The sequence below is a fragment of the Thermoanaerobacter sp. RKWS2 genome, assembly GCF_026240795.1.
In the GTDB taxonomy this organism is placed as follows: Bacteria; Bacillota; Thermoanaerobacteria; order Thermoanaerobacterales; family Thermoanaerobacteraceae; genus Thermoanaerobacter; species Thermoanaerobacter ethanolicus.
Window position 1 is genome coordinate 1,632,501 of record NZ_CP110888.1, and the last position, 115,343, is coordinate 1,747,843.

At 33.7% G+C, this 115,343-nt stretch carries 100 protein-coding genes, 2 tRNA genes, 19 pseudogenes, 1 CRISPR repeat array and 2 other annotated features (2 of these 124 cut by a window edge); of the genes and pseudogenes, 17 read left to right on the top strand and 104 right to left on the bottom strand.

Annotated elements, in window-relative coordinates; translation table 11 throughout:
• A protein-coding gene (locus OEI98_RS08670) for a tRNA 2-thiocytidine biosynthesis TtcA family protein (protein ID WP_014062969.1) crosses the window boundary here: on the bottom strand, positions 1-98 show its 5' portion. The gene continues 610 nt to the left of window position 1, outside the view; only the first 98 of its 708 coding nucleotides appear in the window; the start codon lies at positions 96-98; its stop codon lies beyond the left edge, outside the window.
• Positions 99-208: 110 nt separating this feature from the next.
• Between OEI98_RS08670 and OEI98_RS08675 the strand changes: the two genes are divergently transcribed.
• Positions 209-1,384 (top strand): class I SAM-dependent rRNA methyltransferase, encoded by a 1,176-nt coding sequence (locus OEI98_RS08675; RefSeq protein ID WP_266040630.1) that lies wholly within the window; start codon positions 209-211, stop codon positions 1,382-1,384.
• Positions 1,385-1,450: 66 nt separating this feature from the next.
• Entirely contained in the window at positions 1,451-1,684 is a 234-nt protein-coding gene (locus tag OEI98_RS08680; RefSeq protein ID WP_003868407.1) for a peptidoglycan-binding domain-containing protein, read from the top strand.
• Here the strand turns inward: OEI98_RS08680 and pyrE are convergent.
• The 7 genes and pseudogenes from pyrE to pyrR all read right to left on the bottom strand — a co-directional run bounded on the left by pyrE (position 1,681) and on the right by pyrR (position 7,843).
• Positions 1,681-2,253 carry an orotate phosphoribosyltransferase gene (pyrE, locus tag OEI98_RS08685; protein WP_266037202.1) on the bottom strand — a complete coding sequence of 191 codons (573 nt, stop codon included), beginning with the start codon at positions 2,251-2,253 and terminating at the stop codon, positions 1,681-1,683. The genes OEI98_RS08680 and pyrE overlap by 4 nt on opposite strands.
• 13 nt (positions 2,254-2,266) lie before the next feature.
• Positions 2,267-3,174, bottom strand: a pseudogene (locus OEI98_RS08690) (dihydroorotate dehydrogenase).
• A pseudogene (locus OEI98_RS08695) lies at positions 3,171-3,901 on the bottom strand (dihydroorotate dehydrogenase electron transfer subunit). Before OEI98_RS08695 ends, OEI98_RS08690 begins: the two co-directional pseudogenes overlap by 4 nt.
• Positions 3,902-3,909: 8 nt before the next feature.
• Positions 3,910-4,832: pseudogene (pyrF, locus tag OEI98_RS08700) on the bottom strand (orotidine-5'-phosphate decarboxylase).
• A 59-nt stretch (positions 4,833-4,891) separates the two neighbouring features.
• Entirely contained in the window at positions 4,892-6,187 is a 1,296-nt protein-coding gene (locus OEI98_RS08705; RefSeq protein WP_266037204.1) for a dihydroorotase, read from the bottom strand.
• A 1-nt stretch (position 6,188) separates the two neighbouring features.
• On the bottom strand, positions 6,189-7,103 hold the full coding sequence (locus OEI98_RS08710; RefSeq protein WP_266037206.1) for an aspartate carbamoyltransferase catalytic subunit: 915 nt from the start codon (positions 7,101-7,103) through the stop codon (positions 6,189-6,191).
• Between the two features lie 204 nt (positions 7,104-7,307).
• Positions 7,308-7,843, bottom strand: a pseudogene (gene pyrR, locus OEI98_RS08715) (bifunctional pyr operon transcriptional regulator/uracil phosphoribosyltransferase PyrR).
• A 217-nt stretch (positions 7,844-8,060) separates the two neighbouring features.
• On the opposite strand from pyrR, the gene OEI98_RS08720 reads away from it, so the two are divergent.
• Positions 8,061-9,056, top strand: coding sequence for an AIR synthase family protein (locus OEI98_RS08720; RefSeq protein WP_266040632.1), 996 nt, complete (start codon positions 8,061-8,063; stop codon positions 9,054-9,056).
• A 377-nt stretch (positions 9,057-9,433) separates the two neighbouring features.
• Here OEI98_RS08720 and OEI98_RS08725 read toward each other — a convergent pair whose 3' ends face one another.
• Together OEI98_RS08725 and lspA are read right to left on the bottom strand one after the other, a co-directional pair.
• Positions 9,434-10,351, bottom strand: coding sequence for an RluA family pseudouridine synthase (locus OEI98_RS08725; RefSeq protein ID WP_266037208.1), 918 nt, complete (start codon positions 10,349-10,351; stop codon positions 9,434-9,436).
• A 4-nt stretch (positions 10,352-10,355) separates the two neighbouring features.
• Positions 10,356-10,788 (bottom strand): annotated as a pseudogene (gene lspA / locus OEI98_RS08730) (signal peptidase II).
• A 194-nt stretch (positions 10,789-10,982) separates the two neighbouring features.
• Here lspA and OEI98_RS08735 point away from each other — a divergent pair.
• A complete protein-coding gene (locus tag OEI98_RS08735) occupies positions 10,983-11,561 on the top strand; it encodes a Uma2 family endonuclease (protein ID WP_042833173.1) in 579 nt (192 codons plus the stop codon).
• Between the two features lie 58 nt (positions 11,562-11,619).
• On the opposite strand, the gene OEI98_RS08740 is transcribed toward OEI98_RS08735, so the two are convergent.
• From OEI98_RS08740 to OEI98_RS08820, 17 genes are all read right to left on the bottom strand, one after another.
• Positions 11,620-12,156: a tetratricopeptide repeat protein gene (locus OEI98_RS08740; RefSeq protein WP_266037213.1), complete on the bottom strand. Its 537-nt coding sequence runs from the start codon at positions 12,154-12,156 to the stop codon at positions 11,620-11,622.
• A 43-nt stretch (positions 12,157-12,199) separates the two neighbouring features.
• The gene (locus tag OEI98_RS08745) at positions 12,200-12,583 is read right to left on the bottom strand and encodes a DUF4236 domain-containing protein (RefSeq protein WP_266037215.1); all 384 of its coding nucleotides are present in this window, start codon (positions 12,581-12,583) and stop codon (positions 12,200-12,202) included.
• A 64-nt stretch (positions 12,584-12,647) separates the two neighbouring features.
• Complete coding sequence (locus OEI98_RS08750; RefSeq protein WP_266037217.1) at positions 12,648-13,079, bottom strand: hypothetical protein; 432 nt, start codon at positions 13,077-13,079, stop codon at positions 12,648-12,650.
• Positions 13,031-13,354: a hypothetical protein gene (locus tag OEI98_RS08755; protein WP_266037220.1), complete on the bottom strand. Its 324-nt coding sequence runs from the start codon at positions 13,352-13,354 to the stop codon at positions 13,031-13,033. Before OEI98_RS08755 ends, OEI98_RS08750 begins: the two co-directional genes overlap by 49 nt.
• Positions 13,355-13,372: 18 nt before the next feature.
• On the bottom strand, positions 13,373-15,295 hold the full coding sequence (pglZ, locus tag OEI98_RS08760; protein ID WP_012269236.1) for a BREX-3 system phosphatase PglZ: 1,923 nt from the start codon (positions 15,293-15,295) through the stop codon (positions 13,373-13,375).
• Positions 15,296-15,301: 6 nt separating this feature from the next.
• Positions 15,302-17,986 (bottom strand): DEAD/DEAH box helicase, encoded by a 2,685-nt coding sequence (locus tag OEI98_RS08765; RefSeq protein ID WP_266037226.1) that lies wholly within the window; start codon positions 17,984-17,986, stop codon positions 15,302-15,304.
• A gap of 1 nt (position 17,987) precedes the next feature.
• Positions 17,988-20,522 carry a DNA methyltransferase gene (locus OEI98_RS08770; RefSeq protein ID WP_266037229.1) on the bottom strand — a complete coding sequence of 845 codons (2,535 nt, stop codon included), beginning with the start codon at positions 20,520-20,522 and terminating at the stop codon, positions 17,988-17,990.
• Positions 20,523-20,537: 15 nt separating this feature from the next.
• Positions 20,538-24,221 (bottom strand): DUF6079 family protein, encoded by a 3,684-nt coding sequence (locus tag OEI98_RS08775; RefSeq protein ID WP_266037231.1) that lies wholly within the window; start codon positions 24,219-24,221, stop codon positions 20,538-20,540.
• A 1-nt stretch (position 24,222) separates the two neighbouring features.
• On the bottom strand, positions 24,223-24,699 hold the full coding sequence (gene brxF / locus OEI98_RS08780; protein WP_003868387.1) for a BREX-3 system P-loop-containing protein BrxF: 477 nt from the start codon (positions 24,697-24,699) through the stop codon (positions 24,223-24,225).
• A gap of 556 nt (positions 24,700-25,255) precedes the next feature.
• The gene (locus tag OEI98_RS08785; protein WP_003868385.1) at positions 25,256-26,203 is read right to left on the bottom strand and encodes an RAMP superfamily CRISPR-associated protein; all 948 of its coding nucleotides are present in this window, start codon (positions 26,201-26,203) and stop codon (positions 25,256-25,258) included.
• Positions 26,204-26,205: 2 nt separating this feature from the next.
• Entirely contained in the window at positions 26,206-26,580 is a 375-nt protein-coding gene (locus tag OEI98_RS08790; RefSeq protein WP_003868384.1) for a hypothetical protein, read from the bottom strand.
• Positions 26,577-27,791 carry an RAMP superfamily CRISPR-associated protein gene (locus tag OEI98_RS08795; RefSeq protein WP_266037237.1) on the bottom strand — a complete coding sequence of 405 codons (1,215 nt, stop codon included), beginning with the start codon at positions 27,789-27,791 and terminating at the stop codon, positions 26,577-26,579. Before OEI98_RS08795 ends, OEI98_RS08790 begins: the two co-directional genes overlap by 4 nt.
• A gap of 3 nt (positions 27,792-27,794) precedes the next feature.
• Positions 27,795-31,271, bottom strand: a complete 3,477-nt coding sequence (locus OEI98_RS08800) for a CRISPR-associated protein Csx11 (protein WP_266037239.1) — start codon at positions 31,269-31,271, stop codon at positions 27,795-27,797.
• Positions 31,259-32,398 (bottom strand): RAMP superfamily CRISPR-associated protein, encoded by a 1,140-nt coding sequence (locus OEI98_RS08805; RefSeq protein WP_266037241.1) that lies wholly within the window; start codon positions 32,396-32,398, stop codon positions 31,259-31,261. Before OEI98_RS08805 ends, OEI98_RS08800 begins: the two co-directional genes overlap by 13 nt.
• Position 32,399: 1 nt before the next feature.
• Complete coding sequence (locus OEI98_RS08810) at positions 32,400-33,155, bottom strand: hypothetical protein (RefSeq protein WP_266037243.1); 756 nt, start codon at positions 33,153-33,155, stop codon at positions 32,400-32,402.
• A gap of 50 nt (positions 33,156-33,205) precedes the next feature.
• Positions 33,206-33,457 (bottom strand): RAMP superfamily CRISPR-associated protein, encoded by a 252-nt coding sequence (locus OEI98_RS08815; protein WP_266037244.1) that lies wholly within the window; start codon positions 33,455-33,457, stop codon positions 33,206-33,208.
• A gap of 692 nt (positions 33,458-34,149) precedes the next feature.
• On the bottom strand, positions 34,150-34,476 hold the full coding sequence (locus OEI98_RS08820) for a hypothetical protein (RefSeq protein WP_039931434.1): 327 nt from the start codon (positions 34,474-34,476) through the stop codon (positions 34,150-34,152).
• Between the two features lie 1,079 nt (positions 34,477-35,555).
• Here OEI98_RS08820 and OEI98_RS08825 point away from each other — a divergent pair.
• Positions 35,556-36,776 carry an IS110 family transposase gene (locus OEI98_RS08825; protein ID WP_003869923.1) on the top strand — a complete coding sequence of 407 codons (1,221 nt, stop codon included), beginning with the start codon at positions 35,556-35,558 and terminating at the stop codon, positions 36,774-36,776.
• A 151-nt stretch (positions 36,777-36,927) separates the two neighbouring features.
• Positions 36,928-37,620: a CRISPR direct-repeat array (repeat unit 30 nt; unit sequence GTTTCAATTCCTTATAGGTAGGCTAAAAAC).
• Positions 37,621-37,816: 196 nt separating this feature from the next.
• Here OEI98_RS08825 and mscL read toward each other — a convergent pair.
• The 3 genes from mscL to OEI98_RS08840 form a co-directional block, all read right to left on the bottom strand.
• Positions 37,817-38,185, bottom strand: a complete 369-nt coding sequence (mscL, locus tag OEI98_RS08830) for a large conductance mechanosensitive channel protein MscL (RefSeq protein ID WP_003867709.1) — start codon at positions 38,183-38,185, stop codon at positions 37,817-37,819.
• 137 nt (positions 38,186-38,322) lie between these two features.
• Positions 38,323-39,078, bottom strand: coding sequence for a sulfite exporter TauE/SafE family protein (locus tag OEI98_RS08835; protein ID WP_004401164.1), 756 nt, complete (start codon positions 39,076-39,078; stop codon positions 38,323-38,325).
• Entirely contained in the window at positions 39,078-39,698 is a 621-nt protein-coding gene (locus tag OEI98_RS08840; RefSeq protein ID WP_074666231.1) for a nitroreductase family protein, read from the bottom strand. Before OEI98_RS08840 ends, OEI98_RS08835 begins: the two co-directional genes overlap by 1 nt.
• A 259-nt stretch (positions 39,699-39,957) precedes the next feature.
• On the opposite strand from OEI98_RS08840, the gene OEI98_RS08845 reads away from it, so the two are divergent.
• Complete coding sequence (locus tag OEI98_RS08845; RefSeq protein WP_004401162.1) at positions 39,958-40,422, top strand: RNA polymerase sigma factor; 465 nt, start codon at positions 39,958-39,960, stop codon at positions 40,420-40,422.
• Entirely contained in the window at positions 40,423-41,334 is a 912-nt protein-coding gene (locus OEI98_RS08850) for a sigma factor regulator N-terminal domain-containing protein (RefSeq protein WP_266037262.1), read from the top strand.
• Positions 41,335-41,377: 43 nt separating this feature from the next.
• On the opposite strand, the gene OEI98_RS08855 is transcribed toward OEI98_RS08850, so the two are convergent.
• Positions 41,378-42,649, bottom strand: a complete 1,272-nt coding sequence (locus OEI98_RS08855; protein WP_266037263.1) for a stalk domain-containing protein — start codon at positions 42,647-42,649, stop codon at positions 41,378-41,380.
• Between the two features lie 172 nt (positions 42,650-42,821).
• Between OEI98_RS08855 and OEI98_RS08860 the strand changes: the two genes are divergently transcribed.
• Positions 42,822-42,897 (top strand) — tRNA-Trp (locus tag OEI98_RS08860).
• Positions 42,898-43,028: 131 nt separating this feature from the next.
• Here the strand turns inward: OEI98_RS08860 and OEI98_RS08865 are convergent.
• A complete protein-coding gene (locus tag OEI98_RS08865) occupies positions 43,029-43,214 on the bottom strand; it encodes a PspC domain-containing protein (RefSeq protein ID WP_004401462.1) in 186 nt (61 codons plus the stop codon).
• 180 nt (positions 43,215-43,394) lie between these two features.
• On the opposite strand from OEI98_RS08865, the gene OEI98_RS08870 reads away from it, so the two are divergent.
• A complete protein-coding gene (locus OEI98_RS08870) occupies positions 43,395-43,811 on the top strand; it encodes a secondary thiamine-phosphate synthase enzyme YjbQ (protein WP_019907754.1) in 417 nt (138 codons plus the stop codon).
• A gap of 23 nt (positions 43,812-43,834) precedes the next feature.
• On the opposite strand, the gene OEI98_RS08875 is transcribed toward OEI98_RS08870, so the two are convergent.
• On the bottom strand, positions 43,835-44,455 hold the full coding sequence (locus OEI98_RS08875; RefSeq protein ID WP_004401454.1) for a TraR/DksA C4-type zinc finger protein: 621 nt from the start codon (positions 44,453-44,455) through the stop codon (positions 43,835-43,837).
• Between the two features lie 15 nt (positions 44,456-44,470).
• Positions 44,471-44,782, bottom strand: coding sequence for a DUF5665 domain-containing protein (locus tag OEI98_RS08880; protein WP_003869610.1), 312 nt, complete (start codon positions 44,780-44,782; stop codon positions 44,471-44,473).
• Between the two features lie 220 nt (positions 44,783-45,002).
• Here OEI98_RS08880 and OEI98_RS08885 point away from each other — a divergent pair.
• Positions 45,003-46,183, top strand: a pseudogene (locus OEI98_RS08885) (trans-sulfuration enzyme family protein).
• Between the two features lie 33 nt (positions 46,184-46,216).
• Here OEI98_RS08885 and bcp read toward each other — a convergent pair.
• The 21 genes and pseudogenes from bcp to OEI98_RS08990 all read right to left on the bottom strand — a co-directional run bounded on the left by bcp (position 46,217) and on the right by OEI98_RS08990 (position 63,770).
• Entirely contained in the window at positions 46,217-46,678 is a 462-nt protein-coding gene (bcp, locus tag OEI98_RS08890) for a thioredoxin-dependent thiol peroxidase (protein WP_266037269.1), read from the bottom strand.
• A gap of 80 nt (positions 46,679-46,758) precedes the next feature.
• Positions 46,759-47,541: a 3-deoxy-7-phosphoheptulonate synthase gene (gene aroF, locus OEI98_RS08895; protein ID WP_266037271.1), complete on the bottom strand. Its 783-nt coding sequence runs from the start codon at positions 47,539-47,541 to the stop codon at positions 46,759-46,761.
• Between the two features lie 11 nt (positions 47,542-47,552).
• On the bottom strand, positions 47,553-48,341 hold the full coding sequence (gene trpA, locus OEI98_RS08900) for a tryptophan synthase subunit alpha (RefSeq protein WP_266037273.1): 789 nt from the start codon (positions 48,339-48,341) through the stop codon (positions 47,553-47,555).
• Positions 48,338-49,513, bottom strand: coding sequence for a tryptophan synthase subunit beta (gene trpB, locus OEI98_RS08905; protein ID WP_004401447.1), 1,176 nt, complete (start codon positions 49,511-49,513; stop codon positions 48,338-48,340). Before trpB ends, trpA begins: the two co-directional genes overlap by 4 nt.
• Positions 49,510-50,121 carry a phosphoribosylanthranilate isomerase gene (locus tag OEI98_RS08910; protein WP_003869616.1) on the bottom strand — a complete coding sequence of 204 codons (612 nt, stop codon included), beginning with the start codon at positions 50,119-50,121 and terminating at the stop codon, positions 49,510-49,512. Before OEI98_RS08910 ends, trpB begins: the two co-directional genes overlap by 4 nt.
• Before the next feature lies 1 nt (position 50,122).
• A pseudogene (trpC, locus tag OEI98_RS08915) lies at positions 50,123-50,903 on the bottom strand (indole-3-glycerol phosphate synthase TrpC).
• Positions 50,903-51,919 (bottom strand): anthranilate phosphoribosyltransferase, encoded by a 1,017-nt coding sequence (gene trpD / locus OEI98_RS08920; protein WP_003869618.1) that lies wholly within the window; start codon positions 51,917-51,919, stop codon positions 50,903-50,905. The pseudogene trpC and the gene trpD overlap by 1 nt, the downstream one beginning before the upstream one ends.
• Positions 51,900-52,487, bottom strand: a complete 588-nt coding sequence (locus tag OEI98_RS08925) for an anthranilate synthase component II (protein WP_004401443.1) — start codon at positions 52,485-52,487, stop codon at positions 51,900-51,902. Before OEI98_RS08925 ends, trpD begins: the two co-directional genes overlap by 20 nt.
• A pseudogene (gene trpE / locus OEI98_RS08930) lies at positions 52,487-53,913 on the bottom strand (anthranilate synthase component I). The gene OEI98_RS08925 and the pseudogene trpE overlap by 1 nt, the downstream one beginning before the upstream one ends.
• 687 nt (positions 53,914-54,600) lie before the next feature.
• Positions 54,601-54,898 (bottom strand) — a binding site (T-box leader).
• A gap of 80 nt (positions 54,899-54,978) precedes the next feature.
• Positions 54,979-55,269, bottom strand: a complete 291-nt coding sequence (locus OEI98_RS08935; protein ID WP_003869621.1) for a thiamine-binding protein — start codon at positions 55,267-55,269, stop codon at positions 54,979-54,981.
• A gap of 87 nt (positions 55,270-55,356) precedes the next feature.
• Positions 55,357-55,662 (bottom strand): annotated as a pseudogene (locus OEI98_RS08940) (N-ethylammeline chlorohydrolase); the annotation flags it as partial.
• Between the two features lie 44 nt (positions 55,663-55,706).
• Positions 55,707-58,505 (bottom strand): isoleucine--tRNA ligase, encoded by a 2,799-nt coding sequence (gene ileS, locus OEI98_RS08945; RefSeq protein WP_019907758.1) that lies wholly within the window; start codon positions 58,503-58,505, stop codon positions 55,707-55,709.
• 54 nt (positions 58,506-58,559) lie between these two features.
• Positions 58,560-58,778 (bottom strand) — a binding site (T-box leader).
• 59 nt (positions 58,779-58,837) lie between these two features.
• Positions 58,838-59,083 (bottom strand): TM1266 family iron-only hydrogenase system putative regulator, encoded by a 246-nt coding sequence (locus OEI98_RS08950; RefSeq protein WP_006570311.1) that lies wholly within the window; start codon positions 59,081-59,083, stop codon positions 58,838-58,840.
• Positions 59,073-59,558, bottom strand: coding sequence for a DivIVA domain-containing protein (locus OEI98_RS08955; protein ID WP_003869629.1), 486 nt, complete (start codon positions 59,556-59,558; stop codon positions 59,073-59,075). The genes OEI98_RS08950 and OEI98_RS08955 overlap by 11 nt, the downstream gene beginning before the upstream one ends.
• Before the next feature lie 27 nt (positions 59,559-59,585).
• A complete protein-coding gene (locus OEI98_RS08960) occupies positions 59,586-60,332 on the bottom strand; it encodes an RNA-binding protein (protein ID WP_028986116.1) in 747 nt (248 codons plus the stop codon).
• Positions 60,329-60,631: a YggT family protein gene (locus OEI98_RS08965; protein ID WP_003869630.1), complete on the bottom strand. Its 303-nt coding sequence runs from the start codon at positions 60,629-60,631 to the stop codon at positions 60,329-60,331. The genes OEI98_RS08960 and OEI98_RS08965 overlap by 4 nt, the downstream gene beginning before the upstream one ends.
• A 16-nt stretch (positions 60,632-60,647) precedes the next feature.
• The gene (locus OEI98_RS08970; RefSeq protein ID WP_003869631.1) at positions 60,648-61,061 is read right to left on the bottom strand and encodes a cell division protein SepF; all 414 of its coding nucleotides are present in this window, start codon (positions 61,059-61,061) and stop codon (positions 60,648-60,650) included.
• A 3-nt stretch (positions 61,062-61,064) separates the two neighbouring features.
• On the bottom strand, positions 61,065-61,769 hold the full coding sequence (locus OEI98_RS08975; protein WP_196801179.1) for a YggS family pyridoxal phosphate-dependent enzyme: 705 nt from the start codon (positions 61,767-61,769) through the stop codon (positions 61,065-61,067).
• Positions 61,770-61,774: 5 nt separating this feature from the next.
• On the bottom strand, positions 61,775-62,962 hold the full coding sequence (locus OEI98_RS08980) for an HlyD family efflux transporter periplasmic adaptor subunit (RefSeq protein WP_006570309.1): 1,188 nt from the start codon (positions 62,960-62,962) through the stop codon (positions 61,775-61,777).
• Between the two features lie 137 nt (positions 62,963-63,099).
• The gene (locus tag OEI98_RS08985; RefSeq protein WP_231368307.1) at positions 63,100-63,267 is read right to left on the bottom strand and encodes a tryptophanase; all 168 of its coding nucleotides are present in this window, start codon (positions 63,265-63,267) and stop codon (positions 63,100-63,102) included.
• Positions 63,268-63,392: 125 nt separating this feature from the next.
• On the bottom strand, positions 63,393-63,770 hold the full coding sequence (locus tag OEI98_RS08990; RefSeq protein WP_019907764.1) for a RidA family protein: 378 nt from the start codon (positions 63,768-63,770) through the stop codon (positions 63,393-63,395).
• Positions 63,771-64,385: 615 nt separating this feature from the next.
• Between OEI98_RS08990 and OEI98_RS15320 the strand changes: the two genes are divergently transcribed.
• The gene (locus tag OEI98_RS15320) at positions 64,386-64,472 is read left to right on the top strand and encodes a transposase (RefSeq protein ID WP_129545180.1); all 87 of its coding nucleotides are present in this window, start codon (positions 64,386-64,388) and stop codon (positions 64,470-64,472) included.
• A gap of 531 nt (positions 64,473-65,003) precedes the next feature.
• Here OEI98_RS15320 and OEI98_RS08995 read toward each other — a convergent pair.
• The 8 genes and pseudogenes from OEI98_RS08995 to OEI98_RS09030 form a co-directional block, all read right to left on the bottom strand.
• Positions 65,004-66,038, bottom strand: coding sequence for an L-Ala-D/L-Glu epimerase (locus tag OEI98_RS08995; protein WP_003869635.1), 1,035 nt, complete (start codon positions 66,036-66,038; stop codon positions 65,004-65,006).
• Between the two features lie 5 nt (positions 66,039-66,043).
• A complete protein-coding gene (locus OEI98_RS09000; RefSeq protein ID WP_323053736.1) occupies positions 66,044-67,372 on the bottom strand; it encodes a transglutaminase-like domain-containing protein in 1,329 nt (442 codons plus the stop codon).
• Between the two features lie 414 nt (positions 67,373-67,786).
• Entirely contained in the window at positions 67,787-68,656 is an 870-nt protein-coding gene (locus tag OEI98_RS09005) for an HD domain-containing protein (protein ID WP_003869637.1), read from the bottom strand.
• Between the two features lie 919 nt (positions 68,657-69,575).
• Positions 69,576-70,919 (bottom strand): GntP family permease, encoded by a 1,344-nt coding sequence (locus tag OEI98_RS09010; protein ID WP_266037296.1) that lies wholly within the window; start codon positions 70,917-70,919, stop codon positions 69,576-69,578.
• A 20-nt stretch (positions 70,920-70,939) separates the two neighbouring features.
• A complete protein-coding gene (locus tag OEI98_RS09015) occupies positions 70,940-72,073 on the bottom strand; it encodes a glycerate kinase (RefSeq protein ID WP_266037298.1) in 1,134 nt (377 codons plus the stop codon).
• Positions 72,074-72,112: 39 nt separating this feature from the next.
• Positions 72,113-73,734: pseudogene (locus tag OEI98_RS09020) on the bottom strand (acyl-CoA dehydratase activase).
• A gap of 22 nt (positions 73,735-73,756) precedes the next feature.
• Positions 73,757-75,007 carry a 2-hydroxyacyl-CoA dehydratase subunit D gene (locus tag OEI98_RS09025; RefSeq protein WP_266037300.1) on the bottom strand — a complete coding sequence of 417 codons (1,251 nt, stop codon included), beginning with the start codon at positions 75,005-75,007 and terminating at the stop codon, positions 73,757-73,759.
• A gap of 119 nt (positions 75,008-75,126) precedes the next feature.
• Positions 75,127-75,366: pseudogene (locus OEI98_RS09030) on the bottom strand (signal peptidase II); the annotation flags it as partial.
• Between the two features lie 363 nt (positions 75,367-75,729).
• Between OEI98_RS09030 and OEI98_RS09035 the strand changes: the two are divergent.
• Genes OEI98_RS09035 through OEI98_RS09045 form a run of 3 tightly spaced genes read left to right on the top strand, consistent with a single transcriptional unit; the run spans position 75,730 to position 78,705 of the window.
• A complete protein-coding gene (locus tag OEI98_RS09035; protein ID WP_266037302.1) occupies positions 75,730-76,005 on the top strand; it encodes a hydantoinase/oxoprolinase N-terminal domain-containing protein in 276 nt (91 codons plus the stop codon).
• A 56-nt stretch (positions 76,006-76,061) separates the two neighbouring features.
• Positions 76,062-77,408, top strand: a complete 1,347-nt coding sequence (locus OEI98_RS09040; protein WP_266040641.1) for a hydantoinase/oxoprolinase family protein — start codon at positions 76,062-76,064, stop codon at positions 77,406-77,408.
• The gene (locus tag OEI98_RS09045; protein ID WP_266037304.1) at positions 77,395-78,705 is read left to right on the top strand and encodes a histone deacetylase; all 1,311 of its coding nucleotides are present in this window, start codon (positions 77,395-77,397) and stop codon (positions 78,703-78,705) included. The genes OEI98_RS09040 and OEI98_RS09045 overlap by 14 nt, the downstream gene beginning before the upstream one ends.
• A 650-nt stretch (positions 78,706-79,355) precedes the next feature.
• Here the strand turns inward: OEI98_RS09045 and OEI98_RS09050 are convergent.
• The 4 genes and pseudogenes from OEI98_RS09050 to OEI98_RS09065 form a co-directional block, all read right to left on the bottom strand.
• On the bottom strand, positions 79,356-79,802 hold the full coding sequence (locus OEI98_RS09050; RefSeq protein WP_266037306.1) for an S-ribosylhomocysteine lyase: 447 nt from the start codon (positions 79,800-79,802) through the stop codon (positions 79,356-79,358).
• A gap of 22 nt (positions 79,803-79,824) precedes the next feature.
• A pseudogene (cysK, locus tag OEI98_RS15325) lies at positions 79,825-80,740 on the bottom strand (cysteine synthase A).
• A gap of 4 nt (positions 80,741-80,744) precedes the next feature.
• Entirely contained in the window at positions 80,745-81,881 is a 1,137-nt protein-coding gene (locus OEI98_RS09060) for a bifunctional cystathionine gamma-lyase/homocysteine desulfhydrase (protein WP_266037308.1), read from the bottom strand.
• 12 nt (positions 81,882-81,893) lie between these two features.
• A complete protein-coding gene (locus OEI98_RS09065) occupies positions 81,894-82,526 on the bottom strand; it encodes a class I SAM-dependent methyltransferase (RefSeq protein ID WP_266037310.1) in 633 nt (210 codons plus the stop codon).
• 758 nt (positions 82,527-83,284) lie between these two features.
• On the opposite strand from OEI98_RS09065, the gene larE reads away from it, so the two are divergent.
• Positions 83,285-84,124, top strand: coding sequence for an ATP-dependent sacrificial sulfur transferase LarE (larE, locus tag OEI98_RS09070; protein ID WP_266037312.1), 840 nt, complete (start codon positions 83,285-83,287; stop codon positions 84,122-84,124).
• Between the two features lie 359 nt (positions 84,125-84,483).
• Here the strand turns inward: larE and OEI98_RS09075 are convergent, their stop codons facing one another.
• The 11 genes from OEI98_RS09075 to OEI98_RS09125 form a co-directional block, all read right to left on the bottom strand.
• Entirely contained in the window at positions 84,484-84,762 is a 279-nt protein-coding gene (locus OEI98_RS09075) for a hypothetical protein (RefSeq protein ID WP_266037314.1), read from the bottom strand.
• 159 nt (positions 84,763-84,921) lie between these two features.
• On the bottom strand, positions 84,922-85,653 hold the full coding sequence (locus tag OEI98_RS09080; RefSeq protein WP_266037316.1) for a cytochrome c biogenesis CcdA family protein: 732 nt from the start codon (positions 85,651-85,653) through the stop codon (positions 84,922-84,924).
• A 12-nt stretch (positions 85,654-85,665) separates the two neighbouring features.
• Positions 85,666-86,229 carry a hypothetical protein gene (locus tag OEI98_RS09085; protein ID WP_266037318.1) on the bottom strand — a complete coding sequence of 188 codons (564 nt, stop codon included), beginning with the start codon at positions 86,227-86,229 and terminating at the stop codon, positions 85,666-85,668.
• Positions 86,230-86,287: 58 nt separating this feature from the next.
• Positions 86,288-87,070: a prolipoprotein diacylglyceryl transferase gene (lgt, locus tag OEI98_RS09090; protein WP_266037320.1), complete on the bottom strand. Its 783-nt coding sequence runs from the start codon at positions 87,068-87,070 to the stop codon at positions 86,288-86,290.
• Between the two features lie 78 nt (positions 87,071-87,148).
• Positions 87,149-87,574, bottom strand: coding sequence for a hypothetical protein (locus OEI98_RS09095; protein ID WP_266037322.1), 426 nt, complete (start codon positions 87,572-87,574; stop codon positions 87,149-87,151).
• 23 nt (positions 87,575-87,597) lie between these two features.
• On the bottom strand, positions 87,598-88,227 hold the full coding sequence (locus OEI98_RS09100) for a hypothetical protein (RefSeq protein WP_266037325.1): 630 nt from the start codon (positions 88,225-88,227) through the stop codon (positions 87,598-87,600).
• 2 nt (positions 88,228-88,229) lie between these two features.
• Positions 88,230-88,505 (bottom strand): hypothetical protein, encoded by a 276-nt coding sequence (locus tag OEI98_RS09105; RefSeq protein ID WP_266037327.1) that lies wholly within the window; start codon positions 88,503-88,505, stop codon positions 88,230-88,232.
• Positions 88,506-88,510: 5 nt separating this feature from the next.
• Positions 88,511-88,927, bottom strand: a complete 417-nt coding sequence (locus OEI98_RS09110) for a PspA/IM30 family protein (RefSeq protein ID WP_266037329.1) — start codon at positions 88,925-88,927, stop codon at positions 88,511-88,513.
• A 100-nt stretch (positions 88,928-89,027) separates the two neighbouring features.
• Positions 89,028-91,433 carry a heavy metal translocating P-type ATPase gene (locus OEI98_RS09115; RefSeq protein WP_266037331.1) on the bottom strand — a complete coding sequence of 802 codons (2,406 nt, stop codon included), beginning with the start codon at positions 91,431-91,433 and terminating at the stop codon, positions 89,028-89,030.
• Positions 91,434-91,605: 172 nt separating this feature from the next.
• Entirely contained in the window at positions 91,606-91,788 is a 183-nt protein-coding gene (locus OEI98_RS09120; RefSeq protein ID WP_266037333.1) for a YHS domain-containing protein, read from the bottom strand.
• Between the two features lie 287 nt (positions 91,789-92,075).
• Positions 92,076-92,279 carry a hypothetical protein gene (locus OEI98_RS09125; protein WP_266037335.1) on the bottom strand — a complete coding sequence of 68 codons (204 nt, stop codon included), beginning with the start codon at positions 92,277-92,279 and terminating at the stop codon, positions 92,076-92,078.
• Positions 92,280-92,726: 447 nt separating this feature from the next.
• Here OEI98_RS09125 and OEI98_RS09130 point away from each other — a divergent pair, with 447 nt between their 5' ends.
• Both OEI98_RS09130 and OEI98_RS09135 read left to right on the top strand, forming a co-directional pair.
• On the top strand, positions 92,727-93,362 hold the full coding sequence (locus OEI98_RS09130) for a class I SAM-dependent methyltransferase (RefSeq protein WP_266037337.1): 636 nt from the start codon (positions 92,727-92,729) through the stop codon (positions 93,360-93,362).
• 279 nt (positions 93,363-93,641) lie between these two features.
• Positions 93,642-93,930: pseudogene (locus OEI98_RS09135) on the top strand (IS481 family transposase); the annotation flags it as partial.
• Between the two features lie 40 nt (positions 93,931-93,970).
• Here OEI98_RS09135 and OEI98_RS09140 read toward each other — a convergent pair.
• The 26 genes and pseudogenes from OEI98_RS09140 to spoIIGA all read right to left on the bottom strand — a co-directional run.
• Positions 93,971-94,666, bottom strand: coding sequence for a 5'-methylthioadenosine/adenosylhomocysteine nucleosidase (locus OEI98_RS09140; RefSeq protein ID WP_266037339.1), 696 nt, complete (start codon positions 94,664-94,666; stop codon positions 93,971-93,973).
• Between the two features lie 1,048 nt (positions 94,667-95,714).
• A tRNA-Pro gene (locus OEI98_RS09145) sits at positions 95,715-95,788 on the bottom strand.
• 54 nt (positions 95,789-95,842) lie between these two features.
• The gene (gene spoIVA, locus OEI98_RS09150; RefSeq protein WP_266037341.1) at positions 95,843-97,321 is read right to left on the bottom strand and encodes a stage IV sporulation protein A; all 1,479 of its coding nucleotides are present in this window, start codon (positions 97,319-97,321) and stop codon (positions 95,843-95,845) included.
• Between the two features lie 121 nt (positions 97,322-97,442).
• The gene (locus OEI98_RS09155) at positions 97,443-98,435 is read right to left on the bottom strand and encodes an NAD(P)H-dependent glycerol-3-phosphate dehydrogenase (RefSeq protein WP_266037343.1); all 993 of its coding nucleotides are present in this window, start codon (positions 98,433-98,435) and stop codon (positions 97,443-97,445) included.
• Positions 98,436-98,450: 15 nt separating this feature from the next.
• Positions 98,451-99,047, bottom strand: coding sequence for a glycerol-3-phosphate 1-O-acyltransferase PlsY (plsY, locus tag OEI98_RS09160; protein ID WP_003867956.1), 597 nt, complete (start codon positions 99,045-99,047; stop codon positions 98,451-98,453).
• Between the two features lie 19 nt (positions 99,048-99,066).
• Complete coding sequence (gene der, locus OEI98_RS09165; RefSeq protein ID WP_003867955.1) at positions 99,067-100,386, bottom strand: ribosome biogenesis GTPase Der; 1,320 nt, start codon at positions 100,384-100,386, stop codon at positions 99,067-99,069.
• A gap of 5 nt (positions 100,387-100,391) precedes the next feature.
• Positions 100,392-101,090, bottom strand: a complete 699-nt coding sequence (locus OEI98_RS15330) for a DUF512 domain-containing protein (protein WP_266037352.1) — start codon at positions 101,088-101,090, stop codon at positions 100,392-100,394.
• Positions 101,091-101,117: 27 nt separating this feature from the next.
• A pseudogene (locus tag OEI98_RS15335) lies at positions 101,118-101,707 on the bottom strand (PDZ domain-containing protein); the annotation flags it as partial.
• Between the two features lie 58 nt (positions 101,708-101,765).
• Positions 101,766-102,230 carry a DUF3189 family protein gene (locus tag OEI98_RS09180; RefSeq protein ID WP_003867953.1) on the bottom strand — a complete coding sequence of 155 codons (465 nt, stop codon included), beginning with the start codon at positions 102,228-102,230 and terminating at the stop codon, positions 101,766-101,768.
• Between the two features lie 12 nt (positions 102,231-102,242).
• Positions 102,243-102,674 carry a DUF3189 family protein gene (locus OEI98_RS09185; RefSeq protein WP_003871109.1) on the bottom strand — a complete coding sequence of 144 codons (432 nt, stop codon included), beginning with the start codon at positions 102,672-102,674 and terminating at the stop codon, positions 102,243-102,245.
• Positions 102,675-102,683: 9 nt separating this feature from the next.
• Positions 102,684-102,887, bottom strand: coding sequence for a capping complex subunit for YIEGIA (locus tag OEI98_RS09190; RefSeq protein ID WP_003871110.1), 204 nt, complete (start codon positions 102,885-102,887; stop codon positions 102,684-102,686).
• Positions 102,888-102,896: 9 nt separating this feature from the next.
• Positions 102,897-103,802, bottom strand: coding sequence for a YIEGIA family protein (locus tag OEI98_RS09195; RefSeq protein WP_004401355.1), 906 nt, complete (start codon positions 103,800-103,802; stop codon positions 102,897-102,899).
• Entirely contained in the window at positions 103,786-104,943 is a 1,158-nt protein-coding gene (spoIIP, locus tag OEI98_RS09200) for a stage II sporulation protein P (protein ID WP_266037364.1), read from the bottom strand. Before spoIIP ends, OEI98_RS09195 begins: the two co-directional genes overlap by 17 nt.
• Complete coding sequence (locus OEI98_RS09205) at positions 104,921-105,625, bottom strand: DUF1614 domain-containing protein (protein ID WP_004401352.1); 705 nt, start codon at positions 105,623-105,625, stop codon at positions 104,921-104,923. The genes spoIIP and OEI98_RS09205 overlap by 23 nt, the downstream gene beginning before the upstream one ends.
• Positions 105,626-105,723: 98 nt before the next feature.
• Positions 105,724-106,377, bottom strand: a complete 654-nt coding sequence (phoU, locus tag OEI98_RS09210; RefSeq protein WP_003871114.1) for a phosphate signaling complex protein PhoU — start codon at positions 106,375-106,377, stop codon at positions 105,724-105,726.
• Between the two features lie 13 nt (positions 106,378-106,390).
• A pseudogene (gene pstB / locus OEI98_RS09215) lies at positions 106,391-107,139 on the bottom strand (phosphate ABC transporter ATP-binding protein PstB).
• Between the two features lie 41 nt (positions 107,140-107,180).
• Entirely contained in the window at positions 107,181-108,068 is an 888-nt protein-coding gene (gene pstA, locus OEI98_RS09220) for a phosphate ABC transporter permease PstA (RefSeq protein ID WP_006570260.1), read from the bottom strand.
• Positions 108,065-108,963, bottom strand: a pseudogene (gene pstC / locus OEI98_RS09225) (phosphate ABC transporter permease subunit PstC). The gene pstA and the pseudogene pstC overlap by 4 nt, the downstream one beginning before the upstream one ends.
• Positions 108,964-109,158: 195 nt before the next feature.
• Positions 109,159-110,031, bottom strand: a complete 873-nt coding sequence (locus tag OEI98_RS09230) for a phosphate ABC transporter substrate-binding protein (protein WP_074592641.1) — start codon at positions 110,029-110,031, stop codon at positions 109,159-109,161.
• A gap of 80 nt (positions 110,032-110,111) precedes the next feature.
• Positions 110,112-111,480 (bottom strand): annotated as a pseudogene (gene pnpS, locus OEI98_RS09235) (two-component system histidine kinase PnpS).
• Entirely contained in the window at positions 111,480-112,184 is a 705-nt protein-coding gene (locus OEI98_RS09240; protein WP_004402377.1) for a response regulator transcription factor, read from the bottom strand. Before OEI98_RS09240 ends, pnpS begins: the two are co-directional and overlap by 1 nt.
• 52 nt (positions 112,185-112,236) lie before the next feature.
• On the bottom strand, positions 112,237-112,713 hold the full coding sequence (gene nrdR, locus OEI98_RS09245; RefSeq protein WP_004402378.1) for a transcriptional regulator NrdR: 477 nt from the start codon (positions 112,711-112,713) through the stop codon (positions 112,237-112,239).
• 67 nt (positions 112,714-112,780) lie between these two features.
• Positions 112,781-113,026, bottom strand: a complete 246-nt coding sequence (locus OEI98_RS09250; protein WP_074665649.1) for a YlmC/YmxH family sporulation protein — start codon at positions 113,024-113,026, stop codon at positions 112,781-112,783.
• Between the two features lie 68 nt (positions 113,027-113,094).
• A pseudogene (sigG, locus tag OEI98_RS09255) lies at positions 113,095-113,864 on the bottom strand (RNA polymerase sporulation sigma factor SigG).
• 69 nt (positions 113,865-113,933) lie between these two features.
• A pseudogene (gene sigE / locus OEI98_RS09260) lies at positions 113,934-114,657 on the bottom strand (RNA polymerase sporulation sigma factor SigE).
• A gap of 14 nt (positions 114,658-114,671) precedes the next feature.
• Positions 114,672-115,343, bottom strand: the 3' portion of a protein-coding gene (gene spoIIGA, locus OEI98_RS09265; RefSeq protein ID WP_004402382.1) for a sigma-E processing peptidase SpoIIGA. It continues 159 nt past the right edge of the window; only the last 672 of its 831 coding nucleotides appear in the window; its start codon lies beyond the right edge, outside the window; its stop codon occupies positions 114,672-114,674.

The window sequence follows — 115,343 nt, forward strand, 5'->3', positions numbered from 1 at the left end:
TCCTTTCCTCCTGAAACACCAACAGCTATTATATCTCCCTCTTGTATCATATTAAAATCTTGAACTGCTCTTCTTATTCTTCCAAGTATTTTTTGCATACTATCACCCCTTCAATATTAATACTATTCACAGGAATATGTCAATACAATTGAATATTTTGGCTAATTATGATATAAAAAAGTTATTAGAAGTTATGAGGAGAGATGTTATGGCAGACGTTATATTAAGAAACACAAATATTAAAAGGATTTTAAATGGTCACCCTTGGATATACAAAACTGAAATAGATAGAATTGTAGGAGATTACACTCCAGGTGGAATTGTAAATGTTTTAAATCACAAAAAAGAATTCATAGGAAAAGGATACATAAATCTAAAATCCATGATAACTGTCAGATTATTGACCAGAGATATTAATGAAGAAATAGATGAAGAGTTTTTTCGAAGAAGAATTAAAAGAGCATGGGAATACAGAAAAAAAGTTATGGACAATTTAAACTCCTGCAGAGTTGTATTTGCAGAAGCAGATTTTTTACCCGCTTTAATCGTGGACAAATTTGGTGACTATCTTGTTTTGCAAACTCTTGCATTAGGTATAGATAAATATAAAAATACAATAGTAAAGCTCCTTGTTGAAATATTAAATCCCAAAGGCATTTATGAAAGAAATGATGTAAATGTAAGAGAATTAGAAGGGCTTCCACAGCAAAAAGGATATTTGTACGGCAAGTTTGACACAATGCAACAATTTGAAGAAAATGGAATAAAATTTTGGGTAGACATTGAAAATGGCCAAAAGACTGGGTATTTTTTAGATCAAAAAGAAAACAGAAAAGCAATTCAAAATTACGTTAAAGATGCAGAAGTTCTAGACTGTTTCAGCCATACAGGCTCATTTACAGTACATGCCCTTCACTATGGTGCAAAAAGAGTTGAGACAGTCGACATCTCTGAGGAAGCCATTGAAATGGCAAAAAAGAATGTAGAACTCAGTGGTTATCAAGAAAGATGTAATTTCGTATGTGACAACGCCTTTGACCTATTAAGAAGATATGACAAAGAAAGCAGAAAGTTTGATACTGTAATACTAGATCCCCCTGCCTTTACAAAAAGCAAAGAAACTGTAAAAGACGCATTAAGGGGATACAAGGAAATAAATTTAAGAGCATTAAAAATTCTAAGAGAAGGAGGCTTTCTCATCACCTGCTCTTGTTCACAGCACATAAAACCAGATATGTTTTTAGGTGTCATTAAAGAAGCAGCCAATGATGCTAAAAGAAATGTAAGACTTGTAGAACAACGTACTCAATCAAAAGACCATCCAATATTATTAGCCTCTGAAGAAACTCAATACTTAAAGTGCCTAATTCTACAAGTCTTATAAAAAAGAACACTTTCCCTATTTTTATCATATTGTGTAATAGTGAAAGTGTATAAATGAGGTGAAAAAATGGAGAGGCAACAATTAGGCTCCAGGCTTCTATACGAGGGTACCGTCGGATACGATGTTCTTCAGCTTCAGATGATTCTTCAAAGTTTAGGTTATGACCCTGGTCCAATAGACGGCATTTTTGGGCCAAGAACCAAAAACGCCGTCATGAGATTTCAAAGAGACAATGGTCTTAAAGTGGATGGAATTGTAGGACCTGAGACAATGAGAGTTATAAATATGCTCATACCTTAAAATTTCCTGCTTCCCGGCTTTACAAGAGGAATGCCTTCTTTGCAAAGAGGACATTCCTCTTTTCCATATGTCTCAACATACAAACTTACTACAGACTTAAAAGGAACTTCAAAATTTACCTTTCCGTCGCTTCTATCAACTATACTTCCAACTCCTATAACATTGCCTTTTAAAGAATTGACTAAATTTATAACCTCTTTTACAGAACCTCCTGTAGTAACAACATCTTCTACCACTAATACATTTTCTCCTTCTTTGATTTCAAACCCTCTTCTTAGCTTCATCACCCCTTCTTCTCTTTCTGCAAAAAGAGCTTTTGCTCCAACTTGACGAGCAACTTCATAGGCCAATATAATTCCTCCAATTGCAGGCCCTATTACAACATCTATTTCGTGGCCTTTAAATTTTAATGCCAATTCTTTACTAAAAATTTCGCTGTATTTAGGATATTGAAATATTTTCGCACACTGCAAATAGGTATTGCTGTGTTTTCCTGATGTCAATAAAAAATGTCCTTTGTTAATTACTCCTAACTTGCTAAAAATCTCTAAGACTTCTTCTTTTTCCATTTTCTCATCCCCTTTAATCAACCTTTAAAGAACCTATAATCTCATTTATGTCTTCTATATTGTTTAAAACCATATATTGTTTTATGCCCTCAATAACCTCAATTGTGCAATTGGGATTTACAAAATTACAAGTGCCAATTGCCACTGCCTTCGCCCCCGCAATCATAAATTCTAATGCATCTTTAAATGAACTTATACCGCCCATACCTATAACAGGAATTTTCACGGCTCTCGCTGCCTCATACACCATCCTAAGGGCAATAGGCTTTATAGCAGGTCCAGACAAACCCGCAATCACGTTCTTAAAAACAGGGGTTCTTGTATCAATATTTATAGCCATTCCTGCAATTGTATTAATTAAAGATACAGCATCTGCTCCTCCATCTTCTGCTGCTTTAGCACAAACCCCAATATCCGTCACATTTGGTGTTAATTTTACAATAACAGTTTTTTGTGTAACTTTTTTACTTCTTTTGTTATATTAAATATATCATCAGGATTTATTCCAAAAGCCATACCACCTTTTTTCACATTTGGACAGGAGACATTTATTTCAATTCCATCAACACCATCTATATCAAGCTTCTTTGCCATGTAAGCAAATTCCTCAATGGTTTCTCCTGCAATATTTACTATTACAGCAACATCATAATCTCTTAAAAAGGGCAGCTCTTTCTCAATGAAAGCATCTACACCCGAATTTTGAAGCCCTACACTGTTTAGCATTCCACAAGGAGTTTCATAAACTCGTGGAGGTGGATTACCTTCTTTAGGTTTTACTGTAAGTCCTTTTACAACTATTGCACCTAATTGATTTAAATCAATATATTCTCCGTACTCTCTTCCAAACCCAAAAGTACCTGAAGCTGTCATCACCGGATTTTTTAACTTAAGTCCCCCAACTTCAACTTGTAAATTCAAAACTCCACCTCCTCTGCCCAAAAGACGGGACCATCTTTGCACACTCTTTTGTACTCAAAACCACCATCTTTTTTCACTTTGCAAGCGCATACAAGACAAGCTCCTATGCCACAAGCCATCCTTTCTTCTACAGATATTTGACAAGGAATGTTATTTTTAAGAGAAATATCTTGTAATATCTTTAGCATAGGTTTTGGTCCACAGCCATATATTATGTCAATCTTATCAATTATATCTTCAATTCCTTGTGTCACCATTCCTTTTTTCCCAAAACTTCCGTCCTCTGTCGTGACAATAACTTCTCCTAAATTTTTAAACTCCTCCACAAGAAAAATTTCACTTTTAAATCCCAACGCAATATACGAATTTTTTGCTTTGATTTTTTTAGCAAGGTATAGAAGGGGAGGAATGCCTATTCCCCCTCCTACTATTAACACATTTTTGTCCTCATATAGTTCAAAACCATGTCCGTGAGGACCTGTTACTTCAATTGTGTCTCCTTTTTTCATTTTGGATAAATTTTTAGTACCTTCCCCTTTAACCTGATATACAATTGTCATTGATTTGTCATCAGCAGAGCATACGCTTATAGGCCTTTTTAGAAAAGTCTTGCCTTTGCAGTCTACCATTACAAATTGGCCTGGAGAGGGTATTCCCCCTTCCACTCAAATACCAATTTATAAATGCCACTGGCTATCTTTTCATTAGACAATATCCTGGTCTCCATTTTTCACCTCAACAAGCAATGTATTTTCTCTTAACAAGGCCATTGTTAATCATGCCTGTCATAAGAATTACTTCTGCTCTCGCCGCTTGTGCATACTCATATTCAGAATATACATCTTTCCAGTAAGGACTTTGATATGCATAGATAACGCTACGTGAAGAATTTATTATCGCGCCAAGTCCATTCTCATCAAAACAATCCATTATATCTTCAACAGTCCCCCCTTGTGCCCCATAGCCTGGCACTAGAAAGAAACAATTTGGCATTTCCTTTCTTAGCACTTTTGCCTCCTCTGGATATGTTGCCCCCACTACTGCACCTATAGAACTATAGCCATACTTCCCAACTGCTGACTTTGAAATCTTATTTATTATTTTAGCAACTCGTTGATATACGTATTCTCCTGTTGCAGTTTTTATATCCTGTATATCTTTAGAACCTTTATTTGAAGTCTTGACAAGTGCAAATATACCCTTATCGTATTCAATCGCATCTTCTACATAAGGCATTATAGTGTCTTCACCCATATAGGGATTTACAGTAATCGCATCAAATAACTGGTTTTGCATATATGCTTTTGAATACATTTTTGCAACCTCTTGTATATCTCCTCTTTTAACATCCGCTATTACCATAAGCCCTAAACTTTTAGCGTATTCAGCAGTTTTGAAAAAGCTTTAAATCCTTCTATCCCATAAACTTCATAAAAAGCAACTTGGATTTTGACCGCAGGCACAACATCGTAGACTGCATCTATTATACCTTTATTAAAAAGGTATAAAGCTTCAGATATGCCTTCAATATTTTCTCCTTTTCTCTTAAAAGCAACGTCTTTTATAAATTGTGGAGTTTTTTCAATTCTGGGGTCAAGCCCCACTACAACAGGGCTTTTCTTAGCTTTTATACTCTCAATTAATTTATCAATAAACATCTACACCATCCTCTTATTGAAAATTTATTCATTTTATCGCATAAATATTCCTTTATTAATTATACCTCAATTTTTTCAATTTTTCTATCCCTTGCATATTTTATTTGACCTTCAACTATTGTGTATTCCACAACTCCTTTTAGCTTCATACCATGGAAAGGTGTGTTTTTTCCTTTTGATTTAAATTTATCTTTGTCAACTACATACTCTTCATAAGGGTCTACAATCACAATATCCGCTATCGACCCTACCTTTATGCCACTGGATATACCTAATATTTTCGCAGGATTTATGCTCATGTAATTGACCAAATCTTTCATGTTTATTTTACCTTTTTGTACAAGGAAAGTATTTATCACGGAAAAGGCTGTTTCTAAGCCTGATATTCCAAAAGCAGCCATGTCGTAAGGCACTTTTTTGTCATCCTTAGTGTGAGGGGCATGGTCTGTCGCGATTGCATCTATTGTGCCATCTTTCAATCCTTCTATTAATGCTTCTATATCCTCTCTTGTCCTTAAGGGTGGATAAGCTTTTGTGTTTGTATCGTAATTGTAGACTGCTTCATCTGTCAAGGTAAGATTGTGAGGAGTCACTTCAGCAGTTATTTTCACTCCCTTTTCTTTCGCTTCTCTTATAAGTTCGACACTTCCCTTTGTTGAGATATGTGCGATGTGAATCCTTACACCAGTTGACTTTGCAAGTATGATATTTCTTGCAAGCATGACTTCTTCTGCTTCTCTTGGTATGCCTTTTAATCCTATCATTGTGGAAATTACTCCGCTATTCATTACACCTTCGCCACTTAATGTTTTGTCTTCACAGTGAGTTATCATGAGTAAGTCATACATTTTTCCATATGTCATTATCCTCTTCATAAGCCCTGCGCTCATTATTGGAAAACCGTCATCAGATAAGGCAACAGCCCCTGCTTTTTTAAGTTTTGCCATCTCGGTTATTTCTTCACCTCTCATTCCCTTTGTCATAGCTCCTATAGGTAGTACTTTTACAACTCCTTCTCTTTGCGCAATGCTTTTTACATATTCTACTACTATTTCATTGTCTATAGGAGGATTTGTATTTGGCATGCAGGCAACAGTAGTGTAACCTCCTGCTGCTGCAGCCTCTGTACCTGTTTTAATAGTCTCTTTCTCTTCAAATCCCGGCTGCCTTAAATGTGTGTGCATATCCACAAAACCTGGGAGTACATATTTGCCTGTCGCATCAATTACTACTGCATCCGAAATTTCTATATTTTTATCTATCACCTTTATTATTCCATAGTCTATCAATATATCCGCTGTGGCTTCACTTCCAAATCCATCTATTACCGTACCGTTTTTTATAATCATCCTCATTTTAATTTCTCCTTTCACAAAGTATTTTTAAAAGTGCCATCCTGACAGCGACACCATTCGTTACCTGTTCTTCTATGACAGAATACTCAGCATTTGCTGCTTCTGACGTAACTTCAACATTTCTGTTTATAGGTCCTGGATGCATCAATATCGCATCGGCTTTTGCAAGTTTCATTCTCTCTTTATTTATCCCAAAATATTCTCTGTATTCGTCAATTGATGGGAATAGTCCACTTTTTTGCCTTTCCAATTGAATTCTTAGTCCCATCACTACATCCGCATCCTTTATAGCTTCTTCTACATTGTAGTAAGCTTTAACTCCCATTTTTTCTATTTGGGGTGGCATTAAGGTTGAAGGGCCTGCAACTCTCACTTCCGCCCCCATCTTTTTAAGACCCCATATATTTGACCGTGCAACTCTGCTGTGCATAATGTCTCCTATTATTGCCACTTTTAATCCTTCAAAGATTTCTTTCTTTTCTCTGATTGTCATCATGTCCAACAAGGCTTGGGTGGGATGTTCATTTATACCATCTCCTGCGTTTATGATAGAGGCATTTGTGTATTTTGCCATAAGATGCGGCGCTCCACTCATGTTGTGCCTTGTTATTATCACATCCGCTTTCATCATCTCAACAGTCCTTATGGTGTCTATTAAAGACTCCCCTTTAGCAACACTGCTGGTTGCCACTTCTATATTGCCGTAATGGGCTCCTAAATACTTTGCTGCCATCTCAAAAGATAGTCTTGTCCTCGTGCTAGGTTCGAAAAAAATCGTCACAACTGTCTTTCCTTTTAGTATCTGTGAATATTTTTCTCCATTTAGAATTTTTTTCATCTCCTTTGCAGTATCTAAAACTTCCAGTATTTCTTCTTTCGATAAATCCTTAATGCCTAACAGGTCTTTTCTATTCACATTACCTTCCTCCTTTTAAAAAAGAGTAGTAACCACATCACAATAATGTGAAATGGTACTACTCTTTTTGTATAAAATATTCTCTTTTGTTAAAATTAGGGTTTTGAATTTTGGCATAAAAAATCCTCCCTTTTTAGAGTTTAATACTCCGGGAGAATATCTATCATTCTCCCTTTTTAGCCTCGCTGGGCTAAATTAAAGGTGCTACTTTTCAGTTATTACAACTCTGTTGACTTTGTCTACTTCCTCCAACATCACATTTACTATTTCATTTTTTGATGTTGGAACATTTTTACCTACATAATCTGGCTTTATCGGCAATTCCCTGTGCCCTCTGTCTATTAATTCTGCCAGCTGTATTGCCTTAGGCCTCCCTAAATCGATAATTGCATCCATAGCAGCCCTTATAGTCCTTCCTGTGTATATCACGTCGTCCACTAACACCACTATTTTACCTACCACATCCACACCTATATCTTTTTTCTTGACTACAGGCTGTTCAAGGTCTGTGGTAAGGTCATCACGGTATAGGTGATATCCAATGACCCTACTGGAGGCTTTTTCCCTTCAATTCGCGATATATACTTCGCTATTCTTTCCGCTAAAGGCACTCCTCTTGTCTTAATGCCTACCAAAACCACATCTTCAATGCCTTTATTCCTTTCCACAATCTCATGGGCTATTCTTATCAAGGCTCTGTCTATGGCTTTTTCATCCATTATCTCTGCCTTTATCTTCAACTTCCTAACCTCCACAAAAAAACTTCTTGCACTGGCAAGAAGTTTTTTATGCTACATTATTTGTAACCTTGCCAGCCTCACAGGACTGCTTAAAGGACTTCGTTTTTTATATATTATCACATTCTTTTCAACTTGTCTATAGGGAATATTTAAAAAAAATAAAAATTGTGCTAAGATGTTAGTATTGACACCAATATTAAAAGAAGGATGTGACAAAATGGAAGTAGGAAAAGTACCTGTAGAAATACTGAAAAGAAGTGTTTTCCCTTATCTTGGCGTTAAAAGAAAAGAAGTTTTAGTCCACTCTCAGCTTGGAGAAGACAGTAGCATAATCGATTTCGGCGAATACGTGGCAGTCCTTTCAACAGACCCCATAACAGCAGCAGACAAATTAAGTGGCTTTTTATCTGTCATAATATCCTGTAATGATTTAGCTTCTTGTGGCGCAAAGCCAATTGGAATATTATCAACTATACTACTTCCTGAAGGTACTGAAGAAGCTACTTTACATGGCATCATGAAAGAAATAGATAGAGCAGCAAAAAAATTAAGCATTGAAGTTTTAGGAGGCCACACAGAAATAACCTCTACAGTAAACAAGCCTATTATAAGCACAACAGCAATTGGCATAGCTAAAAAAGGTGAGTACATAACCACAAAAGGCGCAAAAATAGGCGATGATGTCATAGTTACAAAAGCTTTAGGCCTTGAAGGTACAGCAATTTTAGCAACTGATTATGAAGATTTGCTGCTAAAGGGCTACGATAAAGATTTTGTCTTAAAAGCACAAAACTTTATAAACGAAATAAGTGTCATAGAAGAAGGACTTATTGCAGCACAAAATGGTGCAAATGCAATGCATGACATAACAGAAGGCGGAATACTAGGAGCAGCCTATGAAATTGCAGAAGCCTCTGGTCTTGGCATTGAAATATATGAAGAAAAATTGCCAATACGCCCTGAGACAAAAGAAATTTGCCGTTTTTTTGACATAAACCCTTTAAAGCTCATATCCAGCGGTTCAATGATAATTACTGCCAGTAATGGAGATAAAATAGTCAAATCTCTATCTGAAAAAGGAATACAAACTACAATAATAGGTAAAATTATAAAAGAAGGGAAATATTTAATAACATCAAAAGGAAAAGAAGAAATAACTCCACCAGAGCGAGATGAGATATATTTAGTAAATAGAGATAGGATTCTTTTATAATTCTATCTCAGGGTGTAAACAAACTTTTTATGATATGTTGGCATTTTGCATAAGTGAAGCGACTTGACAGCCCGGCACTCAACCGAAAATGTTAAAAAAGGAGAATAAGAGAAAGGACCAGCCCGTTCAGTTGAGTGCCGGGAAACTTAGCGAGACCGAGGAGCGAAAGTGGGGCCGAAGCCAAGGATGGCGGAGGCGGGCACCTGAGGCAAGGAGGTCGAATGTGCCCGGAACCCCGCTTGAGCCTGAGGTCGAGCGCTAGTTTAGTCGGCGATGTTACCTGGATCGAACGATGCAAAATGCCAACAAAAAATAGAACCAACAAAAAATAGAACTTTATCAATAAAGCGAGATAGGATTTCCTTGTAATCCTATCTCTATTTGTTTCTCAATATTTCAATCAACCTTACAAAATACTCAGGAAGTGGAGCTTCAAACTCCATGTAAACTCCTTTTGTAGGATGAATAAAGCCTAAAACACGCGAATGTAATGCCTGCCCTTCCAACTTAAACTTTTGCTTTTTAAAGCCATAAACATGGTCTCCTACAACAGGATGACCAATATAAGCCATGTGCACTCTTATCTGATGAGTCCTACCTGTCTTTATAACCGCCTCTACTAATGTATTTTCTTTAAAACGCTCCAAAACTTTGTACAATGTAAGAGCATATCTTCCATCCTCTATTACAGCCATCTTTTTTCTGTCAACAGGGTGCCTTCCTATAGGTGCCTCAATTTTCCCCTCTTCATCTTTTATAACTCCCTCTACAATAGCAACATATTTTTTAAAAACACTTCTCTCTTTTATTTGATTAGAAAGGCTTATGTGGGCCTTATCATTTTTAGCAACAACCATCACACCAGAGGTATCTTTATCAAGCCTGTGAACTATACCCGGCCTTAAAATGCCGTTAATTCCCGATAAATTTTTACAGTGGTAAAGAAGTGCATTAACAAGTGTACCACTGTAATTTCCCGGTGCCGGATGCACTACCATTCCCTGCGGCTTACTTATCACAATTATATCGTCGTCTTCATAAAGAATATCCAAAGGTATATTTTCTGGCATTACATCAATTTTCTCTACCTCTGGGATATTTACAACAACCTCATCATTCTCTTTTACCTTATAACTGGGCTTTACCGTTTTACCATTTACAAAAACAAGCCCATCCACAATCAATTTTTTAATATAAGACCTTGTGTAATCTAACTCTGCCGCAAGAAAAACGTCTATTCTCTTTCCCTCATCCTCTTTTTCTCCCTGCAAAACTATCTTATCTACTACGTTCATCCCATCACGCCTTCTCCCTAAAAATCATAAGATATCCTAATATAATAGCTCCTATAACTATAAAAGAATCTGCAACATTAAAAACCGCAGGGAAAAATTTAAAATCAATAAAATCCACGACATACCCCAGCCTCATTCTGTCAATTAGGTTTCCAATAGCGCCCCCCAGGATCATAGCAAGTGTATAATTATACACACTATTTTCTGGCAATTTAATCATAGAATAAATTAGCACAGCTCCTACAATTAATGTTATCACTATAAAAAAGAGTCTTATTCTGAAGCATACCAAATGCCGCACCTTTATTTTCTACATAAGTAAGATGAAAAAAATTCTTTATAACAGGATAACTCCCTATAGGCATAAGATATTTCACTGCAAGGTATTTTGTCACTTGATCAAATAAAATCACAAACGCTACAATAATTATCTCCAAAGTCAATTCCTCCTATGTATTCATTTGTTTTTGTAACCATATTGCTGTACGAATATATTATACAAAATAAAACATTTTAAAGCTATAGGTTTAAAATATAGTGCTCATAAGATATAATGAAATTATGGGGGAATATATACTAAATTGCATTAATTCCTCCGCAGAAATTTAATATAAATTCAGGAGTGATAATTATGGAATTCCCAATAAAACATAATATTTACACATATTCCGATTATCTTAAATTGGAAGATGGTGAAAGAGTAGAATTAATTGAGGGTAACTTTGTCGCTATGTCACCTTCACCTTCAAGAATTCATCAAAAAATAATTACAGAAGTTTCAAGGGTTATAGGGAATTTTATTAAAGAAAAAAATTTAGAATGTGAAGTTTATGTGGCACCCTTTGACGTAAGATTAATAGACAAAGATGAAACTGAAGAAAATTGTAAAAATGTTGTTCAACCTGATATTTCTGTGATATGTGATAAAAGTAAATTAGACGATAAAGGCTTAAAAGGTGCACCCGACTTTATAATCGAAGTCGTTTCACCCTCAAATGCTTCTATTGATTACGTTAAGAAACTCTATTTATATGAAAAATTTAAAGTAAAGGAATACTGGATAGTAAATCCCATTTCAAAAAATATATTTGTCTACAAATTGGATGAAAAGGGTCAATATTCAGAACCCGAAAAATATACAATAGAAGATACTATAAAAGTTAATATTTTTAAAGAATTAGAGATAAATATCGCAAAACTTATTAAATAGCTTTGAAAGGTTTTTCCTTTAGAACTTGAGAAGTATACATAAAGTTTTTACGGTATTCTTAACCTTCCATCTCATTTAAAATTTCAGCCACATCCAAAAAATTACTATCCTCCACATAAATCTTTTGGAATTGCTTTAACGCCTTTTCTTTTTGTCCTAATTTCATATAAACTGTCCCCAGTAAATACCTGAATATCTTCATCTCTTCAGTATCAGTTTTTCTCTTTCTCATTGGTCCTTTTTCTAAAACTGCTAGAGCCATATCAGGCTTATTGAGTTCTATATAACAATCAGCCATAGCATTGATTACATGCAAACTATTCTTATACTCCTCTGGCAATGAATTCATAAGTTCAAGTGCCTTTTGGTATTGCCCAACCTTAATTAAAAGATTAATGTAACGAGTTTTTGCCTCCAAATCCTCCGGATACTTAAAAAGATATTTTTCAAAGCACTCATTAGCTTTTTCATCTTCTCCTAAATGGATATAAATAATTCCAATCTCTTTATACAAAGAAATTGCATCTGGTTCTATTTCAATAACTTTTAAAAAATTATCTAAAGCACTTTTATAATCTCCACGATTATAAGCCACCTTACCCTTCTCAAAGAAAGAAACTGCCTTTGAAATAGGTTTTTTACTTAACGTAAAAATAAAACGCAAAAATTATAAATCCTAATATTCCCAAGGGAGTATATGTAAATAGCAATATAAAAGAAGCAATAAACAACAAATACTGAGGAGCTTTTGAAGGCATTTTTTTCAATATTTCTGGTGGATAAGTTATACTAACATTATTTATTTGAGTGTTAGGTGAAGAACTGACTTGTTTTTTCTTTTTATTTAAATAATTGATGGTATAAAGACCTGTCCCCGGAATCCCAAAAGAAGTATAAACTCCCCGGGGACCTACCCCTATTCTCGCACCTCTTTTCCCCACACTAAAACCTATACCGCTTTTACTGACATTTATTCTAACTCCTTTACCCAGACTAATACTTCTTCTAAATCTCCAGCCCAATGGAAATCACCTTCTTTCAAATTACTGTAATTTTTATATATTCCCTTATAAAACACCTTTCAATTTATCTAATAATCACAATATTATCCCCCATTTTATTCACATTTAAAACCGGTGAATCATAAAAATCCCCTAACTCAAAAGACAATTCAAATGGAAATATTACATACAATTTATCAATTTCAGCGTAACTTATGAATGACTTCTTATTTGACTTGAGATATACTTCCAAAAATAAAAGTTTCAATTCTTTATTCTTTATTTCAATCGTGTTAGCTTTCTTATATATACCTGGTTTTTGTGCTTTTGATAAAACTCCCCATTCTACCATTGAAGAGATTATTTTATCCGTACTAAATTTAACTGTACTTCTTTCTCCCCATATTTCAAATATTCTCTGTCTTACAGTATCTAACTTAAACTCTTCTTGAATACTCAATAACTTACCTATAACAGTGCTAATATCACTAAATAAAGGAAAAGCTGATATAAGCATAAACCAATGAATAAACTTTTTTCTCCTTCAGACACCTTATCAAATAATACCACTGCTTTGTCTCTCAGATATTTAAATTCCTCCGGAACATCTACCCAACTACTTATTAAAACATCTATACTTTTTCCTCTATTTACCTTACTTTTTACTTGATCCACTAAAAACGCATCTAACTCGTCCTTTATTTTTTTAACATCTTTTTCATTTTTATAAAATTCTACAACTTTATCAAGCCATTCAAGTTTTATTCTTCTAGCAAAACCTACTTTTTTCATCCTATTTTCTCCCTCTCCTTAAATATGACTTATGTGCACAAATGGAACTATAACTTCTTCAATTGAAATACCACCGTGACTTATCATCTGTTCTCCTTGAGCACCAAAAGCATTATTTTCTTTACATATTATAAAATTGTATTCCTTAGGAAGACCAAAACCAATCCATTTAAAAGATTTATCATCATATAAACTTCTCCCATAATCTATTCCACTCTCATATATCCTTACCCTTTCTCCAGCTTTTTCAACAAGAAGCCCTTCATTTAATTTCCCTTTGCCTATTGATGCAATATTTCCGTGATCTGAAGCTATAAAAATCTCATATCCTTTAGAAATCAATTTTTTTAAAAAATCCTCCATCCTACTCTTTTCAAGCCATAACTGTATGTTTTGATATAATCCTTCAATTGATAAAATCGCACTATGTATTAGTTCATCTATAATATTGACAACAATACCTACTATCTTCGCATTACGGTTATTTATTATATCATTTATTTCTCTTTTATTGAACTCCATAACATTTTTTATGTAAAAAACATCATCACCTTTATATCCTTGATTCATCCAAAACTTTTTCCATCGTTTTTCTTCGTAATTTGTAGAAAAAATCGTATCTTTAAAATATAAAGGTATATCACCAGAGAAAATTGCCTGCCTTGAAATGGATGTCAAAGTTGGGATCCATGCAAAAGACTTTTTCTCTTCAATATTCCACAGAGCATTTTTATTCAAATATCTTCTTATCAAATACCAATTATCTACCGACATACCATCGAAAACCAAAAGTGCTATCCTATCATATTTTTGTTTTTTCATAATATAATTCAAATACCATGGAATTTGATGAACCATTACAGGTCCATTTACATAAGAAATTGAAGTGAGATTGCTATAATTCAAAACAACCCATTCCATAAAACTGTTTTCAATCAACTTACTTATCTCATTAAATTCATTCTCATTTAAAGCAAGTTTTTTACTATAAAAAATGTTCAAAACCTCTGCCCATAAAGAAGACAAATTCATCCAATCCCTATACGACTTACTAAAACTCAACAACTCCTTTATTTTTTCTATCATTTTTCTATATTCTTTCAAATACCTTTCATTCTCATCATACAAAATTCCAACATACGTCCATTTGGGAAGCCTTTCAATATTTTCCACTTCTATAGGTTCAATATATTTTTCATAAAAAATATTATCAAGATATGCCCTAATGTCATAGTCACTAAAATCAATTTTGGCATTATGCGTCCCTTCTATTAAATCATTGATATAATTCTTCCATTGTACCCTTACAAATCTAAAAAATCTATCCTTTCCTGATAAAATTTCATTTAAAGGTACATCTTTCAAATTCTCTTTCTGCTTTAATTTATACTCCAAATAATCAGAAAGCACCTTAGGTAGTTCCATATTTTTGTAATACAGTCGTAAAAATGTCTTTACAAGCTCATTTAAATTATTTATGTGCTCTGGAATAATTCCAAAAACAGCCTTCATCACATAATCTTTTGTCCCATTTTCCCCCAACACATTTCCATCGTATAACTGATATGCCTCATAAATTTTCCCCAAAAAGTCCGTACCCAATTCTTTTAAAACAGCATAATCAAGTTTTGGGAAAATTTCTTTCAATGATATGGACACATGATGAAAAACTGTCTGTATATCATAAGGAATTTCATTTATTTCTTTACACTTAAGTATAAATTTCTTATTAGGTTCTACAAAAGAATCATAAAATTTTCTATAATTTAATTCATAATAAAACCTAAAACTATCCGGTTCCTGATAATTATATACCTCATATTCATCCTTATGCAGCATCTCTATAATACTTTCTTCATTTAAAATGTCATCTTTATCCTCCAGCAATATAAGATTAGAACCTTCTAAAGATAATTTATCTCTGATATAATCCTTAATCATAGAGACTCACTCCAAATACACAATGTACAAAGGCTTTAACATGGGCAATATATCCATAGACTTTTCAATTTCTTCTTTCCATCTTCTTTCCTCATTTTCTAATTCCACAAGTCTCCGACGCCTTACAGCCTCAAGCCCTATCCTTAAAATAGCTTCTTTTCTTAACTTAAAAGCGTATTCATATCGCTCTTTTTCCTTAAGTAAATTCTCAAAATAATTCTTCTTTATTTTCTCAAAATAATCATAAGCTATATTTTTTGCAGTATCATGTATAAAATCATACATTTTCTCATCAATTGATTTATACCCCTTGAAAATTACTTCTTTTTCATTCTTCAAAAAAATATCCCACATCAGATTTGCAGAAGCAATTCTTACTTTTTTATCCTTGTTTAAAAAAACGGGAAAGACATGTCTAAACTTCTCAGAATCTCCATTAATGCTAATTTCCCATAAAGACCAATATCCTTCTTCATTTGAAACATCTTTTAAATATAAAATCGGTATCTTGCTACTTTTTATATATACAGGCAAATTTTTTATCATATTTTTAATTTCTTCATTATTCAACGAAATCAAATTTTCATCCAACATATCAATAGAAATTTCTACCCCTTCAGCAGCCATTTTATTTATATACATATCCCTAATCCACTCATTAATCGGTAACCCACTAATTTTACTTACTACATTTAAATCAAGTTCCTTCTCTTCTCTCAACAATCCTTTTATCCTACTTATTTGCTCTGCCTTTTCCTTTATTTTATCTTCCATAATACTTACGTTATACTCTATATCTTCAGGCATCTCAATGCTTCTCATATAAAGCTCCGTAAAATCCATCTCTGACTGTACAGAGTCAAGTATATCACCCATCTTATCAACACCAAACTGCTCATAAATCACTCTTAATTTTTCTTCCAAAACTTCCCTCACTCTAAACTCAACCGTATCCTTCAGCATAAAATTTAAAACCAATACATCTCGTTCCTGCCCTATTCTATCAACCCTACCTATCCTCTGTTCTATTTTCATAGGATTCCATGGCAAGTCATAATTTATAACAATATTGCAAAATTGTAGATTTAAACCCTCTCCACCAGCATCAGTCGAAATCAAAAAATCTTTGTAATTTTTAAACTCTTTCAATGAAGCATCTCTTTCTTCCATAGACATAGAACCATTTAATATAGCTACTTTATATCCTTTACTTTCAAGAAAATCCTTCAAATATTGCTGTGTAGCTAAAAATTCTGTAAAAACAATAAATTTTTGACTATTTTTATACTCCATTGAAAGCTGATCAATAAAATCTATAAGCACCTCTGCTTTTGCATCAATATATTGACTTTCAGCTTGCTTCGCCAATCTTAAAAGTTCCTCTAACTCATCTATTTCTTTTTTTATATCAAGAGATTTTATTTTTAGCAATTCATCTAATACCTTTTGTGCGTCATATTCAAAAAACATATCTTCTTCAATAGATTCTACTCCTACGACCTCATTTTTTAAAAACTCAAGCCTATTTTCTAAATTAACTTTTATAGCATGGGTACTGCTTGTGACTAACCTTTGCATAAGAACCATCAAAAACCCAATATAATATCTTTTTTCCTTTTTAGCTCTGTTATATCCCTCAGCTACATACTTCGTAACTTTCTCATAAAGTTCCCTTTGTAAACTATGCTTTATTTCCCATGATATATTCACCGTTTTCGTTATCCTTTTCTTAAAAAGCGGATTGCCATCTCTATCAACAGCTTCTCTTTTTTCCGTACGAATAATATATGGAGCAACTTGCTCTCTTACAATAGCTTTCTCATTAGGAAATGCTTCTTTATCAATAAGTCTCATAAGCCTCAAAAACGAATCTGTTTTCCCTTGATGAGGTGTTGCTGTCAATAATAAGAGATAAGGACTCGCTTTCGACAACTCAATTCCAAGTTTGTGCCTTGCTACATCGCTGCTCGAACCTGCCAAGCGGTGAGCTTCATCTACAACGATTATATCCCATCCAGCCATAACGAGGTTTTCCATTCTTTCTTTATTAAATTCTTTAATGCGCTCTTTCGTCCACCCCTGTCTCTTTTCAACAGGTTTTACTGAATCCAATGAAGTTATAACTTGTGGAAACTTATCCCATATATTTCCCTCTCCATAAATTCTCTTCAAAACTTCAAAATCCTGAGGAAGTATAATTTTAAAATCTTCATTAAACTTTAATTCTAACTCATCATGCCATTGAGTTATAAGCCCTTTAGGACTTATAATCAAAATTCTTTTCACAAGCCCTCTTGCTTTAAGCTCTTTTATGATAAGTCCTGCCTCAATTGTTTTTCCCAAACCAACTTCATCCGCCAAAAGATATCTTACTGTACTCTTTGACAGTGCCCTGTTTAGCGCATACATTTGATGCGGCAGTGGTATAATACTGCCGCCTATCGAAGACAAAAAACCCTGAGCCAGTTCATTTGAAATGCGCGAAGCTATGATTACATATTTGAAATAATTTAAGTCAAAGTCATTTTTCTTTTCTGTACTTACAAGCCTTTTATCTGACACAGTATAGGTCACCTTTTCAATCGGGTCATATATGCTGTAAGACACATAACCCCACAGCTCAAATACATCAATTATTTTCATTGCTCTTTTTTTATCAATATCAAAAACCCAATCTCCAACTTTGAACAAATCAACCACCTAACCTTGTCACTGCATTATCATAATACATGAGTAAAGTTTGGTCTTCTTGCAGCACATTTTCAGGTAGCTTTTCGCCTATTTTTACAATCGTTTCATAATCTTTGTTTTTCCAGCAATTTTTGAAACCAGCTCTTATAGCTTCTGTCCTAAAAACTTTAAGACGCCCCGTAACATTTTTATATTCCTCAAATTCTTTAAGTAATCTTTTTTCCCTCAGTTTTTCAAGGTCTGCCTGCTTATTTGCATCTGGCACATACCATCTGCCTGCCTCATCTTGCAAAAAGTTTTCCTGTAGTAAATCCAAAAGCTCTGGCAATTTTTCATATCTTAGCTGCTTTAACTCCTCTAAAAACATAGGCTGTATTTCCTGATATGTCATAGGTTTATTTAAAAGCTTATATTTCAACCACTGTATTGCTGTTTTTTCATCCTGTATTATAAAGGCAAGTTGCTCATTAAGTTCTAATTTGAGCCTTTTCGTATCATAAATAGCCGCCTGATCCGGTAAAAAGTACATTCCATCCCTCTCTATAAACCTCTTTTTCAACCCCTCATAAAACTCAGCAGCACTCATTGGAATAGTAGCACTCTTTTGTATGTGAAATGCAATCATACTATCATAAAGCAAATATTCCTGTCTTTCTGGTATTATATCAAGTTTTCCATTTGTCTCTATAACAACAGGCAGTTTTTCTAAATGCTGTCTTATAAAATCCCATACTCCCTCTTCCGTTCCAGCTTCTTTCAAAAACCTTTTTATAAACCCTTCTTTAGGCTTGTAAGCTGATATTATAAGGTCTTGTTTTACAGCAGTTGTCGTAGTAACTTGCTTAAAACTTCCTTGCTTTTTATCTAAAGTTCTAACATTTGCTATGACAAATCCAGCTTTTAAAATTGCCTCCTGTATTGCATTCCATACAGCATTTTTGGAATTGTGAAATTCCACAGTCATCCATCTTCCCGGCTTTAATATCCTGTACATCTCTGAAAAAGCTTTCTCCATAAGCTCTTGATATTCATGAAGCCCTTTTCTCTGAACTTTATTTATAATAGCTTCTGTTTTATTGTTTGTAAATACTTTAAGCCATGCCTCCCATAAAAAATTAAGTTCACTGTACATCAAATTATCTCCAAATGGAGGATCTGTGAAAATGTAATCTATGGAATTTGAATTAATTAATACATAGTTTGTAGAATTAGTATATAAGGCAAAGTATTCTTTAATATTTTCTTTTACGGCATTTACTATAATTTCACATTTATCCTTAAATAATCTCAAAGGATCTATTTCTACTCGGAGGGTAGGTATATACAATGTTCCAGAAACAGTACTACCTTTTTTAGTTGGTGTATATTTATACATTAGCGTAGTCCTTATCAAAGAAGCAGTAAAAGCAAATAAAATTTTTCTATCCTTTATCCTCCCATACAACGCACTCAAAACCCATAAATTCCTCTTAGTATAAAAATGATGTACATGTGTTATGCCAATTTTATCGTTCCTTCTCGATTCCTCCCCTTCAGGCATTCTATCTGTTGGATACCAATAGGGTATATCCATCTCTTCAATTTTCTGTATAAGTTCCAAATCAAATTTGTCAGGCTCTTTTTCATACCTCTGCTTACCTACTGTATAATTAATAAGAACAGGTACTTGTTTTGCCTGTTTTATTGTTTCACCAATAGCCTTATCATAAACAGTCCTCCACGCCCTCTCAAGACTTGTTTTGGTTAATTTTGCACCACAGTGAGGACATTTAAATTCATCCAGAACTTTTCCATCCTCTTTGTCTACCGCAACATCCCAAAAAACTATTTCATTGCTGCAGTTAGGACATATAAACACATCTGACCACACAGTATAATTTATTTTTCCTTTTATAACATTACCTTCCACATCCCGTTGTGGTACACCTTCTACAGTATGTATGGTTTTATACATCCACCCACATTCTTTTTCTACTTCCTTCAGTATTCTCTCTGCCTCTTTTTTAAATTCTTCTACATCAACAGGAGTATTGTAATTGTAAGCTATAAAAGTAGCAGCAGGAGATAAATCCCCAAGAATGGCTCTTCTTGCTCCCCATTCTACCTTTTTACCCTCTTTTTTAAACTCATTTTCCACTTTAGCCTTAAACTCGGCATCAGGGTTGCCACACATCTGTGCAGCAACCCCTGTCATACCAGTTCCACAAAACCCATCAAACACGATATCTCCCGGTTTTGTATAATGAAGTATATATCTCATGATCGCTTTGTGAGGCACCTTTGTGTGATACGAATGGGCATTGTATATAGGATCATTTTTCCCTTCAGATACATCTGCCGTATAGGGTTCACAATTGTAATCATCCTTTTCTTCAACATAAGGTTTCCCGTATTTTTCAATGAATTCACTTATAAAAGGATTTGGGCATGCAGTATAATAAGGCGGATCAGAAAGTTCTATTATATCTTCATCTTTCCCAATAGGAAATCCCTCTATATCTCTTACTTTATCAAGCATTTCTTTTGTTAATTTCACCAGTCATTCCCCCGTTTATTTTATAATAATTCTTACTTTGTCCTTATCTTTGCCTTTTATAAGAAAATCGACATTTTCTAAAAATCTCTTTTTAAACTCATCTACTGTTACAGGTCCATCATAGGTTATCGCAGAAATAAACTCATTTATTTCAATCTCTACTTTTTCAAGACCAGCAATTAAGTCTTTTACTGCTGATACAAACAGATTATCCACTTTCTCCGGCAATTCTTTTTTATTCAAAAAGTCACGTATAACTTTTTGTTGGTCTTTATTCAAAATTTCCATTCTTTCTTGAATCATTGGATCTTCAATATTATCTAATAAAATTTTAGTCCATTCCTTATACAAATTTTCTATTTTGTCTTCAATTTCATCCAATTTTCCAAACACAGGAACTTCGCCACTTTTTATACTGTATCCACAATTAGGACATAGCACTTCTGTTTTTATATTTTCTTTTCCAAAATTATAACAGGTTTTTAATGAAGCCAATACCTTTTCAATCTCATCAAATTTGTTAACAGGAAATATTCCTACATCTTTAAGCTTCTTAAGATTATTAAACAGATCACTTGCCATTATTTTCTTTTTACGCTCATCTCCATTATAATCAAGCCTGTGTTTCTTATGATACTCAAGGTACAAATCAATGTACTCTATTTTCAATTCTTCTAATTCCCTTGTCAGCCTTTTTATATCTTCACTTTCTTTATTATCAATTTCCTTTGTAAATCTTTCTACTTCATTTTTCATTGCATTTATATTCTGCTTTAATTCAATTTCTTCGGGTAATTGCTGTTCGGCAGAGGACAAGTATTTGACAAGCTCTTCTACTTCATTTTTAAAATCAATTATTTTTTCTATCTTCTTTACTGTCTCCAGTGTCTTGAATTTTTCCTTTAACTCCTCTTCAGCATACTTAAAGTTTCTTAATTTCCCAGGGGTATTAAAGGCTTTTAAACTGTCAAGAAAATCTCTAAAATTATTGAGCAAATCTTTATAATTTTTTATTTCAAACTCATCAAATACAGGTTTGCTCCATATAGTTTTATTTGAAACAACAAATTGATTAACAGTTACAACTTTTTTAGCCAGTTCTTCACTCCTTGAAACCATTTGCCTTATAGCTTCTTCTGGTTTGCTAAGACTTGCATTTACTAACCCTGATGGCAAGCCTAACAAAGTAAATAGAGTTTTTAATTCTCTGACAGGTATATCTCTGGGCCTCTCAAAACTATCAAAATCTACAAGCTCCCCGACATTCATATTAGCAAGAGAATCAATTGTAGTTGCATCATAAACTTTATTTTTTATCCTCAAGATTATATCTCCGCTGTACACAAGTGCACAGAGCAAAAGGACCACCCACTGCACTTCTAATTTGAATCTTTTATCAATATCCTCACCGTTTACATTCTCTATAATATCTTCTCTATTTAAAACTTTCCCTGGTGGAAGTTTATATAATTCATTTAAAAAATAATTAGCATATTTTGAATTTCCGGGTACAATATCATCCCCTAAAATTAAATCAAAAGACTGCAATACTTTCTTGCCTGTTTCTGTCTTCTTGCCAGCTAAATAATTCATTGCACTTTTAAAAACTTCGTTTAAATTTGCCTCTGTGATTTTTGTGTAAAATGTAGGATATTCACTGTATTTTTCACTGAAATACAATGATAAGCAAGAAGAAGCCGCCTCATCAATATAACTTTTAATAGTATCATAATTAGCTGTTTTTCCTTTAAGCCAATAGATTATACTTTGTGTTTCTCCTTTATAAGAAACATTAAAACATTTTGACACATTATCTCTTATCCATTTAGTAATATCCTTTTGAAAACCATTAGCTTTATCTTCATAAATTTTTTTCTGGTCACTGGAGGATAATTCACTTAATTCCATAGCGGCAGCGTATTTTTTAATTTTCTCTATTATTTCTTCATCTGCATTAATAAATTCAAAAAACACTTCATCTTCTTTTCCATTTAAAATATATTTTTTATTATAATTAGCTTCAACAAAAGGAGGCAAAAAGTAAATATAAAAATCTCTTGGAGGCTGAGCTGTACTCCTTTCATCGGGATATCCCATGAAAAGATAGCCATATCTTTTAACATTTTTCTCATTCCAAATAAGACTGTATTCCCATATTCTCATATTTTTTTGTTTTAAAGTAGCATTCCAATCAAGAACCTTTATAAGCAAATCAAAATAGTATCTGTTAAAAGTATCATCTGATAATAATTCTGCCTTTTCCTGGATTTTTGCATCATAATTTATACCTTCTCTTACCATGTCAAGATAATACTGCTGATTGTCTGGATTGTATGAAATATATTGCCAGCTCAATGTTTTCATTATTTCCTTCATTATTGTTTCTATAGTCGTTATTAAAAAGTCCTCTTCTATCTCTGGCATTTTTATATATAAACACAAATCATCTTTAATATTTTCAACTGTTATACCAACAGATGTATGTATATCTCCTGTAGTAAACCTATGAACACTTAATGCATGTACAATTCTTAATGCAGCATCTTTATATTGAGGTCTTGTAAAGGAATGTTCAATTAAATCTTCTACAACAACGCTTTTATCAACTACTCTCTTTATATCTGGCTCTGCCCTTAATGAAGGATTGTCTCTTAAAAACTTCCAATAAGAATCATAAGAAATAATTCCAGGCTCATCTTCAGGTACATCTTTGTCTAACAGTTCTCTCATAAGATGTGATATTGTTTTTAAAACTTCTCTTTTCTCTACAATAAACATTTTTTCAAATACTTCTATAAACATAGGATGTATGGGATATAATTCCACAAATTCTTCGATTCTGCTGGAAATACTTTTATACAACAGGCTGAATTTCTCTAAATGGCTCCTTATCCATGCTTTTTGTCTGTCATTCTTTTTTAATAATCTTTGAGATACTACGTAGGAAATATCTTCCCTTTTAATTATTAACTGTTCAAATCTGTCCTTCATCTTTAATACAGTTTGTGCAACAGCATTAAATGCCGGATTATCAAACAGGGTCTCCTGTACTCCCGTCATAAATCTCAATCTTGTAGACTTTGTTATTTCTCCTATTTCTCTTAAAAAAGTTAAATCGCGAATCAATTCCTGTTCTTTCCTTGCTTTTAGAAAATCTAATAATTCATCAACCACTATGAGATAGCCTTTGTCCGGAAATTTGTCTTCAAATTTACTCATCATTTCCATAAAAGCATCTTTGTTATTTGTAACTTCATCAATTGGTGGAAAATAAAACTCTATCCCGTATCTGGCAAGGTCCTTTTCTATCTCTTTCGTAATTATATTTCTTAAGGGTGTATTTACAGCCCCAATGTCAAATCTTAAAACTTTAAATTTTCCTGCAATCTTTCCCATCTCTTTTTTTAACTCTTCATGAGAAACATAATCTAACATTTCCTTATTTTCTGCTACTGCTGAAATTACAGACATTAAATGGGATTTACCAGTACCATAATTGCCAACTATAAATATACCCTTATTGTCAATTGTTTCATCAAACTGTAATTGGGGTATACAAATGTTAATAATACTATCTGCCATCCCCTCTGATACTACATAGGACTTTACAAGCCTTTTTGCCTCGTCGATCTTGTCTGCATCCTTAAGTTTTATAACAGTTTCAATCGGTTCATACTGAATAAGCTCACCATACCTCATCCTACCTTCCTCCTTCTATACTTATAACAATAACATCCAAATCATTCTTTTTATATTTTCTATGCTCTGAATGCCCTATTTCAGCATATGTCAATATACCATTTACATAAATACCTCCCCATGAAGCAATTATTTTTCTGTATCTGCTTATATTTTTAAGCAATTTTAAAGGGTCTATCTTTAAATGATTAGAAAATAAAATCTCTATGTTATCTAATATTGTAACATCTGTTTTACTTTGAAACAAAATTTCTTCCATAAAATCATCTACATAGTAGCAACGTTCTTCAAAAGGTATATTAATTAATTTTTCTGACAGCTTCAAATTTAAGTTTATGTAATCATAGTTATAATCAGAAGAAATTTTCTTGAGAATTTGCGTTTTTCCACTCCCAATTGGTCCTACTAATAAAATTAACTTGTAATATTTATACGGTAGCAAAATAAAAGCATCCTGTATATCTTTATAAATGGACATATTACCCTTTCCCCCTTTGGACATATATATTTATTTCGATAAAAGTTTACAAATTCCTGCATGTGGATAAAAATATAAGAGAGTTTGCTGTTTTTAAGCAAACTCATGTATAAATCATTCTTTTAATTTTAATAGCCGTGTAACCTCATCATCTCTTCCTAAGAAATAATTTCCAATCACATTGGAATTATTAATCAACTTTAATTTAATATATCTGTTCATTTGGTAGCTCACTTTTTTCAAGGTATTTTAACCTTCTTATATTAAAAGCTTTTAATGTACCTTCTAATACATCACAAGCATGTTTATTTATAACAGGATTCTCAATTGCTCCAGCTTTAAAACTAAACTTGTGTTTATTTTTCTTGTCTATATTAACAAAAATTATTTGTTCAGCATCACCAACAATTGCAAGATTGGGATGTAGTGCACCTCTTTCTCATGGAGAAAGCTGTTCAAGTATTTTATCAGATGATTTTAAATGATATACCGGTTTTAAATACTCATTTGTTAAATAAAAACAGGCATGAATTTATGTATATTGTCCGTTTTTTTATTATTTTATTTTTTCAAATTTACCTTTAGTCAAATGATATTTATTTAAATCAATTCCATTAAAGTCTGAAACTTTACTACCTACATTTATAAAATAGCCTGCTTCTTGAACTCTTGGTATATTCTGTGTAAAATCAAATTCTGAAAGAAGTTTGAGTTCCCCTTCAAATTTTATTTCATTAGAAAATTTGAAAAATTGTCTTAATGGAAAATTAGGTTTTATACTTGCTGTACCATTTCCAGTAATGTTCCATTCACTAAGTTCTTCTTCTGTTACATCAATACTCAAGTTTAATAATTCTAATTTTCCAAAACCATATTTAATATCTCCACCAATATAAACTTTAGAAAAAACATCTAACAAAAAATCATTATAATCTTTGTCCTCATTCTTTTTACTTTCATCATTTTTATCATTTTCTTTTATATCTTGGTCATTATTTCCATTTGTTATTAAAGAGTTTATATCTTTAATAACTTCTTCTTCAAACCCAATTAAACCTACCCAATAAAGTTGTTTACTTCTATTATATAAATCTAATTTTGATTTTGGAAGTATATATTCAAATTCATGCAAACTTTCATCTTTTGCGCTTCTTAATAGTGGTTCTATAGCTGTTGAAACAAGAGTATCAACAAATTCGAATTTAAATTTTCCCTCAAGGTAATCTCCAAGGTAAAAATCGCCTTTATTATATCCTGGAAACAAAGGATTAAAATTTACCTCTTCTTCATTTCCTATAACAGGATAAAAATTAGTAATTTTTTCAAAGAATTTTTTAGCACTCTCAATTTTTCTAAACCCGATTGTCTTTAAAAATTGATTTGTTAAAGCTCCCCACATTGTCCAGCCAGGAATAAAAATTTCAGTTTCATTAATTACTCCCCACTCAACAGAGCCTATATGTATTGGCTGATTTTGTTTAAAAATTAGTTTGAACCATATCATTTTTATTCCCCCATTGCCTTTGCATGGTATCGGGCATAGATCAGAGCTTTTTCTAATGATTCTTTGTAAAATAACAATTCGTAAATATCTTTAGACAATTCCTGAAAAAAATCTTCAGCTTTATTAATTGCACTATATTTAGATTGTAAAAAAGGCTTTAAAGTTTCTATTGGCTTTTTAATAAATATGTCGCTGTATTTCTTATCATCTTTTTTATCTTTGCTTAAACAAAAAACATAATAAGCATACACACCGTCATTAGATAAAACTCCTAACGCTTTATCTATGAACCTTAAAATTTCTTTATCTTTTTGAGAACTGTTTACTATATCGAAACCCAATTTATTTAATGTATACTCAAGATTATTTTCATTCATTTTTGTTCACCCCCATTAGGGTCAGTCTTTCCGGTATTTAGTTGGTTTGGAATAACTTTTTCACAATTTTTATCCTCATCTCTTATTTCTAATACAATTCTTCCAAACCCTCTTGTTGTCATACCACCAATACCTAATGTCTCAAAGAAGTGTTTGGAATCGCATAAAGCTTCCTTTAGCATAGTATAATCAGGCAAATCTCCGACTTTATCTAATAATCCTTTAAAAGCCGATTTGTCATGTATTCTTAAATCTCCATAGAATATCGTCCCTCTTGGTATTGCCTCAGAAGTAAAAAGTGCACCTTCTTTTGCTGCTCCTGTTATTGGATCTATTGAGACAGATGTTCTTACTTCAAGATTGGAATTTACAATTTGAGAGAATAAGCTTTCAGGGACAATAACAATTTTATCAGGAGTAAACTCAAAATCGCCAATCTTTATTTCATTTAGATTGATTGAAAGATTTCCCACTTTATAAGGTAAATAAATCCATCCAAGATTTATGTGCCCTTTATCCTTCCCCTCCTCTAATTCTTTTAAAGCAATACAAAATTTTTGTTCTTCTGAATTTAATTTTTCATCTATTTCTCCTTCTATCTTTTCATCATATAATTTAGCATGTTTTAATATTTCCTTTGTTGTTATCCATTTTGTTCCAAAACGTGTAAAGACTGGGAAAAACAAAATATTTAAATCACTAAAATGAATCAACCCTTGCCAGCTTAAATCTTTCTTTGAAAATCCAAATCCTTTACAGATAATACAATGTCCACAGTGTCCTGTTTTGCCTTTATCATCTGCAGCATACGGAGCATTTGATATCTCCGCTTGAGGAGTATTATCCTGCCCTGCACAGGTAATTTTAGCAGTCACATTACCATAATAGAAATGCCAGTCATTATTATTCCACTTGCTTGGATTTTTCTCAATCCACGTTTTAATTTTTTCATCCAAAGTATTTTTATCAATACTTTTAATATCATTCATGGCAGGCTGTTTATTTTTAATTTTTGATATTAACTCAAGCATCGCATAATATCTCCAAGTTCCTGCTAAACTTGAACCAGGAATTTTAGGAAGTTTTGTTATTGGATCTCTTACAATTGTATTGTCAACTCTTCCTATAGTGTATCCGCCTGTCCCAATATAAATTGGGTCTGTTGCCATTCCATAAACTCTTAACTCTTTAACAGAATCATTATTATACATTTTTTAAGCCTCCTTTAAAGTTGTATGCCAGAATTCAAACATATCTAATAAAAGCTGTAGATTCTCTAATGTCATTTTCCTCTTCAGTTGCTCATAAATCTTAACATCTTTTTCTGACTTATCAATATCAAGTAAATCTCTTATTCCATCTGCAAGGTCTTTATCATTATTTAGTTTAAGAATATTTACAAAGCTTGAAGCAAGAAATGCTTTTATTCCTTCCTTATCATCCTCTTTTTGATTTTCATCATTTACTAAGGCTTCCCATTTTTCATATATAACGGAGATTAATTTTTGAAGTTTTGTACTTCGAATACTTCCATTTCTATTTTCTTTACCAAATAGTTCTTTGAATTTTTTAAACTTCTCCCACGTCTCTAAATCATACGGGCGAGAACTTTTAAGTGCTATCTTCCTCTTCCACCCCTTGTTTTCTCCATTATTATCCTTCTTCTCGTCATAATAAATATCATTTCTTCTTGTATTTGTATCTAAAAACTCAAAATCAAATGTATTGGGGATTATATTAGCTTCTTCATCATTATCAAATTTATCAATATTTACTATCCAATGTTTATATTTATCATTTGGCTTTATATAAAATTCATAGCCATTGGTATGTTTGCCCCAATATAAAGAATAATAATTATGAGTATTGTTTAATGATTCCTCAATCTTTTGACATTTCAATATATCCTTAATTTTAGATGCTTTCACTTCTATTGTTAGTTTTTCTGTATCCTCTACATCCCTCCTAATTTTTCTTAAAGCTTTTACGCCGACATATAGCGGCTTTTTATAATCCTGCACTACTATTCCTATATGGAGTGGTAGTTTTCCATAAACAAATTTAAAGTTTTCATAATATTTTTTCATGACATTGTCAATCAAATTCGGCACATATTCAGCAGGTATAATAAACTGCCAGCTAATTGGCGTAGGTTCTATAATTGAGATATATGGTTGATAGTATTCAAATTTGGTATTATCTGTATACACAACAGATGCTATTACATTTCCATTGCCTGTAGATTCTTTGAGATTAAATTCCTTACCTGCTTTTAAATCTTTTATATAAGATATTAAATAAACTTTACCCTTATCAGCCCAAAAGAGAGCATCTCCATCCTGATATTCTCCATCCGGTATATTTTCATTTGTGTTCTTAACTTTAACATTTTCCCAATAAAATCTCTTTCTTCTACTCTCCTGAATACCTGCATAATCACATATATCTAATTTAATATCCTCAAAAAATTCTTTTGTACTATCCCATATCCTTCTTAATCTTGCTGGAGAAGGATTTTTTCTGAGGAGAAATTGAAGGATAAGTGTAGATAAAAATTCTATGTCTGAATCAGTAAGATTATTCCACTTTATAATTTCTTCATTCCAGTCAATCTTTGAATTCAAACTACTCTTTTTTATCCATTCTTCCCAATGCGTACCCATTATTGAACCGAAAAATATCTGTTTTATGAAATCGTCAAAAGATTCATTATTTCTTTTACAACCTATATAAGCTTCTGCAGCCAAATATTTTGGGAAAAAAGAAAAATTTTCTAGTAATGCTACCTTAAATTCACTTTTAATTTTCTCATACTCATTTTTTATCATCTCAGCAAGTTCCTCAATCGTATTTTGGTAACCTGAAGTAATAATCTTATTGTTTAAAGGTTCTTCCCACCACTTACTCTGACGTAACTTTTCTATTAATTCTTTAATTTTTTCTATATTTCTTTTTAATGTTTCGAAAGTCCCTTTTTTCTTGCCCAATTTACTTTTTTCTTCGGGAGGCGTCAAAGGACTTTTCAACATTACATTTAATTCTGCAATATTTCTTTCAATCTCTTTTACATCAAAATACTCACTTACATCCAAATTAGACAACAATAATAAAATAAAATTTTTTACCCATAAAATGCTCCTTTTAAAAGTTTCATTTCTGACTATCATACTATTTAACATATCTCCATTTAACCAGTCATGAAGCTCAAACTTCATTATCACCAATGCAACTCCATCATTTTTATCTTTCAATTCATCCATCCAAATAGTTTCTTTACTCGTATCTTCAAGCCATTTGTCAATCCTACCTCTTGTTTTCTTTTCAAAACAAACATCACAAATATTTTTATCATCATTTCTTCTATCTGATTTGAAGACCAATCTTTGCCCACAAACCTGACATATACCAATTGCACTTCCACTTTTAGTTTTTAACAAACATAAATCATTTTCTTTTTTACTCCAATCTGTTTTTAAGAAATTTTCCTTAGATTTTTCAAGAAGATAGGATAAGTTCATTAAGCCTCGAGAGGCTTTAGTAAGAAAAATAGCAGGATAAAATTCATCAAATGATTTCTTTTTGAAAATACTTACAATTTTATCTTTTATTTCTTTTAAATCATCACTTAGTTTTGCTAAACTACTTTCAACTAAATCTACTCCTAAATCTTTACCTACCAAGAAATAAATTCCTGTTTCATCACGATATATTTCATTTCCAATAGGATAATCATATTCTAGAAGTTTTTTAATTTCATCATCGATTTCCTTTGAAACTTCCCTATACCATTGTATTTGTTGAGGTTTATAACCTTTTTCTGCAAGCCCAAGTTTATCGTATTGTATACCAAGAATACGCCAGTTAATATTATTAGGACTATCTTTATAATAATTTAACTTAGTTTGGCTGTCTTTACTGATAGTGAAGCTAGCTAATACAGCTTTAAACATCGTAGCAGTCATATAAGCTTGATCCCATAAAGAAACGTCATTAATTGGAAATCTGCTATCACTTAGCAGTTTGGAATACCAATTTTTAATTTCATTCACAACATATTCTCTAATATGTGCCCAGTTTGGATTTTTATCATAACCATTAGACAATAAAAAATAGCTGAGATTATTGTAAAAATAAATTCTTCTCTCATCTAAATCTTGTAATTCAACTTTTTCCCTAAAAGAACCAAAAGCATTGGAAAGCCAAAGAGCACCTTCTAACTGATCTGAAGGATTTCCTTTATCTATACCCGAATTTATATTTTCGCAACCGCGAAAGAAAATTTTATTAATAAAATCTTCACCATCTTCATTTTCCTTTAATGCATCCCCTTTAAAAAAGATTATCCAATCAAATTCTTTTTCAAAAGGAAAGCTTACTTTTTGATTAAATATAAAATCTTTTAAATTACTTTTTTCAGTCTCATATTCAAAAGGAGTTTTATTGATTTCATTTGCTATCTCATGATAATCTTTATAACTACTAAATGGTAAATAGCCAAAATTGGATTTGAAATCAGTTTTAAATTTTTCTTCATCATTTATGCCAAAATTTATATTCCAATAATTTTGACCATTTTTCTCGTGCCAAAATCCAATATGTGTTTTACCTAAATTAAATAGCAATGCACCTATTTCAGCTTTTAAAATCTCATCCTTATATTTCTTTAAATTTTCTAAATTCAACTCTCCCATTTTAACCACCCTTTTTCTTTCAGCCCATCACTTATATTTAAATCTTTGTTAGTAAAATAATACTTAACTTCGCATAATTCAAAAGTTCCCCAGCCAAGTTTTGTTTTTGCTCCTATTCCATTCTGTGATACTTTTTCAATTGCCGATAAAAGATTTTCTAAATCTTTTTCAGCTTCCTTTTTTAATTCTTTATTTTCTTTTAATATCCCATCAAAAGGAATATATATAATCTGCAAAATCCCTTCTGTACCTTCTGGAACCACTTCATAATAAATTGGTTGAATCCCTGCTCTTTTTCTTCTGTCATGGGGATTTATTACTTCTAAAGAAAGTCTGTCAAAATATGTAGGATAAAATATGGCTCTTCCTTTATGTGTTTGAAATTCTATTGGTAGGTTTTTATTATCTTTTTGAAGTTTCTCAGAAATTTTCTTCTGAAGAATAGCTTGAAGTTCCTCGTATGAATTTTTGTCTTTAATTTCACCTATAAAATCTTTGTCAACTTTCATCCCAAGTTCAAACAATATAAATTCTAAAAGCTTCTCTTTAAATTTTACTAAATCTTTACTATTTTCTTTCAGATAATCCTCTAACACTTTTATACTTTCTGAGCCTGCACCAAATATTCGTAAGTAACTATCAATGATTTCTTTTCTTTTTTCAAGGTTGGCCTCTTCATTAATCAAATCTTTAAATGCGCTCGCTAAAGAACCTTTCCAACCGCTTCCTCTTATCATAGGTACTTTAAAAACTTTTTCTTTTAAAATAGGGTTTTGAATTATATAAAATTCATCATCATCTTTTGAGAAATATGGCTGTTTTAATTTAAAATTTGCCTGAATTATGAACGAGTATGGTGGAAGTTTTTTTACATAGATATCTGGATAATTATTATCAGTGGTATTTTTATCTTCCTTAATAAAAATACCAGACATCTTTTGTACGGTTTGAAATTTTTCTGACCAGATAGAATATTCTCTTTTATTCTTTTTAAAATTATCAAGTTCATTATCTTTTTTTGTTAAATCTTTAAATTTTAATTCCAGATAATTGCTTACTTCTGTTTTACCATTTTTAAAAGCAGTAAAATTTGTAATAGCTTCTGCAAAAGCATCATACTTGGGCATTTTAATCACTCCCATATAGATTTATTAAATCAACAATAGATAAAAATCCTCCAACAAAACTTTCCTCTTCTTTTTTAATTTCTTTTTTAATATAAGGTAAAATTTTCGAACCCTGAGGCAAATCTTCACTTTTGCTCTTTCCTGTTTTCCCAAATTTATAGTGTCTGTCCTTACTATTACTTACAGTAGTCCTTATCTCTGCTTTTTGTTTTATTAATTCTTTAATAACATCTCTTAAATCTTTATTTGAATCTTGATTATTGGAATTTTGATTGTCCGAAATCTTATTTAAAATTTTTATTTTTTTATTATTTCCTTGAATTAAATCGTCAAAGTTACTAACTGATCTTAAATATTTCTCTGAGCCAAATTCTTCATCGTTCTTATTCTCAAATAAACTAAAATTAAACTTTTCTATTTTCCAATTTTCACCATTATTATTTTGTTTTACTGCTGTAACCCTCAACTTGCCATAACCAATATTCCATTTACCACCCCAGTAACCGTACTTATCCATAAAATTTAAAAGAGGATAAAATATGCTGTTTAGTATTTCTTCCTCAACTAAAAATTTTATCTCTAAACTGCCTTGATAAGAAGCGCTTCCCCAATACCAATTCTTGTTAGGTATAATTCTCCCTTTCGGTTTTTCTTTGAAGTTCCTTTCATCATATTTTACCTCTTTTATCTCTATTAAACCCTTCCATCCAGTAGTCCCAAAAACAATAGCAGGTATTGAATAGCCAGATTCAGTCAAGGAATTGATAATAGTTTTTATAACAGTTCCACTTTCTAATATTTTTTGTCTTAATTTTTTTCTTCTTTTTTCTCCTCATCATCTTTACCTTTAGATTTTCCTTTAACTCTATCAAATCTACCTGTGTTCCTATCAAAATGTTCCTCTGTCACAATACTTCCAAAATAGCAAATAACCTCAAACCAAAACCTTAAACTCCCCATTAAAGAAGAAGGTCTAATCTTTCCATTCTCCTGCCATGCGTCACCTGTCCACAATGGAGTTATTGTTTCTAAATGAACAGTAACTTCCTTCTTACTCATATCAAAAACTCCTTTACATGCTTTTTAATAATATAATTTAAAAACAATAATGTAAAAAAAGAAAAATATTGTAGTAAATAATTAGTAAATTTCATAAACATGCTAACCAAGATTTTCTCATATAACATTATTCTATATAACTTTTCAAAATCCTTCTAAAAAATTGCATTTTTTATAGAAAAATGTCGTTGAATTCCATAATAAAATAAGGAAAAATTCAACGATAGTAAAAGTAATTACGATAAACAAAAATAGACATACTACCCATAATTGGCGAAAAAAATATAGAATAATGTATAAAGGATAGATAGATTGCATAAGGCATGTAGTAATCCGCTATAAAAAAATACCCCCATAATACTTAAGAAAGGCCCGTTTTTGCTTCCTAAAAAAACTATAAATTAGAAGACATATCAATATCATTGTTTATTTGATCCATTAGAGATACTAAATCCAGTTATGCTATAGTTTTTATGTCAATTGCTAAGTCTCCTCAAAGCTCAGCAGTAATTCTTTTATTTCATATACTAATTTGTTAAATATTTTTTATCATTTTTTCTTAAATGCTTCTTTAAAATATTGATTATACATAACTTCCTAAATTAAAAAAACAGATGGGCAATAACATTAGTAGCCCAATCTGTTTTAAACAAATTTAAATGATTATGGTATTAAAGTTAAAATTAGATATTTTAAGGAATGTATTGATAATGTATCGTGCCATTATCATCAATTGTATAAGGCATATTTGCTTTCTTAAGAATCTCTACAATAATATTATTTTTTTCGCGGTTTTTTTCATTAAATTGATTTATTAACTCATTTATTCTTTGTGCATTTGCATTATTCCTATTTTCTTTAAAAGCAATATAAGCATCAACTATTTTTTCACCAAGGTCAATTTGTCCATTTACAAATTCTTGTAATTGTTTTACAATTTCATAATTTGCATCATTAACATTTTCTTCTAATGATTGAATTGGAGTTTCAAAATTACATAAATTAAGAAGAGCTATCAATTCATTAAGTATTTTATCGTAATTCTGGATATATTCACTAACCAGAGCTTGTTTAGACTTTGTATTTATAGAAAAAGTATTTCCTACCGGCCTTACATTCCCCTGTGGAAAGCCTAACTTCCATAGTACTGGCTTTATCCATGTGGAAAGTGCATACGTATTCCATAATAATATAAGTATTGGTATTATACTTGCAAGAGATAAAATCTTGACATATTTCCAAGGACGAGAATTTTCAATGACATAACTTAATGGTTCTTCTATACCTTTTGATCTTTTTTCTTTTTCATACTCTTTTATTTGTCTTCTAAATGCTTTTTGTTGTTCATTTAAAGGCCATTATACACACCCCTATATTTTCTTACTAACACACTTAGTCTTTTAAATTCATAAACATTTTTAAACTATTTCCCTTTTACCCATATTTAAAGTTCTATAATTCCATATCATTGAAAATTTCAGCTATATCCCAAAAATAACTGTCCTCCACATAAATCTTTTGAAATTGCTTCAGTGCCTTTTCCTCTTCCCCTATTTCCTATAATAAACAGGTCTAAGTAAATACTATAACCTTCATATCTTAATTATAGGCTTTAATTCCTTATAGGTAGGCTAAAAACGCAAAGATAGATTTAACAAGTATTAGCTTCGTATTTGCGTTTCAATTCCTTATAGGTAGGCTAAAAACAATCAATGCCTCTATTTTCATACCAGTGTGCAACAAGGTTTCAATTCCTTATAGGTAGGCTAAAAACGAGTGGTATTAATGCATGGAGAGTATTTTGAAGATTAGTTTCAATTCCTTATAGACTCCCATGCCGCAAATGCAGCACCAGCAGAGGATGAAAATGTCCTTTTTTGATGATATAATCAGTACAGCGGCTGGTGAAGAAAGGTCGTTCTTACCTTGGTGCTTTGAGCCCGACTCATAGACAGACTCCAACGACCAGGTGCACCACAGATTGTTGCTCCCTTTACGGGAAGCACGCAGGATAGAATAACCCCTTATGGTTGTTGCACCAGCTCTTCAATTTTACAGTCGCTATCGTTCAAATTTTAAAAAAGGAGTTGGCTCTTTCATGGATTTAGTTTACTCTCACGTTTGCGGATTAGATGTCCATAAAAAGAATGTCGTAGCTTGTATAATAACACCAGAAGGTAAAGAAATCCGCACTTTTTCAACTATGACCGATGACCTTATTGCATTAAAAGAATTTATTAAAGCTAAAGGTTGTTCTGTTGTTGCTATGGAAAGTACCGGCTCTTATTGGAAACCTATTTACAATCTACTTGAGCTTGAGAGCATTAAAATCCTACTCGTCAATGCTAAGCATATTAAAAATGTCCCTGGTAGAAAAACCGATGTAAAAGATGCTGAGTGGATAGCAAGTCTCTTACAACATGGCCTTTTGCAAGGCAGCTTTGTGCCAGATCGTGAACAAAGAGAACTTCGCGAGCTTGTACGCTATAGAAAAAGCCTCATTGAAGAAAAATCAAGAGAACTTAATCGCATACAAAAGGTTTTAGAAGGAGCTAATATCAAACTGTCTTCGGTAGTCTCTGATATCAACGGGGCATCCAGTCGTTCTATACTTGAGGCTATTATAAATGGTGAAGAAAATCCCGAAACCCTGGCTGAGCTTTCTCAAGGCAAGCTAAAAAATAAAATGGATGAACTAAAACGCGCTTTAAAAGGCTTGATCAATCATCACCAAAGGATGCTTCTGGAAATACAGCTTAGACATATTGATTACCTTGATGAAGAAATAGCAAAATTAGACGAAGAAATTAAAAATCGAATGCTCCCTTTTGAAAAAGACCTGGCACTGCTGGATACAATCCCTGGAGTCGGAAGAAGAACTGCAGAACAAATAATAGCCGAAATCGGCACGAATATGGAACAGTTCCCCTCTGCTGCCCATTTGTGTTCTTGGGCAGGGTTGTGTCCAGGTCATAATGAAAGTGCTGGTAAACAAAAGTCTGCAAGAACTCGAAAAGGTAACCAAAAATTGCGAAGCTCTCTTATTGAAGCTGCCAGAGCTGCCTCAAGGGCAAAAGATACTTATCTCTCAAGTCAGTACCACCGCATCGCTGCTCGAAGAGGAGCAAACCGTGCAGCAGTTGCAGTGGCACATAGCATTTTAATTATAGTTTATCATATTCTCAAGCAAAAGCAACCATATATTGAATTAGGTCCTACTTATTATGAAGAGAAAAAGCGTAATATGATTATTCGTCAATCTTTAAAAAAGCTAGAGTCTTTAGGCCTTAAGGTCACGGTCGAATCTGCAGTGTCTTAACTTTTAATTTAACTTTATTAACCATTTATTTATCCCATATTTTTACATCGGTATGGGTTTAGTTTTTTGTTGCCTTTTTGAGAGACACTATTTTCAGGATAGGTAGGCTAAAAACTGCAGAGATATATTTCTATGCCTTGCGTTTTAGAAAGTTTCAATTCCTTATAGGTAGGCTAAAAACTTCAGTAGCGGCTATGGGCGGCAATGCAGAAATGCTGTTTCAATTCCTTATAGGTAGGCTAAAAACGCTTTTGCAGAAGCAGAGATAGAAAGATTAGTAGAATGTTTCAATTCCTTATAGGTAGGCTAAAAACCTTTTATTTTTTTATCCCTCATAGGTAGGCTAAAACGTTTCAATTCCTTATAGGTAGGCTAAAAACATATATTCCTCAGCGCCTTGTGGAGAGAGCTTATATACGTTTCAATTCCTTATAGGTAGGCTAAAAACGATAAACCCAAAATTGTTGGTTATGCAGCAGTGTTGTTTCAATTCCTTATAGGTAGGCTAAAAACAAATTAAATGAGGCTAATAGAATGATTTCGCAAGCATGTTTCAATTCCTTATAGGTAGGCTAAAAACTGACGATATCACAACTAAGTTGCTATTTTGGTGTAAAGTTTCAATTCCTTATAGGTAGGCTAAAAACCCTTTGTAAGAAAAAATAGTGCCAGAAGATACTGGAGTTTCAATTCCTTATAGGTAGGCTAAAAACACGTGTTGTAATTCTCTGTAGCTGAGTATCTATTTCGTTTCAATTCCTTATAGGTAGGCTAAAAACTATCAAGGAATGTTGGCATTAGCATACAGAACAGGGTTTCAATTCCTTATAGGTAGGCTAAAAACCCGTTATAATCAAATATAATAAAGAACAAATTTTCTTTTTTCATCTTATCTGTCAAGTATTTTAACTTTATTATACCATATTGTTTGACAAAATCAACTATTTTCTAAAATTGAAAAAATAATTTGTCGTCGATCCTCGACATTTTTTGCATTATCTTAGGTCGACGACAAATTTATATTAATAAATATTCTTACCTTACTTTTCCTTTAATACCTCTAATATTTCTCTTAAAAGTTTTACTTCCTCTGATGGTTCAGGTGGTGTTTGTTCTTTTTCTTTTGCTTTTCGCTGTCTAATAGTATTCATAGGAGCTACTATGAAAAAATATATGGCTGCAGATACGATAATAAAGTTAACAACAGCATTAAGGAAATTACCTATGGCTATTGGTCCTAATTTAAGGGCAGAAAAATCAGGAGCTCCAAATATTGTTCCAATCAGTGGAGTTAAAACATCCACAACTAATGAATTTACTACTTTGTTAAAAGCTGCACCTATTATTACAGCTACTGCTAAATCCAAAACATTTCCACGCATAATGAATTCTTTAAACCCTTTTAACATATTTTTCTCCTTTCAACAAGTGATTGATTGTCCACACTTTATATTTTATCACTAAAATGTTAGTTGTTAAGTCAAAAAATTGGCAAAATAATACACCACAAAGTTATCTCCCTTCAGTTCAATAACTATCTACTTTCCTACACTCCTCTAACCCAAAACGCTATTGCCAATGCAATTCCCCATAAAACTACAAAATTCTTTACTTTCTTATTGTCAAACCTTTGTGATACTTTTGCTCCCCAATATCCTCCTAAAGCAAATCCTATCATCAGAATAAAAGCAAAAGGCCATACTACTTTTCCACTAAAGAGTAAAACTAAACCGGAAGTGACATTTATAAAAAGTGAAAGAAGGTTTTTTATACCATTTGCTGTGTGTATATCGGTAATACCTGCTATGCCTAAAGTGGCAAGCATTAAAATGCCAATACCTGCTGCAAAATATCCTCCATAAAGAGAAGTAAGAAATTGAAGTATAAAAACTATTACTAAAGAGCTTTTTCTTTCACCTCTATCTCCATTTAAATTAAATTTATGTATTCTGTCATTTAATGCTAAAACCACAGTAGCGAACAAAACTAAAAAAGGCATAATAAAATCAAAGACTTTGTGAGGAGTTATCATAAGAAGATAAGCTCCTAAGATACCCCCAAGTAAAGAAGGCAATGTCAGAAACCTTAAAAGCTCTTTCGTCTGATACAGTCTTTCTTTAAATGCCCATGCACCTGTGACAGAACCAGTCCAAAGAGCAACAGTATTTGTTATATTGGCAGATAGAGGATTTATTCCAACCCATACAAGAGCAGGAAAGGTTATTAAAGTACCCCCACCTGCTATTGCATTAGTAGCTCCTGCTAAAATAGAAGCCACTAAAATTATTACGTAATTACTCATTAGATTATCTCTCCAAATTCATCAAATTTAAATCTATAGGCTCTTGGCAGTAAATCTTTACTTGGGTCCTTGTAACCTATCGCTATTATCATGGGAACTATTTTTTCCACATCTATTCCTAAAAATTCCTTCATCTTTTCCTCGTTAAAACCATCCATAGGATGAGTTTCAAGGCCATAAACTCTTGCAACTATCATTATATTCATTGCAAAAAGTGCAGTATCTCTTATGGACTTTCTTTTAGCTTGCTCCATGTCTTTCCACACTTCAAGGACCCTTTCTTTTGCTGATTCTCTCCTTTCTTTTGGCATATACCCCAGTTCTACAGAACTGTCTAAAACTCTGTCTATATGTTCAAAAGCTGCTTTTGGATTTGCTATTAAGACAATTACAGCCGATGCATCTTCCACTTTTTGTTGGTTAAAACAGATTTCTTTGAGAATTTTCTTTTTTTCTTTGTCCTTTATAACTTTTACCTCCCAAGGCTGAAGATTATTAGCTGAAGGCGCTGTAGCAGCTACCTCAAGGACTTCTTTTATAAGGTCATCGGATATTTCTTTTGTCGTGTCAAAAAATGTGATAGACCTTCTCTCTGTTATAAGTTTCTGGCATTCTTTCATACTTATACACTCTCCTTTTTTAATCCAGAATTACAAAACTAACCTAAAAATGGTATGCCAGTTTTTAAAAAATGCCGATAATAGATTTATATTCTCCATAAAAGTATGAAATCCTTCCTGCCTTTTTGAAAAAAGATTTAGAACAAACTCTTTTGAGTTATAATCGAAATAACAACGAATTTTTGCATATTGTTAATTTGTTTACTTTTTCATCCCTCAAACGTCTTTATTAATGAAAAGCTATAAGGAGGAGGAGTTAATGTGGCAGGATTTGTACAAAGCTGCATTCTATTATTTACTTAAATTGGGTGTACCACAGGCTGACGCTGAAGACATAGCCCAAGAAGCTCTGCTTTCCACATACTTGAATTTAGACGGCATTCAAGAGGGAAAGCTAAAAGCTTATGTTTTGACTGCGGCGCGAAACAAATACACTGATTATCTGCGCAAAACCAAAAAAGATGTGGCAGTTTCTATTATAAATGTCTTTCCTCAAAGTACCTTTTCAGAGTTTCAACAGATTGAAAATAAAGAAGTAATAAAAAAAGCAGTTAATAGGCTTACTCTCAATGAGCAAAAGCTCTTTTACCTTAAATTCATATTAGAAATGTCAAATGAAGAAATTTCCTCTTACTTAAAAACCAATTCCAATACAGTAAAGACAATGGTATGGAGACTAAGAAAAAAATTAAAAGAATATTTAAAAGAGGAGGAGAAAAGTTAAATGGGATCAGGTTTAAATAAGCCAATAGGCGATATACCTTTTGACGAAAAAGCTTTTTTGCGCAAAGCTCGTTTTAAAAGCATACTTCGCATAATAATAATTTCTTTAATTATCGCCATAGGTGTTTTTGTATTAACCATCATAATTTCTGAAATGATGCTGCAGAATCAAGAAAACCGCATAAATAGCTTTTATCCGGATATTGTTAAATTTACAGAACCTAATACCTTCGCAATTTCAGGAGAAAGTTATAATGTCAGGCTATTCGGGCGGCAAAAAGAATATTATCTTTTAAGGTTAATAGGAAATAAGCCTTATCCTGCCGGAATAGTCACAGTTGATTTTGATATCTGGGGAGGAGAGCAATTTAAAGGAGACAAATCTTTAGCCATACCAGAAGGTACAAAAGAGTACCTTGCTCCTTATGCCGTGCCAAAATTAAAATTTTACAATCCCGCAGTAAAATACGATAAAGTTATAAGAGAGTTTGATGTACTAAAAAATATACCTAACGATAATCTCGTTGAAATGGCTTTATCTTTTGACAGGCCTTTAACCCTCAGCGAAATTAAAACTATTATACCTGAGGATTTAAAGCTAATGTGGGGTGCTGTTTTGGTTTATGAAGAAAAAGATTATAAGCAAAGAAGCTATCTTGCAGAAAGATTGGTTGGAAACCCATATGTTAATAGCCCTAATGGCGAAAAAGAATTTTTAAAAGAACTGGAACGACTTAGTAATGTACAAAGTTATTCTTCAACTAATCTAAAAAGGACAGTGAATTTCTTAAAGGAAAACGTGATAAAATACTACGGCGTCGTCGTAGTGGGACACCCCGAATCTTTGCAAGAACTATCTTCTAATTCAATTATCACAGGAGCAGTTTTAGGAATAGTAACAGAACCATATTAAATTTCTTACTAACATTTTTTCACCTACATAAAGAGGTAATATACTACTTATAATCAAAATATTTTTCCAAAAATTTTTCTTTATCCCAGCTATGGTCTTTTGCTAACTGCTCCTCTGTTACATTGAAATAATCATATCTTACATTATCCTCTTGATCTGGAACAAGGTCATCCCATGTAACATCTACATAACGGATTTTGTTGTCAATTCTTATCATATTCCAAGCATGAGGCATAGACCCACTATAATTAAAACCTGTACCAGCTACTCCAAGGCTATCAATCCCAGCTAATTGAGCAAGTAAATTAAAAGCTGCAGCATATCCTTGGCACACCCCTACTCCTTTTATCAAAACTCCATAAGCAGTATAAGATTCTGGTGGTATAGTGTTATTTATCAAATTTTCATAATCATATTTGGTATTCTTTACAATATAGTCGTGGATTGCTTTGACTTTATCTATATCAGACATATCCGGTTTTATTATTTGGTCAATAATTTCTTTAGCTTTAATATTTATTTCATCTTTCATTTTTTCCAATTTATCTTTAGGATACATATAATCAAACTTTATACTTACTTTATCTATGACATTGTTAAAACTATTTGCAGAAATAGTCCACTTATTAGCATAGCCAACTTCAGGATGATGTGCTAATACCAGATCTACAACATCCGATATACTCTTTAATATATCATTAACTGTACAACTACTTCCTGCAGAATTGCAAAAAAAATCACTAAGTGTAAAAGTTATTTCATCTTCATTGTTTTCAAGTGCATTTTTAATTAAAAGATACAACTCCTTTTTACTGGTTATATTAGAAGATGAAAAAGTATTAGTTTCGCTAACTGTGTTTTTTGGTAAAGTTATTGAACTTACCCTTGTTCTTTGATTGGAAGAATTGATTATTATGTACCCATTATCGTATATTACTTCATCTCCAAGGGCTTCACCAACAAATCTTAAAGGCACATAGGTATAGCCATTTATAATTTGCGGCGCCACTACTAATTCATAACTTTTTCCATTAACTTTTGCAATTTTGTGGCCAATTATAAGTTGTACAGTCGTTTCGCCGCGAAAGGCTGTAACCGTTTTAGTTTTTTCTTCCCAGTTTACCTTAGCACCTAATGCTTCAAAAAATGCCCGCATAGGGACTAAAGTTGTGTCATTTTTTATAACAGGCTTTTGTTCAAAAACTACATTTTGGCCATTAATTGTAATTGTTATATTTGCCGCTTGTGCTGAAATAGGAATTAATATAGAAAAGGCTACAAAAACTAATAGTATTAAAGATATCTTTTTAAGCATTATATATCACCTCTGAACTTTCTAGAGACTAATATTAAACTATACAACAATATTTCTCTATCTCTTTAATAATTATACTAAATCTCAGAAAACTTTTTTATGAATAATTCAACAAAAAAGGATATAAATTATTGACGAGGGTTTGTTTCGTATGTTATAATAAAAAGCGCGCAGGGGAGTAGCTCAATTGGTAGAGCAACGGTCTCCAAAACCGTGGGCTGCGGGTTCGATTCCTGTCTCCCCTGCCATTATTGAAAAGTTAATGTTTCCAGCAAACGAACCCTCTCAAAAAATCCGAAGTTGTTGGGAGGGGTTTTATTATTCCTAAATCGCTACCATTCAGAAATTTAAAACTAATAAACTTATCTTAACGTTAATTTTACGGTTCTTCTGGTATAATTATCCATGCAATTAAATAAGCTAAAAGTCCAGTTCCCCAAAATATTATTAGAAATGCCCAAATGAGTCTTATAATTGTTGGGTCTACATTAAAATACTCTGCTATTCCTCCACATACGCCTCCTATCATTCTTTGTGTTCTTGAGCGATAAAGTTTTTTTGACATTATACACACTCCTTAATTTTTTATTTTCTTCTCTAATATGACCTTCAAATACCAATTTTTTGTGGTCTTTTTACAACACCTCTTCCTCTTAAAATTAATATACCAGAGTATTATTACTCTTGCAAACAATTTATTTGTGATAAAATATAATTAAAAATAACCAATGTGGGAGGTATCATCGTGAAAAGCTATAGAAAAGAGTTGTGGTTTGAAACAAAAAAGAGAAGAGAATTTATAAACATTACACCTCTTATAGAGGAATGCGTTAGGGAAAGCGGAATCAAGGAAGGGCTTCTTTTATGTAATGCAATGCACATTACCTCGAGTGTTTTTATAAATGACGATGAACCAGGCTTACATAAGGACTTTGAAAATTTCTTGGAAAAATTAGCCCCCGAAAAACCCTATGACCAATATTATCATAATAGTTATGAAGATAATGCAGACGCTCATTTAAAGCGTACAATAATGGGTCGAGAAGTTGTAGTAGCTATAACAGATGGAAAATTAGATTTTGGTCCATGGGAGCAAATCTTTTACGGCGAATTTGACGGAAAAAGGAAAAAGAGAGTATTGGTCAAAATTATAGGTGAATAAAAAATCTCCAGTTTCCCGGAGATTTACAAAGTCCTTTTATAATCTTCATTACTTATCTTGTCAGTTTCCTCTACATAACCAGCATTTTCATCATCATAGTCATCATCATAATTGTCCAAACCGCTTTTTGTCTTATTAAATCGTGCAACCTCTTGATAAGAATCCTCTGCATCAAATTGAATTTCTTCTTTTAAATCCTTATACCCCCATCCAAAGGGGTATTTTATCATTCTCTCTTCATTCGGCCTTGAATTCCTTAAATCTTTTAATTTCAAATCATTATTTTTAGCGCATTCTGCACAAAGAGCAGTATAAGGAAGGGCTTCTAATCGTTCTTCTTCAATTGGCTTATGGCAGTGAGTACATATGCCGTAAGTACCCATTTCCATCCTCTTAAAAGCATCTTCTATTTGCCTTAAAATATGTTTTTCGTTGTCTTTGAGAGCATAATTTTTCTCTACTTCATAAACTTCAGAAGCAAAATCTGCCGGATGATTATCCAAAAGAGAAAGTTCTTGATAATACTCTCTCTGTGCAATTCCGCCAATGCCATCATTGTAATTCATTTGATTAATTGTGCTTAAGACCTTTCCCTTTTCTTTTAATAGTAATTGTCTAAAGTGTTCCAGCTTTTCACTATCCATCATACCAACTCCTATTTAATATAACTTTTGATTTACAATCTTAACTATATCCGCTATAATACTGCCAATTAGAGGTAAATTTAACATCACCAATTTTTGAAGTATATAAAGAACTATTGCACCAAGTATTGTAAAACCTACTGCTATTCCAAAACCTCTTGCTACCCCACCTATAAAGTTTAACCACAAAAGCCTATAAGGGCTTTGCATAAGCTCGACGTAATCAGCAATTTTCATCTTCTCCATCATCTCTGACATTTGGTCCAACTGCTTTTTTATTGCAGTTAACATAATATTATTATTGTTTTTATATTCGTCTTTATTCAAGACTTTTTCCTCCTTACATTTAATTTTTCCAGTATAGTTTTCTTTATTACTGTAAAATAAAGCCTTTATAAACGTTTATTTATTCATTAGAAAAAATATGAAATCAATCTTGTATTTAATAATAGTTTATCTCAAAATATAATTCAAGTGAAGTGTTATTGACTTTTAATTTTGCACATATTATCATTAATTTAAAGTACAAATTGTAGGAGTTGATAAAATGGATTTAAGTTTTAAAACAAAAGTAGTACATACTGGAAACTACATAGATAAAGAAATTCCTCCAATGCCAAAAACTCTTCCTATCTATCAAACTTCTGTTTTCACTTTTGATACGTTGGAAGAAGTTTACGATTATCTTGGTGGTAATCCTTCAAGGTATATGTACACAAGACTTGGAAATCCTAATCAAACAGCAGTGGAAGAATTAATTGCCAGTTTAGAAGGTGCGGAAGCAGGACAGTCTTGTTCATCAGGAATGGCGGCAATTTCTTCAGCTTTGTTGGCAGAAGTAAATTCAGGAGACCATATAATCGCCGCAAAAGATATATACGGTGGTACAAACAGTCTTTTTAATGCAGAATTTAAAAGACTTAATATTGATGTAACTTTAGTGGATTTCTCCGATTTAGAAGCTGTTGAAAAAGCTATAAAACCAAACACTAAAGTGATATACATGGAAATCATGACAAATCCTCTAATAAGAGTTTTTGACGTTGTGGAAGTTGCAAATATCGCAAAAAAGCACAATATAAAATTGATTGTTGACAATACTTTTACAACCCCTTATTTGATAAAACCAATTGAATTAGGAGCCTATGCTGTAATACACAGTGCAACAAAATACATCAACGGCCACAGCGATGTCATCGCCGGACTTATAGCAGGTAATAAAGAATTTATATCCCGCACAAAAAGAATCACACAAAACTTCGGTGGTTCAATGAGTCCATTTGACGCTTGGCTGGTTTTAAGAGGAGCAAAAACTCTATTCTTAAGAATGAGAGAACACTGTAAAAACGCAATGGAACTGGCTAAATTCTTAGAAAGCCATCCAAAAGTCAAAAAAGTGTATTATCCCGGACTTCCTTCTCATCCTGACTACAGCGTTTCAAAGAAGTTGTTTAAAGATGAGTTTGGAGGTATGTTAAGTTTTGAAATAGAAGGTGGAGAACCTGAAGTAGATAAGTTTATGCAAGAGCTGAAACTGGTGAAATTTGCTCCTTCACTGGCAGGAGTACAAACCATGATAACTCATCCAAAATCCACTTCCCATAGGTCTCTCAGCAAGGAAGAATTAAAGCGTTAGGAATTTCAGAAGGGCTTATAAGAGTTTCTGTTGGAATAGAGGAGATAGAAGATATTATAAAAGACTTTAAGCAAGCTCTTGACAAGATATAAGAAAAGAAGTTTAGGGCTTTCCCTAAACTTCTTTTATATTTCATCTAGCGCTTTTAATACCTCTTCAACGTGTCCATCTACTTTTACCCTTCTAAATATTTTTCTCACAATTCCTTCAGAGTCAATGATAAAAGTTGACCTTTCTATTCCCATTTTCTTTTTGCCAAACATGTTTTTCTCTTTGTATACCCCATATTCTGTAGACACTTTCGCATCTTTGTCACTTAGAAGAATAAAAGGAAGATTGAATTTTTCAATAAACTTCTTATGAGAAGTTTCATCATCTAAACTTATACCTATTACGACAGCATTTTTCTCTTCTATTGACTTTATGTTATCTCTAAAAGAAACAGCTTCTTTTGTACAACCTGGAGTGTTATCTTTTGGATAAAAGTATAAAACAACCTTTTTACCTAAAAAATCTGAAAGGGAAACTTGTTTTCCATCATGGGTATTTAAAGTAAAGTCAGGAGCCTTTTTACTTAGCTCTACCATGCTATCCCTACTTTCTAAAATTATTTTCTTTAGATAATTATTATTCTTTATCTAAATTATATCTATTCTCTTTAAAAAATTCAATAGCTTCTTATCTCTCTCATCAATTCTTCAAATTGGGAAAAATCAAGGGACTGTTCTCCATCAGATAAAGCTTTATCGGGCTCAGGGTGGATTTCTACCATTATTCCGTCTGCACCAGCAGCTATTGCAGCTTTTGCCATCGGTATGATTAAGCTTCTTTTCCCTGTACCATGGCTTACATCTGCGATAATAGGCAAGTTTGAAAGTTCATGAATTACTGGAATAGCAGCTATATCTAAAGTATTTCGCGTATAAGTTTCAAAAGTCCTTATACCTCTTTCACACATGATGATGTTGGCGTTTCCTTCAATAGCAATATATTCCGCTGCATAAAGCCACTCCTCATATGTGGCTGAAAATCCCCGCTTTAACAAAACAGGCTTTTTGGTTTTTCCTACCTCTTTGAGAAGTGAAAAATTCTGCATATTTCTTGAACCTATTTGAAAAACATCAGCATATCTTTCAACAATTTCAACATCCCTCACATCCAAAACTTCAGTTACAACAGGCAAATTGAACATATCGCCTACATTTCTTAGCATTTTAAGTCCATCAATCCCTAAACCTTGAAAAGAATAAGGAGAGGTGCGGGGCTTATAAGCTCCTCCTCTTAAAGCATTTGCGCCCCAGCTTTTAACTATTTCTGCTGTTTTTACAAGCATTTCTTCATTCTCAACAGCGCAGGGTCCTGCTATTATAAGTTTGTCTTTACCCATAGTTATATTCCCAATTTTTATTGATATTTTGTTATTTTTGTCGCCAATTATTTTAAGGTTCATTTTCATCACCTTCATAAAACTTCTTTTAAGCTGGATACAAAACTTTTAACTTCCTGTAACATTTCAGATTTATTATACCCTTTAGCAATTCTTTCTACAAGTGCACTCCCTACAATAATTCCATCACTGAAATCTTTTAATTTTTTCGCCATCTCCGGAGTAGATATGCCAAACCCTATCGCCTTTGGCATATTGGTGTATTGAGAGACCATTTTCATATATTCTTCAATGTCAGTTTCAATGTCTTCTCTTGCTCCTGTGACACCTGTAATTGAAACGCAATATACAAATCCTTTCCCGTTTTGCGTAATTAATTTTATCCTCTCTTTTGATGTTGGGGCAACTAAAGGTATTAAATAAATATCGTATTTATCTGCTTCTTCAGAAATATCTTTTCTCTCTTCAATAGGCAAGTCTGGAATGATAAGCCCATCTATCCCTACATCTTTTGACTCTTTTAAAAATTTTTGTATGCCATATTTGAATATAGAGTTATAGTAGACAAGGTAAACCAGAGGGATATCACTTTTTAACCTTATTTTTTCTACTATTTTCATTATATCAGGAATTTTTACACCTTTATTTAAAGCTCTTTGTGAAGAAGCCTGTATTGTAGGTCCATCAGCTAATGGATCAGAATAAGGTATTCCCAGTTCTATTATATCCGCTCCTGCTTCTTCCAAAGCCAAGACTATATCATAAGTCGTCTCTATATCCGGGTCTCCTGCTGTTATAAAGGTTATTAAGGCTTTGCGCCCTTCTCCTTTTAAGACTTCAAACTTTTTGTCAATCCTATTCATAACTCCACCCCCAATACTTTCGCAACTGTATTTACGTCTTTATCTCCTCTGCCTGACAAATTTACAATGATAATATTGTCTTTCCTTAAATTTGGAGCCAGTTTCATAGCATATGCCAAAGCGTGAGCGCTTTCCAAAGCTGGTATTATCCCTTCTGTTTGAGATAAGTCCATAAAAGCCGCCAATGCTTCTTCGTCTGTCGCATATACATATTGAGCTCTATTACTTTCTTTTAAAAAGGCATGTTCTGGACCTACCCCCGGGTAATCCAGTCCTGCAGATATAGAGTATACTGGCATTATTCTCCCCTCTTCATCCTGTAAAAGATAAGTCATCATGCCGTGCAATACTCCTACAGAACCTTTTGCCATTGTAGCTGCATGTTTCCCTGTCTCAATTCCTTTTCCTGCAGCCTCCACGCCTATCAATTTTACCTCTTTATCTTCAATGAAGGGATAGAAAATTCCCATGGCATTACTGCCTCCGCCAACACAAGCAATCACATAATCAGGAAGTCTTCCTTCTTTTTGAAGTATTTGCTCTTTTGCCTCATCCCCTATTACTCTTTGAAAATCTCTCACCATAGTAGGATAAGGATGAGGCCCAACAACAGAACCCATCACATAAAAGGTATCGTTTATATTTGTCACCCAATCCCTTATTGCTTCATTTACTGCATCTTTTAAGGTTCCCGTCCCTGATTTTACTGGTGTTACTTTTGCACCTAAAAGTTTCATTCTAAAGACATTTAAAGATTGCCTTTTTATATCTTCTTCTCCCATGAATATTTCGCATTCCATTCCAAACATTGCAGCAGCTGTAGCAGTTGCCACTCCATGCTGTCCTGCCCCTGTCTCAGCTATAACTCTCTTTTTATTCATCCGCTTTGCCAATAAAATCTGTCCCAATACGTTGTTTATTTTATGGGCTCCTGTGTGGTTTAGGTCTTCCCTCTTTAGATAAATTTTCGCCCCGCCAAGCCTTTTAGTAAGATTCTCAGCATAATACAAAGGTGTAGGTCTTCCTGAATATTCCCTCAAGTAATACCTATATTCTTCCATGAAATCTTTATCCTGTTTAGCTTTTTCAAATTCCCTCTCTAATTCTATAAGCGCATTCATCACAGTCTCTGGCACATACTGACCTCCAAAACGTCCAAATCTTCCACTCATCGAATACCCCTCACTTTTTCAATAAATGATTTCATTTTTTTAAAATCTTTATAACCTTCTGTCTCAACGCCACTGGAGACGTCAACAGCATAGGGATTTACTATTCTTATAGCTTCCTCTACATTGTTTTCGTTTAGCCCTCCTGCCAAAATTATTGGAACATTCAATTCAAATCCTTTTAAAACTTCCCAATTAAATGTTTTTCCTGTACCACCGTATTCGTTTTTTGTCAAAGTGTCAAATACAAAACTATTTACTCTAAATTCTTTTGTTTTTTCCAAATCTTCTTTGTCTTTTATGCGTATTGCCTTCCACACTGTGAAATTTTTAAAATTATCTATATAATCCTGTGTTTCATCACCGTGAAACTGTAAAACATCGAGATTTAGTGTTTGAGCTATCTTTAATGCATTTTCCACTGGTTCATTTACAAAAACTCCCACTGTTTTAATCTCTTTATCAAGAAGGCTTATGAGGTATAAAGCCTGTTCTACCTCTACTTGTCTTTTGCTTTTTGCAAAGACAAATCCTACATAATCAGGTTTTAGCTCATTGGCATATTCAATATCCTCTTTTCTTCTCAGTCCGCAAATTTTTACTTTTACCAATTTATCCTCCTCCTTTTGCCTCCCTTACAAAATCAGTGATTTTGTCAATATCATCTATAATTTTCATAAAAGTCTCGCCAATTAATACGGCATCTACTCCCAAAGAAGCTAAATACCTTACATCTTCAGGTATTTTTATTCCACTTTCGGAAACAATTATTGTACTTTGAGGTATATATTTAATCAAATTTTCTGTTGTGTTTATATCTACATTAAAAGTCTTAAGGTCTCTGTTATTTATACCTATTATGTCACATTCAGCTTCTAATGCTATTGCAAGCTGCTGTCTATCGTGAACTTCCACAAGCGCATCTAAACCTACACTTTTAGATAAATTATAGAAAGTATTTAAGTTATCCCCTAATACGGAAACAATGAGAAGTACTGCGTCGGCTCCTAAAATTTTTGATTCATATATTTGGTATTCATCCACAATAAAATCTTTTCTCAAAATAGGTTTTGAAGTGACTTTTTTTACTTCACTAATGTAATTGTCATCCCCTTTAAAAAATTCCTTCTCTGTCAAAACGGAAATAGCGTCAATATCAACTTTCTCATACACTTTTGCAATTTTTACTGCATCAAAGTCTTCTTTTATAATTCCTTTAGATGGAGAGGCTTTTTTTATCTCTCCAATAATTGATATACCCTCTTTTTGAAGTGCTTTCTTGAAATTGCCAGAATAGCCTCCTTTAATTTCGTTAATTAGTTCCTCTACTGGCTTTATTCTTTTTTCTCTTCCACCTCCTTTTTTTGTGTCTCACAATCTCATCTAATACCATCAACTAAGCCTCCTTTGGTACTCCAAAATCTCTGTAAGCTTATCAAGAGCTAAACCCGTATCTATTAGATAATTTGCGACTTTTATTCCTTCTTTTAAATCTTCCACAACTTTTCCTATATATAAGGCCGCTGCTGCGTTTAAAACGACTATATCTCTTTTAGGCCCTTTTTCACCTCTTAAGATGTTTAAGATTATTTGAGCATTTTCTTTAGCGTCTTTGCCTTCTAAATCTTCAAGTTTTGCATAAGGGATACCGTAATCTCCTGGGTCTATCACATAATCAATGACTTTGCCTTCTTTTACTTCACTGACAAAAGTAGGAGAAGTAGTAGTTATTTCATCAAGGCCATCAAAGCCGTGGACCACCATAGCCTTTTCAATTCCCAATCTTAAAAGTACTTCAGCAAGAGGATGAGTCAATTCTTTATCATAAACTCCTAATACCTGTCCTTTTACAAATGCGGGATTTGTTAATGGTCCTAAGACGTTAAACACCGTCCTTGTGCCTAATTCTTTTCTTATCCCTGCTACATGCTTCATTGCAACGTGGTATTTAGGTGCGAATAAAAATCCCATTCCTTTTTCTTCAATTAATTTTTTTGTTTTTTGTGGTTCTGCCTCAATGTCAAATCCCAATTCCATCAAAACATCTGCACTTCCACTTCTACTGGAAACAGCTCTATTGCCGTGTTTTGCAACTTTTACTCCTGCAGCTGAAGCAATTATAGCAACCGCCGTTGAAATATTGAATGTCTTCCCACCATCGCCACCTGTACCACAAGTATCTATCACATAGTCAGAGGCAAGTTCTACTTTTATTGCGTTGTCTCTCATTGCCTTCGCGAAACCTGTTATTTCTTCCACACTTTCACCTTTTAATCTGAGTCCTATTAATATGCCCCCTATTAAAGAAGGAGTTGCATTACCACTCATAATTTCATTCATAACAGCATAAGCTTCTTTTTCTTCAAGGCTTTCCTTTAAGACAATTTTTTTAATAGCTTCTTGTAACATGGTATCCCACCTCCAAAAAATTTCTCAAAATTTCTTTCCCCTGCTCTGTCAAGATAGACTCTGGATGAAACTGTAAACCATATACAGGGTACATTTTATGCCTTACTCCCATAATCACTCCTTCCTCTGTATAGGCTGTAATTTCTAAATCTCTTGGAAGGGTTTGTCTATCTATAACAAGAGAGTGATATCTCATTGCCTCTATAGGATTCTTAATATCTTTAAATATCTCTTCTCCTTTGTGAAACACGAGAGAAGTTTTGCCATGCATTATCTTATCTGCTTTCACAATTTTTGCACCATATGCATATCCAATCGCTTGGTGACCAAGACATATTCCTAATATTGGAATTTTGTCCCCTAAACTTTTAATGACATCAACGCATATGCCTGCATTTTCAGGCCTTCCCGGTCCAGGTGATAATATAATTTTTTCGGGATTTAGTTTTTCAATGTCTTTAACAGACACTTCATCATTTCTTATTACAAATATTTCTTTGCTCATTTCTCCCACATATTGATAAAGATTATAGGTAAAGGAATCGTAATTATCTATAATCAGAATCATCAAAGAACCTCCTTAAGAGCCATTGCCTTATTTAAAGTTTCATAATATTCCATCTCAGGAATTGAATCATATACAATACCTGCTCCCGCTTGAACGTAAGCATAACCTTCCTTGAAGAGAATAGTCCTTATTGCTATGCACATGTCCATATTGCCATTGTAGGAAAAATAACCAACAGCTCCTGCGTAAAAAGACCTTCTCACATTTTCAAGTTCGTCTATTATTTCCATCGCCCTTATTTTTGGTGCCCCAGAAACTGTACCTGCAGGAAGACAAGCTATAAGAGCATCAAAAGCCGTAAGTCCTCTTTTTAACTTTCCTGAAACAGTCGATACAATGTGCATTACATGAGAGTAAAAATCTACTTCCATAAAACGCTCTATTTTTACACTTCCAAATTCACTAACTTTTCCTATGTCGTTTCTTCCAAGGTCAACTAACATCACATGCTCTGCCCTTTCCTTTTCATCTTTTAAAAGTTCCTCTTTAAGTCTTAAATCTTCTTCTTCATCTTTTCCTCTTCGCCTTGTGCCTGCAATGGGATTTGTAGTCACTTTGTCTCCAAAAACACTTACAAGGCTTTCAGGTGAAGAACCAAGAAGCTGAAAATCACCAAAGTCGATATAGAATAGATATGGAGATGGATTTTTTGACCTCAATCTTCTGTAAACCTCAAAAGGGTGCGAATTAACTCGTGCTTTTAATCTTTGTGACAGTACTACTTGAAATATGTCTCCTTTTTCGATGTATTCTTTTGCTTTTTCAACAATTTGGCAAAACTCTTCTTTGGTGAAGTTGTAATTGACTTCTTTTCCCTCTTGAGGTGAAAGGTCATGAAATTCTATGTTAGTTGATTTTATCTCTTGCAAAAGACCGTTAATCTCTTGTAAAACTTCCTCATACTCTACATCTTCATCAGGATATACGTTATAAACAGTATAAATTCTGTGTTTAAAATGGTCATAGCAAATAAAACTTTTATAAAACATAAAGTATACGTCCGGTATATTTATTTCATCAGGGTTTTTATCCGGCAGTCTTTCATAAAGCCTTATCGTATCGTAAGATACATAACCCACAGCCCCCCTACAAAAGGAATATCAAGTCCTAAAGAATTATAATTAACCTGTAAAACATTTTTTATCTCTTCAAGCGCCATACCTTTTTTATGCTCTTCTCTGTCTGTGATAATTTTTATATCTCTGTTGTAACTTAGAATTAATAAATATGGGTCTCTTCCTATAAAGGAATATCTCCCCCAGTTAGTACCTCCATTTGCACTTTCCAGTAAAAATTTGTTTTTGCCTTCAAGACTATAAAAAATGTTTATTGGCGTCAATTCATCTCCGTTTATTTCTGCATAGACTGGGAAGACATATCCTCTTTTTTTGTGTTCGCAAAAATCTTCTTTAGAAATGTTTACCACTTTATCACCTCCTGAAAATCGAGTAGGAGGCGGTGACTAACCGCCGTCCTCTCACACCACCGTACGTACCGTTCAGTATACGGCGGTTCGGTAAATAAATAAGTGAGATTACCTCCATATATTAGGCGTAGATTTCACTAAGCACTCCTAACCTTTATCTTCGAGTTCCACTCTATTTTCTGTTAGGCAGTCCCTATCAGGGTTGACAGCTTTCAAACATGAATAGTCTATCCTAATATCTACTTAAATACTACCGTCAAGTCCTTCCCTTACCTATCCTTTCGGTAGGTTCAAACAGTACTATGACTTGAGCTGACTTCTGAATGTTCAGCTATATCTCACGATATAGGTTACTCATGGAGAAAATTTATTCTCGACTTGAGCATATCATTCAGACCTCCCCGGGTAAGAACGATAACCTTCATCTCATATATCTGCCAGATTTACTGTATGGGGTTCGGGTAGTGTTGGACTTCGTTTTGTAATGCAAACTCATCCGCCCCAATTCAGCCTCCTATCTGGTTCTTGTTCATCAGACCGAGATTTTGCCTGCCGCTTCCTTCAGATTCCACCTCACGATGGACACCCTTGCGGTTCGGCTAGTGGTTCCCACTACCAAGCCCACAGCGGACTTTCACCGCCAAGTTATCGCCCATGCCGGGCGCACATTAAAAAAGTCACTCCGCCCATTGGGGCGAAGTGACTCGCGGTGCCACCCAATTTGTCCTGTATTACTAAAAAAAGCATTTCACCAAAAGGGCGAAATGCTCGCTTGTGCCACCTTTTTAACACAGGACCACTCTTTCGGGTACGGAGATTCCTCGATACCCTGTCTTTTTAACGGTAGACCACCGGATACTGCTACTTAAAAGTTCGCATCTCACCTCACGGGCCCATTCAATATCAGCTACAGTACTCGGCTCCCACCTCCCGAGCTCGCTTTGACTAAACGCTGATATCTACTCTTCCCGGTCATTGGTTTTCATACATATTTATATTGTGTTATTTTAATTCTATAACGCATTAAATTATTTGTCAATATATTTTTATGCAAGTCAAAGTTAATTATACATAATATTTTTTTATCTTCTCGTCAATTGTAACTCCTTCAGGTTTATAATCAATCTTTACAACAGATATGACCCTACTTGCTCCTTCTTTTATACAAATTTCCTGTGCTTTTTTAACTATCTCTAAAAGAGTATCAAGTTCTCCTTCCATTGTAGTCTCCATTGGTCCCACAACATACTTTACACCTGTGCTCTTTATATATTCTATGACTTTATCTACAATGGGATACACCTTTTCTTCAGAAACTACAGGCAATACCTGTAGGCTTAAATTGACAACTGGCACTTTATCACCTCAAAACCTTTTTAAATTTGTTTAAGAGCTTGATCCAAATCCTCTATTATATCATTGTAATCCTCAATCCCCACTGAAATTTATTTCAACGTCACATTCTTCTATAATACCCCTTGTCAACACTCCTCTTATCCCTACTTCTTCTGTTGCTTTAGCTACTTTCATAATTCCTAAATAAAGACATTCCCAAATGAGTATGAGCATTTATAAGACCCGGCATTACAATTTTTTTGTTCCATCTACCACTTTATCAACTTTTATATCTGGAACAATATCACCTTTATGTTTTATGGTGTCATTTTCAATGTATATATTTGTATTTTCTAAAATCTGCTCTCCTTCTTTCATAGATAATAAACTAACGTTTTTTATAAGAATAGCCATTTCAACACCTCCTCAATAAAATATAAAAAGGGGAAAACCCCTTTTTATACTTCAACTTGCTGCTCAATGTGAGAAGCACATCTTGCGCAAATAGTTGGATGCTCTTTTATAGTCCCTACTGTTTCACTGTACATCCAGCAGCGTTCGCATTTTTCCCCCGGTGCATGGGTTACCACAATCTTTAAATTATAATCTTCACTTTCATAAGCATTTTGAGGAACAGGTTCTTCTGGTTGGTGAAGTACCACCTTTGAAACTATGAACATATATTCGAGGTCATTAAAGCCTTTAAAGAAATCATAAAGCTCTTGAGATGGATATATATCCACTTGTGCCTCTAAAGAGTGACCTATCTTTTTGTCGGTTCTCGCTATTTCAAGAGCTTTAGAAATATATTTTCTTATGTCAAAAAGTTTTTCCCATTTTTCTATTATATAAGGATTATTGTATTTTTCTTGGACTTGAGGCCAATCAGCTAACTGAACACTTTCAAAATTATTTTGACTGTCGTGCTTCATATATGACCATATTTCTTCTGAAGTAAATGTAAGCACTGGTGCTATCAACCTTACAAGAGTGTCTAAAATAATGTAAAGTGTCGTTTGAGCCGCTCTTCTCTCTTTAGAAGTAGCAGGATAAGTGTACAATCTGTCTTTTAAAATGTCCAGGTAAAGGCTACTCATATCTACTACACAGAAGGTATGAACCAGATGGAGAAAATCGTAATACTCATATTTATCAAAAGCCTCTGTAAGCTCTTCAACTACTCTGTTAAGCCTATATAAAGCCCATTTATCTATCTCTAAAAGCTCTTCGTAAGGGAGCATATCCTTATCAGGGTCAAAGTCATAAAGATTGCTTAACAAGAACTTACTAGTGTTACGTATTTTTCTGTACGCTTCTGTCATCTGTTTTAAAATCTCTTGTGAAATTCTCATATCTGAAGTAAAATCAGCAGAAACAGTCCAAAGCCTCAAAATATCTGCTCCATATTCTTTAATTACATCAGCTGGGTCAATACCATTCCCTAAAGATTTTGACATTTTCCTTCCTTCACCGTCTACAACAAACCCGTGGGTCAATACGTTTCTATAAGGTGCTTTTCCACGTGTTGCCACAGATGTCAAAAGGGAAGACTGGAACCATCCTCTGTGTTGGTCTGAACCTTCTAAATAAAGCTCTGCAGGCCACTTTAGGTCAGGATGAGTTTGCAACACAGCTGCATGGCTGGAGCCTGAATCAAACCACACATCCATTATATCTGTCTCTTTCCTAAACTTTGTAGAACCGCATTCGCAAGTAATCCCTTTTGGCAATATCTCTTCAGCTGACATTTCAAACCATGCATCTGAACCCTTTTGCCTGAAGATCTCTTTAACTGCATTTATTGTATCATCATTTATAAGCGGTTTCCCACACTTTTCACAGTAGAATATAGGAATTGGCACACCCCATACCCTTTGCCTTGAAATACACCAGTCTCGTCTATCTCTTACCATGTTAGTTATGCGCTCTTCGCCCCATGAAGGATACCAATTAACTTCTTTAATAGCTTTTAGTGCCTCTTCTCTAAATCCTTCCACAGAAGCAAACCACTGTTCTGTCGCCCTAAATATTATTGGACTTTTACATCTCCAACAGTGAGGATATGAGTGGGTAATACGGGTTTCTGCCACTAATGCATTAGCTTTTTTCAAGTCTTCCTTTATGACCTTGTTAGCCTCTTCATAATACAGCCCAGCATATCCTGGCGCTTTATCTGTAAAATATCCCTTATCATCTATTGGATTTAAAACATCAAGACCATACTCTTGCCCAACTAAAAAGTCTTCTTCCCCATGGCCGGGAGCAGTATGAACACATCCAGTACCAGCTTCTAAAGTTACATGCTCACCCAAGATTATTAAAGAATCTCTGTCATATAAAGGATGGGTAGCCTTCATGCCCTCCAAATCTTTTCCTTTAAATACAGCAACTATTTCATAATCTGAAAGGTTAGCTTCTTTCTTTACAGTATCTAACATATCTTTTGCCATTATATATACTTCGTCTCCAAACTTTGCAAGCGCATAATCAAACTCTGGATTTAAAGCAATTGCAAGGTTAGCCGGAATAGTCCATGTAGTAGTTGTCCATATTACAAAATACACATTATTAAGATTCTCAACAATTCCCTTGAATTTCCCTAAATCATCTTTAACTCTAAATTTTACATAAATAGAATCAGAGGTTTCATCAAAGTATTCAATTTCTGCTTCTGCCAAAGCAGTCTCACAGCTGGGGCACCAATATACAGGCTTTAGACCTTTATAGATATAGCCTTTCTTAGCCATTTCACCAAATACTTCTATCTGTTTAGCTTCATACTCCGGATTCAAGGTAAGATAAGGATTATCCCAATCTCCCCTTACTCCCAATCTTTTGAATTGAGCTTTTTGCTTTTCAATCTGAGAAAAAGCAAAATCCCTACACACTTTTCTAAATTCTGTAGGACTTACTTCATGCCTTTTTATACCTAAAGTTTTTATAGCTTGCTGTTCAATAGGAAGACCGTGTGTATCCCATCCTGGCACATAAGGAGCATCATAACCCCTCATTGTTTTGTATTTCACTATAATGTCTTTTAATACCTTATTCATAGCAGTTCCAATGTGTATATCTCCATTAGCATAAGGCGGCCCATCGTGTAAAATATATTTTTCCTTGCCTTTATTTTTTTCCAATGTTTTATGATAAATATCCATTTCTTCCCATCTTTTTAATATCTCTGGCTCTCGTGTTGGCAAATTAGCCTTCATAGGAAAATCTGTCCTCGGCAAATTAAGTGTCTTGTTGTAATCCACTGAACATTACCTCCTCTTCAAATATTATCTTTCAAACTAAAAATAAAACTTCTCGTCAGGGACGAGAAGTTCGCGGTACCACCTACTTATTAAGACAAAGAAAAACTTTGTCTTAATCTCTCATTTAAGATAACGGGAAACCCGGCACAGCTTACTCCTATTTCAGCCTGCAGCTCCGAGGTGATTTTCAGTAGAAACGAACTTATTGGCTCGCACCTACCGCCAACTCTCTGGAAGTCGCTTCTACTTACTCGTCCTCATCATAGCTTTTAACAATATTTTTTTACACAATTATATAATACCACAAGTTTTTCGTCAATAGTATGCATATCTCATGCAGTCAGAGCAGATTTCACTTTTACCCCAGGAAGACTTCCAAGTTTACCAGTAAGAGCCCCTATTTCATCCGTTGTACCATCAACTATTAAAGCGATAACCGATACTCCCCTATCTTTATAGGGTATACCCATTCTCCCTACAATAATGTGGCCGTACTCACTCAATATGTGATTTACCCTATCTGCCACATTTTCTCTATTTTTAATTAATATTCCAACAACCCCTAATCTATTCTGCATCCTTCTCCTCATCCTCATCTGGAATCAATTCTTTCTCATCTATTGAAAGTATTGATTCCAACTGGGCTTCTAAAAGAGATTTAAATTTCGCTTTAAAAACATTTAATTGCTTGCGATATCTTTCTAACTCCATTCTTATTCTTACAACTTCTTGATTTGCCTTCTCTAATATTTTTTCTGCATTTTGTTGTGCATTTTGTATGATAAGTTGTGCTTCTTTTTCTGCATTTCTTTTCAATTCCTCTGCAGTATTTTGAGCAACAATCAAAGTATTGTTTAAAGTGTTCTCCATATTTATGTAGCTTTGAAGTTTTTCATTCATTATATTAATTCTATCTTTTAACTCCGCATTTTCTTTGTATAACATCTCATAGTCTTCCATAATTTTATCCAAAAACTCGTCCACTTCCTCTTCATTATAACCCCTAAAAGACCGCCTAAATTCTTTATTATGTATATCCATAGGCGTCAGCATAATATTACCTCCTTTTCTTTTGTAACATTATATAAACCTTAGAATATGTACAGAAACGCGACCTTTTTTTGTATTACCTCCCACTTCTTCTAATCTAATTCTTCCAAAACCACGTAAAGAAATTACATCTCCCTCTTTTACTTCTGAAGAAGGGTCCTCTGTATACTCCCAATTTATTTGAAGAAGACCGGACTTTATAAGTTCTGAAGCCTTCGTCCTTGATATACCAAAACCTGCAGCTGCCACACTGTCAACCCGTAGTGAGGCTACGGTAGAAAAAATGTCCTTATATTTTATTTCAGGTTCTATCACATCTTTCAAGTCAATTGAATTAACTCTTACCTTCTCTTTCCCGACTTTAAAAAGGTTCATAAGTACATAACTTTCCACATCTTTATGTAACAATATGTCACATTTATCCTCTTTTACAATTATATCGCCTATTTTTTGTCTTTTTATCCCTAACCCTAAAAGTGAACCCAACACATCTCTATGAGATAGCTTAGAAAAATTGCCTTCAATTCTTACAGCGCAAATAGGGGTATCTTCCGGCTGTAAAAAATCGGGGTAAATAATTGCTATCTTTCTTTCTGCTAAAGGATATCCTCCATCTAGATTATAGTTTATATCTTGCTGTCGATACTTTAATATAGTTTTTTCAAAAATTTTTTGTTCAGAGAGGCTTAAAAAGTCTGTATATTTTACTCTTTTAGATTTTAAAACGCCTTTAATTATGTCTTCAAATCGGGATACAGTAAATTCTTTGTCCATCATATATACCTCATCAGTAATAATACTAATTTAAAAGCTAAAGGACGAACTAAATACTGAATCACCAAAATCGCCAAAACCGGCGAAAAATCTATCATTAAATTTCTTCCAATAGAAGACCTAAATTGTAATGTCCTAAAAGGCTCAAGTATTGGTTCTGTCGTTACGATCACAAAACGAGAAAGTGGATTTGACATATTCTCCATTCTTAGCAAAGATAAAATAACCCTTATCAATATAAGCCAATTTATAACTTCAAAAAAATAATCCAATGCTGTTAAAATTGCAAAATTTACAGGCAAAATCATTTCCTCCTTATCAATTTAGATTGTATAAAGAATTTACTTCATCTTTTATATCCCCTGTAATGTCAAAATTCTCAGGCGCAACTAAAAATATATAGCCAGATATCTTCTTTATCTCTCCATTAAGAGCATAGGCTGCACCGCTTAAAAAATCCACTACTCTTTGAGCTTCATTTTTGTCCATCTTTTGTAAATCTACAATCACCGGTTTTTTATTTTTTAATTCATTGCATATATTCATCACTTGTTCAAACTTTTCTGGCTTTAAAATCAAAACTTTTACTTGGGTCTGTGTATGAATATTGACAATTTTAGGCTTTCTATCGTAAGGTATGACAGGTTGTAAAGAGTCTACTTCTTCTTTCTCTTCTTCTGGCTCATCGATACCAAAGAAACTCATTAATTTATCAATCACTTTTGAAGACATTAATTATCCCTCCACATTATATTGTCTTTGCCCAAAAATAGAAGTGCCAATTCTAACAATATTCGCCCCTTCTTCAACTGCTACCCAATAGTCATTGGACATGCCCATTGACAAAAATTCTACTTGTACATTATGTTGCTTAATTTCTTTTAGCTCTTCAAATAATTCTTTCATCTTTCTAAAATAGGGCCTTACCTCTTCCGGTGGAAGGTAAGGAGCTATTGTCATAAGCCCTCTAATTCTTATATTATCATATTTTTCCATTTCTTTAACAAAATTATGCATTTCTTCAGGAGGAATTCCGTATTTACTTTCCTCTCCACCAATATTGATTTCCACCAAACAATCTATTATGAGACTCTTTTGTTTAGCCCTTTTGTCTATTTCTTCTGCCAGTTTAATACTATCTAAAGAATGTATCAACTTAACTTTGTCAATAATGTATTTCACTTTGTTTGTCTGTAAATGTCCTATAAAGTGAAATTCTACCTCATTTTTTAAATAAGGATACTTTTCATTTAACTCTTGAACCTTATTCTCACCTATATCAGTTATGCCACAAGCAATAGCTTCTTTTATAGTTTCTACACCGAAAGTTTTAGTAGCTGCCACAATTAATATTTCCTCCGGATTTCTATTTACCTTTAACGCATGCTCTTTTATGTTTTCTTTTATCCTTCTTATATTTTCACATATAGTCGTATTTATCCCCCTTATTTGCTCAAGTAATCCTCTCCATTTACCGCTATTTCGTCATACACTTTTAATCCAGATGTTTTATCAACGCTTTCTACAATCGCATATTTGCCATCTGTAGCCTTTATTACTACTTCTTTAAAAGTAGGAACTTTGCCATTTTTTATTACAAAAACTCCTTCTTTTCCTTCTTTTTGTACAATAGAAGAAAGAGGTATTTTAAGTCCATTGTACTCTTTAACTTTAACTTTTACATTTATTTTAGAAGTTTTATAAAAGTTGGGATATTCATCTATCATCTCAATTATTCCTATATATAATTTATCGTCACCTTTATAGGTTTTTATAACTTTTCCCCGCAATTCACCACCATAATTATCAATCAAAATTTTCACATTACTATCTTCTTTTAATAAGTCCTGTTGTTTTTCATTTAAAACCAACGCTAAATACCACTCCAAATTATCCACTATTTTTACAAAAGGGTAATCTCCTTTTACCTCTGTACTAATTTCTTTGGATTGAAAGTTTAAATTTTCAAGTTGTGTCGGATTTAAATTGAACATATCTTTTTCATGTAGAATACTTTCACTGCCATCGAAATAGTAACTTACAATTCCTGACTCTGGTGAATTTACAGTAATCACATTTTTTTCTACATATTTTTCTAAATACTCCTTTTGCTCTTTTAAGTTTTCAATTCTTTGGAGCATTATTGGCCCTTTACTTAAAATTTCTTCTTTTTTGGCTTTTAAGTCTTCAATCCTTTTTTGTATTTTATCTGCACCAGGGCTATTTTGCTGTATCGCATTTTGATAATTTTGCTCTTCTTTCTTTATTATGTCGTCTAATTTTTGAACATCTGAATAAAAAGGTATATTAGTATCCTGATTTTTTAGTTCTCTGTTTACCTCATCTAATTGATGTAGTTTTTCCTCATCGAAATCAGCAGAATAAACTTGCACAATAGGAGTACCTTTGGGAACTTTTTCTCCACTTGGTACAAGTTTTTTTATTTTACCATCAAAAGGAGCATTTATCATTATTTCATTCTTTATCACATATCCTTGGGCATTAAAGGCTATTAAAATACTTCCATAAGTCACTACTGTAGTTTTATTTTTGTTTGCAAAAGTCGTTATCCCTACTTTACTTATGTAAACTATCACCAATAATATAACTATAATTTTAGCTAACCTTTTCACATCTCTCACCTATCAATATATTCTATATAAATGCCGATTTTCCTTCTACAAATTTATGCATATATTCATTTTATCACAGTTTTCGATATTTTTATAGACAAAATAAGGAGATGGTGAATTGCCCATCCCCTTATTTTTTATTCTACCGGTTCTAATCTCGCAGTAAAATGCCTCAATATTGGCGGCTCATAAGTAAATCTATATCCTTTTATTTTATCTCTTCTTGCATAAACTCTTTTTACAGCCTCTGCTATAACATCCATATGACTTTTAGTGTAAACTCTCTTAGAAATTGTAAGGCGCACAAATTTATTTATCGCTCTAGTTACAATTATACTGTTTTACCTAAAATTTCTTAACTGTTGATACCTCCTATTTTTATTTCCCCAGCTTGTAATCGTTTAATAATTCTTTAAAAAAAGAGAAAATTTTATTTATGAGCGACGACTTCTATTTCTATAAGGGCACCCTTAGGAAGACTTTTTACTTCAACTAAGGAACGGGCAGGTGGATTGTCTTTAAAATACCTTCCATAAATCTCATTAATTTTTGCAAAATCCCCCATGTTAGTGACAAATACAGTTGTCTTTATAACATTGTTAAGGTCCATTCCGGCAGCTTTTAAAATCGCTTTTATGTTCTCTAAAACCCTTTCCGTCTGCGCTTCAATACCTCCTTCTACAAGTTCTTCTGTAGCAGGATCAATTGCTATTTGCCCTGATGTGTACAAAAAGCCGTCTATCATGATAGCTTGCGAATATGGTCCAATAGCCTTTGGCGCAGCATCGGTGTTTATTATGGTTTTCATTTATTTTCATCCTTTCAGTAAAAGTGTTATACAATATGTAAAACTGAATACATAGAATATTATACCATTAATATTTATGGCTTATCAATATTTTTTTAATGATTATAAAATTTTTTGCACTCCTTTGTTGTCAAAAATTTTAATATTAAACCCAGTGAAAAATAACGTAATATTGAAATAAAAAGAGAAAAATCTCATTTACCTTGTGTTTTTTTATGTTTTGGGCAAAAAATTGTGGATAAACTTAATTATTTAATTTTGACTTTCTTTGACCTTTATAATATTAATTAAAGTAGAAATACAATTTAGTATGTGCAGGAGGTGGTAAGTATGGTATTAAGGAGTGGTTTTCTCCCTTAATCGTACTTCCCATCTCTGCACTTCCCAAAAATACATTGAAAAAGGAGAGGTGAGAAGTCCGCCTCTCCTTTTTTCATTTTTTAAAAAATTCTATAATGGTGGGTAATAACACCCTATTTAAAAAAATAGAGCACTTGTTCTAAATACCTGTTATATTATAATTGTTCAAATACTAAAAACACTCAAAAGGCCAGAATAAGTGCATAACAATTATATCACAAAACTTTTAAAAGCTGAAGATATAATCAAAATGTCATAACAAAAGTTAAAGTATCAAAGAGGGAGGCATATGGATATAGGAATTTTGAACGATTTAGAAAGAGGATACCTTATTGTGTGTAAATAAGAGTAACAAGGGAATATAAAAGCAAATACTGGATAGCCTCTGTATCAAATGAGGTCTAGAGTATAATGAAGTTATTTTCATTTAATGTATAAAATTGCTAATAATTACATTATGTTCTGATCTAAAAAGTAAGGGCAGGCATTCAGAAAACACCTACCCCACCTCTTGACAAAGAATTTTGATGGTGTAAAGAGAGAAAGTGTCTACAAAATGTCAAAGGAACAAAGAAAATATAATAAAATATAATGAAAAATACAAACAAAAAAAGACTCAGGAGATAAAGAGAACAGAGAAGCTGTAAGAGAAGTCAGCAGAAACTTGTGCCACAATTGCGAAAATGTCACTATATCTCATTATTTGCCGTAAAGTTGCACTACATATACTGCCAAATACAAAAGGTGCACGTCTGCGAAAATAAGCAGAGGTGCGCCTTTTGATTCGGATTTTTGATTTAAACATAGCGAAAATGAAAAAATCCGTACCACTTTAACTGATTTATACGTACTACTTTCAACTCTTTGATTTTTTCATTCTTTTGGTATTATTTCTGATATTTTTTGTTCAAATTTTCCTCTGAATATTTCTTCTTTCATCATTAAGTGTGAATCTAAATCATGAAAATTAAACGCACCTGTTCCAAGTGCAAAATGCACACTTTGATTTATTCCAACACTTGACTCCGACATGCAACCTATCATAAGCTGTAAATTTGCAGCTTTAGCCATCTCAACAATTGCTAAAGCATCTGAAATACCCGACTTCATAAGTTTTATATTTATGTAGTCTACTGCTTCTTCTTTTATAAGCCTAAGTACATCACATTTAGTACGTGCACTTTCATCTGCTGCTACAGGAAATGGAGAATTAAACCTAACAAATTTTAAGCCATCTATATCATTTGCTAGAACAGGTTGTTCAAATACTGATACGTCAATTCCCATATTATATACCTTTTTAATAAATTCAACTGCTTGCTTATGAGTATATCCCATATTTGCATCAACAATATATTTTGCTCCTTTTGTTACCTCAAAAATTGATTCCATAACTTCAATATCTTCTGCTAAGTTTTCACCAACCTTGATTTTTATAACCCTAAAGCCCTTATTATATATAGATTTTGCTTCCTCTATACGATTCTTAAAACTATCTATTCCTACTGTTTTATCCGTTTCAATTTTATCCTTTGCACCACCTAATATCTGATAAACAGGAATTCCTATTTCTTCTGAAAAAGCATCAAGCACTGCATATTGAACAGCTGCCTTTAAACTTGGAGTTGCAAACATCTTATCCGTAATATCAAAAATTTTTCTATAGTTTTTCACGTCTATTCCTGTGATTGTTTCCTTTACAAAATTTTCAAATTGTAATAAAGCTTCTACTCTTTCTCCATTAACTCTAAATGAAGGCGATGCTTCTCCATACCCTTTTGCACCACTATCAAGGGTTACTTCTACCTCAATGTTTGTTGCCTCTGATGAAATGCTCCCAACGATATGAAATGGTTTATAGAAATTGTACCTTTTAAGTGTAAATTTTATATCCACTATTTTTCCCATTTTCTCTACCTCCGTATTTCTTTAAAATCTAATACTTGAATCTCATATTTAAAATCATAAATATTTTTATACTCTGTTTCTGCTTCACCAACCTGATTATCATAAGGATCATTACGCCAGAATACTTTCTTAGGTGCAAAGTCTTTCATAAAATCAGAATTTGCCACCATTCTAAATGCATCAAGATTACCAAAATAGAATTCTCTTAATTCTTGATTGTTTTTATAGCGCCCACCAAAAGATAGGTCGGCAGGAAGCCATCCATAAGGTGGTATAAAGAATAATGCCCAATCATGCGGTGACGCTAGGAATGGGGTTATATACCAGCCTGATTGCCATCTGGCAGGAATACCTACAATCCTGCAAAGGGTTATAAAGAGGAGCGCCTGAAATCCACAGTCTCCTTTTAAATTACATGCAACAAACTCAGGAATATTTTCATATAATGCATAAGGATGTACATAAGAGTAGTTAACATTTAAGGTTATCCAATCATATATCTTCTTTGCTTTTAGATAGGGGTTTTTCTCATCTCCTACTATTTCTTTAGCAAGTTTCTTTAAATATGGTGTAAAAATTATATGAGGCGGCTCCTCTGATAAAAAGTCATAATTATTTATTTCTTCGGTATTTGCTGGAACAACTGTGTTTACCCATTCTTTTATAACATATTCGAATTCTACAAAATATTCATTTTCTTTTTTACCTTCAAAATAGATTGTTCTTTGAGGGATATCGGAAGATGCTAAAAAATACTTTTCATGACTTGCTGAAACAAGTTTTACATCTTTCTGCTGAAATTCTTCTTTTGGAAATGGTAACCAAACTTTCACTTTCTCTTCCTCGATGTCTTCTACAATTTTTAGAGAAATTTTAGCACGAACCTTATATTCTTTCGGCTTATCACCATTCAGAAGTTCTCGTAACCTATTGTCATTAAGATTTCGTGACTCTTCTCTACTTTTGTCTTTTTTCATCCTTTTCTGGTAATCCGGAATCGCATAAGTAATATTCTGAACAAATCTTTCCTCATACATTCTTTTTCCATCAACCATAATGTAATCCAAAAATCCTTTATCAAGTAAAGTATAAAATTCTTCATTTGTAAAATTATTTATAAGCTCTCTTGCTTTGTTAATAGCTGTCTCCTCATTATAAGGATAATTCTTTAAAAGTCTTTTTACTCGCTCCTTTTCAAAAATTAATCTCATTCTAAGCTCATTTGGAAGTCTTCTTTCAAGCCATCTTTCAATGAGATGATTTGCTTGGTCAAAATTTCCTAAATATTCTTCACGAACAATTTCCTCTGGAAGCTTAACATTCATAAATTCCACGTTCTTTTTCCCCCTTTTTTATTTTAACATTTCGGTTTTTGCAGAACCCCAAAACCCTCATAAATTCAGGAGTTCTGCTATATATTTTCAAAGGAATTCCCACGCTTTTGTAGAATTCCTATATATGACAAACACAAAAACGAAACGGAGGAAATCCTATGAAAAACAAAGCTAAACAATTATCTCTTGATATTGTTACTAATGGCTTGGGTGTTTAAAGCCTACCAGCTTTTATGATAATGATTCTTTTGATATTGAAAATGCTAATTCTGCTGCTGAATATAAAGCCCCCTCAGCCTGGCATTGACTCTAATGGTATCTCTACTTGCCCCCGTGACCCTTCCCTTAAGATGGTTTACGACGTTATAACATGGAAAAATGGCAGAGCTTCTCTCATCAGCATTCTTCTACACTTTACAACTTCCTGCTATTGAAAAATCCAGTGTAAATGTCCATTTCAATTTCCTGATTGTAAGAGGGAAAACTGCTTTCTTCCTTCACATAAATTCTGGTGCCGTTTATCTTCATCAATACTTTAGAACCTCTGCGAGTAATTCCAGCTGAAAGGCCATCAATTAATCTGAAAAATCTGTACATTGGCAATAGAACCTCAGGGAAGTCGGACGGCAGTTCGTTTTCAAGATGATGATGATACTTTATCAAATAATACACCTTATCGTCTATATTATATAACGCCTTGCTTAAATCAGCGCTTCGAAATGCATGAAAATAACCCTTTTCAAACACTTCTTTCGGATTTACTATATCTCCTATCTTCAACTCCGGCTGTACTTTCCCAATATCATGCAGAATAGCTGCCTCTACAAGTGCATTCTTATCCATCCCCGGCAATTCCATCAGACCTTGTCTAAAAGCATCTGCAATTAATTTAAGCATGTTTACGACGTGCCTGAAACCACCATTTCTGATTACACCGGTTATCTTCACCATGCCTGTACTTTCGTCGTACTCATCCATATACTCTGGAACAGATTTCAGCCGTGCCTCTATACGCTGGTCAGGAAGCATGATCGAAAATGCCGTTTCCACTTCATTTTGACTACTTCTCAATTTTTGCATCATATTGTATTCCGCTGCTTCATCTCCCATGAGAAACCATTTTAGTACTACGTTATAGTCAATGTAGCCCTTTGCGCCGTTTTCTTTTTCTACGATAACCACACCTTCTTTACTTTCAAGCATTACTCTTGCAACTTCTCTTAAATCGGCATCCTGTGAAACTACAGGTAAATTAATATATCGGCCTATAGTCATATTTTCCATCAAATTACACCCCTCTAATCTTTTTGTTTGTTCAGATTCTATAGAAAACAAGCCTGTTCGTGCCTACTGCTTCCGGCAGTAATATGAGAAATCCCTTACCTCCATATCTCGCAAAAACTATCTCCCAAAAACAAAATTGTTTGTAAAATATACAAAAAATATGGTCCCTCAGATAAAACCTATTTACTTATTGCACTAAAAGCATAAAAAGCGAAAAAAGCTTAACCAGGCGTGTTTCAAGCGCACAAAAAATGTTCATTAAGTATATGATAATTTTTATCATTATATACACTAAATGTACAGTTATTGAGCACGTTGATAATTTGAAAAACATGCTTTTCAATGCTTAATGTGCTTTTCGTGCAAAAAAATTATATAAAAAAGTAAAAAAAAGTAAAAAGGAAATAATATTTATGTCCACATAGCCCTATCACCAGACAAGTATTCATCTTAGGTTAGTTTTTAGCTTGTATGTATGATAATTTTTATTGTAGATGACTCAACCTTTTTATCTGTTAAATTCATACAATGTATATAGATCTAACCTTGTATTTTTGTTTATAATACCCGCTTTCTAAACTTTTTTGCTTTTTTGATATTATTAAGCTTCTTATTCTTACATTCGCCTTTATTATACCATATCAGAATGTTTTGCAATATAGCAATAAAAAAATATACCCACATGTGTAAATAAGAGTAGCAAGGCAATATAAAAGCAAATACTGGATAGCCTCTGTATCAAATGAGGGCTAGAGTATAATGAAGTTATTTACATTTAATGTATAAAGTTGCTAATAATGACATTATGTTCTGATCTAAAAAGTAAGGGCAGGCATTCAGAAAATACCTACCCCAACTCTTGACAAAAAACCTATAAAAACTTCAACACCAAAGATTTTGGGTGCTTTATTGTGACATATTAAATTAAGAATAACGACAAAATGAAAACTGTGATTATTGCTACTATTCCCATTATTAGGGTTGCAACAGTTTGAGTCTTGTATGCAGTTTTAACATCTATCCCACCAAACTGAGAAACAACCCAAAAATAACTATCGTTTGCATGGCTAACGGTCATAGCACCTGCACCTATTGCCGCAACCACAAGGGCCTTTGCAATATCTGAAGTAAATCCTAAAGATGGTAGTAGCGGAAGCATTAATGCTGATGTCGTTATAAGGGAAACGGTCGAAGAACCTTGTGCAGTTTTAATTGCTGCTGCAATAATGAATGGCAAAAACATACCAAGATTTAATCCCGACAAAGTTTGTCCGAGATAATCACCTACTCCTATTTCTTTAATGACATTACCTAATGAACCACCTGCTCCAGTTATAATTAATATTGTTGCAGAATCCTTTATTGCTTCGACAATCCAGGAATTTAATGTTTCAGAACTTAAATTTGGTAAAAGCAAAAATGCAAAGAACATACCTATTAAAAGTGCATTTACAGGTGTTCCTAAAAATACAAATAGTTTATCAAAAAAGCCCTCTCCAAATGGTTCACCTGGGAACTTTGCGATTGAGCCAAGTGCCATTAAAATTATGGGAACAACAATTGGGGCAAATGATTTCCAAGCATCTGGAAGTTTGCCGTACTTTTTTAAAACTTCCTCATAGCTTATGCTTTCATCAATATTAGCTTGATATTTTGAAGCAACTTTATTAGCAAATATATTACCTGCTATCATTGCTGGTATCGCTACCAGAAGTCCTATTAAGATAACCAGTAAAAGATTATTAAGTTGAAGATTAGAAGCAGCCGCAATTGGACCTGGAGTCGGCGGAACTAAAACGTGTGTTGCATAAAGTCCTGTTGAAAGTGCTATAGACATTGCAACAAGAGATGTTTTAGTTTTCTTTGCTAAAGCTTTGTTCAATGAAGAAAGAATTATAAATCCACTATCACAGAAAACAGGTATAGAGACAATGTAACCTATGATACTCATTGCTATTGTAGGTCGCTTTTCTCCTACAAACTTAATAATTGCCTCAGCCATTTTGATTGCAGCACCTGATTTTTCAAGAATGGTTCCTATGATAACACCAGCTATTATTACTATTCCTATGCTTGTGAGGGTGTTGCCAAAGCCTTGAGTAATTATCCCTGCAATTTTATCGGATGGCATAAATGCTGCAAAAGCTAAAAAATATGATGCGAAAATAAGGGCTAAGAATGGATGAAGTTTAAATTTTGCTGTTGCAATTACGATAAAAAGTATAGTCAAGAATAGAATAAAAACTAAATATGGACCTGACATTAAAACCCCTCCTTTATTTTTTAAGCCTTTATGGCTTTGATTAACCTAAAAATTCTCTCAGCAGATTTTTCTAACAATGTTGGTGCGTTTTTTATGGCATCTTCAAGGGACATTGGCTTTTCCATAGTTGAAAAAACGCTGCTAACTCCAATCTCATAAAGTTTTTCTATATCTTCAACCGTTCCTGCTATTACAATAAGCGGTTTATTATGCTTTTTGCACAATTTAGCTATTCCTGAAATTGTTTTCCCAAATGCTGTTTGAAAATCTATTTTCCCTTCACCGGAAATTACTATATCAGCTTCTTTTATTTTTTCTTCAAGTTTTAATGTTTCAGTTATTATTTCTATACCACTTTTTAACTGCGCATTTAAAAATGCCATAAGTCCTGCGCCTAAGCCACCTGCAGCTCCTGAGCCTGGAACATCTATTATTTTTTTATTAAAATACTTTTCTAAAAGTTTACCATAATGTTCAAGGTTTTTATCTAAAACTTCTACCATCTCCTTTGTAGCACCCTTTTGGGGACCGTAAACTCTTGATGCGCCATTTTCTCCAATTAAAGGATTTGCTACGTCGCAGGCTACGATAAACTCACATTCCTTTAGTCTATCATCAAGGTTTGAAGTATCTATTGAGTAAATTTTTGAAAGTTCCCCACCTCCAAGACCTATTTCTATGCCATCTTTATCATAAAATTTAACTCCTAACGCTGATGCCATGCCAGCACCACCATCGTTTGTTGCACTTCCACCTATTGCTATAATGAATTTTCTGCAACCTCTATCTAAAGCATCTTTTATAAGCTGACCGGTTCCATACGTTGTTGTAATCATGGGGTTTCTCTCATAATCCTTCAAAAGATAAAGTCCTGAGGCAGCAGCCATTTCTATAACTGCTGTTTTGCCATCACCTAATATTCCATAAAAACTTTCAATATCTCTAAATAAAGGATCTTTTACATTTGTTTTTATTATTTTCCCTCCAGTTGCATCAACTAATGATTCAACAGTTCCTTCGCCACCATCTGCCATAGGGACTTTCTCGATAACGGCTTTTGGGAAAACCTTTAAAATTCCTTTTTCTATGCTATCTGCAACCTCAAATGCAGATAAACTTCCTCTAAACTTATCGGGAGCTATAAGAATTTTCATAACATCACCACCATTTTATTTTTATCATAAAAAGTAACTTCATTTACCTTCAAGTGAAATTAGCGCTGCTCCAAGCGCTCCAATAATCTGTGGTTCAAATGGGATTACAAGTTTTTCACCGAGCCTGCTTTCGATGGCATAAACTACTCCCTGATTTTTGGCAACGCCCCCTGTCATCATGTATTTTCCTTTTCTTCCTATTCTGTCGACCAGGGAAACTGCTTTTGAAGCAACGGCTTTATTGAGGGCATGTATTATATCCCTCTGGTCCTTATTTTGGGCAATAAGAGATATTACTTCCGATTCTGCAAATACAGTGCACATACTGGTAATCGTGATATTTTCTTTTACTTCCTTATGGACTTTTGCCATTTCTTCTATTGAAATCCCTAACGTTCTCGCCATTACTTCAAGAAACCGGCCTGTCCCTGCTGAACATTTGTCATTCATTACAAAATCAATGACATTGCCGCTGTCATCTAACCTTATCACTTTGCTATCCTGTCCACCTATATCTATAACAGTTCTAATAGCATTGTCTACAAAAAACGCGCCTTTCCGTGACAGGTAATTTCAGTTACAATTCTATCTGCAAAGGGAATGCTTACTCTTCCATACCCTGTTGCTACTATTGATGTAATATCCTTTTTTTGAAGTCCTGCACTGTTTAAAGCAATTTCAAAAGCTTTAAAAGCACTTTCTAGAGCTTTAGGACCTGTTGGAATAATAGAATATGATATTATGTTTTTGTTTTCGTCGATTATGACTACATTTGTAGAAGTAGAGCCACTATCCACTCCTACAAAATATCCCTTCTTGGCTCTCTGTTTTTCCATCTTTTTTATACCGGTTGATTCCAAAAAGGCATCTATTCTTGTTAAAATCTGGCCGCTATTTGAATCGTTATAGTCAGTTTCAATTTTTAAAAGTGGGACGTCTGCTTTGCTTTTGAGTTCAGCATACTCATAGGAATAAAAATCACAGAACTTTATGGTGTTGTATATTATCCCCTTGAATTCTTTATTGATTAACTTGCTTCGATCTTCTGCCATTCTCATACAGGGTGTTAAATTGAGAAGCGATTCCGCATAGCTTTTTAATAAATTATCTTTTGCTTCAATATTGAATACTCTTTCTTCACCTGTGCAGGTAAAATTTATTATATTTGCTGTACAAGAATTTATGATTTTTTCTATAACATCATCTTTAAGCCTCGCACCTAATATAGCAATGCTTTCAGTGGATTCCTTTTCTTTATTAAAAGACTTGCTTTCTAGAATTTTTAGCAAATTCTCTTCAGCAAAATTCTTGTTTTTAAAGGCCTGATACGCTTCTATAAATTCAATTATTTCATTGTAAAAAAGATCTATTACGAGAGGATCTTTTTTTCTGGGCAGGTCTAGAAGATAGATAAATTTTACTTTACCTTTTAATACATCATAAAGTCTTTTTATACTATCACAACACGCAGTTAATATAACCTCTTCAATATTATTTTCAATTATATTTTCCAAAACCCCTTTTGCAAAACTGCACATATTTGAATGAATCAGTGCTTCAGCACGCTCATGAGATTTATATCCTGACTCAAGTCTTACCGGTTCTTCTCCAAAGGCTTCGATTATTTCTACAGGCGTGTATTTACAAATGTACCCTATCAATTTTTCACCTCCAGAAGGATTACTAGAGCATTTCAAGAAAGGCTTCGAGCCTTGTCCTATTCTGTCCCTCTTGATTATTTCTTTTGTCTACACAATCCCCATCTAAATAAAGAAATGGAATACCCAATTCTGAAGCAAGATTTTTAATTATAAACGTTCCACCCATCGACTGTTTACAGCCCAAATGACAAAACTGTATAATGCCGTCCGGTTTTATTTTTTCTATCAGTTCTTTGATTCTTGCAACTCTTCTATTTATTTCACCATTAAAAGAGTTTAAGATAAGCTTTTCAGCGATTCCCTTGAAAGGGTCGTTTTCATCAATTTCATCAAGAAAATCATAATTTAAGTCACTACCAGCAATGTGAAATTTATCGCTGAAGTTAAAGTAATCTTTAAAATTTTTCTCAAATATAGGAAGAAGGTGTATAAAAAATATGTTTTTTCCACTTCTTTCAGGAGCTCTTTTTATATCCTCCACTAACATCTCATAAAAATGTAATACTTCCTTGCTTCCAATGAATACATGGGATGCAAAGAGCATATACATTTCAAAGGTCATAGTAGGTATAAATCTTTTTTCTCCCGCATAATTTAAATATTCTCTCATAAGTGCTCTTGTTTTATTTTCCGTTTTTACAACTTCCCTCAATTTATCAGTATCAAGCTTTCTATTAAAAACTTCCCCAAGCTTTTCCGCCACTTCCAAAAGCTGTTTTTTTACATACATTACGGCGTTTTTAGAATATTTGTAGGGAATATCAATAATGTACAGTGGAACCCCGTGTTTTTTTGAAAGATACTTGAAAGTAGGTATATTCGCATCACAGATCATAGAAGTAGTCATCATAAATTTAGGTTTTTTGAGAATATTAAGCTCACTGGCTCCTATAAAAGTTTTATGGTAACTGCATAAAGTATTTGACATGCCTCTCGATTCGGCAGTATCAATAAGATAATCTTCGATGAAGAAGCCTGACATGAAAGAAGAATATGCTTCAATAAATAAGGGTTTTATATCCATAGCAATCAAAAATTCAGAGGGTGCAAAGAGGTTTACCCAAGCAGAATTTTGAGGATTTGCTAAAGAATCTTTTATGCTTTTTATAGAGTATTTATTTAGGTAATGAAGAGATTTGGGAATCCTTTTGTCTTTGAAAAAGCTCACATAATAGTAAGCAGCGGTAAGACCAAAATTTATTAGCTTATTTACTTTTTCCGGTCTATTCATATTATCTTTTATAATATTGGTATAAATCTTTACTGTATCCATTTTATCACTACCCCGTAAACTCCTTTCCTTACAGAAGTGATTTTTTCTCCAGTTGATATTTATTTCTTATCTTCTAGATAAATATCTCCTTTCGTGCACTCTTTCTAAATTCAAGGCCATGTATTTTCAGGCAAACAATATTTTCCGGCAATAATAGCTCTCCCAGCTATTACCGTTATCACTATAAAAAAGAGTCTGTTCTGAAGCATTCCAAAAGTCACACTCTTATTTTCTACATAAATAATGATGAAAAAAGTTCTTTATAACCGGATAACTCCCTCTATGCATAAGATATTTCACTGCAAGATACTTCGCAATTGGTCAACAAAAACCGCAAATATTACAATAATTATCTTCAATGTTAATTCTTCCTATGTATTCATTTGTTTGAGTTGGTATATTTTCCGTACAAATATATTATACAAGAAAATTGTAATTTAAACTATAGGCTTTAAAAAGTAATAGCAATATAAAGATAAAATCAAGATTAAATGGTTTTTATTTTTTTCTGTACATTTTTAGTTTTTCTTTTTTATTTTTCTGCTTTTTTAATCTATGTAGTAAATGAAAAAAACGCCTTGAAATTTACATTTTTTGGTTCTATAATAAATATTGTGATGGCTAAAAATCACCTATATAAAGAAATAGCGCACTCATTCCGAATGCCTGCTATAATAAAATCGATTTAAACGGCAAAATTCATCAAAAAGGGGGTATAAAAATTGATTGTAGGATTGGATATGGGAGGGACACACGTTGATGCTGTAATTATTGATAGGGGCAATATTATAGATGCAGTTAAGACACCTACTGACCACATTAATTTATTTGGATCCATATGGGAAGCCTTAAATCACCTGCTTAAAGGTAAAGATATCTCAAGTGTTAATCGTATAAATTTAAGTACCACTATATCAACAAATGCTATTGTTGAAGGTAAGACTGCTTCCGTTGGCATGATTATAGAAAGTGGCCCAGGTATGGAACCTTCTTTTTAGCATGTGGAAAAGAAAATATTTTTATTACAGGATATGTAGACCATCGCGGTAGAGAAATAAAGTCCTTTAAGCCGGAGGAAATACAAGAAGCTATTTTAAAATTCAAGGAAAAGAATATAGAAGCATGTGCAGTTGTAGCTAAATTTTCTGTCAGAAATCCTATACATGAAATAGAAATTTGCAAGCTTTTAAAAGATAAATTTTCTCCTGTGACTATGGGACATACTCTCTCAGGAAAGCTAAACTTTCCACGGAGAGTTTATACTTCCTACTTAAATTCCGCAGTATATTATGTTTTTAAATCATTTTGTGAAAGTATAAGGGAAGCCATGAAAAAAGAAAATATCAATGTTCCTGTCAATGTGCTGAAAGCCGATGGCGGTACCATGAGTTTGGATACAGCACAAAAATATCCGGTAAATACTATTTTGTCAGGACCTGCTGCTAGTGTAATGGGAGCTCTTGCTTTTAATCCTGGCGATAGAGATGGGATTCTTTTGGATATCGGAGGTACCACAACGGATATTTCTTTTGTGGCGGATGGAGTCCCACTTTTTGAGCCGCTTGGTATAAAAATAGGTAATTATAACACACTTGTAAGGGCAATTTATAACGTTTCTATTGGCCTTGGTGGGGACAGTGCAATACATGTTGAGAATGGGGAAATAAAAATAGGGCCTCACCGTGAAGGACCTCCGATGGCGATAGGTTGTTTAGTACCTACTCCTAGTGATGCTATGATAGTCTTGGGTCTCCTAGACTTTGGCGATAAAGAACGTGCAATTTCAGCGATGAAAGATTTGGGTGAAAAATTACAATTAGATGCGAAGGCAACTGCAAAGCTTATTTACAGAAAAATGGGAGAGATAATAAAACAAGAGGTAACTAACATTGTTAATGAAATTAACAGTCGCCCCGTTTATACAGTAAAAGAACTGCTATATGGAAAAAAATTAAAACCTAAGTATATTTCTCTTATAGGTGGTCCTGCTAAGGCTTTAGCTCCTTTATTAGAAAAAGAATTTAATCTTCCTTGCTATGTTCCAGAAAACTATGAGATAGCTAATGCAATAGGAGCAGCTCTTGCTAAGCCAACTGCTGAAGTAACAGTTTTAGCTGATACTGCTGAAGGAAAACTTTCAATACCTGAAATAGAGATATATGAGAAAATTGGCAAAGACTTTACTGTAGATAAAGCCGAACAAAAAGCATTGGAGCTTTTAAGAGAGATGGCTTCCGTTATAGGAGCTTCTGATAAGGACTTTGAGGGTGAAATAACAGAAAAGACGAGTTTTAATATGGTAAGAGGTTTCTATACATGTGGTAAAAACATAAGGGTGAGAGCTCAGATAAAGCCTGGTTTACTATATGAACTGAGAGGTGTAAATCATGTTGAAGTCTAAAAACAAAGTAGGTCTTGTATTTTTCCCGGCTTTTGATTGGGCAATAAGCCATACACACCCAGAGCGTGAAGAAAGGCTCTTATATACCCAAGATCAGGTATTCGAAGAAGGAATAGCGGACATTGAGGGAATAAAATTTTATAATCCTAGTATAGCTACTGAAAAAGATGTTGAGAGAGTGCATTTTTGTGTACCTGATGTAATGACAAGGGTAACCCAATCTCATCTTATATCTGCAGGTGGTGCTATAAAGGCTGCTGAAGTAGTTATGAAAAAAGAAGTGGATAAGGCCTTTGCTATAGTAAGGCCGCCGGGACATCATGCTCAAAGGGTGGTATTTGGAGATCGGGGTTTTTGTATCGTTAATATAGAAGCTGTTATGCTGGAAAATATAAGACAAAGATTTGGGAATAAAAAAGTAGCCATAGTGGATACAGACTGTCATCATGGTGACGGTACTCAGGATATATATTGGAATGATAGAGATACTCTCTATATATCCTTTCATCAGGACGGAAGGACTCTTTATCCAGGTACGGGCTTTATTGATGAATTTGGAGGTCCATCAGCTATAGGATATAACATAAATATACCTTTGCCACCAGGAACTGGCGAAGAAGGTTTTCTCAATGTACTTGATAATCTCGTGATACCTATATTGAAAGAATATAAGCCTGACCTTATTATTAATTCTGCAGGTCAAGATAACCACTATACAGACCCTCTTACAGATATGAAGTTTACTGCTCACGGCTATGCAGAGCTAACCCACAGATTGAATCCCGATATTGCAGTCTTAGAAGGTGGATATTCAATTGAAGGAGCACTTCCTTATGTAAATCTAGGTATAATTCTTGCTATGGCAGGGCTTGATTATTCTCATGTAAGAGAACCAGACTATGATCCTGAAAAACTCAAGCAATCGCCAAAGATTACTGAATATATAAAGAAATTGTGTGATGAGATTTACAACCGCTGGCAAAGACGCGAGGATATTCGTAGAGAAACCATTAAAAATCAACAGTATATATTGAGGCCCAGAAGTATATATTATGATACTGATGGAATACATGAAACACAAATCCAGAGATTTAAGGTATGCCCAAAATGCTCAGGCGTCAATACAATTCAATCCCGTTCTGATTGGAGTATTGAAATATTTGCCATTTCTATTCCAAGAGATGCGTGTAAGGCTTGCATTGATGAAGGATATAATTTATATAATCAAATACCAGCGGGGAAATATTATAAAGTATATTTACAAGATAGGGTTAATGATGTGTTTATGAGTAAATAAGGACTTGATGAAGACATATTTACCCCCTAATATAGTGTAAAATTATTGTATGATTTTTTAAAAATAAAAAATAAAGGTTCTTTGTCAAAAGTTAGGGTGGGTATTTTCTGAATGCTCGCCCTTTAGTTTTAAATTGAAATATAATGTAATTATTGTAAATTTTACGGAAGAATTAACAACATTAAAAGAAAGATAGGTTCTCAGAAAAAGTATTTTTATCACCAATGCTAGTATTTAATAATTGTCGTGTACCATCTAGTGTATAGGAAAGACCTCAAACCCTCTGAAGGCATATTCTTAACATTAAGTAGGAAAAGGCAGTTGGTGGGGTAAGTAAGAACCCCCTTACAAAAAAATAATGCACTTATTCTGAATACCTATTATGACAAAAATTAGTCAACAACCAAAAATCATTAAGAGGAGGCATCAGAATAAGTGCATAACAATTATATCATAAAACTCCGGGGTAGGCTCGGAAAGCCCCTTTACCGTTTGTACTTACCACCGACTCTCTGAAATTAAAGCACCTTCCTGCTACTTCCATTTCTAACATTCAGCATTTTTCAGTAATGACAATCGTTAAATAGCTCTCTAAAGCATTTATTATATAGTCATGTGGTCAAATTCGCAAAACAAAATAATAGTTGAGACTAATTTTGAGTATATTCAAATTTTTCCAAAATCATTTTTGCATATTCTCTAGCGGAAAATAAAGAATGGTCTCGAAAATTTCCACATTGAACCGGATTTGCGGCCGGAACTTCCTCGGTAGTTAAAACCTTCTTAAGAACATTTATAAGCTTATTTTTAACTTCTTCTTCGGAGCTTTCTCCAAATTTTACAAGGTAAAATCCCGTCCTGCAACCCATAGGGGAAACGTCAATTATTCCATCTAATTCCTCTCTGAAATAAACCGCAAAAAGATGTTCCAGAGTATGAAGAGCTGAGGTAGGAAGCTCTGATTCATTGGGCTGTAACAATCTTATATCGTATTTTTCGACTATATCCCCCTTCTCACCCTTTAAAACGGCCGCTTTTCTAACATAAGGCGCTTTTACCTTGGTATGATCAAGTTCAAAGCTCTCCACTTTTATCACAAATACCACCTTCCTCGTTATCTTATTCATATAAGTTTTTGCTGAAATACCTATCTCCTCTGTCAGGGAAAACTACCACAATGTTGCATGGTGCCTTTGCCTTCATCGCTTGCCTCATGGCTGCGGTAAAAGCAGCACCTGAAGATGGGCCAACTATTAGTCCTTCCCTTCTATGAAGTTCTTTTACGGCGTTAAAAGCTTCTTCATCCGATATTTTCTCTACTTCGTCTATTAAAGAAGTATCCATGGTATCTGGTATAAAGCTATTACCTATTCCCTCGATGTTATAGCATCCTACTTCACCTCCACCACCAATTATAGATCCTACGGGATCTGCCAAAACTGCCTTAACTTTATTATTTTTTCTTTTAAATATTTTACTACACCTGTAAAGGTTCCACCAGTCCCCGCACCGGCAACAAATAAATCAATATTTCCGTCCAGCTGCCTGTATATTTCGGGACCGGTGGTCTCATAATGAGCCCTGACATTTGCCATATTAATAAATTGATTTGGAATGAAGGAACCCTCTATTTCTCTCGCAAGCTCTTCGGCTTTTTTTATAGCCCCCTTCATTCCCTCTTCTTTTGGGGTATTTACTATCTCGGCTCCCAGAGCTTTCATAAGAAGCTGCTTTTCTACGGAAAATTTATCGGGCACCACAAAAATTACCCTATATCCCCTATTTAATGCCGCTAGAGCAAGACCTATGCCTGTATTACCTGCAGTTGGCTCAATAAGTGTGCCTCCTTTTTTAATAATCCTCTTTCTTCAGCATCTTTTATCATATATAGACATGCCCTATCCTTTACACTTCCGCCCGGATTTAAAAACTCCAACTTTGCAAATATGTTAATGCCTTCGGGTATCTCGAAATTGCTTATTTTTAAAATAGGCGTATTTCCTATAAGTTCCCTTATGTCCTTTAAGTATTCCATGGTGTTACCTCCTTAGAGCATTAAAAATATCTTCTTTTAAATCCTCAACATCTTCTATACCAACAGAAAGTCTTATCAACGTATCTTTAATCCCCAACTTCAATCTTTCTTCTTCAGGTATTGAGGCATGTGTCATTTTGGAGGGAATTGAGATGAGGCTCTCAACAGCACCTAAACTTTCCGCAAGATAAATAATTCTTAATCGCGAGATAAATTTTTCTACTTCATCCTTGTCATCCAGCTCAAAAGAAATCATACCTCCAAAACCACTGCACTGCTTCTTCATAACCTCATGTCCTCTATGTTCCTTAAGTCCTGGATAATAAACTTTTTTGATTTCAGGCAATCCTTTAAGCCATTCGGCAATTTCCCGAGCATTTCTGTCATGCTTTTCCATCCTTATGCCCAAAGTCTTTATACCCCTTATTAAAAGCCACGAATCTTGCGGTCCCAACACCGCACCTACTGAATTCTGTATGAAATGCATCTTTTCAGCTAATTCTTCGCTATTCACAACAACAAGTCCCGCCAAAACATCACTGTGCCCTCCAAGATACTTGGTTGCACTGTGTATTACTATATCCGCCCCAAATTCCAGAGGTCTCTGGAAAAAAGGCGTCATAAAGGTGTTATCAACAATTGTTATGATTCCATATTTCTTAGAAAGTTTAGATATTTCTTTAATATCTGTAACGTCCAAAAGGGGATTTGTTGGAGTCTCTATAAAAATAGCTCTAGTGTTATCATTTATAGCATTTTCTACCATATCTAAATCGGTAGTATCAACAAATTTGGCTATTATTCCGAACTTCTTGAAAATTCTATCAAAAACTCTGAAAGTGCCGCCGTAAACATTTTTTGTAATCAATATTTCATCACCATAATTAAAAAGCATGATTACCGAGGAAATAGCTGCCATTCCTGAAGAAAAGGCAAATCCCCTAACTCCTGCTTCCAATTCACAAATAAGCATCTCCAAGGCTTCCCTTGTGGGATTGCTCGTTCTGGAATATTCGTACCCTCTATGCTTTCCTATTCCGTCCTGTTTATAGGTGGTTGCCTGGTAAATAGGGTAGCTCAAAGCTCCCGTTTTTTCGTCAAAGGGTTTTCCTCCATGGATTAAAAGAGTATTAAACCTCAAAATAACCCCTCCCTACTTAACGCCTTTTGCTATAAATATGCCTACTTCGGCTTTAGAACCTTTTTTTGATACAGCTCTTGCAGAATATCCTGAAAATTCCACAGATATATTCTTAAACCCAACAATCTGCATCCATTCTGCAATCTCCTTGCGATCAAATCCGAGCCATACGTCACACATCTCTTCCCTAGCCCACTCAAACTCGTGTTTTTCGACATCAATTATGGTAATAACCCCACCGGGTTTTAAAATCCTATGCATTTCCTGGATGCCCTTAAGCGGATCATCCACATGGTGAAGAGCCATATTTGTAAACACAAGGTCTACTGATCCATCCATTAACGGAATATCCTGCATTTTCCCTTTTATAAAAAGAAGATTTTTTAAACCTTCTTTCTCCGCTTTCTTTTGAGCCATTTTTAGCATTTCACTGGATACATCAATAGCAATTACGCTATATAAGACTTTTGCAAGTTCCAGAGCTATAAATCCTGTGCCAGTTCCTATATCTGCAGCTATAATATCCTTATCTTTAACCATTCCTTCTGTGACTCTTGTTTTAAGCTCATCCGGAAAATAACACTTCCTTAACTCATCCCAATTGTGGGCAATATTGTCGAAATAACTGATTATTTTTTTGTCCATATCATCACTCCTTAAATCCTACTATTTATATCGGAATACTTGGTATTATAATAGCAAAAAAAATCCACCACGTCAATGGAGAATTTTTCTATTCCTTTTTCAAACAAATCCAAGCTTACATCCAACGCTTTAACCGAATGAGTTTCTGTAATTTTTTGGGAAGCCATATAATTAATAAAAAAATTTACCAGCTATAAAGGAATGCCTCTGAAGCAAGTGACTTTGTGAAAAGCGGCCGTTGCACATCTTTTCAAAGCCATCTGTCGATGCTTTTGCACTTTTTCAGAAATAATTCATTGGTAAATATTGTAAATTAGAGACCTAAGAGTATTCAACTTTCATGTTGACAATATAGATTATATAATTTAAACTAAATCTATAGGAATAGTTTAAATTCTTAGCTAATTGCAAAGCAAATATCGAAGTAAAAAAGCAGGATTATTCGGGATTAAATAGCAAAATCTTTGATTTATGTAGATCTAAATTCTTTAGGCCACAACAATTTCTACCATGTACTATCGTACACCATTTTAAGAGAAGGGTCACGTGGAAATGTAGGGATATCATTAGAATCAATACCAGGCTGAGGCAGGTTTTGGGTGTAAAAAGAAGTCGGAATAATTCCAGAATAAATTAACATTGTGTTTATCCTATGTAAGAATTCGGCAAAAGCAGGGAATTCTTTTAAAATATGTAGCACAACCCATGAATTTATGAGAATTTTGGGGTTCTACAAAAACCTATTAAATTCTGAAAAAATGGGGGGTAACAAATTGGACGAGATTTTACGGCAAAAGTTGAACGCTTTAAAATCATACATTAAAGAGATGGGTAGTCTTGCTGTGGCCTATTCCGGCGGTGTAGACAGTACATTTTTGATAAAGGTAGCCCATGATGTACTAGGAGACAAAGCGTTGGCTGTTACAGCTCGCTCTTCTACATACCCTGAAAGAGAATTTAATGAGGCAATAAAGTGTATTCAAGAAATTGGGGCGAGACATATAGTCATTACATCTGAAGAACTTGATATTGTAGGTTTTTCCAGCAACCCTATAGATAGGTGTTATTATTGTAAAAAAGAACTTTTTCAAAAGGTATGGAAAGTTGCAAAAGAAAACGGAATAGATCATATAGCAGATGGCTCCAATTACGATGATTTAAATGATTATAGGCCTGGCATGAAAGCAGCACAGGAACTTAATGTAGTCAGTCCACTCAAATTCGCAAAGCTTACAAAAAAAGACATAAGGGCATTGTCAAAAGAAATGGGCCTTCCAACGTGGGATAAACCGTCATTTGCATGTCTAGCTTCCCGGATTCCCTATGGTGAGTTGATTACCCAGGAAAAGCTATCGATGATAGATAAAGCTGAAAATTTCCTTATAGAGCTTGGCTTCAGGCAGCTAAGAGTAAGGCATCATGGTAATATCGCCAGGATTGAGCTGGGCGAAAAAGATTATGATAAAATCTTAAATAGAGATTTGATGAAAAAAATAGCAGCAAAATTGAAAGATATAGGCTTCACATATGTGACATTAGACCTAGAAGGATATAGAACGGGCAGTATGAATGAGGTGCTGAAAGAAAACACTCAATAGAATCACTCAATACGGTATTGAACTCTTTTAAAAAAATACGTACATTCTCCGCGATGACGGAAGATATACTAGCGATGGTGAGCTAGATAAAAAATAAAGTGTATACGCATGCAACGATGGAAAGTACAGGTTCGTATTGGTAATATAGACGATGTTTTTGAAATAGTCAATTAATCCGATAATAAATTTATCACTTAAACTTATGAGGGTGTATACAACCCCTCCAGCGAGTATAGCAATGTTAAATCCAAATTCCATTGACAATATAACAGATAGTACGTCGCCAGCTATCGACATTACCCTGTTAATACCCCACATTACGGCTATTATCTCGTCCTTGCCACTGGCGCTTAATATCTTTATACCTCGTGGGAAGGGGATCCCCATAAAAAGCCATGAATCATAACCAAAGCCGCTGACATAAGTGTTTTATTAAAGCTTGATGTGTTAATTTCTACCCCGGTTATATTCTTGCTATCCCCAGCCAGTGCATACAGTATGTCCCTTCCACCGCCAGGTCCGATTATCAATACTTTGTCGTTGTTCCCAAAAAGAAAAAGGCAGATATTCAAGTCATTTTTGTATTTATTTAAGCTGCTTATTTTACCGTCAAAACATAGTCGCATTGGTAGTACCATCAGTCGTCAATATCATCTCATTGGGATCTCCTTCTATTTTTATAACATCTGTTCTGGAAAATGTATTCCATTTAGTAAATACAATTTTACCTTTTTTGCCAGATTCGGAAAAACTGCCAATGGTATGAATAGAGTCACGGTTTCTTTATCCTTCCTCTGCTACATTCCTAATGGCAGTTTAAACGGTAATAATCTGCTTAAAAATGCCGTTAAATCCTGAATTTTGCCGAAAATCGTCAGCAACCCCAGGAAAATTAGAAAAGTTCCCAAGATTACTGATATAATATTTTGATATTTCTTTGTTTCCTTTATAACATTAATCGCCTCTGGCATATAGTAACCTACCAACAAATATGGCACTGCAAGGCCTATAGAAAACAGGAACATGGTCTTCATACCGATTAGCGTACTTCCCGTTGTGGCAGTATATATCAACATGGAATATAATACCGGCCCTATGCAGTGGGAACACACTATAGCAAAAAATAGGCCTATTAAAAAAGTAGTAAGATACCTGGAAGATGTTTTAATGTCATGTGCACTGTATTTACTTAAAAATGAAAAGTTTAAATTGATTAAACCGATTAAATTTAAACCCATTGCTATAATCAGTATCCCACCGATTACGTTCATTACCGAGATATAGCTGCTCAACCACTTGCCTATAGTACCTGATAATCCACCGACTAAAGTAAAAACGATTGTAAAGGCAAGTACGAACACAAAGGTATTAATGAGAATAAACTTTCTCATCGTCCTGTGAAATTCTACGTCCTTTAGATCCTTTATGGACATGCCGGTTATCAGCGAGAAATATACGCTTATCATGGGTATTATACATGGGGATAAAAACGAAGCAACGCCTGCTATAAAAGGTAATGCATAAGTCACCTATAGCCCCCCTTATTTTAAAAACCTTTCGTCCCATTTATATACTCTGGATTTAACCCCACCTATGTCCCGCAATTCTAATTGAATATATTTGGTATTGGGTGTAATCAAACTTTTGCCGTTTATCTTTTTTGGTATTTTTATAAAGGCGACAACGTGATGCCCCGAGCCCTCTATTGACCACTTTACATTGTCAACCTTTAGACCTTCGCTATTAGTAAACAATACCTTTCCGCTTAGGTCGAGTTGAGATAGATCCACCTGATGGTTGTCTAAAAATACCTGAAAAACCAGATTGTCTTTATCATCTTGTATGGGATTCATATAGCTTACGCCTATGCTTATATCGCCTTCATCGTTGGTTATCAGAAGATCCTGAGGATTTATCTTTGTAGTAGATGTGTTTGCTGCTTTTAATGTATCTTTTTTCTCCGATGTTTTATTATTTTGAGTCACTTGCTTGGGATTGTCTGCTACGTTTTTTGGTTTGGAAAATTTTGATTCAAAATAAAACACAGAAGATATTAATGCTATCACAATGATAGCAAAGGTCATTCTTTTTACTAATTTGCTCATAAAACAAAACCCCTCCTTATGCCATAATATATCATCAAGGATATAATGTATAATAATGTCACGATAAGCCCGTCCTCAATAGCTTCCCCCTGGATACTACTTCATTCCCCTTCACTTCATCCCTACTGCGTTTTTTGAGGACATACATAGCGCACAAACCAGCAACAATTATTACCGCGCTTAAAACATGGGCAATGGAAAAGGGCCCAAATACTATGGGGTTTGTCCTAAAGAACTCAACAATCCCTCTGTTTACGCTAAAAAATATCAAATACCACAAAATTAACTGTCCATTATAATCGACGTTTTTGCGCTTTCTCCACAATACAAAAAACAGGATGTAATCCAGCGTAAATTCATAAACCTGTGCTGGATGAACCCATTGTCCATTATATGGGACACCCCAAAACCATTTTTTTGACATAGGAACGCCAAACACGTCACATCCAATCCTGCCAATTGCCTGGCCCAATGCCAGCGAAGGCGCAACTATATCGGCAAAAACCCAAAAATTCTTGTTGTGCTTCTTGGTATACCATATAGCAAACAATGTCGCAAACATTATAGCACCCTGTATAGACATGCCGCCGTTATTTATTTTTATTATATCCAGTGGATGGCTTATAAAATATTTAGGGTTAAAAAATATTATATAACCCAGTCTTCCACCTATAATCCCGAATAATACCAAATATAAAAGGAAATCTAAGTATTCGTTAGCATCTATTCCTTTACGGATCGCTTCTTTGTATGCTAGTAACAATCCAACAATGATTGCAATAGCTATCATCAGGCCAAATAAGTACACAGATATGTGCCCTATTTTAAATAACTCAACCAAGAAAACTCCCCTTTCTTAAGTCTTGTTTTCATATTTGAATAGTCGGAATTATGTCAAAAAACTATATAATGGTGGCCATCAAAAGCCACCCATCATGTAACTGTTGAAGCCATGCATACCCTCCATGGCTTTGTACATTTCTATCATTCCGTTTTTCCCGATAGACTCCATCACAGCAGCCATATTGCCATACCCGTTATCTCTCATTATCTTTATCATCTTTTGATAGTCGGAATCTGATAGGTTCTCCATAAGTTTATCCATGCCATTGAAATCTCTTTTCTCCATGAGATTTGCCATATCTGTTAGTCCATTTTCTTTCATAATCTCAATCATGTTTTCATATCCATAATCATTTTGTTTTACATCTTTTGTTTGATTTACAATTTTAACTGGATTTTTAGGGAAAGTTGTACTGTTAGTACCTTTTGCCAGAGCCATCTCTCCAATTAATCCTATTAACACAACAGATAATACAGCTGTCATTAATAACTTACTTTTCATTTTTTATTACCTCCTATTTTCAATTATTTTAAATTTTCTATCTCTTCTTTAAGCTTTACAGCCTCGTATTCTAGCTCTTTTGTCTGTAGTTCTTTGATCATTCTATCTATTTCTTCTATCTGCTTCTCCAACTCACTGTCTTGCTTTACTAGCCTCTGTATGCTCTCTTCTATCTCGATCTTTCTGCTAATAAACTCCTCAGTTTTTTCTTCGCTGATTTTTATTACACTTTCCGCCATATTTTCCATCTTATCTTTTTCCGCCTTAAGCTCATCAATCCTCTGTCGCAATTTATCCCTAACTTGTAGTACTTTAAACCTAGCTTGCTGTAATTTTTGCATTTTCGCATCAAGGTAGCTACCAGTGCTGTTAATACCTCTATTTTGCTCTTGTTGTCTTGTCTTATTTAAGCCGCGCCTTCTAATATCCATTAATTCTTCAAAGCTTATGGTGTTATCGTATATCATCTGTTTATACCTTCCGAATTGCATGTCATCAATAATCCCTTCTGCGTACATCCTTTTTAGCAACGTCATCTTTTCCTCAAAATCATCTTGCACATAACTATCGCAGGAATCCTCTCTATAGCTTCCACACCCCCTTGGAAATCCATAATAATCAAATGTCCTAAACAATCCACCACCGCATCCCATTATTACGACACCCCTTTCTTCTTTTTCAGTTGTTCTAACTCTTGCTTTATCCTCTCTTCCTTTTGGATTTTATTTAACTCTTCCTGAATAGGATCTGTTTCATCCAATACGTCTAGTGCATTTATCTCAATAAGCTCATCCATAGCAGCTACCCTGTTATTTTTCTCTTTTATCTTCTCTTGCGCCCTGGCTATTCTCTGATTTATATTTAAAATATCACTGGAAACCCCTGCAATAGCTTCCTTAACCATTATTTGAGCGTCAGCTGCACGATTCATGGCAATTAATTCTTCTTTTTGTTCTGCAGATCGTAAATATGCCTCTCCAGTTTCTCTTTATTAGCCGCGATCATCTTTATCTTTTCTTCTAACTGCTTCAGTTCTTTTGAAATCCGTTCTTCTTGTTCTGTAAGATCCATCTTTTTAGATAATGCCGCCTGGGCTAAATCTTCTCGGTTGGAAGCAATTGATAGATCAGCCTGTTCTTGAGCCAATCTTATTTTATCCCTTATATCTGAGAGGTTACTTTCAAGCCTTTTCTTAACCGTAGTAACCTCGATAAGCGACTTATTTATCTTATTTAATTGTTCTCTCAGCTCTTCAAGAGACAGCTCTAAAGCCTCTTCAGGATCTTCTAATTCATTCAATATTGAATTTGCTTTTGCTTTAAAAATCGACTTTATCTTATCGGCCAACCCCATTTTTTATTACCTCCTTTTTTATTCTCACATATACATCATACACTTTAATTGTGGAGAAAATATGAAGAAAAATGATGCGTTATAAGGAGTATTTTAAAACTTACCTGGGCATCTTAGGCTTGAATCTTTTAAGCCTCAAGGCATTGGTAACCACAGAAACCGAACTAAATGCCATAGCCGCCCCTGCAATTGCAGGATTCAAAAACCCAAAGGCAGCTATTGGTATACCTATTACATTATAAATAAATGCCCAGAAGAGGTTCTGCTTTATATTTCTCATGGTGGCGCGGCTTAGTCTGATAGCAGTAGGTATTCCCATCAGATCACCGCTCATTAGTGTTATATCAGCGGCTTCAATGGCCACATCTGTGCCTGTTCCTATAGCAATGCCTACATCTGATGCGGCCAATGCCGGAGCATCATTTATCCCATCTCCCACCATAGCGGTTATCTTGCCCTGTCGTTTGAGCTTCTCAACTTCTTCCGCCTTATTCTCGGGCAATACCTCAGCTAAAACATGCTCTATGCCTACCTGCTTTGCTATAGCACTGGCTGTTCGCCTATTGTCACCTGTTATCATCCAGACCTCTATTCCCATTTTCTTTAATTGATCTATGGCCTGTTTTGAGTTTTCTTTTACCGTATCTGCTACCGCCACAATCCCAGCCAGTTTGCCGTCAACTGCCATTATCATCGCGGTCTTGCCTTCTTCTTCTAATTTATCCAATTTATCTTCTATGGCGTCTATGGGTATTCCTTCTTTTTGCATAAGCCTTCTATTCCCAACGTAAATGTCTTTGCCGTCAATTCTGGCATATACTCCATGCCCAGGTATCGCCTTAAAGTCCTGTGGATCATCCAGACTTATATTGTCGCTTTTTGCCCTATTCACTATTGCTTCCCCTAAAGGATGTTCTGAATTCTTTTCAGCTATAGCTGCAAACCTCAATATGTCGCTCTCATTATAGCCATTTACTTTAATTACGTCAGTAACCTCCGGCTTGCCTTTTGTGATTGTGCCCGTCTTATCCAGGACGATGGCATTTATCCTATGAGCTCTCTCCAGATGTTCTCCACCTTTTATAAGTATGCCGTTTTCTGCACCTTTACCTGTACCCACCATTATTGATGTGGGGGTAGCAAGCCCCAGTGCGCATGGGCATGCAATAACAAGAACGGATATAGCGCTTGTTATACCCATGAATAGATTGCCAAACCCAAAATACCATACTAAAAATGTTATCGCCGCTATTCCTATCACTACAGGTACAAATATACCCGAGATCTGATCTGCCAAACGCTGGATCGGTGCCTTAGAACCTTGAGCGTCTTCTACTAATTTTATTATCTGTGCCAGTGCTGTATCTTTTCCTACTTTTGTGGCTTCAAATTTAAAGGATCCTGTCTTGTTTATCGTCGCACCAATAACTTCATCACCGACTCTCTTTTCAACAGGTATAGATTCACCTGTGAGCATCGATTCGTCTACAGCCGAATAACCTTCTATGATCTTGCCATCTACCGGTATTTTTTCACCTGGCCTTACTACTACTATATCTCCTACCTGAACTTCTTCAACAGGTATGTCAACCTCTTTTCCGTCTTTTATTACCCTGGCAGTCTTAGCCTGAAGTCCCATGAGTTTTTTAATAGCCTCAGAGGTCTTGCCTTTTGCTACTGCCTCTAGGTATTTGCCCAGAAGGATTAATGTTATTATGACAGCAGCTGCTTCAAAATAGAGCTGTCCCCGAACACCGACAAATACATTATATACGCTGTAAAAATAAGCTATTGTCGTACCCATGGCGATTAACACGTCCATATTTGCAGATCCACCTAATAAAGCGTGATAAGCACCTTTATAAAATCTATAACCTATGATAAACTGTATTAGGGTAGCTATAACCAATTCTAAATATGGATTGCCCAGGACAGTCATTATGCCAAATCCAGATTCTAAAATCATATTTAAAACCAATGGTATTGATAGTATTGCCGATATTATAAACAGAAATCTAAGATGTCTTATTTCCCTGTCTTTCTCTTGTTTATCTACATCAACACCTTCTGTTTTTTCAATGGCATCATAACCTACTTTTCTTACGACTTTTATAAGATCATTTACACTTACCTGTTCTGCATTGTAATCTATAACAGCTGTTTCTGTTGCAAAATTTACACTGGCATTTCTCACACCCGGTGTTTTACTTAATGCTTTTTGAATTCTCATAGCGCAAGAAGCACATGTCATGCCTTTTAGCTTTAAGGTCGTCCTGTCTTCTATAACATCATATCCAACATCTCTGATCTTTTTCACAAAGTCATCTACGCTTACATCTTGCGGATTATATGTTATAGTGGCTTTTTCTGCCGCAAAGTTTACATTGGCTTCGCTTACACCGTGCATCTTTTTTAGCGCCTTTTCTATCCTTGAAGCGCAGGATGCACACGTCATGCCTTTAAGTTTAAAACTTACTTTCGCTGTCTCTTTATTCATAACTTCCATATTAAAGCCTCCTTATCTTTTTGTAATCATATTCCGTTTCTATGCGTCATAAGTTTAATCTTTTATTTATAGTAATCATATCGTCTTACTTGACTTTATTTTTATATTCATTCTTCAAGGATTTTAAATCAAAGTTATAGAAAAGGGAAACTTAAAAAGTTTCCCTTTCGAATTAACAGCAGTGGCTGCCATGGCTCATATGACCCGTATCTTCCTTTACATACTTTGCAGGATCTTTGTCAAACTCTGCTTTGCAGTGGTTGGAACAAAAATAGTATGTTTTCCCATTGTACTCTGATTTTGCTGGAGCTTTACTTTCATCTACCGTCATTCCGCAAACTGGATCTTTAGCCATATATATCACCTCCTCTCAATATACTATCTCCTCGTTAGGTACATTTTATATTATTGCTTATTATTATTATTATTTTTTGTCAATAATAGGTTATAAATGCACTAAATTGCACTCCAGCAACACTTCGTCCCTTTTCACTTTTCATTTTCTGCCTTTATATCGCCTCTATTTATCATAAAAAATTATAAGGCAGATGATGCAAAATGGTGACTTCACTTTTCAAGAAAAATCCTGAAATATACAAACACCTGGAGAATATAAAATGTAAAATTATATTGCTATTTAATTTAGATTTTATTCTTTTCTTTTACTTCATTACTTTCAAGAGCATAATTTTCATAAGCTTTGTCGGTAAACCTTTTTTCATTATTGTGATTGCTGCTATGATTATTATGGCTTCCACAGCAACCACCTATACCTGCTTTATACATTAAAAAATGAATTAAAAACATAACACCTGCGAATACTATTATATACAATATTTCGCTCATATTGCTAGCTCCTTTCCTAATCTACTATATATTGGTATTATAGACAATGTTTTTGAAATAGTTAATTAATTTTATTTAACGATGATAAATTTATTAAAAATTTTACAGAATCCATATTATTTTCATATCTACATTGTACAGTGTAATTGTGAAGAAAATATGAAGAAATTTTAGGAATTTAAAACCTTTAGATTTTTCCTCATTTATCCCTTGTTTCCTTCCAAAAGACATTTTGATTTCATTTGGTTATAGTCGAAGTTTCAACATATCGCACCATATTGCAACTATTTACCTAAACTGTACTCAAACCTCCTGCTCATTCTTTGCATATGTATAGAATAAGAATAAACTTTCATATTTTCTACATAAAATCGCACTTATTTTAGGAAAATATATGCTAGAATTATTATCAGAATAAACAAAAAAATAACCAAAGGAGGACTGTATATGAGAAATACAACAGAAATTATAAAAAAGAGATATGATAGGGCAGCAAAATATTATGATAAAATTGAAGACATGATGGAAAAAATGTGGATATCTAAATGGAGAAAAGAACTATTTAATCATGTAAAGGGCCACGATGTTTTGGAAATCGGTGTTGGAACAGGCAAAAACATGCCTTATTATCCCAAAGATATTAATATCACAGCCATAGATTTTAGTCCAAAGATGCTTGAAAAAGCAATAGCAAGGGCAAATAAACTTGGTTTAAATATAACGCTTAAATTAATGGATGCTCAACAACTAGATTTCCCTGACAACTCTTTTGATACGGTGATAACAACTTGTGTCTTTTGTTCTGTGCCGGACCCCATTAAAGGATTACAAGAGATAAAAAGGGTCCTGCGAAAAAGCGGTGAATTAATCATGTTGGAGCATGTAAGAAGTAATATAGAACCCTTAGGTACATTTATGGATATTATAAACCCATTAGTTGTCAGAATATACGGAGCCAATATCAACAGAAATACTATCGATAATATAAAAAAGACCGGTTTTCAAATAATTTATGAAAATAATCTATTTTTTGACATTGTTAAACTTATAAAAGCAAAACCTACATCGTTATATCGTCCCTAAGCAACAGCTTAGGCTTTAAAGACTTCCTGCGAAAGTTAATATAACAAAGATCAAAAATCCTGCCACAAGGAAAATATGTCTTTTTAGAGAGCTCTCATCCCAAGGTAGCCAATAGGGTGTATGCCCAAGGGATAAAAAACAAGGATAATGTATTGGCACTAGCACAGAAGAAAGAAAATAAGCTTAATGCCTATGCCTAGAGTTAGGCACATCCCGGAAAAAATTGTGGGAGAAGTTGTCAGAAAAGTATTTGAGCACCATAGTCAAAATGCTTCCATAACAGCAAAAATATATGAATTTTCTGCTACTTTCGGTTTTATGTTTATAGTCTTAGTCGCATTGTAGCTAATCACCCATAATATAAGAAATCTAATAAAAATTAGGTTAGATAATGGTCAAAAAATTTTGTGGAGGAAACTAGAAGAAATTTGAAGAATGGAACAAAATGCTCTTTCATTTTGTGGTAGTTCTTTCTCGTATTCCTCCAAAAGCTAAACATCTTATGGGAGTAGTAGAAAATTCACATAAAGCAGATAACGAATATTTTTTGATGATTCACACTGAACAAAGGTAGCCGCCTTTCCGTTCGATAAAGGCATTTTACCGCCTCACATCAGCTTCACCACTTCGCTTACAATTTTGCTAGAAATTTTGGCAGCTTGTTCTATAAAAGTATTAAAATCAACAGAAGCTTCTTCATTAGCATTGTCAGAAATACTCCTTATTATGACAAAGGGTATATTATTTAAATATGCGACATGAGCAATAGCTGCTCCTTCCATTTCTACTGCATAGGCATTAAACATTTCTCCTAATTTTCTAGCCTCTTCTTTAGAAACCACAAATTTATCTCCCGAAATAATTCTTCCTACATATGCACTACCATCAGCGATATTTTTTGCCACTTTTTTAGCTAATTCAACAAGTTTTCCATCTGCTTTAAAAATGCTTTTTTCCATTCTGGGAATTATTCCAGGTTCGTATCCAAAAGCTGTTACATCAATGTCATATTCCATAGTATCTGATGAAATGACTATATCCCCTACTTTTATGCCAGGCTTTATACCACCTGCCACCCCAGTATTTATGAGTACATCTGCATTAAAGTCAGAAATCAAAATTTGGGTTGCCATAGCAGCATTTACTTTTCCAATTCCTGAACGAACTATAACGATATCCGCACCTTTTAAACTGCCTACGTAAAAATCCAATTTAGCTTTCCTTACAATTTCTTTTAAGGTCATCTCATTTTTTAAAATGTCTATTTCTTCTTCCATCGCCCCTATTAGTCCAATCTTTTTCACACCAAACCCCCTAAAAATTTAATCGAGTATGAACTAAATAATTATTTTATTTAAAAAAACGTCCTCTCACACCATCGTACGTACCGTTTGGCCTCCGGCAGTTCATTTAGGAATTATGCACAATAAAATATCTTTCTACACTAAACTTACAAGACCCATTTTCTTGAAGTATGAATTTCCCTTCTTTATTTACCATAAAAAGAAAACTTCCCGTCACGGACGAGAAGTTCGCGGTACCACCTTACCACCCTATTTAACAATGGGTATCTCTCATTTTATATAACAGGAAACCAGCAAAACTTACTGCAATTTCAGCCTGCAGCTCAGAGATGATTTTCAACAAATACAGGCTTATTAGCCTGCACCTGCCGCCAATTCTCTGAAAGCTGTATCTGCCTACTCGTCCTTGTCACAGCCTTTAACGATATTTTTTACACAATTATATAATACCACAAGTTTTTCGTCAATAGTAACATATGCTAAGGAAGTGAAGTTTTTCTATATTTGCATGTATTGTCTCAACATACAAATCCCCTCATTCTTTTTGTAAAATTACAAATCTTAAAATATGCATTGAAAAAAAATTAACAAGACGGCTATGAAAAAGAGCAATGACTCATCATCTTTGCATGATTTTTATCCAATATCTATCAGATTATATACAATTATATACAGTTATATCCAAATATAAAACCTCAACACCTAAATGCGTGTGATTTAAGCTTACATCTTTGAAGTTCATAACCATAACTAACTTACAGTTGATTGTTGCTATCTTGTTGCTTTTGTCATCTTCCTGTAGAAAGTATCGCTTAATATCGCTTGTGGTTGCATACGTTTTCTTGTTCTGTCACAAAGTTGCAAAAATCATTGAGAATTTGTTTGTAATCCCAATTGTTCTTGGAGAGAGGTTTTTAAATCGTCTGTCGTCTAAAAAATACTTAATGGCAAATTTAAGTAGCAAAAAACCACTTACCTCCTTTCATTTTTAGGTAAGTGGTACTCTCTTTTTTCAATTTTTACCAACTGAATTTTCCTATTTTGTTACTGGTCTGAGTGGGGGGACTTGAACCCCCGGCCTCCAGAACCCCATTCTGGCGCTACCAGCTGCGCCACACCCAGAAAGAAACTATGTTCAGCTTTTATTATAAACGAGATAAAAGAAAAAATCAATAGTTAAATGATTATAAAGATTATTCCGCCTCCGCTGTCATTCACTACTCTTTCTAATGTATCTCTCAGTTTATGACTTAAGTTTTCGGGAATGGTGCCAATCTTGTTTTGCATTCCCTCTTTTACAAGGTCACTCAAGGTCTTGCCAAAAATGTTAGATTCCCAAATTTTTTCTGGATCGCTCTCAAACTGTTCTGTCAAATATTTTACAAAATCTTCACTTTGCTTTTCTGTTCCTACAACTGGCGATACTTCTGCCGTAATATCAGTTCTAAATATGTGATATGAAGGAGCAGAAGCTCTAAGCCTTACCGCAAATCTCCCACCTTGCCTTACTATTTCGGGTTTTTCAAACTTCATGTCATCAAGGCTTGCAGGTACCACTCCTACACCTGTTTTTTCAGCTTGTAAAAAAGCATCTTTAACTCTATCATACTGTCTTTTTGCATAAGCCAATTCTCTCATCATTGTCATTAATTCTTTATCACCATGAATTTCAAGTCCGCTTTCATCACTTAATATCTTAAAGAATAAGCCTTCCTGGGTTTTTATTTCAACATTTGCACAGCCTTCACCTGGAGTTATCTTCTTTATAAACACCTCAGAAAAGTTTTCATTTGCTTTAAGACCACCAACTAACTTAGGTATATCTCTTAATCTAAACAAATCTTTTATGTTTTCTTTTACTGTTTCCATTATATTTTGCTTAAGCCAATGACTTTTATCAAGAGCATCTACCCATTTAGGCAAATCAATTGCAATCTCCCGTATGGGAAATTCAAATAAGACTTTTTCCAAAATTGCATGAATGTCTGGTATTTCCATTTTAAGTACATTTAAAACAACAACAGGTACATCGTATTTTTTCTCTAATTCTTTTGCTAAATTAATTGTTTCGGGACTTTGAGAATCAGTTGTATTTAGCACTATTATAAAAGGTTTATTCAATTCTTTTAATTCTTTTACTACCCTTTCTTCTGCTGCTACATAATTTTCTCGCGGTATGTCGGTTATGCTTCCATCAGTGGTCATCACTAATCCTATTGTAGAATGGTCATTTATGACTTTTTTTGTTCCTATTTCTGCCGCTTCCTCAAAAGGTATTTCATAATCATACCAAGGAGTAGACACCATACGGGGCTTATCCCCTTCCATGTATCCCAGTGCACCTTTGACCATATATCCTACACAATCTACTAATCTCACTTTAAACCTCGTGTTTTCATTAATTGTTATCTCTACCGCTTTTTCAGGAACAAATTTAGGCTCAGTAGTCATTATGGTTTTGCCTGCTGCACTTTGTGGCAATTCATCTTTTATTCTCTCTTTTTGGGGAAGATTTTCTATGTATGGCAGTACTAATATGTCCATAAATCGCTTAATAAAAGTCGATTTACCTGTTCTCACTGGGCCTACTACTCCTATGTAGATATCCCCTTGTGTTCTTTCTGCAATATTTTTATAGATATCGTAGTTTTCCAACCCATTTCCCTCCTTTTTATATCCCCATATCCTTTTCTTCTCACTCATATATATATGCTTTAACAGTACATTTATATGTAAAAAATATTGAAATATAATAAAATCTCCGGAAAACCGGAGATCAAATACCGTGCAATTCATGTTTTTTATCTCTCGTCATAAGGCTATAAACAGCCTCATAGGGATTTTTACCCTCAAAAAGTATGGAATAAATTTCTTTAGTTATTGGCATTTCTATTTTATGAATTTGAGAAAGTCTGTAGGCGGATTTTGTAGTATTAACTCCTTCTACTACCATTCCTATCTCTTTTAATGCTTCTTCTAAACTTTTACCTTTACCTATAAGTATCCCTGCTCTTCTATTTCGTGAAAGCATGCTGGTACAAGTGACAATGAGGTCTCCTACACCTGCCAAACCTAAAAACGTCAACGGATCAGAACCTAACGCGACACCCAAACGAGTAATTTCCGCAAGACCTCTTGTCATAAGAGCAGCTTTGGTATTATCGCCAAATCCAAGCCCGTCTGAAATTCCAGCTCCCAAGGCTATAATATTCTTTAATGATCCTCCTAATTCCACTCCCACAACGTCCTTGTTTATATACAACCTAAAGTTTTCATCCATAAAGGCATCTTGCACTATTTCACAGGCTTTAACATTCAAAGAGGCTAAAACACAGGCTGTAGGAATTTGCCTGATTACTTCCTCAGCATGACTAGGACCTGACAAAACAACTACATCATTTGAAAGATATTCTTTTATGACTTCAGACATTCTTTTTAAAGTGGAAGTCTCTATTCCCTTTGCAAGATTTACCACAATAAAGTTTTTATCAACTACCTCTTTTAATTTTTCCGATATCTCTCTCACAGCATGAGAAGGTACTGCGATTACTACTATTTCAGAGTTAGTTACTGCCTCTTTTAAATCAGTAGTAATGGAAATTTCTTGAGGAATATCAACATCAAGATATTTTTTATTGTGACGAGTAGACACAATTTCCTCAAACTGATTTTTATCTCTCATCCACAATGTAATTTGATGCCCAAGTCGGTTTAAGTGTATCGCTATAGCTGTTCCCCAACTTCCCGCACCTAATACTGATATTTTCATGACCACTTTCCTTTCTCATTTTATTTCCGTCTTTTGTCCAAGTTTAGATTCTGTTCCCGCCAGCAAACGTTTTATATTAGAACGGTGTTGGAAAATTGCTAAAGATGCCAGAATAAGCGAAAATATGAATATTTGTGTTGAATTCCAAAAGATTGCATTTAAAAGCACAAAAGTAACCGACCCTGTTATGGACCCTAAAGATACGTATTTTGTCAAAACAATTACTGTAACCCCAATTGCTAAGGCTATGAGCCCTAAAAGAGGACTTACAGTCATTACAACTCCAACGCTTGTAGCAATTCCTTTTCCACCTCTAAATTTTAAAAACACAGGCCAGTTATGACCGCATACCACTGCTATTCCTGCAATCATAGCACCAGTATTACCCATTAAATACTTACCGATTAATACGGCTATAACTCCTTTTAACACATCCAATGCAAAAACAGGAGCCGCAGCTTTATACCCTAATACTCTTAAAACATTAGTAGCCCCCGCATTTCCACTCCCATAATTGCGAATGTCTATTTTTCGCGTATATTTTGTTAAAATATATGCATTGTTTATGCAACCAATCAAATAAGCAATGATGGCCGTCAAAACAGCGTACATATTTTCCCCCCTTTCCCTTTTAATTTTCCCCTCTTTTTCTCGTAGAAATCACAACAGGTACTCCTTCAAAGCCAAAATTTTGTCTTAATGTATTCTCAATAAATCTTAAATAGGAAAAATGCATCAGCTCAGGTTCATTGACAAATACTACAAAAGAAGGCGGCTTAATTCCTACTTGTGAAGTATAATATACTTTTAATGGTTTGCCCTTATCAGCAGGTGGCGGAAACATAAGCATAGCTTCATTTAGCACATTATTTAAAAGACCAGTAGTAATTCTTTTATTATATTCCTCCCATACTTTATCTACAGTCTCTAAAACTCTGTGTACTCTTTGCCCTGTTTTTGCTGAAATAAATAGTATAGGAGCAAAAGATATAAAAGATAGTTTTTCTCTTACCATCTTAGTATACTCATTAACAGTATTATTATCTTTTTTTATTGCATCCCATTTATTAACAACTATGATGATTCCTTTTCCATTTTCAAACGCATATCCTGCTATTTTAGTGTCCTGTTCTGTTGGACCTTCTGTAGCATCTATCATCAAAAGGCATATATCAGACCTTTCAATTGCAGCTAAAGCTCTTAGTACGCTGTACCTTTCTATAGATTCGCTAATTCTACTTTTTCTACGTATCCCTGCTGTATCAATAAGAACATAGTTCTTCCCATCTTTTGAAAAAGGAGTATCTATTGCATCCCGTGTAGTGCCAGGTATGTTACTGACTATTACCCTTTCTTCCCCTAATATTTTGTTAACTAGTGAGGATTTCCCCACATTAGGTTTGCCAATAACAGCAATTTTAATTGTCTCTTCAGTGTATTCTAACTCTTCCTGTGGCAATTTTTTTACTACTTCGTCTAAAAGTTCTCCGATGCCCAACCCATTTGACGCTGAAATTGGAATGGGATTGCCTAAACCAAGGCTAAAAAAGTCATAATAAGTAGGAGGCATTTCTTTAAAACTGTCCACCTTGTTGCAAACCAAAATAACTTCTTTTTTTGCTCTTCTTAAAATGTTTGCTATTTCTTCATCTTCTGGCATTAAACCTTCTTTTGCATCAACTAAAAATAATATTACGTCGGAAGCATCAATTGCTGCTTCCACTTGTAAACGGACTTTTGAAAAGAGGATATCTTCAGCATTTGGGTCTAATCCTCCTGTGTCTACTAATATAAATTTTTTGTCCAGCCATTCTACATTGCCGTATATTCTATCCCTTGTAACTCCTGGTTTGTCTTCCACAATAGAAATTCTTTTTCCCATAATTTTATTAAAAAGAGTAGATTTACCCACGTTTGGTCTACCTACAATACTTACCATTGCTCCTGCCATATCTATCACCTTCCACTCTGTATCCTTTGTAAAAATTTTCTCCCATCGACTTCAGAAACTATAACTTTTGTCCCCAGTTCTCTTTCTATTTCTTCAACAGTAGTATCATCAAGAAAAACATTTGAACTTTCCTTTAACATGACATCGGGAATAACTAAAACTTCCTCATTTATTTTACCTTTTAATTGGTTTATTATATCTTTCCCCACCACAAGTCCAGCTACTGTGATATTGTGACCAAAAAACTCATTGTGTATCTTCTCCACTTTTACATTAAACCCTGTTTTTCTTAATTCTTTCGCTACTTCTTCCATGAAATTATAGGCAGCTATTCCTGTAACAATAATGTAAGGGGTGGTGTTTATATTTTTCCCTTTCTTCACTTTTAATCTTTTTAGACTCCTTTGAAATTGATGTTTAAACAATGCCATAAGTCCTACGCCATTTTCTATTTGAGGAAATCCCTCGTAATGATAATAAGAAGGTATAGTAACACCTGCCATCACATAAAACTCATCTGACAAAAAAACAAAAGAAGAACCTAATTCTTTCTTTAATTTCTTTTGCCATGAAGATACTTGTTCGACTACATTTTTAGCTTCCTCTTTAGTAAAAGTTCTAAGTTTATAAAGTTTCTCTCTGTGGTCTGTAAGTCCTACTGGAACAACTGCTATTGATTTTACACCAGGATATAGACTTGACAAATCCTTGATAGTTCTGTCAAGAATTTTACCATCATTTATTTCTGGACATAATACGATTTGACCATGTACCTCAATTCCGTTCTCAACAAGTTTTTTAATTTATCCATTATACCTTTTGCATTCGGGTTATTTATCATTTTTACTCTTACATCATCATCAGTGGCATGAATTGAAACATATAAGGGAGAGAGCTTATATTTTATTACCCTGGCAATTTCCTCTTCACTCATATTAGTCATAGTAATAAAATTACCTTGTAAAAAGGAAAACCTATAATCGTCATCCTTAAATAAAAGAGATTTGCGGACTCCTTTAGGTAACTGGTCAATAAAGCAAAAAATACACTTATTTCTACAATGTTTTGGCCTGTCAATTATTTCTTCTTCAAAGACTAACCCTAAATCCTCATCATAGTCTTTTTCCACTTCAAAAATATATCTTTCTCCTGTAGCCTTTTCAATTTCTAATTGTATAAACTCATTTGACACTTCATATCGATAATCTATTATATCAATTATTTCTTTTCCGTTTAATGTAATGAGTTTGTCTCCTTTTTGTATATCTAAATCCCATGCTATACTTCCTTTTATTACATCTTTTATATTTATTTTATGCATATTTTTCCTCCTAAATTAACTCCTCTCTTTTCAATTATGAATTAATCCTATCAATACGTCAAGACCTTATTTGCAACTTTGTTTTAATATCTGTTACTAATTTTACGAAATTGTTGTATTTTTTCAATATGCCATATACCGTTATAGGCCTACCTAAAAAGATAATTCCTAAGCGCCTTGACGTAATACCTCCAATCTTTGTAGTAAGTCCTATGGTAGGAAGTGCATCTACGACTAATATATCTTTTTCAGAAATTCCATATAAAGACAAAAAACTGTAAATAGCTTTTGTCACTATTTCTCGCCCATTTCTCGCACCGACAATGTACACATAGTTTCCAAATTCATCCTTACCCATATAAAAAAGAGTGCCAATTTCATCGTTGGAAGTTTTATCATAATGAGGAAGAGAAACAATTTCTTCATAAGTAGGCACTCTGTCAATAGGTAAAAGTCCTATGTGTATAGAAGCAGCTACAACAGAAGAGTGAGCACTTCCATAACACATATATACAATAATCACAAACCTACCACCTCATAGTATTTTTTTATATCTCTCTACAAATCTTTTTATATTCTTGTGTCTCATCAAATAGTAATTATACAAAAAATTGTCTATAGTTTGTGTTAGTATTTTCTTACCTCTTAGATTCATCAGCACTTTAAAAAAAATTACATCATAGTGGGAAGTATCTATAAAAATTATATCTTCTTTTATTTTAAAAACTTCCATCAAATCACACAAAGTTTTCTTGATATTTTCACTAAAATTTTTCATTCCTATTATGAACACTTCATTTTGATTATTATCTTTCCCAATAAATCTCATTTGTCCATAATCAACTTGAAACAAAAAAGGGATTTTAAAAAATTCCTCTTTTTCAATTTTGGATTTATCATTTAAATGAAGATATGCACATATAGGAGAAGAATAGCACCCATAATAGCTATAATACACTACTTTCATAGATACCACCTAATATTGTTTAACTAAAATAAATACTCCATTTTCAAGATCGTGAACGGCTGCCTTAAAAATTCTGCTCAAATACATAGAAATCTTTTGCTGCTCTTCTTCATTTTCTACATAAATGATGGGTGCAGTACCACTTAAGACATTATCTTTTGCTTTTCTTAAAGCTACTATTGCTATTATATATCCTGTTACATGTACTTCCATTCTATCACCTCAATTAACAGCTTTTCTCGCGCCCCTTGACTTTGAAGGATACTTTCTTACAGTTTCAATTGCTGGCACATTCTTTATAATTTCCACAAAAGCATCAATATCAGGCTTCATCGCTACCATAACTACAATAATATCTCCATTTTCATTGTTGTTCATAGTAAGAGGAGCTAATTCGGGAGTATCAATATTCATTTTTAATCCCAATTGATTAGCAGCTTCATGGAGAATAGCCTGTCTTATTCCCAAATTGTTTATGGAAATTAAACTATCCAATCCTTTCGGACGTATTATAACAGCCATTCCAAATTTCTCTATTATTTCTCTTCCTTCTTTTAGACCTATATCTGCTAAAACCACATCCTCAACGCACAATAAAGGTCCTTTAAAAACAATCTTTGAAGGAAGAACTTCGGCAATATCTCTAATATAAGCAATTTTCATTACATAACGAGACAAATAAATTGCTAGTCCTCCCACAATTGTCCCTATTATAACACTTTTAGAAAGATAAACTGCCAAAGAAGTAAGAGTAGCTACTGCCATAGCAATATAGTTTCTTGCTTCAAAAATTTTAGCTATATTTTCTATATAAGCTGCTCCTCTTGGAACTAATTCTGTTGCTTCCATTTTTTCTAAACTGGCTCTCTCTATTTCTCTTACTTCTTTAAATTGTTGTGCTGCCAAAGCTAAAAAGGTGACAGCAGTGTACTGTTTTTCAATTAATGCAGGCACAGAAAAAGCTCCTAAAGCCGCTGAAATTACCCCTAAGGTTAAATGAGTCATATAACCTTGAGGATAAGTAGGATACTGCCTATAGTCCACTCTTAAATATATAAAGCGGGCAAGTGTCCCCAAAGCAATTCCACAAACCACAATATTGATATACAATTCATGATTTATGCTCATGGCTCATCTCCTTTTTTCTCCTAAACTTACCCAAATAACTTGCAAATTCTTTGCGCGTAGCTTTAGAAAACTTGTGATACATCTCTCGCCCACCAGTACTCAAAAACATGAAAGCTACTGCTGATACTGCAACAACTCCAATCAAAACCCATATTCCGGTACCTGCAGCTTTATTTTGTCCTGGCAACGGCTTTTGAGTTTTTGTAACTGTACCTACTTGTTTTTGTTCATCGGAACCATATAAAGCTTTTGTCAATATGTCTGCTATTAAAGAAGCTGAAACTTCTGCTCTTTCTCTTGTGTGAGAATAAGTGCCAAATTCTAACAACAAAGAGTTTGGAGTTAAATCTTGATTGAAATCTCCTTGTCCAAAAAATACATCCTTGATCATGTTTGGATATGTCTTATCCGCAATAGCTTTTATCCTATAGGCTAATTGCTGATTTGCTTTTAAATTAGGGTTGCTCCGTCCTAAGACAATTCTTACGCCTGTAGCATTCTTCCCTGCAATTTTTCGTATATATTCTTTGAAAGGGACTGCATCTCTATGGACATCCAAAAGTAAGTCCGGTTTAAAATCCTTTAAAAGTTTGACTGCTCCAGTTCTTGACCGGCTGTATGCCATAGCATCATGCGGTAAATACAAAGTCCTGTCCACTTTGACTGTGACTCCTTTTGCCTCTAAAGCTTTTTGTAAGGCGGCATCTACTTTATATATCCCGCCATGTCCATTGATACTTGCAGCGCCATCTGAAGGAAGATATGATTCATCACTGTGGGTAGAATATATCGCCACTCTCTTTTCACCAGTATTTTCTGCTACTGCCATTGCTTGTGAAATTTCTTCTATGTTAACATCTGGAAGTTTTTCTGTTCGCAAATACTTTGCATAAGCTATATTTTCATTTTTATCCACTTTGAACACTTCATACAATTTATTATCCCCTGATAAATATCTATCCCCTTTATAAACCTCCATTGCAGTCCTGAAAAGCACTTTATTTGTCTTTGCATCATACACTGTGTAATAATCAGGTTGTAATTCAGCCTGCTTCTCTGCATAACTGCTAAAAGCAAAAGATAAAAACACAATAATCAATAAGATTAATATTGTAACTTTATTCATCTTCTTTTTGTTCATTTTTATCACCCTCTTCTTTTTTGTTAGTATCTATCAGGCTGCTAGCCATACCCTCCCTGGGTTCAAGATGCTTTTTAGAAGTACCTCCTTGTATTTTTTCTCTTGTTTCCCCAATTATTTCAGACAAAAACACGGCAATTATCATAGATATAACTACCGAATCGAAAAATCCAGCTCCTCCTATGGGTACTGCTCCTCTTGTCCCTGTCAAGTAGTTTGAAACTGCCTGCATCACATTTGCCAGCATTATTCCCATCACTCCTGCAATAAAAGCACTTCTTCTCGAACGTGAAAAAAGATACGCGATTAAACCTCCAACAATACCATAAATATACTTAGGCTCAATAATCATGGCTTCAGGTTCTGCAGGAAGTATTCGCCCTGCAATAAAAACAGCTATTCCTGTAACAATTGATACTACAACTGCATTTACTCTTTCTCTGGTACTTTCTGCTCTCAAAAAAAGATACACACATACTGCTATAGGAATAGCAGCTCCACCTATGTTTATAGACACAGTTTTGGTTATAGGAATATTAGGTATCAAAGTCCCTATAATCATCCCAATTATCACTAAAAAAGCCCAAGTATCTGTCATTTTCATCCTATCTAATACTCTATGGGCAAATCCGAACAAAACGACCAATCCTGTAATAGAAAGCAAAATATAACTTAATGGCATCAAAATCACTCCTTAACTTTTTTCTTAAAAATATGTTTTACACAATGTAAAAAATATGCAAAAAGCGCTCTCTTCTTCGAGTGAGCGCTTTTTGCATTTCAATTTAAATCTATATGTTCACCGGTATCTAGGTAGATTACCCATTCACATATATTAGTTGCATGGTCAGCAATTCTTTCAAGATAACGAGCAACAAACAAAAATTGAGTTGCCTGGTCAATGTTTCTAGGGTCTTCCATCATATATGTCAAAAGTTCTCTAAAAATCTGTTTGTAAAGAGCATCTACTATATCGTCTTTTTCGCCAATAGCTCTTGCCAGCTCTAAATCTTGTCGTACGTAGGAATCCAAAGACATTTTGACCATTTCTCTTACAATTTCTGCCATTCTAGGAATATCGATTAAAGGTTTTATATACTTTTGATGAGCAATCCGCAACGTAGTCTTTGCTATATCTACTGCATGATCTGCCATTCTTTCTAAATCTGTAACAATTTTAAGGCCCGTCAAAACTATTCTCAAATCCCTTGCAATCGGCTGCTGTGTGACCATGATTTTTGCACACTTATTATCAATTTCTACTTCTATTTTGTCTATCCTGTCATCGTCATCTATAACTTTCTGAGCTAATTCTGTATCATGGTTTACTAAAGAAGCAATGGCATTTGCTATGGCCTCTTCTACAAGGCTACCCATTTTCAATACGTCATAATGGAGTTCCTCTAATTCTTTTTCAAAATGGGTGCGATTCACTGTGTCACCTCCTTTAACCGAATCTACCAGTAATGTAATCTTCTGTTCTTTTATCTTTAGGATTATAAAATACTTGATCTGTTGGTCCACTTTCAATTAATTCACCATTTAGGAAAAACGCAGTATAATCAGACACTCTTCCTGCCTGTTGCATATTGTGAGTTACTATTATTATTGTATATTTATTTTTAAGTTCCTCAATTAATTCCTCTATTTTCATAGTAGAAATAGGGTCTAACGCAGATGTAGGCTCATCCATCAAAATTACTTCTGGCTCTACTGCCAATGTCCTAGCAATGCAAAGCCTTTGTTGTTGACCTCCAGATAAACTAAGAGCCGACTTATGAAGCCTATCTTTTACTTCATCCCATAAAGCTGCAGCTTTTAAACTTTTTTCAACAATTTCATTTAACTTTTTTTGTCTTTTATACCATGGATTCTAGGTCCATATGCTACATTGTCGTAAACAGTCATAGGAAAAGGATTTGGTTTTTGGAAAACCATTCCTACTTTTTTTCTAAGTTCAATAACATCTACCTCTTTGTATAAGTCTTGTCCATCTAGCAAAACTGTTCCATTTATTTTGACCCCTTCTATAAGATCGTTCATCCTGTTTAAAGTACGAATAAAGGTAGATTTCCCACAACCAGACGGACCTATAAGTGCCAAAACGCTATTTGCTTCTACATCCAAATTTATTTTTTTAAGGGCCTGGACCTCACCATAAAATAAGTCCAACTCTCTGACCTCTATTTTTTTCATTTGTCAGTCATTCCCCTTCCTATTAGCTATATTATACCATTTTATTTTTCGCCTGTCATTCTTTTATATAATGTACTTCCTAACCATCTAGCAAGGATGTTGAAAATCAATACCATTAGCAATAAAACTGCTGCTGCACCGTCTGCAATCTGTCTTGCATCAGGTGCTAACCCCTCACTATTTACCTTCCAAATATAAACAGCTAAAGTCTCTGCAGGTCTAAAGATATTTAAAGGCGAGGTAGGACTTGAAGGATTTAAGTTTGAAAAATTCAAGGCAGGGCTGCTCATACCTGCAGTATACAATAAAGCAGCAGCTTCTCCAAAAATTCTTCCAGCAGTTAAAATTATCCCGGTTATAATTCCAGGCATTGCAGCAGGCACTACAACTTTTACAATTGTTTGCCATTTTGTGGAACCTAAAGCGTAACTTGCCTCTCGCAAACTATTAGGCACACTTCTAATTGAATCTTCACTTACTCTTGTCATTACAGGAAGATTTAACACCGTAAGAGCAAGAGCTCCTGCAATGAGGGAATAACCCCATCCAGTCATAGTTACAAACACTAAAAGTCCAAAAAGACCTACTACAATAGAAGGCATTGAAGATAAAGTTTCTACTGACAATCTTATAAGTTCTGTTAATAGACCTGGCTTTGCATACTCTGCCATATAGATTCCTGCACCTAAGCCTATAGGAACAGAAATTATCAAAGTTATTATTAATAATTCTAACGAATTAAAAAGCTGTGGCCCTATGCCTCCTCCTGCTTCCATAAATTTTGGAGGGGAAGTTAAAAAATCTATATTGAGTTTAGTTCTCCCTTGATATAATATATAACTTATTAATGAAACCAAAAACAAGATTAAAAACACAGCAACAGCATAGAAATATATAGTCGCTATTTTGTCATACAGCTTGGATTTCATTTATACATTCCCCTCCTGCCAACTAATTTGATAATAATGATAAAAGTAAAAGATATTATGAGAAGCAGTAATGCTAAAGACCAAAGTGCATCATTCCACACAGAACCCATTACTGTATTTGCCATGTCCATTGTAATAATAGAGGTTATAGTGCTCATAGGCTCTAAAAAAGATTTGGGAATAACTGGACGATTACCTATAACCATTTGAACTGCCAAAGCTTCTCCAAAAGCCCTTGCCAAACCCAAAATAATTGCTGTTAAAATTCCAGATTTCGCAGCAGGAATGACAACATGTCGTATTGTCTGCCATCTTGTCGCCCCAAGAGCATAACTGGCTTCTCTTATTTCCACAGGTAATGACCTTATAGCATCAGTACTAACACTAGTAATTGTTGGAAGCGTCATAATGGTAAGGACTAATATACCTGCCAATAAACTAAAGCCCAATCCTCCAAAATGTTTACTTATAAAAGGAACTAATACAGTAAGACCAACCCATCCGTATACGACAGAGGGAATACCAACAAAAATCTCAATAGCTGGTTGCAATATTTTTTGTCCTAATTTTTTTCAATCTCTACCATAAAAATTGCAGAGGAAACTCCCAGAGGTGCACTTATCATAATTGCAAAAGCAGAAACAAGAATAGAACCTATTATAAATTGCAAAGACCCGACAGCAGGTACCTCTCTATCCGGATTCCAAGTGGTAGAAAACAAAAACTCTTTTATCGAGATGCCATCTTTTATGAAAGTAGAAAGGCCTTTAGATGTCACAAATAAAAATAGTGAAACAGTAATAATTATTAACAATAAAGCAGAGATGAAAACGATAACTCTTCCAAATATGTCAGCCACTTTTCGCTTGCTTTCATATTTTTTATCAACTGCCATACACATCCCCCGTTTGAGAAAATCTAATGACAATAATCACACTCATTTCATGATAACAACTTAAAAAAAAACATTCATTAAATCTATGTTAAATTTATGTTAAATCTATGTTAAATTTATTCGTTTTTTTACAAATTTCCATTATTTCTCGCCTTAAAAAGGAGCTGGAAAATAAACCAGCTCCCCTTTTTTACTTTATTTTGTTTTCATTTCAGTAACAGGGATAAATCCTAACTTAGTAAGAGGTCCTTTCTGCACTTCATCTGACATCATGAAATCTAAGAAAGCTTTGGCTGCTCCTGTTGGTTCTCCTTTTGTATACATATGCTCGTATGACCAAATAGGATACTTGCCATCTATTATGTTTTGGGCCGTTGGTTCTACTCCCTCATATTTTAGAGCTTTAACAGTATCATCCACGTAGGATAAAGCAAGATAACTTATAGCTCCTTTTGTGTCAGCAACTGCTTTTTTAACTGCACCTGATGAATCCTCTGTCAAAGCAAAACCTTGAGCTTCTTCTTGTCCCTTTAATACCACTTTTTTGAATGTAGCCCGAGTCCCTGAACTTGCAGGTCTATTAATAATAACTATTTTCATATCTGACCCGCCAACATCTTTCCAATTTGTTATTTTCCCTGTAAAAATGTCTATTAATTGTTGTTGAGTTAAATTATCAACTGTAACATCTTTATTAACAACTACAGCAAAACCTACAATCGCAACTTTATGATCTACTAAAGATTTGGCTGTGTTGGCATCTAATTTTTCTTCAGCAAAAATATCAGAATTTCCAATATCAATTGCCCCTTGAACTACTTGTGTCAATCCTGTACCACTACCACCGCCTTGCACTGTTATCGCTACATTAGGATATTTTTCCATAAACATTTTAGCTGCTTGTTCAGCCAATGGCTGTAACGCTGTAGAACCAGCAACTGTTATATTACCTGACAGGTTACCAGAATCTGCACTTTGAGGTTGTTTTGAGCCACACGCAGCAAAAGTAAAAAGACTTGCAATTAACAGTACTACAATAGCAACTTTCGCAAATCGACTATTTAACATTAAAGCACCTCCAAAATTCCTTAAATTTTTTGTACAACTACATTGTAACAGTCTATTGTAAAGTCAATATTAAGATATTGTTAAGTCTTTGTTAAATCAGCTTTGTTGAATTTTATAATAAATTTTGTACCTCTCCCCACTTCACTTTCTACAAAAATTTCCCCTTTCATAGATTCCACGATATGTTTAACTATAGCAAGTCCCAATCCTGTACCACCTAATTTTCTTGAGCGACTTTTGTCAACTCGATAAAATCTTTCAAAAAGCCGAGGAATATTTTCTTTTGAAATACCAATGCCGTTGTCTTCTACTTCAATAATTATTTTATCCCCCTCTTCTCTGGTAGATACTTTTACAAATCCTCCCTCTTGAGTGTATTTTATACCGTTATCTATTAAATTGATCATCATCTGATGAAATCTATCTTTATTAGTATTTATCACCAAATCAGTACAATTTAAATCCTTTTTTAACGTTATATTTTTATTTCTCGCGACCTTGTCCATTATATATAATATATCCTCTATCTCATTATCTAATTCTATTTCTTCTGTCGGATAACCTTCTTTAACATTTTCTATTTCAGAAAGAGTGAGTATATCGTTTATAAGTCTTGTAAGTCTTTCAGACTCAAAATCAATTATATCTAAAAATTTATCCCTTGCTTCAGGATTCTCAATAGCACCATTTCTTAAAGTTTCAATAAAGCCTCTAATAGAAGTCAAAGGAGTTCTTAGCTCATGGGACACATTTGCAACAAATTCGCTTCTTATTTTTTCCAATCTTCTCATTTCTGTAATATCATCTATTATTAACACAAAACCCAAATTTTGATGGGAAATTGGATGAAGAATTGGACTGGTATACACTTTGAGGTGCTTGTTGAAAACATTTAGTTCTAAACTTCTGGAAGGGGAATTTTTATTTTTCTTAACATCTTCAAAAAGGTCATGTAATTTACTATTTCTTACAACTTCTAAGATATGTCTTCCAATTAAATCTTTCTCTTTTATATTTAGAATTTTCCTCGCAGCATCATTTATAAGTAATATTTTCTCATTATCATCAAAAGCGATAACCCCATTTACTATACTTTTTAAAATGGCTTCTAATTTTGCATTTCTGTCATTTAATTCCTCTATCGTTTCTTTTAATTTATAAGACATAGAATTTACTGCAAGAGAAAGTTCTTTTATTTCATCAATAGAATTGCTTTCAAGTTCATGACTGTATATACCATTTGCAATATCCTTTGTAATTTCAGTTATTTCTTTTATTGGTTCTACTATATTTTGTATAAATCTATAACTTAAAAAACCTGTTACTAAAATTCCTAATAAAATAGCAAAAATAAATTTGGTCGTTGGAACATAACCTAAAAAATATGGCAACTATTAAAATTCCAAGTAGGTTTATAAAAAACAATTTATAATAGGATTTCTTTAGCATCACACTTCACCTTTATCTTTTAGCTTATATCCAATTCCTCTTACAGTTTCAATATACACAGGAGATTTATCATCGTCTTCTATCTTTTTTCTTAAATGCCTGATATGGACATCAACAGTTCGAGTTTCTCCAGCATATTCATATCCCCATACTTTGTCTAAAAGATAGTCTCTAGTTAATACTTTGCCCATATTTTGAGACAAAAGTTTTAAAAGCTCAAACTCTTTTAAAGTCAATTCTAAGACTTTCCCTTTTTTATAAACCAAATGCTTTCCAGTATCTATAACTATATCACCAAATTTTATTATTTCTTCTTTTTCTTCTTCTGGTTGCTGGGTTCGCCGAAGAACGGCTTTAATTCGAGCTAACAATTCTCTTACGCTGAAAGGCTTTGTTATATAATCATCGGCTCCCAACTCCAATCCCAATACTTTATCAAATTCTTCGCTTTTTGCTGTTAACATTATTATCGGTATATTTTTCGTTTCATCATTCTTTTTTAAAATTTTACATATTTCCAGTCCATCCACATCTGGCAACATCAAATCTAATATAACCAAATCGGGTTTTCCTTCAAGTGCTTTATCCAAGCCTTCTTTTCCATTTTCCGAAGTAATAACTTTGTATCCTGCTGCTTCCAAGTTGTATCTTAAAAGTTCCAATATATGAATTTCATCTTCTATAACCAAAACCGTATAGGCCATTTTGACACCTCCAGATAATATGGCTTGTACACATTTGAAACAAAAAATAAAATTATGTCTTTTCTTTTTTTGTCTCATTCTCTTTAAGAAGTTTCTTAAGTTCATCCATAAAAGTATTTATGTCTTTAAACTGCCTATAAACAGAAGCAAATCTGACATAAGCTACTTCATCTACATTTTTAAGTTTTTCCATTACCATTTCTCCGATTTCGGCGGAGGTTATTTCCCTCTCCATTGAATTTATTATTCTTTTGTCAATTTCATCTGTAATTTCTTCTAAGACCTTTATAGGCACGGGCCTTTTTTCGCAAGCTTTTATCATGCCTTTTAATATTTTATCTCTGTCATAGACTTCTCGGCGATTGTCTTTTTTTATTACAAGTATAGGCAACTGTTCTACTTTTTCATAAGTAGTAAATCTCTTCCCACATTTTAAACATTCCCTTCTTCTCCTTATAGAAGTGTTATCATCTGTAGGTCGAGAGTCAATAACTTTTGAATCTGGATACCCACAATAAGGGCATTTCATCTTATTACCTCCAACAATTCTTAATTGTTTAATAAAATTATAATAAACTTATTTTTATTAGTCAAACTTAAGATTCTCTATCTTTGAAATCTACTAATATTACATCCGTTCCAATCTTTTTTATAGCTTCCCACGGCAAATATATTTCCATATCTTTATTAAAAAACCTAAAAAGACTTGTTTCTTTCGGTATAACAATTCCTTCCACTTTTCCTTCCTCAAGGTTTACTTCAATGTCAATTATATTCCCTAATTTTTCTCCTGTATTTATATCTATAACTTCTTTATCTCTCAATTCTGAAGCTTTAATCATCCTCATTTCCCCCTTTTGTCTTTTTCATAAAATTATATGAAAAAATCTAGCTTATCATTCCTGATAAGCTAGATGTATTTCCTGATGTGATTTAAAGCTGCTTTTTCTAATCTTGAAACTTGTGCTTGAGATATTCCTATCTCTTTTGCTACCTCCATCTGGGTTTTCCCTTCAAAAATCTCATCGTCAATATCATTTTTTCCCTTTCGCTTAGTTTTTGTATTGCTTCTTTTAATGCAATTTTCTCTAGCCACACTTCATCCATATTCTTGTCATCGCTTACTTGATCCATCACATAAATTGCATCTCCACCATCATGATATATAGGTTCAAACAAAGAAACCGGTTCTTGAATAGCATCAAGAGCCATTACCACTTCCTCTCTTGGAAGGTCCAGCTCTTTAGCTATTTCGCCTACTGTCGGCTCTTTGGAATTTTCCGATACTAATTTGTCTCTTACCTGTAATGCTTTATAGGCTATATCTCTTAAAGAGCGGCTCACCCTTATAGGAGTGTTATCTCTTAAGTATCTTCTTATTTCTCCAATTATCATTGGAACAGCATAAGTGGAAAATTTTACATTTTGATTTAAGTCAAAATTGTCAATAGCTTTTATAAGCCCTATACATCCTACTTGAAACAAATCATCTACGTATTCCCCGCGATTATTAAATCTTTGAATAACACTTAGTACCAATCGCAAATTGCCATTTATAAATTCTTCTCTTGCTTTTTTGTCTCCATTTTTCATCCGCTGCAGTAGCTCTTTTTGCTTGGAAGGTTTTAAAACAGGTAACTTAGAGGTATTGACACCGCAAATTTCAACTTTGTTATTCATAAATCCTGCCCCCACATGTTTAGCTTATTAACAGTATTGCCGGCAGGATAAAAAAATATACAGAAACGCTTAAACTAGTCTATTCATTTCTTTTTTTAATCTTTTTAAAATCTTTTTTCTAAGCGAGAAATATAGGACTGTGAAATTCCCAACATATCTGCCACTTCTTTTTGAGTCTTTTCTACTCCACCCTCTAATCCAAATCTAAGTCCTATTATCTTTTTTCTCTATCTGGTAATTTCTTTAATGCAGAAGTCAATAATTCCTTTTCTACTTCATCTTCGATATATTTATAAACTGTTTCATTATCAGTGCCTAAAATATCTGAAAGCAAAAGTTCATTTCCATCCCAATCTACATTTAAAGGTTCATCAAAAGAAACCTCTAATTTAGTTTTGCTATTCCTTCTTAAATACATTAATATCTCATTCTCAATGCATCGAGAAGCATAAGTAGCTAATTTTATTTTTTTCTTAGGATTGAAAGTATTAATAGCTTTTATAAGTCCAATCGTGCCAATAGATATTAAATCTTCGATTCCTACTCCTGTGTTTTCAAATTTTTTTGCTATATATACTACCAATCTTAAATTTCTTTCAATAAGTACCGTTTTTGCTTCATTATCTCCTTTTTCCATTTTTGAAATTAAATATATTTCTTCTTCTACAGAAAGAGGTGGAGGTAATGCTTCACTTCCTCCAATATAAAATATGCCTTCAGATAAATCTAAAAAATCAAGGATTTTTTTCCACAACAATAGCATTTCTATTTTTACTTTTGTTTTTAGTTGCACTTCCAACACCCCCATTATACTAAAATTTCTGGTGCTAACAACGCCGCATAATTACCATATTTATCTATTTGGCTTTTGTATACTCCTACTATTACATTCCTTATCTCTTTTTCACCTACCACTAATTTATCTGGCTTAAATCCTAACATTATTCCTTTAGACTGTCCTACTGATATAAAGGGTATTAACCTTATCCTTGATAACCATCTTTCCTCTTTCAAAACTTCAAAAATTTTGTTAAAATCTATCTTCTCTTCATTTAATAAAATTTCCATATTATCAGGAAGTATATTTTTCATAGCCAAAAACTCTACTACCACAACAGGCGATTTAGTTAAAGGGTCGTATAATCTATTTCCAGTATCTAACAATCCTTTTATCTCTATTTGTTTTTGAAAAATTTCTATTTTTATGCTGTATAACATTTTTTCCTCTTTTGATTTTCTCACTATATAATCCCAATTAGTATAGAAAAGTAAAATAGCTATCAATATTCCAATCCATAAACTGTGTAAATTAAATTTTGCCGTATACAAAACTGCAAAAATTGTCCCACCTATCGCAAAAGAAATTAGATAAAAAACTGCTAAAATTCTCAAAAATTCTTTTAATGTTTTTGGAGTAAATGCCATATATATTATTAAGAGAGATAAAATAATTTTTGCGAAAACTTCGTGAATCATCTT

Bases quoted from the DNA above. Each gene is read 5' to 3' on its own strand.
- OEI98_RS09110 (WP_266037329.1), bottom strand. From the start codon at position 88,927: ATGGGGTTGGCCGATAAGATAAAGTCGATTTTTAAAGCAAAAGCAAAT.
- OEI98_RS09195 (WP_004401355.1), bottom strand. From the start codon at position 103,802: ATGAGCATAAATCATGAATTGTATATCAATATTGTGGTTTGTGGAATT.
- der (WP_003867955.1), bottom strand. From the start codon at position 100,386: ATGGCAGGAGCAATGGTAAGTATTGTAGGTAGACCAAACGTGGGTAAA.
- brxF (WP_003868387.1), bottom strand. From the start codon at position 24,699: ATGTCCATTTATAAAGATATACAGGATGCTTTTATTTTGCTACCGTAT.
- OEI98_RS09105 (WP_266037327.1), bottom strand. From the start codon at position 88,505: ATGAATCGTGCAGCTGACGCTCAAATAATGGTTAAGGAAGCTATTGCA.
- OEI98_RS09015 (WP_266037298.1), bottom strand. From the start codon at position 72,073: ATGAAAATTCTTATAGCTCCCGATAAGTTTAGAGGAAGTTTATCTGCA.
- OEI98_RS09045 (WP_266037304.1), top strand. From the start codon at position 77,395: ATGTTGAAGTCTAAAAACAAAGTAGGTCTTGTATTTTTCCCGGCTTTT.
- OEI98_RS08950 (WP_006570311.1), bottom strand. From the start codon at position 59,083: ATGCAGAATAGATTAGGGGTTGTTGGAATATTAATTAAAAATAGAGAA.
- OEI98_RS09005 (WP_003869637.1), bottom strand. From the start codon at position 68,656: ATGGAAAATATGACTATAGGCCGATATATTAATTTACCTGTAGTTTCA.
- OEI98_RS09190 (WP_003871110.1), bottom strand. From the start codon at position 102,887: ATGGAAGTACATGTAACAGGATATATAATAGCAATAGTAGCTTTAAGA.
- OEI98_RS08800 (WP_266037239.1), bottom strand. From the start codon at position 31,271: ATGGGAGAGTTGAATTTAGAAAATTTAAAGAAATATAAGGATGAGATT.
- OEI98_RS08970 (WP_003869631.1), bottom strand. From the start codon at position 61,061: ATGTCTTCAAAAGTGATTGATAAATTAATGAGTTTCTTTGGTATCGAT.
- OEI98_RS08675 (WP_266040630.1), top strand. From the start codon at position 209: ATGGCAGACGTTATATTAAGAAACACAAATATTAAAAGGATTTTAAAT.
- OEI98_RS08865 (WP_004401462.1), bottom strand. From the start codon at position 43,214: ATGTCAAAAAAACTTTATCGCTCAAGAACACAAAGAATGATAGGAGGC.
- OEI98_RS09250 (WP_074665649.1), bottom strand. From the start codon at position 113,026: ATGATTAAAGCTTCAGAATTGAGAGATAAAGAAGTTATAGATATAAAT.
- OEI98_RS09010 (WP_266037296.1), bottom strand. From the start codon at position 70,919: ATGTCAGGTCCATATTTAGTTTTTATTCTATTCTTGACTATACTTTTT.
- OEI98_RS08845 (WP_004401162.1), top strand. From the start codon at position 39,958: ATGTGGCAGGATTTGTACAAAGCTGCATTCTATTATTTACTTAAATTG.
- OEI98_RS09155 (WP_266037343.1), bottom strand. From the start codon at position 98,435: ATGAAAATATCAGTATTAGGTGCGGGAAGTTGGGGAACAGCTATAGCG.
- aroF (WP_266037271.1), bottom strand. From the start codon at position 47,541: ATGAACCTTAAAATAATTGGCGACAAAAATAACAAAATATCAATAAAA.
- OEI98_RS09130 (WP_266037337.1), top strand. From the start codon at position 92,727: ATGAGAAATACAACAGAAATTATAAAAAAGAGATATGATAGGGCAGCA.
- bcp (WP_266037269.1), bottom strand. From the start codon at position 46,678: ATGGTAGAGCTAAGTAAAAAGGCTCCTGACTTTACTTTAAATACCCAT.
- OEI98_RS08805 (WP_266037241.1), bottom strand. From the start codon at position 32,398: ATGCCCAAGTATGATGCTTTTGCAGAAGCTATTACAAATTTTACTGCT.
- OEI98_RS09095 (WP_266037322.1), bottom strand. From the start codon at position 87,574: ATGAAAAGTAAGTTATTAATGACAGCTGTATTATCTGTTGTGTTAATA.
- OEI98_RS08850 (WP_266037262.1), top strand. From the start codon at position 40,423: ATGGGATCAGGTTTAAATAAGCCAATAGGCGATATACCTTTTGACGAA.
- OEI98_RS08790 (WP_003868384.1), bottom strand. From the start codon at position 26,580: ATGAATGAAAATAATCTTGAGTATACATTAAATAAATTGGGTTTCGAT.
- OEI98_RS09205 (WP_004401352.1), bottom strand. From the start codon at position 105,625: ATGCCATTAAGTTATATTTTGCTTTCTATTACAGGATTGGTCGTTTTG.
- OEI98_RS09085 (WP_266037318.1), bottom strand. From the start codon at position 86,229: ATGAGCAAATTAGTAAAAAGAATGACCTTTGCTATCATTGTGATAGCA.
- OEI98_RS08750 (WP_266037217.1), bottom strand. From the start codon at position 13,079: ATGCTTATATCAGCTTTTCCTTTATTTAGTGATATTAGCACTGTTATA.
- trpA (WP_266037273.1), bottom strand. From the start codon at position 48,341: ATGAATAGGATTGACAAAAAGTTTGAAGTCTTAAAAGGAGAAGGGCGC.
- OEI98_RS08840 (WP_074666231.1), bottom strand. From the start codon at position 39,698: ATGAAAGAATGCCAGAAACTTATAACAGAGAGAAGGTCTATCACATTT.
- OEI98_RS08855 (WP_266037263.1), bottom strand. From the start codon at position 42,649: ATGCTTAAAAAGATATCTTTAATACTATTAGTTTTTGTAGCCTTTTCT.
- OEI98_RS09230 (WP_074592641.1), bottom strand. From the start codon at position 110,031: ATGTTAAATAGTCGATTTGCGAAAGTTGCTATTGTAGTACTGTTAATT.
- OEI98_RS08995 (WP_003869635.1), bottom strand. From the start codon at position 66,038: ATGGGAAAAATAGTGGATATAAAATTTACACTTAAAAGGTACAATTTC.
- plsY (WP_003867956.1), bottom strand. From the start codon at position 99,047: ATGTACGCTGTTTTGACGGCCATCATTGCTTATTTGATTGGTTGCATA.
- OEI98_RS08960 (WP_028986116.1), bottom strand. From the start codon at position 60,332: ATGATGGACAAAGAATTTACTGTATCCCGATTTGAAGACATAATTAAA.
- OEI98_RS08875 (WP_004401454.1), bottom strand. From the start codon at position 44,455: ATGGATAGTGAAAAGCTGGAACACTTTAGACAATTACTATTAAAAGAA.
- trpB (WP_004401447.1), bottom strand. From the start codon at position 49,513: ATGAGTGGAAGATTTGGACGTTTTGGAGGTCAGTATGTGCCAGAGACT.
- pstA (WP_006570260.1), bottom strand. From the start codon at position 108,068: ATGAAATCCAAGCTGTATGACAAAATAGCGACTATATATTTCTATGCT.
- OEI98_RS08815 (WP_266037244.1), bottom strand. From the start codon at position 33,457: ATGAGTAAGAAGGAAGTTACTGTTCATTTAGAAACAATAACTCCATTG.
- OEI98_RS09185 (WP_003871109.1), bottom strand. From the start codon at position 102,674: ATGAAAGTAGTGTATTATAGCTATTATGGGTGCTATTCTTCTCCTATA.
- OEI98_RS08990 (WP_019907764.1), bottom strand. From the start codon at position 63,770: ATGAAAACCATAATAAACACCGATGCTGCGCCAAAGGCTATTGGACCA.
- OEI98_RS09125 (WP_266037335.1), bottom strand. From the start codon at position 92,279: ATGAGCGAAATATTGTATATAATAGTATTCGCAGGTGTTATGTTTTTA.
- OEI98_RS08725 (WP_266037208.1), bottom strand. From the start codon at position 10,351: ATGAACGTAGTAGATAAGATAGTTTTGCAGGGAGAAAAAGAGGATGAG.
- OEI98_RS09120 (WP_266037333.1), bottom strand. From the start codon at position 91,788: ATGGCTAAAGATCCAGTTTGCGGAATGACGGTAGATGAAAGTAAAGCT.
- OEI98_RS09025 (WP_266037300.1), bottom strand. From the start codon at position 75,007: ATGGATACAGTAAAGATTTATACCAATATTATAAAAGATAATATGAAT.
- OEI98_RS09115 (WP_266037331.1), bottom strand. From the start codon at position 91,433: ATGGAAGTTATGAATAAAGAGACAGCGAAAGTAAGTTTTAAACTTAAA.
- OEI98_RS09100 (WP_266037325.1), bottom strand. From the start codon at position 88,227: ATGGGATGCGGTGGTGGATTGTTTAGGACATTTGATTATTATGGATTT.
- pyrE (WP_266037202.1), bottom strand. From the start codon at position 2,253: ATGGAAAAAGAAGAAGTCTTAGAGATTTTTAGCAAGTTAGGAGTAATT.
- OEI98_RS08835 (WP_004401164.1), bottom strand. From the start codon at position 39,078: ATGAGTAATTACGTAATAATTTTAGTGGCTTCTATTTTAGCAGGAGCT.
- OEI98_RS08755 (WP_266037220.1), bottom strand. From the start codon at position 13,354: ATGAAAAAAGTAGGTTTTGCTAGAAGAATAAAACTTGAATGGCTTGAT.
- OEI98_RS08925 (WP_004401443.1), bottom strand. From the start codon at position 52,487: ATGATTCTGATTATAGATAATTACGATTCCTTTACCTATAATCTTTAT.
- nrdR (WP_004402378.1), bottom strand. From the start codon at position 112,713: ATGAAATGCCCTTATTGTGGGTATCCAGATTCAAAAGTTATTGACTCT.
- spoIIP (WP_266037364.1), bottom strand. From the start codon at position 104,943: ATGAACAAAAAGAAGATGAATAAAGTTACAATATTAATCTTATTGATT.
- OEI98_RS08785 (WP_003868385.1), bottom strand. From the start codon at position 26,203: ATGATATGGTTCAAACTAATTTTTAAACAAAATCAGCCAATACATATA.
- OEI98_RS09075 (WP_266037314.1), bottom strand. From the start codon at position 84,762: ATGGTACTACCAATGCGACTATGTTTTGACGGTAAAATAAGCAGCTTA.
- OEI98_RS09240 (WP_004402377.1), bottom strand. From the start codon at position 112,184: ATGGCCTATACGGTTTTGGTTATAGAAGATGAAATTCATATATTGGAA.
- pglZ (WP_012269236.1), bottom strand. From the start codon at position 15,295: ATGATTAAGGATTATATCAGAGATAAATTATCTTTAGAAGGTTCTAAT.
- OEI98_RS09065 (WP_266037310.1), bottom strand. From the start codon at position 82,526: ATGGACAAAAAAATAATCAGTTATTTCGACAATATTGCCCACAATTGG.
- OEI98_RS08795 (WP_266037237.1), bottom strand. From the start codon at position 27,791: ATGTATAATAATGATTCTGTTAAAGAGTTAAGAGTTTATGGAATGGCA.
- OEI98_RS08955 (WP_003869629.1), bottom strand. From the start codon at position 59,558: ATGCTGACGCCTATGGATATACATAATAAAGAATTTAGGCGGTCTTTT.
- mscL (WP_003867709.1), bottom strand. From the start codon at position 38,185: ATGTTAAAAGGGTTTAAAGAATTCATTATGCGTGGAAATGTTTTGGAT.
- OEI98_RS08680 (WP_003868407.1), top strand. From the start codon at position 1,451: ATGGAGAGGCAACAATTAGGCTCCAGGCTTCTATACGAGGGTACCGTC.
- OEI98_RS08825 (WP_003869923.1), top strand. From the start codon at position 35,556: ATGGATTTAGTTTACTCTCACGTTTGCGGATTAGATGTCCATAAAAAG.
- OEI98_RS08775 (WP_266037231.1), bottom strand. From the start codon at position 24,221: ATGAGGTATGGTGAGCTTATTCAGTATGAACCGATTGAAACTGTTATA.
- OEI98_RS08735 (WP_042833173.1), top strand. From the start codon at position 10,983: ATGGAATTCCCAATAAAACATAATATTTACACATATTCCGATTATCTT.
- trpD (WP_003869618.1), bottom strand. From the start codon at position 51,919: ATGTTACAAGAAGCTATTAAAAAAATTGTCTTAAAGGAAAGCCTTGAA.
- larE (WP_266037312.1), top strand. From the start codon at position 83,285: ATGGGGGGTAACAAATTGGACGAGATTTTACGGCAAAAGTTGAACGCT.
- OEI98_RS08705 (WP_266037204.1), bottom strand. From the start codon at position 6,187: ATGAGGATGATTATAAAAAACGGTACGGTAATAGATGGATTTGGAAGT.
- OEI98_RS08720 (WP_266040632.1), top strand. From the start codon at position 8,061: ATGGAAGTAGGAAAAGTACCTGTAGAAATACTGAAAAGAAGTGTTTTC.